This window comes from Streptomyces sp. NBC_01241 (genome assembly GCF_041435435.1).
GTDB lineage: Bacteria > Actinomycetota > Actinomycetes > Streptomycetales > Streptomycetaceae > Streptomyces.
On the sequence record NZ_CP108494.1, the window covers coordinates 576,717 to 689,542 of the forward strand.

General features: G+C 69.4%; 99 protein-coding genes and 14 pseudogenes (2 of these 113 cut by a window edge). 53 read left to right on the plus strand and 60 right to left on the minus strand.

The annotated features are described in order from the left end of the window. Window positions 1–463, minus strand: partial view of an RNA-guided endonuclease InsQ/TnpB family protein gene (locus OG306_RS01945; protein ID WP_371665069.1) — the beginning only. It extends 818 nt beyond the left edge of the window; only the first 463 of its 1,281 coding nucleotides appear in the window; its start codon is at window positions 461–463; the stop codon falls past the left edge of the window. A 23-nt stretch (window positions 464–486) separates the two neighbouring features. On the opposite strand from OG306_RS01945, the gene tnpA reads away from it, so the two are divergent. The 5 genes from tnpA to OG306_RS01970 all read left to right on the plus strand — a co-directional run bounded on the left by tnpA (window position 487) and on the right by OG306_RS01970 (window position 5,369). After that, the gene (tnpA, locus tag OG306_RS01950) at window positions 487–915 is read left to right on the plus strand and encodes an IS200/IS605 family transposase (RefSeq protein ID WP_371665070.1); all 429 of its coding nucleotides are present in this window, start codon (window positions 487–489) and stop codon (window positions 913–915) included. Between the two features lie 161 nt (window positions 916–1,076). After that, complete coding sequence (locus tag OG306_RS01955) at window positions 1,077–1,979, plus strand: transposase (RefSeq protein ID WP_371665071.1); 903 nt, start codon at window positions 1,077–1,079, stop codon at window positions 1,977–1,979. After that, window positions 1,901–2,845, plus strand: coding sequence for a transposase (locus OG306_RS01960; protein ID WP_371665072.1), 945 nt, complete (start codon window positions 1,901–1,903; stop codon window positions 2,843–2,845). Before OG306_RS01955 ends, OG306_RS01960 begins: the two co-directional genes overlap by 79 nt. A gap of 364 nt (window positions 2,846–3,209) precedes the next feature. Next, window positions 3,210–4,166 (plus strand): reverse transcriptase domain-containing protein, encoded by a 957-nt coding sequence (locus OG306_RS01965; protein ID WP_371665073.1) that lies wholly within the window; start codon window positions 3,210–3,212, stop codon window positions 4,164–4,166. Between the two features lie 729 nt (window positions 4,167–4,895). Continuing rightward, window positions 4,896–5,369 (plus strand): reverse transcriptase domain-containing protein, encoded by a 474-nt coding sequence (locus OG306_RS01970; protein WP_371666202.1) that lies wholly within the window; start codon window positions 4,896–4,898, stop codon window positions 5,367–5,369. A 501-nt stretch (window positions 5,370–5,870) separates the two neighbouring features. Here OG306_RS01970 and OG306_RS01975 read toward each other — a convergent pair. Together OG306_RS01975 and OG306_RS01980 are read right to left on the minus strand one after the other, a co-directional pair. Then, window positions 5,871–6,992, minus strand: a pseudogene (locus OG306_RS01975) (recombinase family protein); the annotation flags it as partial. Between the two features lie 132 nt (window positions 6,993–7,124). Next, window positions 7,125–7,472: a hypothetical protein gene (locus tag OG306_RS01980; RefSeq protein ID WP_266744339.1), complete on the minus strand. Its 348-nt coding sequence runs from the start codon at window positions 7,470–7,472 to the stop codon at window positions 7,125–7,127. Window positions 7,473–7,586: 114 nt separating this feature from the next. Here OG306_RS01980 and OG306_RS01985 point away from each other — a divergent pair, with 114 nt between their 5' ends. Then, a complete protein-coding gene (locus OG306_RS01985) occupies window positions 7,587–8,012 on the plus strand; it encodes a reverse transcriptase domain-containing protein (protein WP_371665074.1) in 426 nt (141 codons plus the stop codon). A gap of 41 nt (window positions 8,013–8,053) precedes the next feature. Here OG306_RS01985 and OG306_RS01990 read toward each other — a convergent pair whose 3' ends face one another. Then, entirely contained in the window at window positions 8,054–8,449 is a 396-nt protein-coding gene (locus OG306_RS01990; RefSeq protein WP_266360597.1) for a VOC family protein, read from the minus strand. Between the two features lie 116 nt (window positions 8,450–8,565). Between OG306_RS01990 and OG306_RS01995 the strand changes: the two genes are divergently transcribed. Further along, a protein-coding gene (locus OG306_RS01995) for an IS5 family transposase (protein ID WP_371665075.1) occupies window positions 8,566–9,440 on the plus strand; the annotation gives its coding sequence in 2 pieces (ribosomal slippage) (window positions 8,566–8,947 and window positions 8,947–9,440; 876 coding nt in all). A 30-nt stretch (window positions 9,441–9,470) separates the two neighbouring features. Here OG306_RS01995 and OG306_RS02000 read toward each other — a convergent pair. Then, window positions 9,471–9,914 carry a nuclear transport factor 2 family protein gene (locus tag OG306_RS02000; protein WP_266750573.1) on the minus strand — a complete coding sequence of 148 codons (444 nt, stop codon included), beginning with the start codon at window positions 9,912–9,914 and terminating at the stop codon, window positions 9,471–9,473. 235 nt (window positions 9,915–10,149) lie between these two features. On the opposite strand from OG306_RS02000, the gene OG306_RS02005 reads away from it, so the two are divergent. The 3 genes from OG306_RS02005 to OG306_RS02015 are packed head-to-tail and all read left to right on the plus strand — an operon-like array spanning window position 10,150 to window position 12,258. Further along, entirely contained in the window at window positions 10,150–10,974 is an 825-nt protein-coding gene (locus OG306_RS02005; protein WP_266750574.1) for an HARBI1 family protein, read from the plus strand. Continuing rightward, window positions 10,931–11,296: a group II intron maturase-specific domain-containing protein gene (locus OG306_RS02010; protein WP_371666203.1), complete on the plus strand. Its 366-nt coding sequence runs from the start codon at window positions 10,931–10,933 to the stop codon at window positions 11,294–11,296. The genes OG306_RS02005 and OG306_RS02010 overlap by 44 nt, the downstream gene beginning before the upstream one ends. Next, complete coding sequence (locus OG306_RS02015) at window positions 11,293–12,258, plus strand: group II intron maturase-specific domain-containing protein (protein ID WP_371665076.1); 966 nt, start codon at window positions 11,293–11,295, stop codon at window positions 12,256–12,258. Before OG306_RS02010 ends, OG306_RS02015 begins: the two co-directional genes overlap by 4 nt. 320 nt (window positions 12,259–12,578) lie before the next feature. Here the strand turns inward: OG306_RS02015 and OG306_RS02020 are convergent, their stop codons facing one another. Both OG306_RS02020 and OG306_RS02025 read right to left on the minus strand, forming a co-directional pair. Next, window positions 12,579–12,746: a hypothetical protein gene (locus tag OG306_RS02020; protein WP_266744341.1), complete on the minus strand. Its 168-nt coding sequence runs from the start codon at window positions 12,744–12,746 to the stop codon at window positions 12,579–12,581. A 5-nt stretch (window positions 12,747–12,751) separates the two neighbouring features. Then, the gene (locus OG306_RS02025) at window positions 12,752–13,021 is read right to left on the minus strand and encodes a hypothetical protein (protein ID WP_266744342.1); all 270 of its coding nucleotides are present in this window, start codon (window positions 13,019–13,021) and stop codon (window positions 12,752–12,754) included. Window positions 13,022–13,811: 790 nt separating this feature from the next. Here OG306_RS02025 and OG306_RS02030 point away from each other — a divergent pair. The 3 genes and pseudogenes from OG306_RS02030 to OG306_RS02040 form a co-directional block, all read left to right on the plus strand. After that, complete coding sequence (locus tag OG306_RS02030) at window positions 13,812–14,702, plus strand: terpene synthase family protein (RefSeq protein ID WP_266744343.1); 891 nt, start codon at window positions 13,812–13,814, stop codon at window positions 14,700–14,702. Between the two features lie 763 nt (window positions 14,703–15,465). Beyond that, a complete protein-coding gene (locus tag OG306_RS02035) occupies window positions 15,466–18,216 on the plus strand; it encodes an ATP-binding protein (protein WP_371665077.1) in 2,751 nt (916 codons plus the stop codon). A gap of 106 nt (window positions 18,217–18,322) precedes the next feature. Next, window positions 18,323–18,480, plus strand: a pseudogene (locus OG306_RS02040) (transposase); the annotation flags it as partial. A gap of 5 nt (window positions 18,481–18,485) precedes the next feature. Here OG306_RS02040 and OG306_RS02045 read toward each other — a convergent pair. Continuing rightward, a pseudogene (locus OG306_RS02045) lies at window positions 18,486–18,800 on the minus strand (winged helix-turn-helix domain-containing protein); the annotation flags it as partial. A 116-nt stretch (window positions 18,801–18,916) separates the two neighbouring features. Between OG306_RS02045 and OG306_RS02050 the strand changes: the two are divergent. From OG306_RS02050 to OG306_RS02070, 5 genes and pseudogenes are all read left to right on the plus strand, one after another. After that, window positions 18,917–19,222, plus strand: coding sequence for a transposase (locus OG306_RS02050; protein WP_266744336.1), 306 nt, complete (start codon window positions 18,917–18,919; stop codon window positions 19,220–19,222). Between the two features lie 17 nt (window positions 19,223–19,239). Beyond that, a complete protein-coding gene (locus OG306_RS02055; protein ID WP_266752043.1) occupies window positions 19,240–20,130 on the plus strand; it encodes an IS3 family transposase in 891 nt (296 codons plus the stop codon). Window positions 20,131–20,901: 771 nt separating this feature from the next. Beyond that, complete coding sequence (locus tag OG306_RS02060) at window positions 20,902–21,534, plus strand: hypothetical protein (protein WP_266744345.1); 633 nt, start codon at window positions 20,902–20,904, stop codon at window positions 21,532–21,534. Between the two features lie 220 nt (window positions 21,535–21,754). Next, window positions 21,755–21,967, plus strand: coding sequence for a DUF6207 family protein (locus OG306_RS02065; RefSeq protein WP_353962442.1), 213 nt, complete (start codon window positions 21,755–21,757; stop codon window positions 21,965–21,967). A gap of 97 nt (window positions 21,968–22,064) precedes the next feature. Next, window positions 22,065–22,346 (plus strand): annotated as a pseudogene (locus OG306_RS02070) (putative immunity protein); the annotation flags it as partial. On the opposite strand, the pseudogene OG306_RS02075 reads toward OG306_RS02070, so the two are convergent. Continuing rightward, window positions 22,336–22,620 (minus strand): annotated as a pseudogene (locus OG306_RS02075) (transposase family protein); the annotation flags it as partial. The pseudogenes OG306_RS02070 and OG306_RS02075 overlap by 11 nt on opposite strands. A gap of 219 nt (window positions 22,621–22,839) precedes the next feature. Here OG306_RS02075 and OG306_RS02080 point away from each other — a divergent pair. Beyond that, entirely contained in the window at window positions 22,840–23,154 is a 315-nt protein-coding gene (locus OG306_RS02080) for a hypothetical protein (RefSeq protein ID WP_266744346.1), read from the plus strand. Next, window positions 23,144–23,539 (plus strand): transposase, encoded by a 396-nt coding sequence (locus OG306_RS02085; RefSeq protein WP_266744347.1) that lies wholly within the window; start codon window positions 23,144–23,146, stop codon window positions 23,537–23,539. Before OG306_RS02080 ends, OG306_RS02085 begins: the two co-directional genes overlap by 11 nt. A 608-nt stretch (window positions 23,540–24,147) precedes the next feature. On the opposite strand, the gene OG306_RS02090 is transcribed toward OG306_RS02085, so the two are convergent. Further along, entirely contained in the window at window positions 24,148–24,408 is a 261-nt protein-coding gene (locus OG306_RS02090) for a hypothetical protein (RefSeq protein ID WP_371665078.1), read from the minus strand. 35 nt (window positions 24,409–24,443) lie between these two features. Beyond that, on the minus strand, window positions 24,444–26,135 hold the full coding sequence (locus OG306_RS02095) for a DUF885 domain-containing protein (RefSeq protein WP_266752045.1): 1,692 nt from the start codon (window positions 26,133–26,135) through the stop codon (window positions 24,444–24,446). Between the two features lie 609 nt (window positions 26,136–26,744). Between OG306_RS02095 and OG306_RS02100 the strand changes: the two are divergent. Then, window positions 26,745–27,155 (plus strand): annotated as a pseudogene (locus tag OG306_RS02100) (MFS transporter); the annotation flags it as partial. Window positions 27,156–27,170: 15 nt separating this feature from the next. Here OG306_RS02100 and OG306_RS02105 read toward each other — a convergent pair. After that, window positions 27,171–27,506 (minus strand): annotated as a pseudogene (locus OG306_RS02105) (transposase); the annotation flags it as partial. Between the two features lie 18 nt (window positions 27,507–27,524). Between OG306_RS02105 and OG306_RS02110 the strand changes: the two are divergent. Next, a pseudogene (locus OG306_RS02110) lies at window positions 27,525–28,166 on the plus strand (phosphotransferase); the annotation flags it as partial. 802 nt (window positions 28,167–28,968) lie between these two features. On the opposite strand, the gene OG306_RS02115 reads toward OG306_RS02110, so the two are convergent. After that, window positions 28,969–29,397 carry an SRPBCC family protein gene (locus OG306_RS02115; protein WP_266744349.1) on the minus strand — a complete coding sequence of 143 codons (429 nt, stop codon included), beginning with the start codon at window positions 29,395–29,397 and terminating at the stop codon, window positions 28,969–28,971. Between the two features lie 355 nt (window positions 29,398–29,752). Here OG306_RS02115 and OG306_RS02120 point away from each other — a divergent pair, with 355 nt between their 5' ends. The 4 genes from OG306_RS02120 (at window position 29,753) to OG306_RS02135 (ending at window position 34,445) form a co-directional block, all read left to right on the plus strand. After that, complete coding sequence (locus OG306_RS02120; protein WP_266752728.1) at window positions 29,753–29,926, plus strand: hypothetical protein; 174 nt, start codon at window positions 29,753–29,755, stop codon at window positions 29,924–29,926. An 884-nt stretch (window positions 29,927–30,810) separates the two neighbouring features. After that, window positions 30,811–31,614 (plus strand): methyltransferase domain-containing protein, encoded by an 804-nt coding sequence (locus tag OG306_RS02125; RefSeq protein WP_266744351.1) that lies wholly within the window; start codon window positions 30,811–30,813, stop codon window positions 31,612–31,614. Window positions 31,615–31,926: 312 nt separating this feature from the next. Then, window positions 31,927–33,129 carry an enoyl-[acyl-carrier-protein] reductase FabV gene (gene fabV, locus OG306_RS02130; protein ID WP_266907489.1) on the plus strand — a complete coding sequence of 401 codons (1,203 nt, stop codon included), beginning with the start codon at window positions 31,927–31,929 and terminating at the stop codon, window positions 33,127–33,129. Window positions 33,130–33,836: 707 nt separating this feature from the next. After that, on the plus strand, window positions 33,837–34,445 hold the full coding sequence (locus tag OG306_RS02135; protein ID WP_266744353.1) for a hypothetical protein: 609 nt from the start codon (window positions 33,837–33,839) through the stop codon (window positions 34,443–34,445). A gap of 590 nt (window positions 34,446–35,035) precedes the next feature. Here OG306_RS02135 and OG306_RS02140 read toward each other — a convergent pair. The 3 genes and pseudogenes from OG306_RS02140 to OG306_RS02150 all read right to left on the minus strand — a co-directional run. Beyond that, a pseudogene (locus OG306_RS02140) lies at window positions 35,036–35,444 on the minus strand (lytic polysaccharide monooxygenase auxiliary activity family 9 protein); the annotation flags it as partial. Between the two features lie 185 nt (window positions 35,445–35,629). Beyond that, entirely contained in the window at window positions 35,630–36,145 is a 516-nt protein-coding gene (locus OG306_RS02145) for a DinB family protein (protein WP_266744354.1), read from the minus strand. A gap of 89 nt (window positions 36,146–36,234) precedes the next feature. Further along, a complete protein-coding gene (locus OG306_RS02150; RefSeq protein ID WP_266744355.1) occupies window positions 36,235–37,014 on the minus strand; it encodes a tyrosine-protein phosphatase in 780 nt (259 codons plus the stop codon). Between the two features lie 141 nt (window positions 37,015–37,155). On the opposite strand from OG306_RS02150, the gene OG306_RS02155 reads away from it, so the two are divergent. After that, window positions 37,156–37,812, plus strand: coding sequence for a YoaK family protein (locus OG306_RS02155; protein WP_266744356.1), 657 nt, complete (start codon window positions 37,156–37,158; stop codon window positions 37,810–37,812). Window positions 37,813–37,946: 134 nt separating this feature from the next. Here the strand turns inward: OG306_RS02155 and rpmG are convergent, their stop codons facing one another. Further along, window positions 37,947–38,111 (minus strand): 50S ribosomal protein L33, encoded by a 165-nt coding sequence (gene rpmG, locus OG306_RS02160; RefSeq protein ID WP_266744357.1) that lies wholly within the window; start codon window positions 38,109–38,111, stop codon window positions 37,947–37,949. Between the two features lie 345 nt (window positions 38,112–38,456). On the opposite strand from rpmG, the gene OG306_RS02165 reads away from it, so the two are divergent. Next, window positions 38,457–39,902 (plus strand): PP2C family protein-serine/threonine phosphatase, encoded by a 1,446-nt coding sequence (locus tag OG306_RS02165; RefSeq protein ID WP_266907487.1) that lies wholly within the window; start codon window positions 38,457–38,459, stop codon window positions 39,900–39,902. Window positions 39,903–40,066: 164 nt separating this feature from the next. Here OG306_RS02165 and OG306_RS02170 read toward each other — a convergent pair whose 3' ends face one another. After that, window positions 40,067–41,566, minus strand: a complete 1,500-nt coding sequence (locus tag OG306_RS02170; protein ID WP_266744359.1) for a DNA-binding protein NsdB — start codon at window positions 41,564–41,566, stop codon at window positions 40,067–40,069. Between the two features lie 231 nt (window positions 41,567–41,797). Between OG306_RS02170 and OG306_RS02175 the strand changes: the two genes are divergently transcribed. Beyond that, window positions 41,798–42,934, plus strand: a complete 1,137-nt coding sequence (locus OG306_RS02175) for an aminoglycoside phosphotransferase family protein (RefSeq protein ID WP_266744360.1) — start codon at window positions 41,798–41,800, stop codon at window positions 42,932–42,934. 157 nt (window positions 42,935–43,091) lie between these two features. On the opposite strand, the gene OG306_RS02180 is transcribed toward OG306_RS02175, so the two are convergent. Beyond that, on the minus strand, window positions 43,092–44,423 hold the full coding sequence (locus OG306_RS02180; protein ID WP_266744361.1) for an N-acetylmuramoyl-L-alanine amidase: 1,332 nt from the start codon (window positions 44,421–44,423) through the stop codon (window positions 43,092–43,094). 384 nt (window positions 44,424–44,807) lie between these two features. Here OG306_RS02180 and OG306_RS02185 point away from each other — a divergent pair, with 384 nt between their 5' ends. Next, window positions 44,808–47,021, plus strand: a complete 2,214-nt coding sequence (locus OG306_RS02185) for a terpene synthase family protein (RefSeq protein WP_266744362.1) — start codon at window positions 44,808–44,810, stop codon at window positions 47,019–47,021. Here OG306_RS02185 and OG306_RS02190 read toward each other — a convergent pair. From OG306_RS02190 to OG306_RS02220, 7 genes and pseudogenes are all read right to left on the minus strand, one after another. Then, window positions 46,997–48,865, minus strand: a pseudogene (locus OG306_RS02190) (glycoside hydrolase family 95 protein). The gene OG306_RS02185 and the pseudogene OG306_RS02190 sit on opposite strands and share 25 nt — an antisense overlap. Window positions 48,866–49,011: 146 nt before the next feature. After that, a complete protein-coding gene (locus OG306_RS02195) occupies window positions 49,012–49,512 on the minus strand; it encodes a hypothetical protein (protein WP_266744363.1) in 501 nt (166 codons plus the stop codon). 126 nt (window positions 49,513–49,638) lie between these two features. After that, entirely contained in the window at window positions 49,639–50,040 is a 402-nt protein-coding gene (locus OG306_RS02200; RefSeq protein ID WP_266744364.1) for an ACT domain-containing protein, read from the minus strand. A gap of 294 nt (window positions 50,041–50,334) precedes the next feature. Beyond that, window positions 50,335–51,501: a thiolase domain-containing protein gene (locus OG306_RS02205; protein WP_266744365.1), complete on the minus strand. Its 1,167-nt coding sequence runs from the start codon at window positions 51,499–51,501 to the stop codon at window positions 50,335–50,337. Then, the gene (locus OG306_RS02210) at window positions 51,494–52,549 is read right to left on the minus strand and encodes a thiolase domain-containing protein (protein ID WP_266744366.1); all 1,056 of its coding nucleotides are present in this window, start codon (window positions 52,547–52,549) and stop codon (window positions 51,494–51,496) included. Before OG306_RS02210 ends, OG306_RS02205 begins: the two co-directional genes overlap by 8 nt. Next, the gene (locus tag OG306_RS02215) at window positions 52,550–53,494 is read right to left on the minus strand and encodes a Zn-ribbon domain-containing OB-fold protein (protein WP_266744367.1); all 945 of its coding nucleotides are present in this window, start codon (window positions 53,492–53,494) and stop codon (window positions 52,550–52,552) included. A gap of 15 nt (window positions 53,495–53,509) precedes the next feature. Then, window positions 53,510–54,310 (minus strand): crotonase/enoyl-CoA hydratase family protein, encoded by an 801-nt coding sequence (locus OG306_RS02220; RefSeq protein ID WP_266907485.1) that lies wholly within the window; start codon window positions 54,308–54,310, stop codon window positions 53,510–53,512. 167 nt (window positions 54,311–54,477) lie between these two features. On the opposite strand from OG306_RS02220, the gene OG306_RS02225 reads away from it, so the two are divergent. The 3 genes from OG306_RS02225 to OG306_RS02235 all read left to right on the plus strand — a co-directional run bounded on the left by OG306_RS02225 (window position 54,478) and on the right by OG306_RS02235 (window position 58,574). After that, window positions 54,478–56,106, plus strand: a complete 1,629-nt coding sequence (locus OG306_RS02225; RefSeq protein WP_371666204.1) for an acyl-CoA synthetase — start codon at window positions 54,478–54,480, stop codon at window positions 56,104–56,106. A gap of 277 nt (window positions 56,107–56,383) precedes the next feature. After that, window positions 56,384–57,451, plus strand: a complete 1,068-nt coding sequence (locus tag OG306_RS02230) for a right-handed parallel beta-helix repeat-containing protein (protein ID WP_266744369.1) — start codon at window positions 56,384–56,386, stop codon at window positions 57,449–57,451. A gap of 34 nt (window positions 57,452–57,485) precedes the next feature. Then, window positions 57,486–58,574 carry a methyltransferase gene (locus tag OG306_RS02235; RefSeq protein WP_266744370.1) on the plus strand — a complete coding sequence of 363 codons (1,089 nt, stop codon included), beginning with the start codon at window positions 57,486–57,488 and terminating at the stop codon, window positions 58,572–58,574. A gap of 100 nt (window positions 58,575–58,674) precedes the next feature. Here OG306_RS02235 and OG306_RS02240 read toward each other — a convergent pair whose 3' ends face one another. From OG306_RS02240 to OG306_RS02270, 7 genes are all read right to left on the minus strand, one after another. Further along, on the minus strand, window positions 58,675–59,007 hold the full coding sequence (locus tag OG306_RS02240) for a TcmI family type II polyketide cyclase (RefSeq protein ID WP_266744371.1): 333 nt from the start codon (window positions 59,005–59,007) through the stop codon (window positions 58,675–58,677). Between the two features lie 87 nt (window positions 59,008–59,094). Further along, window positions 59,095–59,574 carry an SRPBCC family protein gene (locus OG306_RS02245; RefSeq protein ID WP_266744372.1) on the minus strand — a complete coding sequence of 160 codons (480 nt, stop codon included), beginning with the start codon at window positions 59,572–59,574 and terminating at the stop codon, window positions 59,095–59,097. 1 nt (window position 59,575) lies between these two features. Then, window positions 59,576–59,833 (minus strand): acyl carrier protein, encoded by a 258-nt coding sequence (locus OG306_RS02250; protein ID WP_266744373.1) that lies wholly within the window; start codon window positions 59,831–59,833, stop codon window positions 59,576–59,578. A gap of 15 nt (window positions 59,834–59,848) precedes the next feature. After that, window positions 59,849–61,099, minus strand: coding sequence for a ketosynthase chain-length factor (locus tag OG306_RS02255; RefSeq protein ID WP_266744374.1), 1,251 nt, complete (start codon window positions 61,097–61,099; stop codon window positions 59,849–59,851). Further along, window positions 61,096–62,364: a beta-ketoacyl-[acyl-carrier-protein] synthase family protein gene (locus tag OG306_RS02260; protein WP_266744375.1), complete on the minus strand. Its 1,269-nt coding sequence runs from the start codon at window positions 62,362–62,364 to the stop codon at window positions 61,096–61,098. Before OG306_RS02260 ends, OG306_RS02255 begins: the two co-directional genes overlap by 4 nt. After that, window positions 62,361–62,831, minus strand: a complete 471-nt coding sequence (locus tag OG306_RS02265) for a cupin domain-containing protein (RefSeq protein ID WP_266744376.1) — start codon at window positions 62,829–62,831, stop codon at window positions 62,361–62,363. The genes OG306_RS02260 and OG306_RS02265 overlap by 4 nt, the downstream gene beginning before the upstream one ends. 76 nt (window positions 62,832–62,907) lie before the next feature. Beyond that, window positions 62,908–64,029, minus strand: a complete 1,122-nt coding sequence (locus OG306_RS02270; RefSeq protein WP_266744377.1) for a SchA/CurD-like domain-containing protein — start codon at window positions 64,027–64,029, stop codon at window positions 62,908–62,910. Between the two features lie 266 nt (window positions 64,030–64,295). On the opposite strand from OG306_RS02270, the gene OG306_RS02275 reads away from it, so the two are divergent. Next, entirely contained in the window at window positions 64,296–65,936 is a 1,641-nt protein-coding gene (locus tag OG306_RS02275; protein ID WP_371666205.1) for an FAD-dependent oxidoreductase, read from the plus strand. A gap of 467 nt (window positions 65,937–66,403) precedes the next feature. Beyond that, window positions 66,404–67,693, plus strand: coding sequence for a phenylacetate--CoA ligase PaaK (paaK, locus tag OG306_RS02280; RefSeq protein WP_266744378.1), 1,290 nt, complete (start codon window positions 66,404–66,406; stop codon window positions 67,691–67,693). Window positions 67,694–67,867: 174 nt separating this feature from the next. Here the strand turns inward: paaK and OG306_RS02285 are convergent, their stop codons facing one another. From OG306_RS02285 to OG306_RS02300, 4 genes are all read right to left on the minus strand, one after another. Further along, window positions 67,868–69,367, minus strand: coding sequence for an acyl-CoA synthetase (locus OG306_RS02285; RefSeq protein WP_266744379.1), 1,500 nt, complete (start codon window positions 69,365–69,367; stop codon window positions 67,868–67,870). 80 nt (window positions 69,368–69,447) lie between these two features. Next, the gene (locus OG306_RS02290; RefSeq protein WP_371665080.1) at window positions 69,448–70,914 is read right to left on the minus strand and encodes an MFS transporter; all 1,467 of its coding nucleotides are present in this window, start codon (window positions 70,912–70,914) and stop codon (window positions 69,448–69,450) included. A 380-nt stretch (window positions 70,915–71,294) separates the two neighbouring features. Next, a complete protein-coding gene (locus OG306_RS02295) occupies window positions 71,295–72,845 on the minus strand; it encodes an acyl-CoA synthetase (protein ID WP_371665081.1) in 1,551 nt (516 codons plus the stop codon). Next, the gene (locus OG306_RS02300) at window positions 72,842–73,951 is read right to left on the minus strand and encodes an NAD(P)H-dependent flavin oxidoreductase (protein WP_371665082.1); all 1,110 of its coding nucleotides are present in this window, start codon (window positions 73,949–73,951) and stop codon (window positions 72,842–72,844) included. Before OG306_RS02300 ends, OG306_RS02295 begins: the two co-directional genes overlap by 4 nt. 192 nt (window positions 73,952–74,143) lie before the next feature. On the opposite strand from OG306_RS02300, the gene OG306_RS02305 reads away from it, so the two are divergent. From OG306_RS02305 to OG306_RS02320, 4 genes and pseudogenes are all read left to right on the plus strand, one after another. Continuing rightward, the gene (locus OG306_RS02305; protein ID WP_371665083.1) at window positions 74,144–76,000 is read left to right on the plus strand and encodes a serine hydrolase; all 1,857 of its coding nucleotides are present in this window, start codon (window positions 74,144–74,146) and stop codon (window positions 75,998–76,000) included. 280 nt (window positions 76,001–76,280) lie between these two features. Continuing rightward, window positions 76,281–77,156 (plus strand): aminoglycoside phosphotransferase family protein, encoded by an 876-nt coding sequence (locus tag OG306_RS02310; RefSeq protein WP_371665084.1) that lies wholly within the window; start codon window positions 76,281–76,283, stop codon window positions 77,154–77,156. A 108-nt stretch (window positions 77,157–77,264) separates the two neighbouring features. Continuing rightward, entirely contained in the window at window positions 77,265–78,485 is a 1,221-nt protein-coding gene (locus tag OG306_RS02315; RefSeq protein WP_371665085.1) for an MFS transporter, read from the plus strand. 121 nt (window positions 78,486–78,606) lie between these two features. Then, window positions 78,607–78,900: pseudogene (locus OG306_RS02320) on the plus strand (acetylxylan esterase); the annotation flags it as partial. A 69-nt stretch (window positions 78,901–78,969) separates the two neighbouring features. Here OG306_RS02320 and OG306_RS02325 read toward each other — a convergent pair. The 3 genes from OG306_RS02325 to OG306_RS02335 are packed head-to-tail and all read right to left on the minus strand — an operon-like array spanning window position 78,970 to window position 83,728. Further along, window positions 78,970–80,514: a phytoene desaturase family protein gene (locus OG306_RS02325; RefSeq protein WP_266744386.1), complete on the minus strand. Its 1,545-nt coding sequence runs from the start codon at window positions 80,512–80,514 to the stop codon at window positions 78,970–78,972. A 52-nt stretch (window positions 80,515–80,566) separates the two neighbouring features. Next, window positions 80,567–82,813: a serine/threonine-protein kinase gene (locus OG306_RS02330; RefSeq protein ID WP_327259535.1), complete on the minus strand. Its 2,247-nt coding sequence runs from the start codon at window positions 82,811–82,813 to the stop codon at window positions 80,567–80,569. 27 nt (window positions 82,814–82,840) lie between these two features. Beyond that, window positions 82,841–83,728, minus strand: coding sequence for an oxygenase MpaB family protein (locus OG306_RS02335; protein WP_327259534.1), 888 nt, complete (start codon window positions 83,726–83,728; stop codon window positions 82,841–82,843). 148 nt (window positions 83,729–83,876) lie between these two features. Between OG306_RS02335 and OG306_RS02340 the strand changes: the two are divergent. Next, window positions 83,877–83,999 (plus strand): annotated as a pseudogene (locus OG306_RS02340) (formate dehydrogenase accessory sulfurtransferase FdhD); the annotation flags it as partial. 19 nt (window positions 84,000–84,018) lie between these two features. Beyond that, window positions 84,019–84,249 carry a hypothetical protein gene (locus OG306_RS02345; RefSeq protein WP_266752729.1) on the plus strand — a complete coding sequence of 77 codons (231 nt, stop codon included), beginning with the start codon at window positions 84,019–84,021 and terminating at the stop codon, window positions 84,247–84,249. Window positions 84,250–84,273: 24 nt separating this feature from the next. Here the strand turns inward: OG306_RS02345 and OG306_RS02350 are convergent, their stop codons facing one another. The 3 genes from OG306_RS02350 to OG306_RS02360 form a co-directional block, all read right to left on the minus strand. Continuing rightward, window positions 84,274–86,808, minus strand: coding sequence for an ATP-dependent Clp protease ATP-binding subunit (locus OG306_RS02350; protein ID WP_266744389.1), 2,535 nt, complete (start codon window positions 86,806–86,808; stop codon window positions 84,274–84,276). Between the two features lie 377 nt (window positions 86,809–87,185). After that, complete coding sequence (locus OG306_RS02355; protein ID WP_266752049.1) at window positions 87,186–88,061, minus strand: universal stress protein; 876 nt, start codon at window positions 88,059–88,061, stop codon at window positions 87,186–87,188. A gap of 346 nt (window positions 88,062–88,407) precedes the next feature. Continuing rightward, window positions 88,408–89,082 carry a CBS domain-containing protein gene (locus OG306_RS02360; protein ID WP_266744390.1) on the minus strand — a complete coding sequence of 225 codons (675 nt, stop codon included), beginning with the start codon at window positions 89,080–89,082 and terminating at the stop codon, window positions 88,408–88,410. Between the two features lie 226 nt (window positions 89,083–89,308). Between OG306_RS02360 and OG306_RS02365 the strand changes: the two genes are divergently transcribed. The 4 genes from OG306_RS02365 (at window position 89,309) to OG306_RS02380 (ending at window position 92,404) form a co-directional block, all read left to right on the plus strand. Beyond that, window positions 89,309–90,250, plus strand: coding sequence for a pyridoxamine 5'-phosphate oxidase family protein (locus OG306_RS02365; RefSeq protein WP_371665086.1), 942 nt, complete (start codon window positions 89,309–89,311; stop codon window positions 90,248–90,250). Window positions 90,251–90,428: 178 nt separating this feature from the next. Further along, window positions 90,429–91,250 (plus strand): polyphosphate kinase 2, encoded by an 822-nt coding sequence (gene ppk2, locus OG306_RS02370; RefSeq protein ID WP_266744392.1) that lies wholly within the window; start codon window positions 90,429–90,431, stop codon window positions 91,248–91,250. 553 nt (window positions 91,251–91,803) lie between these two features. Continuing rightward, entirely contained in the window at window positions 91,804–92,265 is a 462-nt protein-coding gene (locus OG306_RS02375; protein WP_266744393.1) for a cyclic nucleotide-binding domain-containing protein, read from the plus strand. Further along, a complete protein-coding gene (locus OG306_RS02380; protein ID WP_371665087.1) occupies window positions 92,243–92,404 on the plus strand; it encodes a universal stress protein in 162 nt (53 codons plus the stop codon). Before OG306_RS02375 ends, OG306_RS02380 begins: the two co-directional genes overlap by 23 nt. Before the next feature lie 39 nt (window positions 92,405–92,443). Here OG306_RS02380 and OG306_RS02385 read toward each other — a convergent pair whose 3' ends face one another. Continuing rightward, a complete protein-coding gene (locus tag OG306_RS02385; protein WP_266744394.1) occupies window positions 92,444–93,325 on the minus strand; it encodes a universal stress protein in 882 nt (293 codons plus the stop codon). Continuing rightward, on the minus strand, window positions 93,301–93,567 hold the full coding sequence (locus tag OG306_RS02390; RefSeq protein ID WP_371665088.1) for a hypothetical protein: 267 nt from the start codon (window positions 93,565–93,567) through the stop codon (window positions 93,301–93,303). The genes OG306_RS02385 and OG306_RS02390 overlap by 25 nt, the downstream gene beginning before the upstream one ends. A 226-nt stretch (window positions 93,568–93,793) precedes the next feature. Here OG306_RS02390 and OG306_RS02395 point away from each other — a divergent pair, with 226 nt between their 5' ends. Further along, window positions 93,794–94,255: a Crp/Fnr family transcriptional regulator gene (locus OG306_RS02395; protein ID WP_266744396.1), complete on the plus strand. Its 462-nt coding sequence runs from the start codon at window positions 93,794–93,796 to the stop codon at window positions 94,253–94,255. 102 nt (window positions 94,256–94,357) lie between these two features. After that, window positions 94,358–94,582: pseudogene (locus OG306_RS02400) on the plus strand (response regulator transcription factor); the annotation flags it as partial. A gap of 139 nt (window positions 94,583–94,721) precedes the next feature. Here OG306_RS02400 and OG306_RS02405 read toward each other — a convergent pair. The 3 genes from OG306_RS02405 to OG306_RS02415 all read right to left on the minus strand — a co-directional run bounded on the left by OG306_RS02405 (window position 94,722) and on the right by OG306_RS02415 (window position 97,456). Then, window positions 94,722–95,900, minus strand: coding sequence for an acyl-CoA dehydrogenase family protein (locus tag OG306_RS02405; RefSeq protein WP_266744397.1), 1,179 nt, complete (start codon window positions 95,898–95,900; stop codon window positions 94,722–94,724). Between the two features lie 102 nt (window positions 95,901–96,002). Then, a complete protein-coding gene (locus OG306_RS02410; protein ID WP_266744398.1) occupies window positions 96,003–97,160 on the minus strand; it encodes a methyltransferase in 1,158 nt (385 codons plus the stop codon). Window positions 97,161–97,234: 74 nt separating this feature from the next. Then, a complete protein-coding gene (locus OG306_RS02415) occupies window positions 97,235–97,456 on the minus strand; it encodes a hypothetical protein (protein ID WP_266744399.1) in 222 nt (73 codons plus the stop codon). Between the two features lie 249 nt (window positions 97,457–97,705). On the opposite strand from OG306_RS02415, the gene OG306_RS02420 reads away from it, so the two are divergent. Beyond that, a complete protein-coding gene (locus OG306_RS02420; protein WP_371665089.1) occupies window positions 97,706–98,545 on the plus strand; it encodes an endonuclease I family protein in 840 nt (279 codons plus the stop codon). Window positions 98,546–98,711: 166 nt separating this feature from the next. Here OG306_RS02420 and OG306_RS02425 read toward each other — a convergent pair whose 3' ends face one another. Continuing rightward, the gene (locus OG306_RS02425; protein ID WP_266744401.1) at window positions 98,712–99,275 is read right to left on the minus strand and encodes a hypothetical protein; all 564 of its coding nucleotides are present in this window, start codon (window positions 99,273–99,275) and stop codon (window positions 98,712–98,714) included. Between the two features lie 188 nt (window positions 99,276–99,463). Between OG306_RS02425 and OG306_RS02430 the strand changes: the two genes are divergently transcribed. Both OG306_RS02430 and OG306_RS02435 read left to right on the plus strand, forming a co-directional pair. After that, window positions 99,464–100,579, plus strand: a complete 1,116-nt coding sequence (locus OG306_RS02430) for a chemotaxis protein (protein ID WP_266744402.1) — start codon at window positions 99,464–99,466, stop codon at window positions 100,577–100,579. A 119-nt stretch (window positions 100,580–100,698) separates the two neighbouring features. Beyond that, window positions 100,699–101,022 (plus strand): plasmid stabilization protein, encoded by a 324-nt coding sequence (locus OG306_RS02435; protein ID WP_266744403.1) that lies wholly within the window; start codon window positions 100,699–100,701, stop codon window positions 101,020–101,022. A 105-nt stretch (window positions 101,023–101,127) separates the two neighbouring features. Here OG306_RS02435 and OG306_RS02440 read toward each other — a convergent pair whose 3' ends face one another. The 7 genes and pseudogenes from OG306_RS02440 to OG306_RS02470 all read right to left on the minus strand — a co-directional run. Then, window positions 101,128–102,531 (minus strand): NADP-dependent succinic semialdehyde dehydrogenase, encoded by a 1,404-nt coding sequence (locus tag OG306_RS02440; protein ID WP_266744404.1) that lies wholly within the window; start codon window positions 102,529–102,531, stop codon window positions 101,128–101,130. A 168-nt stretch (window positions 102,532–102,699) separates the two neighbouring features. Then, complete coding sequence (locus OG306_RS02445; protein ID WP_266744405.1) at window positions 102,700–103,212, minus strand: ATP-binding protein; 513 nt, start codon at window positions 103,210–103,212, stop codon at window positions 102,700–102,702. A 175-nt stretch (window positions 103,213–103,387) separates the two neighbouring features. Then, complete coding sequence (locus OG306_RS02450; protein ID WP_266744406.1) at window positions 103,388–105,487, minus strand: xanthine dehydrogenase family protein molybdopterin-binding subunit; 2,100 nt, start codon at window positions 105,485–105,487, stop codon at window positions 103,388–103,390. A gap of 42 nt (window positions 105,488–105,529) precedes the next feature. Continuing rightward, the gene (locus OG306_RS02455) at window positions 105,530–106,516 is read right to left on the minus strand and encodes an FAD binding domain-containing protein (protein ID WP_266744407.1); all 987 of its coding nucleotides are present in this window, start codon (window positions 106,514–106,516) and stop codon (window positions 105,530–105,532) included. After that, the gene (locus OG306_RS02460) at window positions 106,513–107,079 is read right to left on the minus strand and encodes a 2Fe-2S iron-sulfur cluster-binding protein (protein ID WP_266744408.1); all 567 of its coding nucleotides are present in this window, start codon (window positions 107,077–107,079) and stop codon (window positions 106,513–106,515) included. The genes OG306_RS02455 and OG306_RS02460 overlap by 4 nt, the downstream gene beginning before the upstream one ends. Before the next feature lie 99 nt (window positions 107,080–107,178). Continuing rightward, the gene (locus OG306_RS02465) at window positions 107,179–107,586 is read right to left on the minus strand and encodes a hypothetical protein (RefSeq protein ID WP_266744409.1); all 408 of its coding nucleotides are present in this window, start codon (window positions 107,584–107,586) and stop codon (window positions 107,179–107,181) included. A 266-nt stretch (window positions 107,587–107,852) separates the two neighbouring features. Next, window positions 107,853–108,425: pseudogene (locus OG306_RS02470) on the minus strand (formate dehydrogenase); the annotation flags it as partial. Window positions 108,426–108,641: 216 nt separating this feature from the next. Here OG306_RS02470 and OG306_RS02475 point away from each other — a divergent pair. After that, window positions 108,642–108,974 (plus strand): DUF6479 family protein, encoded by a 333-nt coding sequence (locus tag OG306_RS02475; protein WP_266744410.1) that lies wholly within the window; start codon window positions 108,642–108,644, stop codon window positions 108,972–108,974. A 152-nt stretch (window positions 108,975–109,126) separates the two neighbouring features. After that, window positions 109,127–109,954, plus strand: coding sequence for a VOC family protein (locus OG306_RS02480; RefSeq protein ID WP_266907477.1), 828 nt, complete (start codon window positions 109,127–109,129; stop codon window positions 109,952–109,954). Between the two features lie 36 nt (window positions 109,955–109,990). Here OG306_RS02480 and OG306_RS02485 read toward each other — a convergent pair whose 3' ends face one another. Next, window positions 109,991–110,506, minus strand: coding sequence for a DUF6328 family protein (locus OG306_RS02485; protein WP_266744412.1), 516 nt, complete (start codon window positions 110,504–110,506; stop codon window positions 109,991–109,993). A 194-nt stretch (window positions 110,507–110,700) separates the two neighbouring features. On the opposite strand from OG306_RS02485, the gene OG306_RS02490 reads away from it, so the two are divergent. Continuing rightward, on the plus strand, window positions 110,701–111,090 hold the full coding sequence (locus OG306_RS02490; RefSeq protein WP_266744413.1) for a VOC family protein: 390 nt from the start codon (window positions 110,701–110,703) through the stop codon (window positions 111,088–111,090). Between the two features lie 71 nt (window positions 111,091–111,161). Here OG306_RS02490 and OG306_RS02495 read toward each other — a convergent pair whose 3' ends face one another. The 3 genes from OG306_RS02495 to OG306_RS02505 form a co-directional block, all read right to left on the minus strand. Then, window positions 111,162–111,653, minus strand: coding sequence for a GNAT family N-acetyltransferase (locus tag OG306_RS02495; RefSeq protein ID WP_266907475.1), 492 nt, complete (start codon window positions 111,651–111,653; stop codon window positions 111,162–111,164). Between the two features lie 80 nt (window positions 111,654–111,733). Next, on the minus strand, window positions 111,734–112,138 hold the full coding sequence (locus OG306_RS02500) for a DUF1992 domain-containing protein (protein ID WP_266744415.1): 405 nt from the start codon (window positions 112,136–112,138) through the stop codon (window positions 111,734–111,736). Window positions 112,139–112,255: 117 nt separating this feature from the next. Next, window positions 112,256–112,826: the 3' portion of a hypothetical protein gene (locus OG306_RS02505; protein WP_266907474.1), read on the minus strand. 368 nt of this gene lie beyond the right edge of the window; only the last 571 of its 939 coding nucleotides appear in the window; the start codon falls outside the window, past its right edge — the gene reads right to left on this strand; the stop codon is at window positions 112,256–112,258.

The window sequence follows — 112,826 nt, forward strand, 5'->3', positions numbered from 1 at the left end:
GCTTGCCCACGGGCAGGTCTTTGGTCCACCGGAAGCGGACCCGGCCCACCTTGGGAATGTTGGCCATGCCCCAGCGGCGGTGCACGCGCACGATGTTCAGGTCCCGGCCCTGAGGGACGTCCACGGACATCACCGTGCGGAACCGGCCCTTGAAGTTCGGGGCGTCGGCGCGGCCCTCCCAGCAGTTCTTCCACGCCTGGAAGTACGTCTTGAGTACCGCTTGCGCGGCCTGCGCGGGAAGGACAGCAAGGAAGTCGATGTCCTTGCGGGCCTGTCGTACGGCGGCATCCGCGTGTCCGAGAGTCCGCTTTTCCTTCGGCATCATCTGCCACCAGGCGTGCAGCAGGTTCCACATGGTGCGGGCCGCGTGCGCCTGGCTATCAGTCCTCAACGCCTCGGCGGGCGACAGCGTAAGCCGGGCACGATGCCCGAACTGCCGCTTGACCATGGTGTCTTGACTCACGATCGAGACCATAGCATTGGTTTATGTCACCGCGCTGGAACCCTCATCCCGATGTCAGAACCGGTCGCCATGTTGTCTACAACCTGCATGTTCATTTGGTTTTTGTCACAAAGTACCGGCGTGAAGCGTTCACCGACGCCATGCTGACCCGCACCGAAGAGATCATGCGGGAGGTCTGCACGGACTTCGAGGCCGAGCTGAAACAGTTCAACGGCGAACAGGACCACGTCCACCTGCTCGTGCACTACCCGCCGAAGGTCCAGCTCTCCAAACTGGTCAACTCGCTCAAGGGCGTCAGTTCCCGCAGGCTCCGCCAGGAGTACACCACGCATGTCCGCCGGTACCTGTGGGGCGGACACTTCTGGTCCGGCTCCTACTTCGCAGGATCATGCGGCGGCGCACCCCTGACCGTCGTCAAGCAGTACATCGAAAACCAACAGCGTCCCGTCTGACCTCACCCCAAAGGCGCAGAGCACTCCGGCGCTCCGCGCCTCCGGGCCAAGGATGACCTTCACCCCCGCCCTGAAGGACTCTGCTGAGGAATGCGTGATTCGAGCAGGGCTGGGTCGTTGGTCCTCCACGATTGTTATGGCGTGAGCGGGAGGGCCGAGAGATGTCACTGGAGCCACGGGCTGATCATGGGGTGCCGGAGCTGACGGCCCGGGTGGTGCGGGCAGCGTTCCCGAAGGGGACGATGGCGGTGCGGATCCGGGAGGCGTTGGGCCCGCTGTTTGAGGACGAGGCGTTCGCAGGGGCGTTTGCCGTCCGGGGACGCCCGGCTGTCTCGCCGGGGGCGTTGGCTTTGGTGTCGGTGTTGCAGTACGCGGAGGGGCTGACCGATCGGCAGGCCGCTGACCAGGTGCGGGCCCGGATGGACTGGAAGTTTCTGCTCGGCCTGGAGCTGGACGATCCCGGGTTCGATGCCTCCGTGCTGAGCCTGTTCCGTTCCCGTCTCATCGAGCACGGACTGGAACAGACGACGCTGGAGCTGGTGCTGGAACGCCTGCGCGGGCTGGACCTGCTGAAGGCCGGTGGCCGGCAGCGGACCGATTCCACGCACGTGCTGGCGGCGGTGCGGACGCTGAACAGGATGGAGTTCGTCGGCGAGACGCTGCGGGCCGCACTGGAAGCGCTGGCGGTCGCCGCCCCGGCATGGCTGTCCGGCCTGGTCACACCCGAGTGGGCCGAGCGCTACGGGCCGCGCGTGGACGCCTACCGCTTCCCCAAGGGCGAAGAGGTCCGTGAACAGTGGTCTGAGCAGGTCGGACGGGACGGGTTCGTCCTGCTGGACGCGGTCTACGCCCCCGCGGCTCCGGACTGGCTGCGCGAGATCGAGGCGGTGCAGGTCCTGCGGGTCTCCTGGGTCCAGCAGTACCACCGCGACGAGAGGGGGTGCGCTGGCGGGAGGGCAAGGATCTCCCGCCGGTTCATCACCGGTTGTGCTCGCCCTATGACACCGATGCCCGTTACGGGATCAAGCGCGGCTCGGGCTGGACCGGCTACAAGGCGCATCTGACCGAGACCTGCGAGCCGGATGCGCCGCACGTGATCACGCAGGTGGCCACCACCGATGCCGTGGTGGCCGACACGGAGATGACCGAACCGGTCCACCAGGCGCTCGCGGAACGGGAGTTGCTGCCGCACGTGCATGTCGTGGATGCCGGCTACACCACTGCCGCCCTGTTCCTGTCCGCGACCGAGCGGGGTATGGAACTGCTCGGCCCGGCCCCGCACGACAGCAGCCGCCAGTCCCGAGAGGATCAGGGCTTCTCCCGCGCCGACTTCACCATCGACTGGGACAACGAGAGCGCCACCTGTCCCGGCGGGCACCGAAGTTTCGAGTGGTGGGAACAGAAACACCACCGCAACGGCACTCCGGTCCTCAAGGTGTTCTTCTCCGCCGAGCACTGCCGCCCCTGCCCGAAGCAGACGGCATGCACCAAGCCCCCGTCCGGCCGCCGGGGCAAGGGGCATCACCTTCCTGCCCCGCGAACGGCACGAGGCCCTCGAAGCCGTCCGCCAGGCCAAGGAGACCGACAATTGGAAGAACCGTTACGCGATCCGGGCCGGGGTCGAAGGAACGATCTCCCGTGCGACACGAGGGCGCACGATACGAGTGAACACACCGAGTGGAGGTTCGATGTTGAAGGTGTAGTTCCGGGCCAGTGTCCAGGGTCTGTCCCCACCCTGACGTGCGTTGCGGGTAACCGCGGGGTGCGGAGCTCAGGGGGTCAAGCCCAAGGGTGCCCGTGCCATCCGGGGACCACAGGCGAAGGGGAAGACTGGACGGGCGAACGACGAGTGAACCCCTGGTTGATGTCTCGTCAGGTATCAGCTCCGGATGATGGATCGCTCTGCCGGAGTCCAGGAACCGGCCGTTGAGAGGCGGCAAGCGGCGACTGTAAGAGGTGAGTTGCAGTCGTAGGACACCGCTGTTCCCGGGGCATAGGGGGCGCCCACCCCAGTCGGATCTCGTACGTGTGCAACGCGGAAACCCCGTCGGGGTCCGGGGCCGGTTATCCGGTGCCCGGTTGGCCGACCGCGAGGAGAGCTCAACTCCCCGGCGGGAACAGGAGGACCCAAGAAGCGAACGCCGGCGGCCGAAAGGCAGCGGGAAAGCGGGACACGATGACCGGCCCCTCCGCCGGTCGTCTCGTATAACCGGCCGGATACGGGCAGCTGCCCGGACCCGAAAGGGTGCTGACGTGGGTCTGGTGGGCCTGTGAAGTGACGATGACCGAAGGCGATGGAACCGAGGGACAAGTTGGACACCAAGGCGGTGAAGGAGGCCGGGATGGCAGATGCCGCTCCGGCTGTGATCGCGGTGGTGAACGGACCCGAGGACGATGCCACCGACTGGCTGTCGATCGACTGGCAGCGGGTGGATGACGACGTACGGCGGCTGCGGCAGAGGATCTTCACGGCGTCACAGGCAGGGGACCTGAAGAGGGTCCGCAATTTGCAGAAGCTGATGCTCCGTTCCCGCGCCAACGCACTGCATGCGGTGCGGCGGGTGACGGAGGTCAACGCTGGCCGCGAGACGGCGGGCGTCGACGGCAAGGTGGTGCTGACCGCGCCCGGCAAGGCCGAGGTGGCCGACTGGGTGCAGCACCGCTCCGAGTCGTGGACGGCCCGGCCCGTCAGACGGGTGTATGTGCCGAAGCCCGACGGGCGTCGGCGTCCGCTCGGCATTCCCGTGATCTTGGACCGCTGTCTTCAGGCTGTGGTCCTTGGTGCTCTGGAGCCCGAGTGGGAGGCACGGTTCGAGCCGAGGTCCTACGGATTCAGGCCCGGCCGTGGCTGTCATGACGCGATCGAGTCCATCTTTCTGACCTGCCGGGGCCCCAACCCTGGTCGGCCATGGGTACTTGACGCGGACCTGGCGGCGGCATTCGACCGGATCGACCATGATCACTTGCTCCGGCGGCTCGGCACGTTTCCCGCGCGGGAACTGGTCGCGCAGTGGCTGCGGGCCGGTGTGGTCGAGGACGGTCGGCTCACCGAGACCGGGGAGGGAACTCCCCAGGGCGGTGTGATCAGCCCCGCGCTGATGAACGTGGCTCTGCACGGAATGGAGGAGGCCGCCGGGGTGCGGTATCACGCGAGCGGCATCCACGCCGGGAGCGTGATGCGCAAGAGCCCCGTGCTGGTGAGGTACGCAGACGATCGTGCGCCACGAACACAACGGGAGGTTTCGATGTAGACGGAATCTTCCGACGTGATGCTGCACCGGTGATGGAGGTGGGCCCTCCGAGACCGCCCACGCAGGGGGAGGTCTCAAACCGCCGCAGGTTGCTCCGGTGAATGAGCCGGGGTGATGAGCACTGCGGAAAAGGCGCACAAGATGCGTCAGGTGTGAGCCGAGAAGGCGAACGCGAGTGAACCACTGATGAAGTGTCGAAAGCGTATGAACGGTTACCGAAACCGGGGTCCAGTTGTTGCCCCGGGATGAATCTGGCGGGTTCCTGTATCTCTGGCCAGGTGGTGCCCGGCATAAAGGTGGCGCGAGCTCGGTTCAGGCGCTGGTGCGGAACGTGGGAACCCCTCGCCGCGATGCTGCCACCGGTCAGGTTGAGGCCGGTTGGCGATAAGGGAGAACCTCAAGCAGCTGAAACTGTGAGGGGCAGAGTACCGATGCGTGGCAGGGGGACGGATCGCCTCGTAGTAGTGATGATGCCTCTGTAATGGGGGCGGAGCGAAGGGGGCGAGTTGTCCCGATCTAGTTTGGTGGTCAACCGGAGTTCCCGGGAGGAGCCAGGTGAACGGATCAAGGCCGCAGGCCGAGGTCAAGTCGTTTTACATCTCCAAGTTGATGGTGTGGGAGGCATTTCAGCGAGTCAAGGCCAACAAGGGTGCGCCCGGAACGGATGGCGTGACGATCGAGCGATACGAACAGAACCTTTCGAGGAATCTGTTCAAATTGTGGAATCGGATGTCGTCCGGTTCGTATTTCCCTCCGGCGGTGAAGGCCGTGGAGATCCCCAAAGCAGGCGGGAAAGGCATCCGCGTGCTCGGGGTGCCCACCGTGGACGACCGGATCGCTCAGACGGTGGCCGCGATGTATCTGGAGCGTCGGGTGGAGCCTGTGTTCCACCCGGACTCCTACGGCTACCGGCCCCGGCGATCGGCGTTGGACGCGGTGGAGCAGTGCCGGCAGCGCTGTTGGCGGAGTGACTGGGTGGTCGATCTCGACATCCGGGCATTCTTCGACAGCGTGGACCACGAGCTGATGCTCAAGGCGGTCGAGCGGCATATCGACGCAGACGGGAAATGGGTCCTGCTCTACGTCAAGCGGTGGCTGGTCGCTCCGCTGGCGAAGGCGGACGGATCGGTGCAGCAACGGGATCGCGGAACTCCCCAGGGGTCGGCGATCACGCCCCCAACGCAATGGGTAACTCGGGCATGAGTCACCCTCCGTAGCGTCTTGATCTTGATGCTGGTCGTCGGCGGTGCGCTCACGCACGGGTATGCGGTGCCGGATGGTGATCTTCTCGGGGCCGACGAGGACGTCCTTGACGAGGAGCCTCAGGACGCGCTGGCGCTCGGGGACCTCGGCTGTCCCAGCGTTCTCGCGGAGCTGGGCGAGGAAGCCTTCGAGGTCGTCAGCGAGCTTGAGGTAGGCGTCGCGGTCGGCGAGCTGGGCTTCCAGCGCGTCGAGTTGGCCACGCAGGTTACTCTCCCGGGCCCGCAGGCCGGGCATCCGGGCCCGCAGTTCATCGATGGTGACGAGCTGTTCCTGGAACGCCTCGATCATGCGCGTGATCGCTGCGGTGGCCTTGGCCAGGGCCAGTTCGAGACGGCTGCGCTGGCGGGTGGCGGGGTCGGAGGTGCGGGCACGGTCCAGCCGCTTGTCGATCTCGGACCGGATCAGGTGCGGGTCGGCGATCATGCCGATGATGTGGTCCCAGACGACGGTGTCGAGGTAGTCGGCGCGGACGGGCTTGTTGGTGCAGACCCGGCCGCCCGCGTAGCGGTAGTCGTCGGAGCCCAGGCACCGGTAGTAGTAGATCTTCTTGCCGGAGGAAGTAGTGGTCGAGGTGCGGTAGTAGCCGTATCCGCAGCTCACACACGCCGACAGCCCCTGAAGCAGGGAGGGGACCTTGCTGTTGCGCGAAGCGAAGCGCTTGTTGTCGGCGAGCCGCTGGGCGGCGCGCTCGAAGGTGGCCGGGGTGACGAGCGCGGGAACGGGGATGGTGATCCACTCCTCGCGGGGGCGGTCGGCGGTCTTGACGGCGCGCGGAGTACTGCGGCCCTCCAGGCGGGCCCGGCGGTTCAGGCCCGGGGACTCGTGGAGGATCTGGGTCTTGCCGAAGGCTGCCTGCCCTTGGTAGGCGGGGTTTTTGAGCATGCCCCAGACCACGCTGCGGTCCCAGCGGGTCTTGCCGGTGCGGGTGGGAGTGCCGCTGTCGGTGAGCCAGCGGGTCAGGTCCGCGATGGAGACCCCGTCGTCGGTATAGCGGCGGAACAGCTCGACCACCAGCGCCGCCTCGGACTCGACGATCTCGTAGGTGGCCCCGCACTCGGGGGTCTTGCGCAGGTAGCGGTAGCCGAACGGGGCTCCGCCCAGCACGTTCACCGCCCCCGAGCGGGCCCGGTAGGTCTTCCCGCGCCGGTAGCGTTCCATCAGCTGGGCCTTCTCGTACTCGGCGAACATGCCCTGGAACTGGACCATCAGCTGGTCCTCGGGGCTGTCGCCGCGTGGGCCGCGGACGAACTCCACCCGGGTGCCTGCCCGGGCGAACTCCTCGACCAGCAGGGCCTGGTAAGCGAACTTGCGGGCGAGGCGGTCGGGCGCATAGCACAGCACCACATCCACGCCGACCTGGGCGACCAGGTCGCGCAACCGCTCCAGCGCGGGCCGCACCAGGGTCGCCCCGGAGTGCCCCTCGTCCTCGAACACCCACTCCTCGGGCAGCTCAAGACGCTGTTCTGCGACGTGCGCGCGCAGGGCCGCGGTCTGCGAGCTGATCGTCTGGTCCTTCTTCTGCCGGGCCGAGGACACCCGGGCGTAGATCGCCACGCTGGTCATCGCTCACTCCTGCCTGCTCCAGGCGATCCCGTATCCGGGCCCGCCGCTGCGGAACCAACGCCGCATAGGCCGCGGACAAGTCCGCCGCCGCATGACGGTCGAAGACCGCCTCCACCTCCACCGGCCGGCCGCTCACCTGCCCGGCCGCCCCTCCGGGGCACCCCGCTCAAGGAATTCGGCCAGGGCCTGGGCCACCACCGCGGAGATCGCCCGGTCGCTCTCGTGGGCACGGGCGCGGATCTGTCCTGCCAGCGATTCCGGCAGCTTGACAGTGAACACCACGCTCGACTCGGGGACTTCGAGATGTCCAGCGGCCATGGCCTGCTCCAGATACCGGCGTGCCTGACGCACCGACACCCCGTACCTACTCGCCAACGTGCGGGCGGCTGCGGCCACGGGCGCACCCGCCCCGACCAGATCCGCGGCGGCGTTGACCCGCCGGGCGTACTCGACGCTATCGACACGATCACCACGCACCATGTCACAAACCTACTACCCATTGTGACGCTCCTTACCCTCCGCGCGAGGAAGGAGTTCCAAGCGCCGGTAGCCGAGCGTCACCTCGAAGCAGAAGTTGCCCATTGCGTTGGGGGCGTGATTTCGCCCGTGCTGGCGAATCTGTATCTCCACTACGCGTTCGATCTGTGGCTGGCTCGGGAGTTCCCGCAGGTCACCTTCGAACGGTACTGCGATGATGCGGTGATTCACTGCGGCAGTGAGAGGCAGGCCCGCCACGTGCGGGACGCTCTCACGCAGCGATTGGCGCAGGTCGGTTTGGAATTGCATCCGGACAAGACGCGCATCGTCTATTGCAAGGACGCTGATCGGCGAGGCTCGTACGAGCACACGGCGTTCACGTTTCTTGGATACACGTTCCGACCCAGACTGGCCAAGAACCGGTACGGGAAGCACTTTGTGAGCTTCCTGCCCGCGGTCAGCAAGGCGGCGATCAAGGCGATGGGCAAGGTAATGCGTTCCTGGCGCATCGCCCAACGCAGTGAGGTCTTCTCGGCAACGTGACAGTTGCGGAGTGTGACGGGGTGCGGGTGCCCGCTCGCGGCCTAGTTCTGCGGTGCCAGGGTGCGCAGGACGTCGAACTCGTTGCCCTCGGGGTCTGCCATGACCACCCAGTTTCGGTCTGAGCCCTGGCCCACATCAGTCTTGGTGGCGCCGAGGCCGAGCAATCTGGTCACCTCGTCCTCGGTGCTACCGTCGATCGGGCTGACGTCGAGGTGAAGCCGGTTCTTCACGGTCTTGCCCTCGGGCACCTGGATGAACAGCAGGGTGGGCGGCATCTGGCGGGCCCGAACATCCTCGACGGTCGGCACCCAGGAGCCGATCTCGACCTTGCCCTCGCTCCGGTCGATCACCTTGAAGTCCAGGACCTCGCACCAAAAGGCCGCGAGCCTCTCCGGATCGTGGCAGTCAACGGCCAACTCGGTGAACCTACTTGTCATGACTCTCCCAGATAGTGCGGACAGGGCTCAGAGTATGCCGCCCGTCCGACAGATCCGAGATCTTCCTGACTAGGGTGCGTTTCAGAAGTGGATCTCGATGTGTCAAGATCCACTTCATGGGGAGGCATGATCTGACGAATGCACAGTGGGCGAAGCTGGAGCCGCTGCTCCCGGTCGGAAGCAAGCCTGGACGGCCGCCGGTCCGCACCAAGCGACAGTTGATAGACGGCATACGCTGGCGCACTCGCGCCGGTGCTCCCTGGCGGGACGTGCCTGAGCGGTATGGCCCGTGGGAGACGGTGTACGGACTGTTCCGGCGTTGGCAGCGGGACGGCACCTGGCATCGCATCTTCGAGCAACTGCAGGCCCGGGCCGACGCCGAGGGGTTGATCACCTGGGACGTCTCGGTGGACTCGACTATCGCCCGTGCCCACCAGCATGCGGCGGGTGCCCGCAAAAAGGGGATCTGCAGGTCGAGCCGCCGGGTGGCGTCTTCACCGAGCCTGACGACCATGGGCTCGGACGTTCCCGGGGCGGCCTGACGACCAAGCTCCACCTGGCGGTCGAGCAGGCGCAGAAGCCGATGTCACTGGTGATCACGGCCGGGCAGCGCGGTGACTCCCCGCAGTTCCAGGTGGTCCTGGACCGTATCCGGGTGCCCAGGCTCGGGCCGGGCCGGCCTCGCACCCGGCCGGACAAGGTTCGTGCCGACAAGGCGTACGGCTCCCGCGCGAACCGCGCCTACCTGCGCAAGCGCGGTATCCGCTGCACGATCCCGGAGAAGCGTGACCAGATCGCCAACCGCAAGAAACGCGGCCCTCACGGCGGTCGGCCGCCGAAGTTCGACAAGGCCGACTACAAAGAGCGCCACGCGGTGGAGTGCGGAATCAACCGCCTCAAGCGGCACCGCGCGGTCGCCACGAGATACGACAAGCTCGCCGTCCGCTACGAAGCGACCGTTCTGGTCGCAGCTATCAACGAGTGGCTGTGACCAGCATCCTCATGCTCGTCCTGGTGGCTTTCACTGGTCTTCGGTGTCGAATGCCTGGGCCACGGCGAGGCTGTCCTCGTAGATATGGTGCCGGGTGACCAAGCCGTCTTCGAAGGTGAGGTGCATAGCAAACCGCGCGCGATACGCACGTCCGGTGGACCGAGCGGTCTGGCGAATCTCGCCGATCACGACTGCGTCGTTTCCGTCGATGAGGATGCGCTCAACCTCAGTCGCCACCTGCTCCGGCACGTGGTGCTCGGCAAGTTCGCGATAGTGGGCGGCCGCGTCGGCCCGGGTGGACCGATGACGGATCCAGGGCGTGGCAGTACGACCGTGCTCGGCCTCCGGCCAGTTCAGCTTCCAATCGCCCCGCTCGGCGTACAGCTCGGCGATGCGCTCGGGGTCGCCCTCACCAATCCTGCGCAGTAACTCCTCAACCGCGGTCCGTGTGTTCGTAGATGTGGCTACGCACATGATTGGCCCCTCCGTATGGTCCGCGTCCTGCTCACGCGGCGAGATCACCAACCTAGCCCGCACAGTCCGGGCGAGACGATTACCTCCTGAGTAAGGCAACGCATCATAAAGATCCACTTTCGAAACGCACCCTAGGGACATCAGACGGGCTTGACCCGGCATCAGATACGCGAGAAGCCCGTGGTAGGAACAGGTCTGCGGAGAACAGGTTCCGGGGTCCGAGAGGCTTCACGCGTTGACCAGTGTCACCTACACCGGCGTGCTCGATGTCAGCCGGGCCACTGCTGAGGCCCTCGCGAAGCTGCTGCTCGAACACCGTGAGCGTCTCGGGACCCGCAAGGGCACCCGCGCCCTGGGTCCGTTCAAACAGAGCGTGTTGATCCTGCGCTGGTTCCTGGACGGTGCCCGGCTGACTCAACTTGCCCGCGACAACCGGATCTCCGTCCCGACGGCCTACCGCTACCTCCACGAAGGGCTGACCGTGCTCGCCGACCAAGCCCCGGACCTGTCCACCGCACTGGAGCGCGCGGCCGCAGCCGGCTTTACACACCTCAACCTCGACGGCACCGTCATCCGTACCGATCGCGTCGCCGCCCCCGGCCCGAACAAGGCCGACCTGTGGTGGTCGGGCAAGCACAAGCACCACGGCGGCAACGTCCAGGTCATTTCCGCACCCGACGGCTGGCCGCTCTGGGTCTCGCCGGTCCGGCCCGGCCGCGAGCACGACACCACCTGCGCCCGTACCCACGGCCTGATCGCCGCCCTGAACCGGCTCGCCGACACCCTCGACATCCCCACCCTGACCGACCTCGGCTACCAGAACGCCGGGGCCGGCCTCCGCCACCCGGTCAAAAAGCCCAAGGGCGGCGAACTCACCGATGACGCCAAGGCGTTCAACTCCGTCATCCGAGGCGTCCACGGCGTGGCCGAACGCGCCAACGCCCTGCTCAAGGTGACCTTCAAGGCTCTGCGCAGGGTCAGCCTCGACCCCAAGGCGATCACCCGGATCACCCGCGCTGCCCTCGTCCTGCTCCAGATGGAACACGGCCGCACCATCTGAACGAAGATCACGAACCGTCACGAGACGTTACCGAGAAGGGCTCAGTGACAAGTCGCTGATGGACCTTGCGCGGATGTTCAACAACATCGTGCAGGGATGGATCAACTATTACGGGCGATTCTACAAGTCCATGTTGTATCCCCTCCTCCGGCGCATCAACAGAATGTTGGTGGGCTGGGCCTGCCAGAAGTACAAACGACTGCGCCGCCGGGAGAAACGCGCGGGAGAACTACTGGCAGGCGCGGCCCGCCGGTTTCCCAACATGTTCGCCCACTGGCGGTTCGGCCTCAAGCCTGACGGCTGGGCAATGGGAGCCGTGTGAGCCGAGAGGCTCCCGCACGGTTCTGCGAGCGGCGGCGGGTGCGATTCCCGCCGCCGACTCTCCTGGTGGCGATGTGCCACAGCCGTGAGCAGGCCGAGGAGGTCAAGCAGCGGCTCGCCGCCTGGCTGGAACCCAGAGGGCTCGCCTTCAACGAGGACAAGACGCGCATCGTGCGCCTCACCGAGGGCTTCTGCTTCCTGGGCTTCCACGTCCGGCTGTATCGCAACCGGAAACTGCTGATCAAACCCAGCAAGGCGTCCGTGAAACGGATCCGGAAACGGCTCGCCGCCGAGATGTGGGACCTGCGCGGGTCCAATGCCGAGGCGGTGATCAGGACCCTCAACCCGATCATCCGGGGCTGGTCCGCCTACTTCCGGATCGGGGTGTCCAGCAGGGTCTTCAGCTCGCTGGACTTCTACGTGTGGCAGCTCGCCTACAAGTGGGCCAAGCACGAACACGCGAACAAGCCAAAGGACTGGATCGTGCACCGCTACTTCGGAGAGTTCAACCCCCGCCGGGGTGACCGGTGGGTCTTCGGAGACCGCGGCAGCGGACGGTTCCTCACCAAGTTCGCGTGGACGAAGATCGTCCGGCACCAGCTCGTCAAGTTCGGGGCGTCTCCGGATGACCCGGCACTGACCGAGTACTGGGCCCGGCGGCGGCGCAAGGACGTGATCCCGCTGATCGACAAGGCCGACTGGCACCTGCTCAACCGCCAGAACGGCCGCTGTCCGCTCTGCGGGGCTCTTCTGCTGCACGCTGACCATCCGCCGTCCGGCCCCATCGCGTGGGAGCAGTGGCTGCGGGCGACCCGCAAAGCGATCAGCCGCAAGGCGATCGTCATCACCGGGCCGGGCACACCGGACGCCCCACCCGCCCAACTCCTGCACGCCCACTGCCGACAACGGCTTGTCACCGCCACCGGCAAGGGGCCCAGCCTTCTGCCCGCCCGTGAGCCATAGGGCCTGCTTGAGCCGTGTGCGGGGCCAACCCGCCCGCACGGTTCTCAGGGGGCGGCGGCGCGGCAACGCGCCGCCGCTACCCGACAGGCCGTCCGTGTCACCGGCCTGCGCCGTACCCGCTACCGCGATCTACCCGCGACCCGCCTCGGCCACGTCTTCGCCGCCACCGCACTCAACCTCATCCGCATCAACCGATGGCTGACCGGCACCCCACTCGGCGGCACCCGCACCTCCCACCTCGAAGCCCTGATGCTCGCGGCCTGACCACCCGAATCACGCATTCCTCAGCAGAGTCCTGAAGGGCGGAGCACTGGCCAAGATCAGAGGTAGAGGAAGTCGAGTGAGACGTCGGCGCTCTGCGCCAGGCCGCGGAAGGTGATGGCCTCGCCGCGGCGGATCATCTCCCGTAGCCTCTTCTCGGCGCGAGCCTGTGCGGCGGCGCTCTTGCGGGCGGCGGCCTGGCGGAGGTTGTCGGGGTTGCGGCGCATGCCGGTCACCTCCCGTCCCGGGTGCGGGTGATCGCGTCGGTGCGGGCCTCAACACCGGCTCCGCGGACGGCCTGGGGCGGCTCGTCGGCGAGCCGGGTTGCTTCGAGTTTGACGATGATGCGGCCGAGGACGTCCTGTTCCTGTCGGCGCCCGGGTCGCCGGGCATCGACCCGAGCGGCAAGTTCGTACCGGAGGGTGCGGCGGGCACTGCCGCTGTGGTCACCGCCTCCTGGAACATCCTCCGCCAGGAGGACCGCCGTCAGGCCGCCTCCCACATGCGGCACCTCGTGGACGCGTCCGTCGACCGCGGCCAGTGGCTCAGCCCGACCGTGATCCGCATCTGGGCGAGGTATGCCAGCCCGTGGCCGCAGGCTGTCCACCTCGCAGCCATCACCCCGACCCTTCGTTCCGTCGACCAGCTCCGCTATAGCACCGCGGCGCCGGCGCCCTCGCTCCCCTCGGCCACCCCACAGACAGTGACCCGCCGGGCCGCCAAGACACCGGGCGTCATCTGGCCGCTGTGGGAGGAACGCCTGAGTCCGGTGCCGCACGTCCGGCAGCACCTGGGAGCCGCACTCTCGGTCAGCCTGATGGTGGTGAACAGCCGCACTCCAGTGGCAGCTGAACTCGGCGGCCCTGCAACGTCGCCCGCGTCGCCGACTGGATCGACACCGCACCCAGAACACGACGCCGGGCCACGCACTTCCGCACTCTGTGCTCAGCCACCGCATGATCTGCCCGACATCACCAGCAGAGTCGCGTCGTCGGGTTTCGCGTCGAGGGCGCGATGCACGAAGAGAGGGCGCCGTGTCCCGGCGGCGCGGGTAAAAGCCCGTCCGTAGGGAAAGATGACAAGGCGCGGTCTTTACCCGTGCTGTAGCGGGCTGGAGGGAAGTTCTCGTGAGACGAACGCCTGCAAACGCAGGCACCGAGATTGCAGGGTGGGCCATCCCAGGGGACGGCGGGCAATGGTCTGCCCCCCTGCAGTGCACAACCCGGGACCTCTCGCTGCTCAACCCCGGCCTTCCCCACGTAGAGCCGCACGTCACGGCGTGGGCGCAGAAAGTGGGGCTGCTGTCTGCGGAAGCGGCTGAGCAGGCCCGCAGGGAGCGTCATATTGCCTTCGCCGGACGGGTCTGGCCATGGGCACCCCCGGAGCGGCTGGCAGAGCTGTCTCGCTTGGCCCTGTGGATGTTCGTCGTCGATGACCGCAGTGACGCCCGCGGGGACGATTCCGGAGCGGTCGACACAGAGCTGCAAGCCATGATGCGCATCGTCACCTGCGCACAGGACGTTGTGCCCGAAAATGCGCCGGGGACCGTACGCGTACTGGCAGAGGTCGTGCCCCGATTGGCCGATCAGATGAGCCCCGCATGGAGCGATCGCTTCCGCCGGCATCTGGCGGAATGGATACGCACCAACCAGGACATGATCCGGCGCCGGGTGGAACGCAGCGTACCCACGCCTCATGCCTACGTCGCCTGGCGCCGGGTCTCCGGAGCGGTCGGCTGGTGCTTCGACCTCACCGAATACGCACAGGACGCGGAACTCACCGAGCTGGTGTGGTCCTCGCCGGCCTGCCGACAGCTGCGGGATACCGCCGCCGACATCATCTGCTGGACCAACGACCTGTACTCCCTCGGCAAAGAACTACGCACCGGCGAAACCAGCAACCTCGTCGTGATACTGCAGCACCATCACCACTTGACGCTGCAGGACGCTGTCAACGAGGTGCACCGCCGGCTCTCCCTGCGAATCATCGAATTGCCTGCCGCAATAGTCAGTCTGCAGACCACCGCCCTCGCCATGAACCTGACGGTGCAGGAACAGGCCGCAGTTGACCGGTACGTGGACGGGATCCGCGCATGGGCTCGTGGATTTCTCGAATACAGCCAGGAATCGGCACGGTACGCCGAGGCCTCCGTTCCCCCAGCAACGGCGGGGCTGCGGTTGTGAGCCAGGACTACTTTGGAACGGGCGACCGATCGATGTCCGCCCGACCGGCTCGGGAAGCGTCCTGAGCGCACCGGCAGCAGGACCGCCCCCGGTCCTGCTGCCGGCCCTTCACCGGCTGGCGGTACGCCCCGGAGAACCCCGAGGCCGACGCCGGGTTCGACGACTCGTCCTGGCGGCTCTGCGACCTCACCACGTCCCACAGGTGGCGCGCGAAGAGCACCCTCCTGGGCCCACGACGCGTTCAAGTCGGCCCGTGGGCTGACCGCGGCCGGACTCGACGGCGACGCCACCGTACTTGCCTGGCGCATCCAGGGCGGGACCGGGGACGAAGTCGTCCGCGGACCGCTCAACGCCGGTGGATGTACTAAGAACCGGGCCGGGTGGTATCTGCCCGGCTTCCCCGACACCAGTGGCAGCCCGTCGACCTGCCGTGGGACTGGACCCGCCAGGGGGTCGCCTGGTACCCCACGACGTTCCGTCTCGACCCGGACGACAAGGAAAACGGCCGTCGGAGCCGTGGACATGCCCCCGACGGTCCCGCACGCCGTTCTCCCAGGTCAACCCACGAATACGCCGATCATGTGTGTCTGCCTACCGATGAAGTCGGGAGACCTCGGCGACGATGGGCCGTGAAGCCGAACCCCACGCCGGCGTTGCGAGATCCCACCGCACGATCAACCGCATCCAATCCCCCAACATCTCTGCCGTGTATATGCGTGTTTCGCTAGGCTCCCCAGCATGCTGGCAGAGCAGGGAGAATAGAGTGTCGGAACGTCACCGCACCGAGAGGACCACCGTCGTGGACGGACGCGATCGGGTGGGTAAGCCCCTGTACGAGCGCCAAAACGAGGTGGTCGCTGCTCGGAATGCGGTGGAGGGGATCTGCGCAGGCGGCGGGGACCGCGAAGGCAAGCAGGGTGGGCTGCTGTTCTTCAGCGCTGCCGCCGGGCTGGGCAAGACGACCGTGCTGGCCGAGGTCCGGCGCATCGCCACTGCCCGCGGCTGCACTGTACTGTCTGCCCGAGGCGGCGAGCAGGAGCATACCGTCCCCTTCCATGTCGTACGCCAGCTGCTGCAGCCCATCCTCGCTTCCTGCACCGAGGCCGAGCGTCGCGAGATATTCGGCGGGTGGTACGAGATCGCCGGCCCGGCCGTTGGTCTGTTCGCTCAGCAGACCGGTACCGCCGCCCCGGACCCGCAGGGCGTCCGGGACGGTCTGGACTGGGTCGTCACCCAGCTGGCCGTGCGACGGGCACCGATAGTGATCGTTCTCGACGACGCCCACTGGGGTGATCTGGAGTCACTCGCCTGGCTCGCCGCGTTCGCGGTGAGAGCGCAGGAACTTCCCGTGCTGGTGGTCCTCGGCTACCGCCCGGACGAAGTGCCCACCGAGGCCGCGACGTTCCGCGAACTGATCGACGGCCGCAGCGGACGCCCGATCCCCCTGCACGTTCTCAGCCCGGAGGCAGTGGGCGAACTGGTGCGAAGTTCGCTCGGAGCGGAAGCCGACGACCTCTTCTGCCGCGAGTGTTGGGCGGTCACCGGCGGTAACCCCTACGAGGCCGTCGAGCTCATCGCCAAGGTCCAGGACCGCAGCCTCGCCCCGAACGCGGAGTCGGCCTCCCTGCTGCGCGAACTCGCTGCGAGCGCACGCGGCGCCGGACTGGTCAAACGGCTGGAGAGGCTCGGCCACGCCTCTGTCCGGGTTGCCTGGGCCGCCGCGGTGCTCGGCACCGAGATCTCCCCGGAGCTGGCCGCAGCAGTGGCCGGACTGCCACCGGCCGAGGCCCAGGACGCCGTGGACCGGCTGCGCGTCGCCCGTATTCTCACCGGCAGCCGGACACTCGAGTTCATCCATCCACTCGTCGCCACCGCTGTGTACCAGGCCATCCCGCCGACCACCCGCACCGCGCTGCACGGTCAGGCCGCCTGGGCGGTGGCCGACGCGGGCCTGGGCGTCACAGCCGCCGCTCGGCATCTGCTCGAGACCCATCCCGAGGACGACCCACACACCGTCCTTCAACTGCGCGCTGCCGCGCGCGAGAATCTCCGTCTTGGCGCGCCCGACGCGGCTCGACGCTGTCTGGAACGTGCGCTGCGCGAACCGCCGGCGCCCGAGGATCGCGCGGGCGTGCTCTACGAACTCGGCTGCTCTGCCCTGCTCACTGCCCCGGCCGTCACCGTCAATCACCTCACGGCAGCCCTGGAGCAGCCCTTCCTGGACCCCGCGCTCAGGGAGGACGCCACCTTCCGGCTGGCTCAGGCATTCGCCCACAACGACCAGCCCGCCAGAGCGGCCGCCGTCGCGGGCGCCGAGGCAGCACAGGCAAAGTCCGCTCGAGCACGGCTGCGCCTGCAGGCAGCGCATTATCTATGGCTGGCCTTCGACGCGCACGAGGCGCAGGCGTCCGAGCGCTCCCGTCGGCTCGTACGGCTTGCCGAGCACGTGCCCGGAAAGGACATCGAGGAGCGGGCCCTGCTGTGCGTTCGAACCTGGGACGCGATGTTGCGCGGGGAGCCGACCGCGAACACGCTGGCCATCGCTGCACGTGCCCTGGGACTGAGGTACACCGACCCGGACTGGGGTTTCGAACTCCCGAGCCTGACCGCGCTCAGCTACATGTACGCCGACGAGTGCGACCGCGCGGAAGAACTGTTCAGTTCGGCCATCGCAGAGTGCGAACAGGTCGGGTGGAGTGGTGCCCACCTCTCTTTCGGCTTCACTCTCCTCGGCCTGGTCTGGTTCCGGCGCGGGATGCTCGTCGAAGCCGAGGACTGCGCGCGTGAGGGAGTGCGCCTGGCCGAGCGGGTGGGCCCCCGGGTGCCCGCCCAATGGTATGCCGTCGGACTGTTGCTGGACGTCCTGCTGTCCCGGGGCCGCGTCGAGGAGGCGCTTCGCGTCGCCGAGACGTACGACTTCGCGCCCCCCTACCCGAACGCGGTGGCCTTCCCCGACTCCCAAACCGTCTACGGACGACTGCTTCTCGCCCGTGGTCTGCGCGAGGAGGCCGTGGCACAACTCACCGCGGCCGGGAAACGGCTGGAAGCCAAGGGCATCCTCAACCCGACCTGGTGTCCCTGGGCGGGATACCTCGCCATCGCCATCGCTGAGGAGGACCCCCAGCGCGCCCGCGCCCTCGCAGCGGAGATGCTGCGTCGGGCAGAGCGATATGGCACGCCCACCGCCATCGGTGAGGCGCTGTGCTTCGGCGCGGCGGTGGACGAGGACGGGCAGGCGCTGCCCCAGCGAGAGCGCGCGGTGAAGGTACTGAGCCGGTCCCCCAATCGGCACGCGTACGCTGAGGCGCTGATTGACCTCGGCGCGGAGCTCAGGCGCGACGGCCGCACCGACAGGGTAGCCGAGCTGCTGTTCGAGGGTATCGAGCTGGCGGACCGATGTGGTGCCGACCATCTCGCTGAGCGAGGCCGTGCGGAGATGGCCAAGGCTGGGCTGCGGCTGCATCGGCAACGCACTTTGGCGCAGCGTCGGGTGAGCGCCGCAGAGCAGGGCTGACCCCGACCGAGGCAACGGGGTCGGCCCCCTGAATGGGGCCTGTGTGATGTCGTGATCAATCTTGCAGATCCGGATCCGCCTGGAAGGCGGATCCGGTGGGAAGACGATCGCGACGCGCAGGCAACTCACCGACGAACAGTGGAAGTTGATCGAGCCGTTCCTGCCGATAGCTGAGTACGGCCCGTACCCCGAGCGGCTGCGGGATCAGTTTGAGGGGTGATCCGGCGGTTCAGGACAGGCGCGCAGTGGCGTGAGATGCCGGCCGTGCTTCACAGGCGGCACCCGCCGCCCGGGACGGTGACGATCACCGGCGGGTTGCCGAGCTTGGCACACAGCTTACTCATCGTGACCTTGACGACGGTGGTGAGCGGGTCGGTGTTGGCGTCCCACGCCTTCTCCAGGAGCTCCTCGGCGCTGACCACCGTGCCCCGCGCCCGCATCAGCACCTTCAGCACCTCCAGCACGGCGTACTCCTTGAGGGACAGCGGCAGGTAGCGCCCGTCACGGTGGGTCTGTCGGAGCCCGGTGTCCAGTGTGATCCCGGCGCGTTCCAGCACTGGCGGCAGCGGCGGACCCGCCCGTCGGCGCCGACGATTCGCGCGGATTTACACCCCCCTCGGAACCCAGGACTGAAGTTCCACCCTGGAGCTGGACAGCCTGATACTGGGACGACAGGTTCCGGAGGAAGCAGATCCAGGTAGTGAGCAAGAAGAGCAATACGAGCAAGCGGTACACGGCCGAGTTCAAGCGGGACGCGGTCGGGCTGGTCCGCTCCTCCGGGCGGACGGTGACGGAGGTGGCCCGTGAGCTCGGGGTGAGCTCCGAAGGGCTGCGGGGCTGGGTGAAGCAGGCCGCGATCGACCGGGGCGAGGGGCCGGCCGGGGTGTTGACCACCGCGGAGCGTGAGGAACTGGTCCGGCTGCGACGCAAGGTCCGCGAGCAGGAACAGACGATCGAGGTGCTGGGAAAAGCGACCGCCTTCTTCGCGCGGCAGAAGACGAAGTAGCCGCGCGCTACCGGTTCATCGACGCGGAGAAGGCATCCGAGGACAATCCCGGCGGCTACGGCGTGAGTCTGCTGTGCCGGGCGTTGAAGGTGGCGCGATCGGCGTATTACGTCTGGCTTGCCGCGCGGCCCGCCGCCGAGGTGCGCCAGGCGGCCGAGGACGAGCTCGCCGGGGAGATCCGGCAGATCCACGCCGATTCCCGTGGGGCTTACGGGGCCCCGCGGGTGACCGCGAAACTGCGACGCGGGGGCAGGCGGATCAATCGGAAGAAGGTCGAGCGGATCATGCGCGAGCGCGACATCCGCGGGATCACCCGCCGCAAGCGCCGCAGCCTGACCAAGGCCGACACCAAGGCGGCCCCGTCGCCGGACCTGGTCGGGAGGGACTTCACCGCCGCCGAGCCCGGCACGAAACTGGTCTCGGACATCACATATCTGCCCACACTCGCCGGCTGGTGGTATCTGGCGACGGTCATCGATCTGGCGACCCGCGAGGTGATCGGGTACGCGATGGCCGACCACCATCGCGCCGAACTTGTTGTCGGCGCCCTGAAGATGGCCGCCGGCCGCGGCGCCCTGAGGGAGGACTGCATCGCACACTCGGATCGCGGATCGGAGTACACGTCGAGTGAATACCGCAAGCTGATACGGGAGTTGAAGCTGAGCCAGAGCATGGGACGAACCGGGTCATGTTACGATAACGCCGCGGCTGAAAGCTTTTTCGGTTTGCTGAAAGCGGAGATCGGGACCACCGTCTGGGAGTCCCACGAGGCTGCTCGCGCGGACGTCTTCCGCTTTATCGAGGTCGAATACAACCGAACCCGTCTGCGCAAGCATCCGGTCTACGGCTACGTCACCCCGATCGAGACCAGGGCCCTGGCGGCCCAAGATCTCACCCACGCAGCGTAAACATTCGCTGTCCATGATCGTGGGGGAACTTCAGGACCCCCTCTACCGGCGCTTCTGTCTCTACCGCGAACGAGACTTCCGTGAGGCGCCGGGCCAAGTTCGACTCGTGGACGACACTGAGATCACAATCAAGCTCACCTCCGACGAAGCCCTCGTCTCGGACTGGCTGGAGCGCGTTCAGATGACCGACCTCAGCCGTCTGGTCGACGACCCAGCCGCATGGGTTCCGATCCACGAGCGTTCCGGTCGTGTGGGCGGAGAAGGCGGGGCGGTCCACGCAGATGGTCATCGTGCCCGGACAAGTCCTGGCGCTTGCCCGCTCGGATCCTCAAGACGGTCGGCCAGACCGCGACGGGCAGGCCGTGCCCGCCGGCATTGGTCACCGTCCGGCCTGGACGAACCCTGCCCTGCGCGGTCACGTTCGTCGGACAGTCACCGTTCATGCGACCCCCTGGAACCTACGACAGGCCACATGTCAAGCAGCGACTTGCCGACACTTCCCAGCGCCCCACCGCCACAGCGGGTGAGTAGACGTCAGAAGATCACCTGCAAGGGCTAATGGTCTTTCAATCTCCCACGCTCTAATTGAATTTGACGGCCAGTCAGATCTCTTTCGAAGTGGCGTAGAGGAGTTCTGCATACCCGATCAGCCCCACAAACCAGGGCTCCCGATTTGCTCGACATGACAGCAATAGGGGGTGTTAGTACGTTCAATCGCACCGGCTGTCACAGCGGGACTGTCTCTGAGGTCCAAGAAGGAGAACAAACGACATGATCATGACCCGTTCCCACGCGATCGCCACGGCCGTCGCGACCGCCGCAGTACTGACCGCGACCGGCATCACCTACGCCACCGCCGTCCCCGCCCCCCAGGCCCAGGCCCAGGCCCAGGTGGCCACGGACACCATCCCCGCCCAGACACTCATGGGCGGGGAAGGCGGCAACAACGGCAAGGGCAACGAAGGCAACGAGCGCCGGGGCAACGAGCGCGGAGGCAACGAGCGCGAGGGCAGGCGCCATTACGAGGGCCGGATCCACATCAACGAGCGCGAATACTCCGGCCGCCCCGACGGCTGCATCACCGTCGTCAGCGGCCTGGGCGCCAAGAGCTTCAACATCCGCAACGAAAGCCGCAACGAAGTCGAGGTCTTCCGCGGAGCCGTGTGCGACAACGGCGCCCCCATCGCCACCGTCGGCCCCCGCAGCTCCGCCAACAACGTCCGCCCGGGCAAGGACGAGGACGAGAACTTCGAGAAGGGCGAGGACCACGGGAAGAAGCACCACGAGGAGATGAATGGCGGTGTGAAGGTCAAGAACGGAGTCATCGCCAGCTTCCGCGTCGTCAAGCGCCACCACGGTGAGAGGGGCGAGGGCGGCGAGGGCGGCGACTTCGGCGACTACTAAACCCAGCAACCGCCTGATACGCATGCCGCAGAACCCCGGCCCGCCGTAATCGGGCCGGGGCCCTCCGGCCAGGCACACAACACAGAATCCCGGCCCGCCGTAATCGGGCCGGGATTCCCGTCCGGCCCCCGACCCAACGATATCCCTACTCGGAACATCCAGCCCGGGACCGCAAAGGCGCACAGAAGCGTCGACGAGGACGGTGCACAGCCGAACCGGCATGCAACCGATCCACTCACAGCACCTCAGCAAACCCGGACTCGTCGCCCTCGACATCACCACAGCCGACGAAGTAACCACCCACGCAGTCATAACCCCGCGATCGGGGATGTACTGCTGGAACGGTCGCGGCAGCGTGCGACACCGGTGCTCATCGATGTGCTCTGCCGCTACCCACCCGCGACAAGCGACAGCAGTCGTGTCGCCCGGCTGATGAGCACTCTGGATCATTCCCTGCGCCAGACGGCTGACCGGCCGCCAGGGCACACCGCAGCGAGTGGCGCCGATGTGCGCAGGAGGGAGTGCACGTCATAATCCTCCCGAAGGTCCGCGACCCTCGCTTCGTGGCGATCCGCCGTCGTGGGACTCTCACTGATGCGGATCACCGTCTCCTCGCTCTATGGGCTGCCTCGTGTGCAGAGCACGTCCTTGGCCTCTTCGAGTCGGCCCGGCCCGGGGACCCGCGACCGCGCCAGGCGATCGAGCATGCCCGGGCCTGAGTACGTGGCGAGGTCAAGATGATGCAGGCGCGCACGGCGGGCGGCCATGCGATGGGGGCAGCCAGAGACCTGCATGGGGCAGCTTTGCATGCCGTGTCCCGGTGGCGGCGGCAAGGTCCGGGGCGAGTGCCGCGAGAATCGCGACGGCCTCCGCCAGGTAGCGGTAGACCGTGACGATGCCGACGCCTGCCGCGAGCTGGGTGTAGGTGTGTCCGCAGTGCAGATGGGCCAGCACGAGTAGGGCCTGCCGGTCCGCCGGAAGCCGGCGCCACCGTGTGCCGCGTTCGCGACGTCGGGCGCTCAGCAGGCCGGACAGGAACCGAAGGGTGGAACTGGACAGGTCGAGCCCTGATGGGTAGACAAGCACACGACGCTCCGGGCGGACAGGTCGATCCGGGTCGAGACCCCCATCTACCGGGAGCTTCACCTCTTCCCACACTCGGCTCGGCACCAACTCGGCCCGCTGGCCATCAGGTCGGAAACGACTCACTGTACCGACCCCTTGAGAAAGGGCTTCGCTGAAAATCGCGTGTACCGCGGCGCTCACCTTCACCGTCGTTGGCCCAGCGGTCGAAATGGCCGGCCCTTGAGCACCCGCCGGCGGATCATTGCCGTCTGGGCGGGGCTGTGCCTGGTCGGCATCGCCGCCACCGCCGCCCTCAATGCCGAGCCGTACACGGACAAGCGGGATTCCCCCGCCCAGGAGCCGACACCGACAGGCCCATACGCCGTCGACTGCCGGGAGATCGCCGACAACATCGAACAAGCCCGCGCCGAGGCCAAGCGCGAGCAGCAGGAAGCGCTCAACCCGTCCGCGACCCCCGCGTACCAGAGCACAGTGAGGGACGTGGCGGTGACGGAGGAGTGCGCGGACGAACTCGAAGACCGCGGTGCGCACTGAGGGCATCGCCGAGCAGTTCCGCCAGCACCCAGCCGTGAAAGCCGAAGTCGACGACGGCTACCGGGGTCTCGCGAACGAGTTCCCCAGCCAGGTCTCGGCCCCGCCCCGCAAACCGAAGGGCCTCGACGACGACACCGCGCCGCTGACCGAACGGTACAGCTGGCGTGAGCACAAACGCCGCCAGTCCTCCCGAAGCATCTGCGTCGAACACGCCAACGCCGAACACCGCCAGTGGCGCCCGCTCCAGCGGTACACCCAACGCCGCGAGACCTATAGCGAAACCCATCGTGCCATCGCCGCCCTGGTCTCCGACCGCGCCGCCAAACGCACCACCCGCCGTCGGCCGGGCACCGAGCTCGTGCACGTCCGCACGACCACCTGCTGAACCACCCTTCAGCCAAACCCCCAGGCCAGCACGTCCCAGCTTCAATCGCGGGATAGCCCGTAAGACGGCGCTCCCCCGCCCGCCGCGGACCGGCGGGCCCCATGCCGGATCCCCGAGCGTGCGGCGAAGCGCCCGAGCAAGGCACAGCAACAAAGACGCCCCGGCCCTACCTGCACGGCTATGCGACGAACAGCCAGAGCGAGGCGGTGGATGTCAGCGAGCAGGGAGGCGACCCGTCCAACATGACCGACACCGCGACCGGCCCGGACCACTTCATCACCGGCCTGTTCCAGGGCCGCCTGCCTGCCCGCCGCACAGCTGAACGAGATGTGCACACTGCCCAAGGACGACACGGGCAAGCCGGCCCCGTTCGCCGACGGGACCAACTGCGACAAAATGGCCCGCTTCGGCGCCGGTCTGATATCCACCCAGCTACCCAACGCCACCGTGCTCCAAGGCAAGACCGGCCACGACGACGGCCACGCCAACGGCATGTCCGCCACCCGCGACCTGCCCTTTTGCGGCGTCCACTCGAATCCCGACATGAGCTTCACCTCCGGCCCCCCGACCCCCTGTCCACACGCCTGCCGGCGGCCACCCCTCACGGGTCACCGAACAGACCTGAGCGCCAGGAACGCGAGCAACCACAGCCCGGAACCGAAAACAACCGGCCGGGCACGCCGGGCCGAGACGGGCAGCTCCGGCACGAAGCCGGGCACGCACCTCGAAACGCGGTTCCGGATGGCTCCTTCCTCCTCGGATTTCTCCGCCATGCCGGTCAGCGCCTGCGCGTCGAACTCGGTGTCGACGGCCCTGGACCGACACTGTGCTCGTCGTGGACCTTCCTGGAAATCTTCATCGAGCAGCACTCCAACAGAACCAGCACGGTAGGACGTTTCCGGGACTACAGCGCCGCGAGATTACCGACCAGGTCGTCGAGCCCGAACGAGCCCTGGGAAAGAGCCTTCATGTGCCAGGCCTTGAGGTCGAAGGCAGCACCATGGCGGCGCTTCGCCGCCGCACGGCCCTGGAGCCAGGCGCGTTCGCCGAGCTTGTAGCCGATGGCCTGGCCCGGCCAGCCGAGGTAGCGGTCGATCTCGCCGCTACGACGAGCAGCCGGGCTGCCGTTGTAGGTGGCCATGAACTCCGTGGCGAGCGCCGGGGTCCAGCGCTCACCAGGATGAAAACCCGAGTCGGCGGGAATGGCGAGTTCGAGATGCATACCGATGTCGACGATCACCCGGATGGTCCGCAGCATCTGCCCGTCCAGGAAGCCGAGACGGCGCCCGGGTTCAAAGAAGAAGCCCAGGTCGTCCATGAAACGCTCGGCATACAGGGCCCAGCCCTCGATGTTCGCGCTGACCATGCCCTCGGTGACCTGGTAGCGGCTGAGCCGGTCGGCGACCGCGACCCACTGAGCGAGCTGGAGATGGTGGCCGGGGACGCCTTCGTGGTACCAGATACTGACGAGCTGCCAGGTCGGAAAGGTGTCCTGGCCAAGGGTCGGCAGATAGGTGCGTCCGGGGCGGCTGAAGTCGAGGCTCGGGCCCTGGTAGTAGGGCCCGGAGGCGCTGCCCGCGGGCGCAATCCGGGACTCGACCTTGCGGATCGGGCCGGAAAGATCGAAATGGCTGCCGTCGAGAGCAGCGCTCGCCTCGTCCATCAGCTGCTGCAACCAGTCGCGGACGGCCTCCTCCCCCTTGACCGCGTGGCCGTGCTCATCCAGGTGGTGCATGGCCTCAAGAAGAGTAGAGCCGGGCAGGACGCGCTCGGCCTCGACGCGCATCTCGGCGAGCGTCCGGTGGAACTCGTCCCAGGCCCAGGCATAAGCCTCGTCCAGATCAAGCTCGGCACCGGTGTTGTAACGGGCAGCACGCAGATAGCGCTCCCGGCCGACGGCATCCGGGGTGTCCGCCGTAGCGGGAACGTAGGTATCACGCAACCAGTCGCGGAACTCGGAAACGGCGGTGGTGGCCTGGCGGGCGGCGGCGTCCAGCTCGGGGCGCAGCCGCTCGGTACCGTCCGCGACGAAGTCGGCGAACCAGCCCGCACCGCTGCCCGCATGCTGTCCGCCAGCCTCCCCGGTCCAGTCGCCGAGCTGGCCGATCACCCCGGCGGCCTGCCGGGGAGCAGCGAGCAGGCCACGCGAGATCCCCTCGGTAAGGGTGGCCCGGTAACCATCCAGCGCGCCGGGAACGTTACGCAGCCGCCCCGCCACCGCTGCCCAGTCCTCATCGGTGGTGGTGGGCATGAAAGCGAAGATCGTCCGTACCTGGTCGACATGCGCACCCACCGTGCGCAACTGCCGGAAATTCTCACCAGAGTCATGCATCGCGAGCTCCGCCGTAAGACGTTCCCGCAGCAGCCGGGCACAGGCCTGCTCAGCGGGGTCGTCCGATATAGGAGCGGCACCAAGCGCGGCCAGACTACGGCGAGCGAACTCGGCGTGAGCCTCGAAGCCATCCGGCGAGAGGTCCGGTTGCCGGTCGTCACCTCGGTTCAGACCCAGCCACGCGGAGACCACCGGATTATGTGCGGCCACCCGGTCGAGATAGCCGTCAGCAATACTGCGCGGAGTGATCAATACATCTGCCATACAACCATCCTGACCCACACCAACAACCCCAACCCCCACAACACCCAAATCCACAAAGGCCACGCCGGGCAGAGGCGGTGGTCGGCAAGCATCTCCCGGCTGCAGTCGCGCCCCAGCTCATGTGGTCATGGGAGGCGAGCGGCTGGATCGTCAACGCTTTCGCGGCGGTCCGGGAAAGGAACCAGATCTGCGGCCTGGGTCCGCTGACCTGTCCCCGTGCTGGACGCGGTCGGTGCGCTGGAGCAGGAGCTGACGCCGTGTCCGGATGGGGTCGCGGGCTGTTCGTCGCGGCCGCCGGCAACCTGGGACTGACCTCACCCTGCGCCCCCCCATCGCGCTGGGTTTGCCGGGATGCGGAAGCGAGCCCCTCTCACAGACTGTCGTGCGACCCGGGTGCATTCCTGCCTCTGGCTGATGGAAGCTGGGGCGGAGGGGGGTTGACGATGACGACAGCGCGGGCGAGGACTCACAGCACGGGCAGACTGTCGAGCAAGGACGGTGCCGACCGGTGGTCGCCGGGTCGTGCGCGGTTCATGGGCGTGCTGCTGGTCCTGCTGTCCGTGATATCGGCGGCAGCCTGCTACTTGGTGTTCTCCTGTCGAGGCTGGCTTCGCGGTCGTTCCGCTGACCCTGGGCGTCTTCTCTTCCCGGTGGACCTTCCCCCCGTTGGTGAAGAAGTTCGGCCCGAAGAACCTCGTGATAGCCGCGGCGGCTCTGATCAACATCGGCCTGCTCTGGCTCAGCCAGACGACCCCGTCCACTGGCTATGCCTTCATAGTGGTCCCCACGATTTTCTGCGGCGTCGGCATCGGCATCGCCTTCACAGCGGTGAACTTCACCGTCCTCGCCGGTCTGCCACCGCAGAACACCGGCGTTCCGGCGGGCATGTTGCAGACCATGCAGCAGGTCGGCGGTGCGCTCGGTATCACCGTCCTCAGCACGATCTACATCTCCCGGCTGGACGACGCGCTCAAGACCGGCAGCACGTGTCCTTCGTCAAGTTCGTGCTGCCGGTTTTGAGGGTTTTCATCCTGGTCATGCGGCGAGGGTGACGGTGGGGGTTCGGAACTCGTAGAAGGTGCCGTCTCGGAGCATGGCGAACAGGACGCTGGTGCGTTGGCGGACGAGGCGGAGGAGGGCCTGGGTGTGGGTTTTGCCGCGGGCGCGTTGCTTGTCGTAGTAGGTGCGGGAGGCGGGATCGACGTTCATGCAGGCGAAGGCGGAGAGGAACATGGCGCGTTTGAGTTGCCGGTTGCCGCCCCGGGGTGCGTGCTCGCCGTGGATCGATGTCCCGGACGATTTCGTGGTGGGGGCGAGGCCGGCGTAGGAGGCGAGGTGGGCGGCGGTGGGGAAGTCGGTGCCGTCTCCGACGGCACCTCCCGGGCCCGGGTTGAGTCGGCACGGAGCGCGGTGCCGGTGTTGCCACCGGTCCGTTTCTCCGTGCCGCTCGCCTCCCCGATCAGCCACGACCGCGCGGCCGACACTTTGGCGGGCTTCCTCAAGGCGCTCCATGTGAACGCGCCCGCCGAGGCACCGCTCAGTCCAGATCGCGGCGTTCCCCTCAAAACGCTCACGGACGACTTCGGAAAGATACTCGAGGACGTCGCCTCCGAAGGCATTGCCGCCGTCCTCCGGAATGTGCAGGACGTCTGGGACGAGGCCCTTGGGGCTCCCGACTGGGAGGACCCGCCGGTATGGCTGCACGGCGACCTTCACCCGGCAAATGTTGTCGTCCTGGACGGAACGCTCTCGGGCGTGATCGACTTCGGTGACATGTGCGCAGGCGATCCGGCGGTCGATCTCGCGGCTGCGTGGGTGCTCCTTCCCGCGGGGACGGCTGCACGGTTCTTCAACGCGTACGCGCACGCGGACGCGGACGAGGCGACGATCCGGCGCGCACGAGGATTGGCTGCCCTGAAGAGCCTCGCCCTCATCCTCATTGGCCGGGCCGGGGATCGGGGCCTGCCCGGCGGCAAACCGACGTGGGGACCCGCGGGCCGGGCGGCGCTCGACCGTGTTCTGGCATCAATCCAGGAGACTGGCAGATTTCCACGTTGCTCAACCCTCGGTGGCCCCGCTCAAGGTTCGTTACCAAGGGGCACCCAGGTCACCTGAGACCGCACTCGACGGAACAGATCACCTGAGACGGGGACCAGTGTCGGCGTTCGCGTACAAGTGGCTTTGGCAAGATCTTCGTAGCGGGATGTCATTCCGGAACGGTGATCGGCCGGTCCGCGTAGCGGCGGCGTAAGTGGGCGATCACTACGACCCGCTGGCGTAGGAGTGGGACGTCGGCGCGTCCGACCATGATGCGTTTGGGAAGTTTCACGTCAGTTGTGCGACCTTCGTTGACCCCGGAGTTGCAGGGGGTCGTGATTCCCTGCGCGACGGCCTGCTGGTCTTTGCACAGGGCTGTCGCGACACTACCCTACCACCCCGCCCAACGCGTTCCGTCAGCATCTGTGCCTGCTCCAGGTGGCCCGCTGAACTGACACCGGGCCTGCGTGACGCGCCGCAAGGCGGACCGACCGTCAGCGCACGTCCGGCATGGGCGTACGCCTTCTCCTGTTCCGCACAGACCCCGCAGATCAGGCTCGCGCCACCTTCACGCCGGACACCGCCTGGCCAGGAAGCAAAAACCCGCCGGACTCATCCCGGAGGAACCTTCAAGCCCCGGTTTCGATGTCGTCCAAGCATTTCGACGCATCAGCAGTGGTTCGCTCGCGCTCGCCTTCCCGATCCCCACCTGACGCCCTTTCAAGGTCGCCTTCGACGGGCGACAACTACCGCTGAGGCACACGATCCCTACCCGAGCGCCACCAGCACGTCGTAGTCAGTGTCGGCTCTCCAGCAGGTCCTTGAACTTCTCCAGGTCGGTCCGGACTGTGTCTTCGATCGCGTGGACCTGGGCGAATCCCTTCGGACCGCCGAAGGTCGCCCGTACGGTGTCCGGGTCGTACTCCAGCCGGACTTGCAGCTGGGTGTGCTGGTCATCCAGCGGGTTCACGGCGAAGGCAGCTTTCAGCTCTGGGCTGTCCACCGTCCAGTCCATCACCTGACCCTTGCCTCGATCGGCAATACGAGTCTCGAAAACCTGCTCGTCATCCCCGATCCGGACGTCGAGATGGGCTCGGCTGCTGCCGTGCCCAGCGGCGCTCTTCACACCCTCCATGAACATCGGGTACTCGTCGATGCGGTGCAGCTGCGCCCAGACCTCCTGCGCCGGGACATTGACGTCGACCTGTTCTTCGAGCCTGCTCATCGGGAGCCTCGCTTCCCAGCCCGGCCGCCCGGGCCATCGGTACTTCCAGCCTGCTCTGCTTCCCGCCCCTCGGCCACCCAGCCCGGTTCTGACTCCCCTGGGCCGGCCCTGAGCCCGGAGGAATTCACATGCTGTCCGCCGCCGCTGTCGGTGTTCACCAGGTCGGTTGGCGGCCTTACGACGGCGGGGAGCAGGGGCTCGCACAGAGGTACTATCTCCAGTCGTACGCCCTGGCCCACGAGCCCCAGACCACCGGGCACGACGCGTTCGTCATGAGGACCACGGCCCAGCAGGGCATGAAGCTGCTCCGCCCCGAGCGTTGCCTGGCCCTGGTCGCGAGCGCCGTCGGGTGCGCATGGAAGAGATCCGGGCCGCGCCCGAGGGCCGCGACGGCAACGTGAGCGCGGCCGGGGAGCCGGCCCGGCTGCGGGCGGAGAACGCCCGGCTGCTCAAGGCCGAGGAGGAGTGGCAGCCGGAGCGCGAGATCCTGCGGCGGGCAGCCGCCTATTTCGCGTGGGAGGGGAAGTGAGGCCCCGCCGCTGGGACGTCATCTCCGGCAACCGCGCCGACTTCGGCGTCAAGCGGATCTGCCGGGTGCCCGGAGCGTCCCGCGCCGGCTACTACCAGCACCTGGCCACCGGGCAGGCCCGCGCCGAGCGCCGGGCCGAGTGCCGGGCCGAGCGCTGGGCCGAGGAGAAGCGGACCGTGAGCGAGATCCCCGCCATCCACGCCCGGCGCGACGTAGCTCTACCTCGCCACGGTCATCGACATCTGCTCGAGGACGGCGGTGGGCTGGTCGATCGCCGAAGCCTTGCCGCTTGCCTTGATCACCCAGGTCGCCTGGGCCCGACGGAGCCGACAGTAGCCGTACTTGTCATCGACCGGGACCTGCCGCCGCCAGCCGACGCACTCGCCGACGGTATGTTGCCGGGCCGACCGCATTCCTGTACTTCGTCGGCCGACAGCCCTGACAAACGCGGTGGGGACGGAGTGGGGTCGCCCGCCCTGCCCTGGTCCGGCAGCAATCCCCATGGCGCGCTCCATCGGCCGACGACGAACACATCAAGCTCAACCCCCGTGCTACGGAGGGTCCGCCAGCACTGCGGCTCCGCCCTCGGACAGTTCCGGGCGAGGGCGGACTTCGTCGACTCGGGCACGATGGACATGGGCCGTCCTGCCCGTTCGGCCTGCCAGGTGCTGCGGCAGACACTCCTCGGTGATCGAACGGCAAGCGGATCTCGGCAGACCGAGGCCGCCCATCCCGCCGTGCGGTCGCTCTCGGCAGCGGGCCCGGGGTGGCCGGCTCGCCTCGGTACGGGGAGCTCCGGCGTAGAGGCGTGACGGACGGATCCCCGCCGGCGAAGACCGCCCCGGCAACCGGGTCCCGACTGCCCCCTCTGCCAGAATCACCACATGGCTGAACACGACACGGACCCCGGCTACCTGCTGGACAACCAGCAATCGGAGGCGGGGATCCGCTTCGGCGCCCTCAGCGAGTTGTTCGATCCGGTGACGTTCCGGCATGTCGACCGGCTCGGGATCGCCGCCGGCATGCGGTGCTGGGAGGTCGGTGCCGGCGCTCCGTCCGTACCACTCGGGCTGGCCGAGCGAGTCGGTCCGACGGGAGCGGTGATCGCCACCGACATCGACGTGTCCTGGACGCGAGACGTCCACGGTGGTGTGATCGAGGTGCTGCGGCACGACGTGGCGGCCGACCCGCCGCCGCCCGGCGGCTTCGACCTCGTCCACGCCCGACTGGTCCTGGTGCACGTCACCGACCGCGCCGAGGCACTGCGCCGGATGATCCAGGCGCTGCGGCCCGGCGGCCGGCTGCTCCTGGAGGACGCCGACCCTGGGTTGCAGCCACTGTTGTGTCCGGACGAGTCCGGTCCCGAACAGCGGCTCGCGAACCGGCTGCGATCCGGCTTCCGCGCCTTGATGGCGGCACGCGGCGCGGACCTCGCGTACGGGCGAACCCTGCCCCGGCTGCTGCGTGAGGCCGGTCTCGAGGACGTCCAGGCCGACGCGTACTTCCCGATCACCTCGCCGGCTTGTGCCGTCCTCGAGGCCGCGACCGTGCGGCAGATCCGCCACCTTCTGGTGGCGGAAGGACTTGCCACCGACACGGAGATCGACCGCCACCTGGCGAACGTCGCCACCGGACGTCTCGACCTTGCCACCGCCCCGATGATCTCCGCGTGGGGACGGCGCCCGTAACCCTCCCCGCTTGTCTCTCACACGCTTCCGTCGTCCAACTGAACCGCTCCTCACCGTGCTGACGAGTTCGTTCCGGTCCCTTCGTACGATCGGGGCACCCAGGGACCTGCCCGTCGGCCACAGGATGGGCATCCGGTCACGTGCGCGGCTGCCTCGCTCTGCTCGAACTGGTGGAAACCCTCCAAGGCCGTCTCGCGATCGTTGTGCCGGATGAGATCACCGCCCCTGTCCGTACGGTCGCAGACTTGCAGGATGCGTGGCCCACCTGATGGCTGCCGCGCTCTCATCCACGCCGATCCCAAGGACCTGATCGTGAGCGAACGCGTCATCTCCCCCCTGAACCGTGGTTTCCTCTTCCTCGACTCCCACCCGGCCGGCTGCCGCAAAGTGGTGGCCGACATGTGGCGGGCCGTCCCCACCCGGCAGTCCGGCGGGGACGAGCCGGTGGCGCTCGTCATCGGCTCGTCCGCCGGGTACGGGCTCGCCGCCACGATCGCCGGGCTCGCCCGCGTCGGGATCCGCGGCATCGGGGTGTGCTTCGAGAGGGCACCCGGGCGGCGCACCGGCACGGCCGGCTGGTACCGCACCGCCGCGACCGCCGAACTGGCCCGCGAGTACGGCCGGGACATGGTCTTCCTCAATGGTGACGCGTTCTCCGATGCGATGAAGGACCAGGTCGCCGACCTCCTCAAGCAGCGGTACGGGCGGCTGGACCACCTGATCTACTCGGTGGCTGCCCCGCGACGCACCGACCCGGACACCGGCGTCACCTACTCCTCCGTCCTCAAGCCGATCGGCGATCCCTACCGGACCAAGACCCTCACGTTCGACGGCTCCGGCGCCCCGGAGGTCACCGAAGTGGAAACCGCCCCGGCCGCGGGCGACGACATCGAGCAGACCATCGCGGTGATGGGCGGCACGGACTGGGAGCGGTGGATCGACTCCTTGGCCGGACGCGACCTGCTCGCCGACGGGTTCACCACCGCCGCGCTCTCCTACATCGGCTCACCCCTGACCGCGGGCATCTACCGGCAGGGCACCATCGGCGCGGCCAAGGCCCACCTCGAAGCCACCGCCCGTACCCTGAACGAACGCCTGGGCAAGCTGGTCGGCGGGCGCGCACTCACCTCCGTCAACGGGGCCGCCGTCACCCAGTCCTCCACCGCCATCCCCGGCATCGCCCTGTACGTCGGCCTGCTGCGTGGCGTCCTCGATGAGGGCATGGTCCCGCCGATCGACCAACTCACCGAGCTGTGGGATCACCTCACCGGCACCCGCCCCCTCGCTCTCGACGACGACGGCCGAGTCCGCCTCGACACATGGGAGCTCACATCCCCGGTCCAGGAGGCCGTCGCCGACCGCTGGAACAGCGCGGCCACGAACAGCATCGGTGACCTCGCCGATCTCGACTGGTTCCACTCCGAGGTGCAGCGCCTGTACGGCTTCGCCGTACCCGGCATCGACTACACCGCCCCCGTCGACACCGACATCCCCTGGCCGGACCCGACCGTCTGACCCCACCCTTGGAGGAACGCCGTACGCCTGCCCACCGAGGACACCCTCGTCCTCCGGCAGCAGGACCTGGAGACCACGTGCGCCGCATGTATCGACCACGAACTGCGCCAGGACACTGCCCGGATCAGCGAACCGGCCGTGCACGACGCGGCCGTCGCCCTCCTGACCAGGCACGGTTCGGAGAGCCGAAGGACATCGCGGGCGTCGTGCACCAGGTCAGGGCCTCGGGCTTTCGCCTCCGTCCCGGTTGCACACGATCTCGGCGCAGAACACCCGACACGAAGCGCGGCATGTCCCGTGTCCGGTGGCGGTGGCGCTGATCAATGGCTGCGGTGTTGGGTTCTGCGGCGACGGGCACAACCCACCTGAGCAGCCAGGATGGGGGCGGGGCGCGGTCGAGGGGCGTTCGGGGTGGTGGCGTGGAACTGCTGTGTGGGGCGTGTCAATGAATGACACGCCGTCGCCGGGGTGAGCGTGTTTCAGCAAGTCGCCTGGACAGGCTAACGACATCTCAAGTGCCCTGAATTCAGGGACTAGTTCACTTTGTCTAAGATTATATGAAAATAGCATATGGCGTACATTGCGTACCTCGATCGATATTCCGGCACCTGCACCCAACACGTTCGATATGACAGGTATGGGGACCGTCAGTACGTTCAATCTCGGGTCGGCTGCTCAGCCGCCCCCTCTGAGACAGGAGAAGTGACATGGCTACCCGTTCCACCGTTGTTACGGCCGCTGTCGCGGCCGCCGCGGCCCTGGCCGCAACCGGCATCACCTACGCGTCGGCCGCAACCACCGAGCCGGCCCAGGCCGCCCCCGTCATCCAGCAGGCCGCCCCCGCCGTCCAGCAGGCTCCCGCCCCCGTCACGGCCCTCGAAGGCGGCGACGGCGGCAAGGGCAACGAGGGCAAGGGCAACGAAGGCAGGGGCAACGAAGGCAGGGGCAACGAAGGCGGGGGCTACGGCGAGGGTCGTGGCCACGAAGAGGGCCGCCGCCACTACGAGGGCCGCATCCACATCAACGAGCGGACCTACTCCGACGAGCGCGGTGGCTGCATCACCGTTGTCAGCGGCCTCGGTTCCAAGAGCCTCAACATCCGCAACGACAGCCGCCGGACCGTCGAGGTCTTCCGCGGCGCCACCTGCGACAACGGCGCCCCCATCGCCACCGTCGGACCCCACAGCTCCAGCGACGGCGTCTTCCCCGGCCACGTCCGGGGCGGCGTGTGGGTCAAGGACGGCGTCGTGGGCAGCTTCCGCGTGATCGACCACCGCTTCGGCGGAGACCGTGACCGCGGTGACGGAGACTACTGACCGAGTCATTCGGTCGACGTGGAACCCCGGCCCGCCGGAATCGGGCCGGGGTTCCACCCCGAACTCACCACATCCCCTGCACGACACACGATCCCCGGCGAACCCGGCCCATCCGGCCGGCACAACGTGGCACCGGCGCGGCAGACGCCATCCACGACCCAGCCGCCCAGAAGCCCGCCCCACCCCCACCTAGCCACCTTCGATGCCCGCACCTCGGCGACCAACACCTGGAGGACCGAGGTGCGGTGGTGACGACCGGTTGGTGGTCCGCCGTCTCGGACCGGCGGCTTCCGCGGTTGCCCCGCAGGTCGGCTTCGCCCGGGCAGAGCCGGGCGACGTCGACGACGCGTTCGGCGCAAGTGACCGGCCCCCGGATCCGAGGGCCGGTTCTGCCTGTCGGTGTCCTGGTCGTCGTTCGACGGTGCGCCGGCGAAAGGCGCACCCCTCCGGGCCATGTCGAGAACGCACGGTCCATTGACTTCCCCGCGAACCTCTCTCCCGCGGCTACACCATGACCGTCAGCAGGGGCACCCGGCTGATGCAGTGGGCGACTGACACCCCGAAAGGACGCACCGGCCCGGACTCCCCGGTCAGCCGACGTTCACATCGATGCAGGCGTAGAACGCGTGGGCGGTGTCCGCGATGTTCCACACCGCGAGACCTTCTGCTTGCCCGCCAGGCCGCCGAAGTTCACCTGATGGGTGACGGTGGAGCCGGGTTGCGCACCATTGTCGTGAATTCGGCGACCTTCTGCCCGTCGGCGAAGTACTGCCATGTGCTGGTGGCGTGACGGGCTGTCAGGACGCACTGGAACGACGTGGTCCGGCTCACCGGGGTGACCTTCCACCCCTTGGAGTCACTGTCGCGTTCGGCGAACCGGCTGTTGCCACCGCTAGAGCTGGTCAGTCCCTTGGGACCTTCCACGCTCTGCGGCTCGTACTTGATGTCTCCGCAGCTCACGGTGCCCGCGGCGCACTGGGCCTGGCGGCTCGGAGGCGTCGTTGGCGGTGGTGATCGCCCGCAGCACCCAGCAGGCGATCGTCGTCGATCTTCCCGAGCTGTACGTCCTGGGGAGCGAACCCGACGCCGGCCGGCCCACCGCTGTCGTGTCGCCACGCGACCATCACGGCCAACGACGCCTCCTCCGCGCTCGGTCCGCGGACCGAGCCGTTCTCAGTGAGGCATCACCCGCCGGTCACACCGTCTGTACACTCCCGCAACAGGTCGGCGTGGCCGCTGTGTCGGGCGTACTCCGCGATCATGTGGATGTGGACCATACGGAGCGAGTACACCTCGCCGGCATGGGTGAAGGTGTCGTCCATCGAGGCATCCGCGACGATCGCGTCCGCCAGCCGGCATTCCTCGACCAGGCGCGCATAGTCCTCGGCGGCTCGGGACGGGTCCACGTTCTCGAAGTCCGCGTCCTTGCCCTTCTCGGGGTCGTACATCGGGTCGAGCGTCTGACCGGCGAACCGCTGCCGGAACCACGCGCGTTCGACCTTGGCCATGTGGCGGATCAGCCCGAGGAGTGTGAGGTTCGACGGCGAAACCGTCTGCTCGGCGAGTTGCTTCCCGGTCAGACCTGCGCACTTGTGCAACAGGGTGCCGCGGAACCAGGCGAGGTAGCCGGTGAGCATCTCGCTTTCACCGGCCACGAGCGAACCGGGCGTGCGCTCAACATCAGGTGCTGTCCATGTCATCCCTTGATCTTGCCTCGTGCCCGCCGGACAGGAACAGGGTTTTTCCGCTCGGCCGTCGGCGTGACCTGCGCGCGCCGAGGGCGCCGGTTTCAGGCACTCCCTACGACCGGGGAGCGCTCGGCCGGTCGCTCTTCGCCGACGGGTTCGAGGAAGTTCTCGCGCAGGGCGGCCAGCAATTCCTCGTCGGCACACAGGAGTTCGGCGGCGTACGCGCGGACGGAGCCGTGGGTGGCGGTGAGATCCGCCAGAAAGAACCGCATGATATCGGCGGGCGCCCGGCCGTACCCGGGCCAGACCGGTTCCTGACCGTCGTGGTCCGCCCTCCAGTCGGCCAGGAGCCGTTCGGCGGCGAGTTCGGTGAGGGCGAAGTCGGCGACGATGTCGTCCTCGGCCACACCGAGCAGGGACAGGACGAGTGCGGCGAGCAGCCCGGTGCGGTCCTTGCCCGATGCGCAGTGGAAGACGACGGGCCCGCTGTCCTCGGCCGCGAGTACGTCCAGGGCGCGGCGGAGTTCCGTGACTCCGTCGTGCGCGACCTCCGCGTACCGGTCGGCCAGGAAGCGCCCGGTCTCCACGTCCGGGCCGAGTGCCGCCTGATCGTAGGGCCGGTGCTCGATGCTGAGGTGGTGGTAACGCAGCCCCGGGGCGTCGGGCACCCGGCCCTTGGCCGCGATCTCCCAGTCGTAGCGCAGATCAATGACTGTACGGACGCCGAGGTCCAGGAAGCGGTCCCAGTCCTTGCCGCGGAGCTTGCCCAGCGAGTCGGATCGGTAGAGCCGCCCCCAGCGGACCGGGCGGCCCTTTTCTCCTCGATATCCGCCCACATCACGGAAGTTGTGCAGTCGATCGAAGGCTAGGTGCCTGTTCATACTGCAGTACCTTAAAACAACGCCGACTCGCGGCCGACCCGGTGCCCCGGCCGGTACCCGGCTATGACCGGCCGTACCGCTCGCCGCGCCGGGCCGGCCGCGAGTCGGCGTCTTCGGCAGGACTGAGCCGAGAATGCAGGCGTGTCTACTCCTGCACTCCCCGCCGGGCGCGATCCACGGGACGCATGGTCCCTGCTGCTTCTGTCGGCTGCTTCCGGCGCGGCCGATGCGTTCGCCTTCATCTGTGTCGGTCAGGTCTTCGCCGGGGTGATGACCGGGAATCTGGTGCTGCTGGGCGCTTCGGCGGCCGGTGTCGGGGAGCACGGGGTGGCCTTGCATGTGATCACCGCTCTCGCTTCGTACGGCGTCGGTGCCGCATGCGGTGCGCGGATGAGTGAACGGTTGCGGTGGCCGCTGCCGGTGATGCTGCTGATCGAAGTGGTGCTTCTCGGGGCGGGGGCCGTGCTGTGGGCGCTGGATCCGATCGCCCCGGACGGGGACCGGCTGGGGCTGCTGGCGCTCATTTCCGTGGCCATGGGGATCCAAGGACGTGTCCTCGCCACGCCCACCAACTACTTCACCGGCACTCTGACGTCCCTCGTCGGCCGCGCGACGCTCCGCTCCTGGAACCGGGGGGACGCCTGGGTGGCCGGCCGGCTGATCGCGGTCGTGGCGGGTGCGTCCGCGACCGCGCTGGCGGTACGGCTGTGGCCGGGCGCCGCTGCCGTGGTGGCCGTGGTACCGGCGGTCGGTGCGCTGCTGACCGAGACCGTGCCCAGGAGGCCGCGGAGGGGCTGACCGCACCCGCCCCGTACGGCCCCCAGACACAAGAACAGTCGCAGGCGCAGACGCAGACGCAGCAACGCGGAGCAGATGCCGGACAGGAACCGCCGCCGGCCGGGGCAGCAGGACGCCCCGGCCCGCGACTGGGCTCAGCGTTCCTCGCGGAAGAGGACGTGCCGCCCCGCGATGGCGTCGAACTTGCGCAGGACCAGCCGGTCAGGGGTGTTCCGGCGACTCTTGCGCGTCACATAGCTCTGCCCCGTTCCGGCCGTCGACCGGAGCGTCACGACGGGGCGGGTCTCACTGCGGGCCATGGATGCCTCCGGGCTGACTGTCCGACCCCAGCCCCCTTATGGGAATGGGTGTCGTTTTCGCACTGCACCTGTAACGCGAGGGGGCACCGCCGCATTCCCGCCCATGCGGAATCCGGCGTGCGTGGGCGCACGGCTGTCCGCACACGCCGGGTGAAGTGTGTCAACGTCCGTCGACAGCAAGGCTGTTCGACGGACTGGCGCACCCTGCGCAGCCTGTGGCATATGCCAGAAGCAACAGCGCATCGAGTGTTGCCAAATCCCTTACGGCCCCCCGCAGCCTGTGCAACAGTCGTCTACGGTCCACCTTTCAGACCTGGTCGCGCCGCGCCTGTATCGGAGTACGAGATGCCGTCCCATCTGTCTGCGGACCGCCCCGCCCCTCAGCCACCCGAACGCGATGCCGTCGATGCCCTGATCAACCGGACCCGTCGACTGCGTGGCGATGTGGATGCCGTACGGCGGGAATCGGTGCTGATCGACGAGGAAGATCCGCAGATGCGCTGGCAGCGCGCGCTCTGCGAGCTGGCGGTCCATCACCTTGATGATCTCGGCGCACAGCTGGGACAGCTCAAGGAGGGCATCCCGTCGGAGGCGTCGCAACAGCCCACGGGCTGTGCGACGCAGGGCGTCGAGGACATGACCGCCGGCCGGCCGGAGTCCGGTTCGCTCGTCGGCAGAGTGGGCAGCGCGGAATGGAACCTGCTGACCGATGAAGTCACCTGGTCCGAGGAGCTGTTCGTGATCTTCGGCAGGTCGCCCGACGCGGGGCCTCTCTCGCTGGACGACCTACCGTCCATGCTCCTGCCCGAGGATCAGCCCCTGCTCACCTCTCTGGTGACGGACTGTCTGGTCGACGGGAAGCCGATAGACGGCGAATTTCGCATTCTGCGGGCCGACGGCCGGATGCGTACGCTCCACATGATGGGCGAGCCCGTCCTCGACACCGAGGGGCGCACCGCCTCCATGTGGGCGGTCCTGCGCGATGTCAGTGAGCTGCGGCGCAGCCAGCAGGTGGTGCTTCGTAGCCATGATTCGCTGCGGCGCCGGGAGCACATGGCGCGGACCGAGCACCGGATGGCGGTCGAACTCCAGGAGGCCGTGCTCCCCCCGTGGCGGGGCTCGCTGCAGCTGCCCTCGAAGGGAGCGGGCGCGCTGGACATCGCGGCCCACTACCTTCCGTCGGAGTCGAGTTCCCTGATCGGCGGTGACTGGTACGACGCGCTGGAACTGCCGGACGGCAGGACCGTGCTCACGGTCGGCGATCTGACCGGCCACGGCATCCAGGCCACCTCGGCCATGGCGATGCTGCTGGGCGCGCTGCGCGGGATGGCGGTGGCCGGCATCGAGCCGGGGACCCTGATGGGGCATCTCAATCAGCTACTGGAATCCTCCGTCCAGCCCGCCCTCGGCAGCGCTGTGTGCTGTCGATTCGATCCGTCCACCGGCATCCTCGCCTGGGCGCAGGCGGGGCACCCCGCACCGCTGCTGTTCCGCGACGGTGAAGGGCGCCCGCTGCTGCCACCGGACGGGGTCCTGCTCGGCGCGACCTCCGGGGTCGCGTACGAGCAGGACGAAGTGCACCTGCTGGCCGGTGACGTGCTGGTGCTGCACACCGACGGCCTGAACCGTCACAGCGACCGGAGGGCGAGCCCGGACGCCCTGCTCGCTCTCGCACCGCACTTCGCGCGGGCCCGCACGGCACAGGAGTGCGTACGGACGGTCGTCACGGAGTTCGGCGGCACCGAGCGCCTCGACGACGCATGCGTGCTGATCGCCCGCATCGGGACGTAAGGCACAGCGGCACGTAAGGCGTGCGGCATAACGCGGTGCGCAGGACTACGAGCCGCCTGCAGGTGCGGCGTCCCGATGACCGGCGCTCCGACAACCGCTGCTCCGACAACGGTCGGTGGTAGGGCAGTTGTTGACCGACGCCCCGTCATCGCGGCGCCCTCATGTCAGATCTCGGACGAGCGCCTGCGCTGCTTGATGACGGAACTCTGCGGCAGCGAGAGCTTGATCTCCTCGCGCAGGTCCTCGATCTTCGCGTAGCCCGCGAACTGGCCCGTCAGCCGGTACATCTCGCGCAGCCGGTCCCAGGTGCGGTGCGAGGAGGTCTCCCCCATCGACACCAGGGCGAGCCGTGCGTAACGGTCGGCCTGCTCGGGATCGTCGGCGATGAAGCACGCCGAGGCGAGCGAGATGTAGTCGAAGATCTTGGACCGCTGGCGTCCGTTGGCGCGCAGCTCCAGAGCCTGCTTGGCATGACGTTGAGCCACGCTCGCCGCCGACGGCTCGTGTTCGGCGAGCGTACGGAACGCCAGCGCCTGCATGCCGTGCAGATCTGCCTCGTCGAACATCTGCATCCAGCTGGGGGGCGGCACATCGCTCTTGTCCGAGACGAAGAGTTCCTCGGCCTTGCCGAGCGTGCGTCGCATCGCCTGGCCGCGGCCCATGGACGCCTGTGCCCAGGCCTCGATGGTGTGCAGCATCGCCTGGGTGCGCGGCAGAACCATGTCCCCGGAACCCGACTTGGCGAGCTTCATCAAATCCAGGGCGTCGTCGGGACGGCCCAGGTGGACCATCTGACGGGCCGCCCTGGAGAGCGCCTCGCCCGCGCGCGGGCGGTCGCCGCCCTCGTGCGCCGCGTGCGCCGCGATGACGAAGTACTTCTGGGCGGTGGGTTCGAGGCCGATGTCGTGGGACATCCATCCCGCGAGGACAGCGAGGTTGGCGGCGACGCCCCAGAGGCGGCGCTGCAGATGCTCGGGGTGACGGTAGGCGAGCATGCCACCCACCTCGTTGAGCTGGCCCACCACGGCCTTGCGCTGCAGTCCGCCGCCCCGGGAGGCGTCCCAGGCGCGGAACACCTCGACGGAGTGTTCGAGCGCCTCGATCTCCTCCGAGCCGATGGGCGCGGCCTCGTACCGGTCGAAACCGGCCGGGTCTGCGTACAGCGGGTCGTCGATCCTTGGAGCATCGGCCGCCAGCACAGGGTCGGTATGCAGCCAGTCGTGCATGGGGCCGGTGATGGTCGATCCTGCGGCGAGCGCGGCGCCCGCGCTCACCAAGCCGCGTCGGTTGAGCATGAGGTCCATTCCCGTGAATTCGGTGAGGACCGCTGCCGTCCGTTCGGGCGCCCACGGAAGTCCGTCGGGATTGTCCTGCGTCCCGACCTCTTGCCGATTCCCCACACGCCCGCGCCGGCCGAACCCGAGGTCCTCGATGGTCACGACACGACCGAGCCGCTCGGTGAACAGGGCAGCCAGCACTTTGGGCACGGGATCGCGGGGGGACTCCCCCATGTCGATCCAACGCCTCACCCGCGAGGTGTCGGTGGCCAGCTGCGGGTGGCCCATGGCCGCCGCCTGCCGGTTCACCATTCTCGCGAGTTCGCCCTTGGACCAGCCGGCGAGGCCGAACAGGTCGGACAGGCGGGTGTTGGGTTCTCCGGTCACGTCAAGCCCCCAGGTTCTCGGCTGTGTTGACAGTAACCCCCTGTCAGGTGCCCAGCGAGTATTCGCCACGGTTCGCCAGGGTCCGCCAGATGGTCTGCCACCCGCGCGCCGGTGTCAGGTAGGAAAGCGCCACCCCGCCCGGCAGCCCTAGGTACTCCCCAGGGTGCCGAACGGCCGCCGGCCGGGGCGGTGCACGCAACTTGTCGGCGCACGAAGGGATCTGTCTCGCTCATGTACACAGCATCGTCCTCCGTGACCGCCCCGCCCCGGCCGCTTCGTCCCCTGGGTGCGGGCGGCGGACCCTACCTCGCTCCGCATGCCGCTCCCCTGGCACCCGGCACAGTCCGGCCGCGGCGGCCGGCGGGGCTGGGCGGACCGCCGCTCAGCGGGCGGCTGGACCTCTCCGGGCCGCAGGGCGCCCAGCTGAGGATGGCGATCGCCTCCGTCCAGCGGATCTGCCCGGAGTTCAACCCGGTGCAGGTGCTGCGCCGCAGCGGCCGCTCGGTGCTCCTCGTCGGCTCCACCGGACGGGCGACCGCGGTCGCCAAGTGTTTACTGGACCACTCCCCCGCATGGTCGGAGCGGTTCCGTCACGAAATAGCTGCATACCGTGCGTTCGTCCGGCACCGCCCGCCCGTGCGGGTGCCTCGGCTCATCGCGGCCGACCCGGAGAACTGCACGCTGGTGATCGAGCGGATGCCCGGCCGGGTGGCAGCGCTGACCCGGCATCCGTCGGAGGCCCCGCCCCGCGCCGATGTGCGGGCCGTACTGGGCGCGATCAGCCGGGTCAATGCCTGGCGGCCGGCGCCGGGGCTCTTCGAAGCACCGCTGGACTACGCCTCGCGGATCGCCCGTTACCACGAGCTGGGGCTGTTCACGGACCGTGATCTGGGCGATCTGCAGAAGCTGCTGCACGGTCTGGCGCACGCGGGCGGCCGTCAGGGCATGGGGCAGTTCTGTCACGGTGACGCGCTGCTCTCCAACATCCTGCTGTCGCCCACGGGTCCGGTCCTGGTGGACTGGGAGCACGCGGGCTGGTATCTGCCGGGCTACGACCTGGCGACGCTGTGGGCGGTCCTGGGCGACGCTCCCGTGGCGCGGCGTCAGATCAGCCAGCTGGCCCAGGCCAAGGGGCCCGACCAGCGGGATGCGTTCCTGGTGAACCTGATGCTGGTGCTGACGCGGGAGATCCGTACCTACGAGACGGCCGTCCAGCGGGCCATGCGCGAGCCGGTGTCCCCGGGCGCCGGTCAGGACCGGCCGGGCGTGCTCTCGTCGAGCGAGGAGCAGCGGCTGCTGCTGCGCCGGCTGCACGACGACTGCGCGATGGCCCGCCGGGCCGTACGTGCCGCGGTCGGCACTCGCTGACCCCGCCGGGGGACGCGCGTTGCGGGTCCGGTGCCGACACACCGGTCCCACAGCGCACCCATGTGGTGTCAGGAACCCGGGCCGTGACCGGACGGCTCAAGTTACCCCTCCGTGTGCGGAGGCCGCACACGGAGGGGTACAGGGCGCACCCGCGGTCTCAGTGCGCGCGCACGATGTCCACGTCGGACGCCTTCACGAAGGCGATCCGGTGGCCGATCTGCACCGTCACGTACTTCTCCTTGCCCTGGAAGTACGCGTGGTCGAGCGGGTACGAGGCGTCGATCGTCGGGGCGTAGAAGAAGCCCGTGGGTGCCTCACCGCCGCCGGGGTAGGACTGACCGGCCTTGACGGTGTACTGGAGCGGCGAGCCCACCCGCTGGTCCGCGAAGTCCGCGGGGTACTCGGACTTCTCCGGGTACGCCACCCCGTACACCGGCACCTCCGTACGGCCTGCCTTCGGCTTGACGACGTAACCGGCGGTTGGCGTGGTGGTCCTGGTCGCGGCCGGGGTCTGGAACCAGGCCTTCTGGCCGTACCACCAGATCGCCGTCCAGCCGGGGGCGTGGTCCGCGACGACGGCCTGCTGGGTGGCGCTGATCTTGCTGCCCCAGTCGGCGGCGCAGTTCGTGCCGGGCGAGCCATCGGTGTGCAGGCCCGGGTCGGAGAAGAGCGGCGCGTCTGCGGACGGTGCGGTGCGCAGCGGGACGGCGCTGGAGCCCTGGACCGGCAGGTCGACGCCCTTCTCGCAGTCGCGGAAGGCCTGCTTGTTCTTTTTGAAGTCCGGGCTGACGGTGACGAGTTCGCTGTTCTTCGGGGCGCTCGGCACGGTGGGCTTGCCGAGCAGCGTCATGAAGTGGTTCCAGTCCCAGTACGTGCCCGGGTCCCAGTGCATGTTCTTGGTGCCCGCGGCGCTGGTGGGCGGCACACCGTCGTGGCCGATGATGTGCTGGCGGTCGAGCGGGATGTCGTACTTGGCGGCGAGGTAGCGGACCAGCTTGGCGGTCGAGTGGTACATCTCGGGGGTGTACCACTTGGCGCCGTCGACGGCGACGCCCTCCTGCTCGATGCCGATGGAGTGGCTGTTGACGTACCAGTTGCCCGCCTGCCAGGCGACGTCCTTGCCCTTGACCATCTGTGTGACATGGCCGTCGCCCGAGCGCACCACATAGTGGGCCGAGGTCTGTTTCAGCGGGTTCTGGAAGATCTTCAGGGTGGTGTCGAAGTCTTCCTCGGTGTCGTGCAGAACAATGAATCTGATCTTATTGGTGTGCGGCCGGTCCGAGGTGTCGTAGTTCCCGTACGTCTTTTTGTCGGCCGGGTCACCCGTCTGCTGGTAGGCCGCCGGTACCCAGTCGCATTCGAGGCCGCGCGGGCATTCCGGCCGCACCCCGTCCGCACCGGCCTGCGCCGCGGGACTGAGCAGTGCCATGCTCAGTGCGCCGACCGTGGTCAGCGCGAGTGCGAGTCCGGTCCTCTGCTTGGACGTCATGACAACCCTTCTTGGAGCCGTACGTGATGGAGCCGTGCGTGATCCGATCTCACTGTTCCGCCGTGCGCGCACACTCTCTGACCTGATGTGATGGCGCGTCAAGGGTTCGGTGAGGGCCGTGCGTCGAGTCAGTGGACCAGACCACTGGCAGGATCTCTGACCTGCGGTCGGAAAGGAGCAACCAGCCGTTGACGGCGCCTCGTTACCCGGGATTTACGAGCGGCCGGCCGGCCCGCGCCATACGGTGGCGCGCCACGAATGGGCGCACATTTTGTGTGACTAATTCTGGATGTGCGTGCCCCGAACGGCCGAAGGGTAGTGCTCGCGCGGACACCACCGGTCCGTGCGGCGTACGCACGGAGATCTCTGAAAGGCCGGACGCACATGGCTCAGCCCTTCACCCTGCCGGACTTCTACGTTCCGTATCCGGCACGGCTCAATCCCCATGTCGAGGAGGCGCGAGCGCACACCAAGAAGTGGGCGCGCAGCATAGGGATGCTGGAGGGTTCGGGCATCTGGGAGGAGAAGGACCTCGACTCCCACGACTACGCGCTGCTGTGTGCGTACACCCATCCCGACTGTTCGTCCGAGGCGCTCTCGCTGGTCACGGACTGGTACGTGTGGGTCTTCTTCTTCGACGACCACTTCCTGGAGCTGTTCAAGCGCAGCCCCGACCGTGAGGGCGGGAAGCGGTATCTGGACCGGTTGCCGGCGTTCATGCCGATGGACCGCGGGGCCCCGATGCCGGAGCCGACGAATCCGGTCGAGGCGGGGCTGGCCGATCTGTGGGCGCGGACGGTGCCGGGAATGTCCGATGCCTGGCGGGACCGGTTCGCCGAGGCGACGAAGAACCTGCTCAACGAGTCGCTGTGGGAGCTCGCCAACATCAACGAGGGGCGCATCGCGAACCCCGTCGAGTACATCGAGATGCGCCGCAAGGTGGGCGGTGCCCCGTGGTCGGCGGGGCTTGTGGAGTACGCGGCGGGCGCGGAGGTGCCCGAGTCGGTGGCCGAGGAGCGTGCGCTGCGCGTGCTGCGGGACGCCTTCTCCGACGGCGTCCATCTGCGCAACGACCTCTTCTCGTACCAGCGGGAGGTCGAGGACGAGGGTGAGAACAGCAATGGTGTGCTGGTCCTTGAGCACTTTCTCGGCTGCTCCACGCAGGAGGCCGCCGACGCGGTGAACGACCTGCTGACGTCGCGGCTGCAGCAGTTCGAGAACACGGCGCTCACCGAACTCGGCCCGCTCTGCACCGAGAAGGGGCTCGACCCGGCGGGCACCGCGGCGGTTCTGGCGTACGTCAAGGGGTTGCAGGACTGGCAGTCGGGCGGGCATGAGTGGCACATGCGATCCAGCCGCTACATGAATGGCGGCGGGGCCGGTGGGACCGCTCTCGGTTTCGGCATGGAGGCGGCCTCGATCCGGCTGACTGCCCGCTCGGAGTCGGCCCGGCTGCGCAGCCACGCCCATGTGCCGTACCAGCATGTCGGTCCGTCCCTGCTGCCCGATCTCGAGCTGCCCTTCGGTACGACGCTCAGCCCGCATCTGGACGGGGCGCGGGTGCGGATCGTCGACTGGGCCCGGCGCATGGGAATCCTGGAGGCGCAGCCGGGAGTGCCGGGTTCGCACATCTGGGACCAGGAGCGGCTGATCGCGACCGATCTGCCGCTGTGCGCGGCGGGGCTGCACCCGGATGCGACACCGGATGAGCTGGATCTGTCCTCGCAGTGGCTGACCTGGGGGACGTACGGCGACGACTGGTTCCCGGTGGTGCACGGGCGGGCCCGTGACCTGGCGGGGGCCAAGCTCGCCAATGAACGTCTGTCGCTGTTCATGCCGCTGGACGGGTCCCAGGCGCCCGAGCCGGTCAACGCGCTGGAGCGGGGGCTGGCGGATCTCTGGGCGAAGACCTCCGCGCCGATGGACGCGAGCGGGCGCCGCGCCTTCCGGACGGCGGTCCAGGAGATGACCGCGAGCTGGGTGTGGGAGCTGGCGAACCAGGTACAGAACCGCATTCCGGACCCGGTGGACTACGTCGAGATGCGGCGCAAGACGTTCGGCTCCGACCTCACGATGAGTCTGTGCCGGCTGGGCCACGGCAGGAAGGTGCCGGAGGAGATCTACCACAGCGGTCCGCTGCGCTCGCTGGAGAACGCGGCGTCGGACTACGCGTGCCTGCTCAACGACCTGTTCTCGTACCAGAAGGAGATCGAGTACGAGGGTGAGGTGCACAACGGTGTCCTGGTCGTGCAGAACTTCTTCGGAGTGGACTATCCGACCGGGGTGGCGATCGTGCACGATCTGATGAAATCGCGGCTGCGGCAGTTCCTGCACGTCGCCGAGGTGGAACTCCCGGTGCTGTACGACGACTTCGGGCTGGACGCTCAGGCGCGGGAGATCCTGGCAGGGTATGTGCGGGAGCTCAAGCACTGGCTCGCGGGCATCCTGATCTGGCACCGGGACTGCCGGCGCTACCGCGAGCAGGATCTGCGGCGGGGCACCGGCACCCCGTGGCACCTCAGCGGTCCCACGGGGCTCGGCATCTCGGCGGCGCGGGTGACCGCGCTGTTCGCTCAGCCCTCGGCGACCAGCGTGTAGCGCCCGCCCGCACGCGCCTTGAAGACCTTCTCGCCGCTCGCGAACAGCGTGCTGCGGACGGTCACTTCGCGGCTGCGGCTCGCCGTGATCACCACACGGCGGGCCTGCCCCGCGGCCCATTCGATGTCGACGGCGAAGCCGCCCCGGGCGCGCAGCCCGCGTACCGATCCGTCCGGCCAGCTCGCCAGGAGAGCCGGGAGGATCTCGACGGCGTCGTGCTGGCTCTGCAGCAGCATCTCGGCGATGCCCGAGGTGGCGCCGAAGTTGCCGTCGATCTGGAACGGCGGATGGGTGTCCCAGAGGTTGGGCAGGGTGGAGTTCTTCAGCTGTTCGGCGAGCATCTTGTGGGCGTGGTCGCCGTCGCGCAGCCGCGCCCAGAAGTTGATCTTCCATGCCTTGGACCAGCCGGTGCCGCCGTCGCCGCGGGCGCCGAGGGAGACCTTGGCCGCTTCGGCCCACTTGCTGCCGGGCTCGATCTGGCGGCCGGGGTGGAGGCCGAAGAGGTGCGAGACATGACGGTGGTCGTCAGCCGGGTCGTCGCGGTCGGTCTTCCACTCCTGGAGTTGGCCCCAGGAGCCGATCCGCAGTCCGGGGTCGAGCCGGTCGAGGGCCGTTTCCAGCCGGTCGCGGAAGGCGGCCCCGAGGGTGCGGGCGGCCTCCAGGGTGCCGGTCAGAAGGTCGTGGACGATCTGCTGGGACATCGCGGCACCGGCGGTGAAGGCGCCGTGCTCGGGAGAGTAGCTGGGGGTGACGACGAGCAGTCCGTCGCGCGGGTCAGCTGATCGGTGGGCAGGTCGGGCAGCTGCTGGCCGATGTCGAGGGCGACCCGGTCGAAGAGGCCGCGGTGGTCGCGTACGTGGGCGTCGCGGAGCTTCTCGTACGAGCCCCGGGCGGCCGCGTCCACGGCGGCGGTGTCCGCCGGGTGCGGGGTCGTCGCCGCGGTAGGCGGGGTAGCTGTCGGCGTAGTCGGTGCCTGCGGCAAGGACGAACCAGGCGCTGTCGGCGCCGGTGACGGTGAGGGTGCCGTCCGCACCGGCGGTGACGGTGCCGCCGCTGGTCCGGACGCGGAACTGGGCCTCGAAGCGCAGGCCGTTGTCCTTCAGCGCGCCGCGCACGGTGATCCGGTCCTGGGCGGCGGTGGCCGTGGAATCGCTGCGGGGCGAGGTGTACCGCAGGGTGAACGTCACCTGGCCCGGACGGTCGGCGGAGAGACGCCCCGCGATGACTCTGCCCGGGTGGGAGACGAAGAACTCCCTTGTGTGGACGACCTCTTGATGGGTGTACATGACGGCGGCGAGGGCGTTGCGCAGATCGAGGGTGCGCCGGTATGAGGCGTCGGGGGCAGCCGGGACGTTCGGCAGATCCAGCCACAGGTCACCGAAGACCTGGTAGACGCCGTAGCCGCGGCGCGCCTGGCCGAGCTCGGCGGCGACGGCGTTCGGGCCGAGGGCGCCCTGGCTGTCGAGGCGGTGCTGGACGTCGGCCAGGGCGCCGGGTCTGGGGGTGGTCCAGTTCCCGAAGTCGTAGCCCTGCGCCGAACCGGGACCGCCGGTCCACAGGGTCTTCTCATTGAAGGTGAGGCGCTCCGAGGCGAGTGTTCCGTACACGCTCGCGCCGAGGGCTCCGCCGCCGATGGGCAGCGATTCGCGCTCCCAGGAAGCGGCCGGGGTGTGGTAGCGGAGCGTCGGCTCCGTCTGTTGTGTCGAGCGCGCCACACCCGTCGATTCATCGGAGGTACCGGCAGCGGACGCCGTACTGGAAAGGGCGGGGATTCCCAGGGCCAGAGCGCCGGTTGCGCCAATCGCTGTCTTCACTGTGGTGCGTCGCGTGATCCCGGATGTCATGCGGCCGGCCGTAAAGGTCCGACGACTGGCCGACAAGGCACATGACAAAGCGGCCTCTTGGACAGAGGCCGCGAGCACTTGGACGGATGTTCGGGCAGGTGCCCTGCGGCCACCCGATGCGCACGGGCAGCCGGCGAAAAGGCGATTCAGCCCTGCTGGAACAGCTCGGCGGGCAGGGGCTTCAGCAGGGTGTACAGATCATCGGTGATCGGCCGGTTCCAGCTGGCGATGGTCACGAGCACGCCGTCACTGCGGTCGAACTGGACGCAGGAGATCCGGCTCTCGGAGAGCTTGACGCGGCGGACGATCAGCAGGTTGTCGCCCTGCATCACGGGCATGTCCTCGGTGCCGGTGACCTCGACCGGCTCGTCGTTCTCCAGCGCGAGCAGCAGCTGGGCGACCTCGAACGGGACCTGTCCCTCCTCGGTCTCGCGGGCGGGCGAGCCCTCCGGGAGATTGCCGATGATCATCGCGGGGCCGCGGCCGCCGAACAGGTCGTAGCGCAGGAAGACGCCCTGACAGCTCCCGTCGGGCGCGGGCAGCAGACCGGCGCCGAGATTTCCGGGCCAGTCTCCCGGGTCCATGGCCAGGACGTCGAAGTCGGGGCCCGCGGGTGTGGCGGCGCTACGGCGGCGGAGGAAGGACATGCAGACATGTTACGTGGCCGGGCTCACGTTGCGGAGCCGGGTCCATGCAGGCGGGGCACCCACGGGCCCGCCGGCCGGGCTCCGGCGGGCAGACGGGCCCGGCCCCGGCGGCGTCGCGGCGCCGTCTCAGGCCGATTCGGCAGCCAGGGTTTCCAGCACGTCGACGGCGTCGGCCGCCCGGTCGTACGGGACGAAAAGATGGTCGTGGTGGAATCCCGCCACCACATTGCAGCTCAGCCCCACGTCGGCGAGCGCCAGGGACACGGCAGCGGTGAGCCCGACCGCTTCCAGGGACGAGTGGACACGGAGCGTGATCCAGCCCGCGGTGTATTCGTAGGTCAGTCCCGCCTCGTCGGCCTCCGCCTCCGGCAGGACCAGGGTCACGCCCTCGGGTTCGGTGACCGTGACGACCGGAGTCACCCGGGTGGGCACGGCTTCGCCCGGCACGGTCGTGAAGACATAGCGGCCGGGGTTCAATTGCGGCCGCATACCGCTCAGCAGGGTTCGGAGGTCGCGCTCGCCCGTCATGATCACCACGCTACCGGGTGCGGTGCCGCTCGTGGTGGCGGGCGCCCCGGGCACGGTTGCCGCACGACAGCACGCACGACCGCCGGCGGGGGTGTTCCTTGAGCGCGCGTGCCGTTCCGCCGTGCCGCCGAAGCGGCAGCCGGCCCGCGTCCACGGGGCCGGCTCGCGAAGGCGCGTGGTGCTCTGCCCCACGTCGGCTCCTCCCACTCGTCGTCCCGGGCCGAATCGTGGCCACCCCGGGCGGCCCGGGACAGGCCACGTGACGGACTCCCTCCGGGCCGGGGCGGCCTGCGGTCAGCCGGTGGGAGGCTCGGCTCCGACCAGCCACATGGAGAAGAACTGCGCGCCACCGCCGTAGGCGTGGCCGAGCGCCTTTCGCGCCCCGGCCACCTGGTGCTCGCCCGCCTGTCCCCGTACCTGCAGCGCGGCTTCGGCGAAGCGGATCATGCCGGAGGCGCCGATGGGGTTGGTGGAGAGCACTCCGCCCGAGGGATTCACCGGCAGCTCGCCGTCGAGTTCGGTGACGCCGGATTCGGTGAGTTTCCAGCCCCCGCCCTCCTCGGCGAAGCCGAGGTTCTCCAGCCACATGGGCTCGTACCAGGAGAACGGCACGTACATCTCGACGGCGTCGATCTCCCGTCGCGGGTCGCTGATCCCCGCCTGCCGGTACACATCGGCGGCGCAGTCCTTGCCCGCCCGCGGCGAGACGAAGTCCTTGCCGGCGAAGAGTGTGGGTTCGCTGCGCATGGCGCCACCGTGCACCCAGGCGGGCGGGTGCGGCGAACGGTCCGCTCCGGCACGGTCGGTGAGGATCATCGCGCAGGCCCCGTCGGAGGACGGGCAGGTCTCCGAGTAGCGGATGGGGTCCCAGAGCATCGGGGCGGACTGGACCTTCTCCAGGGTGATGTCCGGGTCCTGGATGTGCGCGTACGGATTTCTGAGCGCGTTGCGACGGTCCTTGTACGCGACGAGCGAGCCGATCGTGTCGGGCGCCCCGGTGCGGCGCATGTACGCCCGGACGTGCGGGGCGAAGAAGCCGCCGGCTCCGGCCAGCAGGGGCTGCTGGAACGGGATCGGCAGCGAGAGGCCCCACATGGCGTTGGATTCGGACTGCTTCTCGAAAGCGAGCGTGAGGACGGTGCGGTGCACCCGCGCCGAGACCAGGTTGGCGGCGACGAGTGCGGTGGAGCCGCCGACCGAGCCCGCGGTGTGCACCCGGAGCATCGGCTTGCCGACCGCGCCGAGGGCGTCGGCGAGGTAGAGCTCCGGCATCATCAGGCCCTCGAAGAAGTCGGGTGCCTTGCCGATGACGACGGCGTCGATGTCCGCCCAGGTCAGTCCGGCGTCCTCCAGCGCGCGGACGGCGGCCTCTCGGACGAGTCCGGCGAGAGAGACGTCCCGGCGGGCGGAGACGTGTTTCGTCTGGCCGATGCCGACGACGGCCACGGGCTCCTCAGACATGAGCGCTCTCCCCTTCGAGTACGGCGACCAGGTTCTGCTGCAGGCAGGGCCCGGAGGTGGCGTGGGCGAGCGCCCGGTCGGACTCGCCCCGGTGGATGCGGGCCGCGGCCTCGCCGAGGCGGATCAGTCCGGCGGCCATGACGGGGTTGGCGGCGAGCGCGCCGCCGGAAGGGTTGACGGCGGTGACGCTGTCGTCGAGCCGGAGCGCCTTGCGCAGCACCACCTCCTGGGAGCTGAACGGGGCATGCAACTCCGCGGTGTCCACGGGCCGTTCGAAGGCCCCGGCGCGGGTCGCGGCGAGCCGGGTGGAGGGTGATTCGGTCAGCTCGCGGACGCCGAGGCTGTGGGCCTCGATGCGGTGGTCGATCCCGCGGATCCAGGCGGGGCGGGCACAAAGGGCGCGTGCGGTGTCGCCGGCGGCGAGGATCACGGCAGCCGCGCCGTCACCGATCGGCGGGCAGTCACCCGTGCGCAGCGGCTGTACGACGTACTCACCGGCCGGTACCGGGCCGGCGAGCTGGGCGTGCGGGTTGTCCACGGCGGCGGCGCGGCTGCGGGTGGCGATCGCGGCGAGGGCGGCCTCGTCGGCGTCGCCCGCGTCGATCAGCGCCTGCGCCTGGAGCGCGGCGAGGGCGACGGAGTCCGGCCAGAGCGGGCCGACGTAGTACGGGTCGAGCTGGCGGGTGAGCACGTCGCGCACGGCGCCGGGCGAGGACTTTCCGTACGCGTAGACGAGGGCGGTGTCGGCCTGGCCCGTCCGGATCTTCACCCAGGCCTCGTACAGCGCCCAGGCTCCGTCCATCTCCACGTGGGACTCGGAGATCGGCGGGTACGCGCCGACACCGTCGAGCGCCATGGTGAAGGAGAAGGCGCGGCCCGCGAGGTAGTCGCTGGAACCGGAGCAGGTGAAGCCGATGTCGCTCGCCCGCAGACCGGTCGCGTCGAGGACCTGGTGGAGGACGGGCATCAGCATCTCGACTTCGGAGAGTTCGTCGGTGCGCCTGCGGTGGTCCGTCTGCGCGAAGGCGACGATCGCCACGTCTCGCATCTACAGCAACTCCTTGTACGCGTCGTAGTCGGCGTCCGGTTCGCCGGTCGGCCGGTAGTGGTCGGGGTGCCGTCCGTCCTCGGTCCAGACGGGTTCGACCCGCAGGCCCATGCGCACCTGGTCGTACGGGATTCCGCCGATCCGCGCGTGCAGTGCGAGGTCGGCGCCGTCGAGGGCGATGTGCGCGTAGACGTAGGGGACTTCGATGTCGAGGTTCTTCGCCTTGATGTTGACGATGCAGTACGTGGTCACCGTGCCGCGCGGGCCGACCTCGACCTGTTCGGCGGTGGCGACCCCGCAGGTGGGGCAGGCGCCGCGGGGCGGCACGTACACCTTGGTGCAGGACGGGCAGCGCTCCCCGACGACGCGTTGTTCGGAGAGTGCGCCGAGGTAGGCGCTCTGGGCGCGGCCGGGGGTGTACCGGTAGTCGAGGCGGGCGGGGGTGACGATGCCGGTGACGGGATCAGCGAACTCGCCGCGGTGCGGGACGGACCGGCCGGACTCGCCGCCACCGTGCGGCTCGAAGCAGGCGATGTCCGTGATGGCGCCGGTCCGTTCGGGGGCCCAGCGGATCCGTACTCGCATGCCGGTGCGGACGGCTTCCGGGCCGGGCGCGTCCAGGGCGTGGAGCAGGGCGGTGTCGGCGCCGTCGAGCCGGACGAGGACCCAGGCGAAGGGGGTGCCGAGGGGCTGGCCGCGGCGCGGGGCGGGGTTCCAGGCCCAGGTGGTGACGGTGCCGGTGGCGGCGACCTCGGTCAGCTCGCGGAGCTCCTGCGAGGTGACGGGGTCGTACTCGACGGGCGGGACGAGGATCTTTCCGTCGACGGTCCGGACGCCGAGGACGGTGCGTTCGCGCAGTCCGGTGAGGAAGGCGCTCTGGACCGGTCCGAGGGAGCGGGTGAAGGGGAATTCGACCACCAGCGGTGCGCTGAGGATGTCGGGCACGGTTGCCTCCTTGGCTCAGGCGCGCCGGTAGACGGGCGGGCGCTTCTCGGCGAAGGCGCGGGCGCCTTCTTTGGCGTCGTCGGTGGCGAAGACCGGCCAGCCGCGTTTCAGCTCCGCGGCGAGCCCCTCGGTCTCGGTCAACTCGGCCGCCTCGTACACGGAGGCCTTGACGGCTTCGACGGCGAGCGGTCCGCAGGCGTTGATCCGCTCGGCGACTTCGAGGGCCTGCTCCAGGGCGGTGCCGTCGGGGACGACCCGGCCGATCAGCCCGATGGCGGCGGCTTCCTCGGCGCTGTACGAACGTCCGGTGAGGAGCATTTCGAGCGCGTGGGTCCGGGCGATCTGGCGCGGCAGCCGTACCGTCGACCCGCCGATGGGGAAGAGGCCACGTCTGACCTCGAAGAGTCCGAAGGTGGCGCCCGCCCCGGCGATCCGGATGTCGGTGCCCTGGAGGATCTCCGTGCCGCCCGCGACGCAGTGGCCCTCGACGGCGGCGATGACCGGTTTGCGGGGGCGGTGGTGGCGCAGCATCGCCTTCCAGTGCAGATCGGGGTCGGCGGCCATCCGGTCGCGGTACTGCTCGCCCTCCATCCCCTTGCCCGCAAGGGCTTTGAGGTCCATGCCCGCGCAGAAACAGCCGCCGGCGCCGGTGAGGACGATCGAGCGGACCCCGTCGTCCTCGTCCGCGGCCAGCCAGCCGTCGTACAGCCCGACCAGCATCGGCAGCGAGAGAGCGTTCTTCGCCTCCGGTCTGTTCAAGGTGAGCACCAGCGTGGCGCCCTCGCGCCGCACGGTGAGGTGTTCCGTACCACCCATTGCCTGCCTCCCGTCTCAAGACCTAGAACAGGTTGCAGCAGGAGGGGGTCCAGTTCAATAGTTTTCTGACAGTCAGTCAGATTTCTTCGCCGGCCCCCCTTCCCACTTGCGCCTCCCGGCGCTCTAATGACCGCCGGGCCAGTCAGCATCCGGGGTCAGGAGGAATGGTGGAGTACAACCTTGCCGACCTGTTCGAGTCGGTCGTCGACGCGGTCCCGGAACGCGAGGCGCTCGTCTACCTCGACCATCCGGGTACCGGTGCGGAGCGCCGGCTGACGTACGCGGAGCTGGACGCCTCGGCCAACCGCGTCGCGCACCATCTGATCGAGGCGGGCATCGCCCCCGGCGAGCATCTCGGGCTGCACCTCTACAACGGGGTCGAGTATCTCCAGACGGTGCTGGCCTGCCTCAAGGCCCGCATCGTTCCGGTGAACGTCAACTACCGCTATGTCGAAGATGAGTTGGCCTACCTCTACCGGGACGCGGATCTCGTGGCACTGGTCTTCGACGCCGAGTTCGACGTCCGGGTCGCGGCCACCGCGCCGAAGGCCCCGACGCTCCGTCACCTGGTCCGGGTAGGGGCGCCGGTGCCGGGCGCAAGCGGTCCCGATGCCGTGGCGTTCACGGACGCCGAAGCGGCCGGGAGCCCGGAGCGCGGCTTCCCGCCGCGCTCGGCCGACGACCAGTTCATCATCTACACCGGCGGCACCACCGGAATGCCCAAGGGCGTGATGTGGCGTCAGGTGGATCTTTTCTTCTCCGGCCTCGGCGGCGGTGCGCCGACCGGCGATCCGGTGAAGACCCCGCAGGAGCTGGCCGAGCGGGTGGCCGCCGGTGGTGACGGGATCACCTTCTTCCCCACTCCCCCACTGATGCACGGCACTTCGACGCTCACCGCGTTCATCGGCTTCAACTTCGGGCAACGGATCGTCGTCCACCGCAAGTTCGTGCCCGCGGAGGTGCTCCGTACGATCGAGAAGGAGAAGGTCACCAGCGTGTCCCTGGTGGGCGACGCGATGCTGCGGCCGTTGATCGACGCGCTGGAGGGACCACTGAAGGGCACCGACTGTTCGTCCCTGTTCTCCGTCTCCAGCTCGGGTGCGATCATGTCGGACTCGGTGCGCGCGGAGTTCCAGGCGCTGGTGCCGACGGTGATGCTGCTGAACAACTTCGGCTCGTCGGAGTCCGGGTTCAACGGTACGGCGACGGCCGACTCGGGCCCGGAGAAGGGCTTCCGGCTTCAGGTCAACTCCCGTACGGCAGTGGTCGATCCGGTGACGTACGAGCCCGTGGCTCCGGGCGCGCCCGGGCGGATCGCCCAGCGCGGCCACGTACCGCTCGGGTACTACAACGACCCGCGAAAGACCGCGGAGACGTTCTTCCACAGGGACGGTCAGCGCTGGGTACTGCTCGGCGACATGGCGACCGTCGACGCGGACGGCATCGTCACGGTCCTGGGCCGGGGCTCGCAGTGCATCAACACCGGGGGCGAGAAGGTGTATCCCGAGGAGGTCGAGGAAGCACTGAAGGCCCATCCGGATGTGTACGACGCGCTGGTCGCCGGGGTGCCGGACGAGCGGTGGGGAAACCATGTCGCGGCGGTGGTGCAGCTGCGCGAGGGGGCGGCCGAGCCCTCGCTGGACGACGTCCAGGCGCACTGCAGGACGCGTCTGGCCGGCTACAAGATCCCCCGCCGGCTGGTGATCACCGGGCAGATCCAGCGCTCACCGAGCGGCAAGGCCGACTACCGGTGGGCCCGCTCGGTCGTCGCACCCCGGCGCACACCTGAGGGCTGAGGACGAGAGCCCGAGCAGACCGGCACCACGGACCCGAGGGCGAAGAGGCACCCGAACGGCGGCCGGACGGGATCCGCGAGGAACACCCGAACGGCGGCCGGACCCGTCACCCCCGCAAGAGCCGCGACAGCGCCGGTCCGGATCACCCGGGTGCACCGTTGCGCGTCCATCCACCCGTGCCACGTGACGTGCCCGGGCGTGAGCCATTCGGGAACGCCGGGTACCCGTCCGCTCACCCTATGTGGCAAAGGGGGGAAATCGCCCATAGCTTCGGCTCATGAGGAAACGACACATCAAGAGCCTTGTCCCGGTCGCGGTCGTCTCCGCCGCCGGCCTCGGCGCGGCAATGCCCTCCGCATCAGCCACGAGCGCCCATGTGGTGCGGCCCGGCCAGTCGATCCAGAAGGCGGTCGACGCCGCTCGGGCGGGTGACACCGTCGTCGTCATGCCCGGCACGTACCGGGAGACCGTCCTGATCACCAAACCGAACCTCACCCTGCGCGGCTACGGCGACCGGACCGTGATCCGGCCGGCGGAGAAGAACCCGCGCTCCGTCGACGCCTGCGCGAAGACCGGCAGCGGAGTCTGCGTCCTGGGCCGGACGGGCCGGACCGTCGACGGCGTGAGCGTCGATTCGCTGACCGTCTCCGGCTTCAAGAAGAACGGCGTCTGGGCCTCCTGGACGGACCGGCTGTCCGTGCGGCGGGTGATCGCCGAACACAACGGCGTCTGGGGCATCGCCCAGGAGCGCTCGACCCGTGGTGTGTTCATGGGCAACATCGCCCGCGCCAACGGCGACGCCGGCATCTTCGTCGCGAACACGGTCGACGAGGAGGGCGGCGCCACCGACACCCGGGGCACCGAACTCCTGGACAACACGCTCACGAACAACCGGATCGGCTTCACCGCCAGGCGCGTCAGGAACCTTTCGGTCCACGACAACACCTTCACCGCCAACTGCAACGGTGTGTTCGTCGTGGGCGACGAGGGCAGGCCGCAGGCCGGAGCCATGACGATCCAGTCCAATCAGATCAACGACAACAACAAGTTCTGCGCCAAGACCGAACGGCTGCCCGCCATCCAGGGTTCCGGCATCGTGCTCACCGGCGCCGCGGACACCCGGGTGCGCTCGAACACGATCAGCAACAACGTGGGCGCCACGCCGTTCTCGGGCGGCGTCGTCCTGTTCAAAAGCTTCGTGGGCACGAAGAACACCGGCCACACCATCAGCGGCAATGTCGCGCTCGGCAACAAGCCGGCCGACTTGGCCAACGGGGACACCGGCAAGGGCAACACGTTCACCGCCAACGTCTGCACGAAGTCCACACCGGCCGGGATGTGCTGATCGGCGCACCCCGCACGAGGAGAAGCGATACAGCATGACCACTGTGAGTCCCACTCCCGCACCCACGTCCACATCGACCCATGTCCACGTCGCCGTCCCGCACCCCGTCGCGCCCCCGCAGCCGGCCATGCAGCTGCGCGAGATCGTGTTCGGGGCGGCGCGCGCCGCCGCGGTGCGCGCCGCGGCCCGGCTGGGCGTCGCCGACGCACTGGGCGAGACACCCGCGACCGCGCAGGAGCTCGCCGTGCTGGTGAAGGCCGAGCCGGTACCGCTGCGCCGGCTGCTGCGTGCCCTTTCCTGCTACGGGATCTTCACCGAGACCCCGGACGGGGACTTCGCCCATACCGAGATGTCCCGCCTGCTGCGCGAGGACGACCCGAACAGCCTGCGCTCCATCTCGCTGTGGTGCACCGAGCCCTGGACCTGGGACGTCTGGCCGCGCCTCGACGACGCGGTGCGTACCGGCCGGAGCGTCTTCACGGAGGTCCACGGCAAGGGCTTCTTCGACTACCTCCACCAGGACGCCCACGAGTCGGCCCAGGTCTTCAACCGGGCCATGACGACCTCCAGCATGCAGTCCGCGCTGGACGTCGCCGAACTCCTCGACCTCACCGGGGTGTCCGCGGTCGCCGACATCGGCGGCGGCCAGGGGCACGTACTGGCGAGCCTGCTGGAGAAGCACCCGTCGCTCCACGGCACCCTGATGGACCTGCCCGGTGTGGTGGCGCGGGCCGATGCCCGGCTCCGGGACGAGGGTCCGCTCGGCGACCGGACCCGGATCGTGGCCGGCGACTGCCGCGAAGCCATCCCGGTCGAGGCCGATCTCTACATCATCAAGAACATCCTGGAGTGGGACGACGACAGCACGCACAGGACCCTGCGCAATGTCGTCGCCGCGGCCCGCCCGGGAGCCAGGGTCGTCGTCATCGAAAACCTCGTCGACGACACCCCCTCGATGCGGTTCACCACCGCGATGGACCTGCTGCTGCTCCTCAATGTCGGCGGCGCGAAGCACACGAGGGAGAGCCTGGTCGCCCGGATCTCCGACGCCGGCCTGCTGATCGGCGACGTCGTACCGGTCAACGCCTATCTGCACGCCTTCGAATGCGTGGTTCCCGACTGATTCCGAGAACGACGGAAATCGCCTTCCGAGGAGGACGGAGAATCGCCCCGGGTCCGGCCGACTGGCCGGCCCCGGGGCGATTCTCCGTCTCGCGCGGTTCTCAAGCGGTAGTGCCGCGCTCCCACCGGTAGAACTCGTGGGCCATGGCGTCCTTGGGGCTGCGCCAGGTCTCCGGGTCGTACGCGCTCACGTACGCGGTGAGCTTGTCGCTGATGTCCTTGAACTCCGGGTGCTGCGTCACCTTGGCGATCTCGGGGCCCGGCGGGCGTTCCGATTCGATCAGATGGAGGTAGACGTCGCCGAACTGGAACAGCTTGCGCCTGGTGACGCCGACGAGGTGCGGGAGTTCGGTGCTGTCGGAGGCCGCGAACAACTCGGCGATGTCCGGTGCCGAACCCGGCGCCATCCGGGCGACGATCAGAGCGTGGTGCATCGTGGGATGCCTTTCTGGTTCCCCGGCCCGGCACCCGGCCGGATACACGGCGGGGTGCCGGGCCGCGCGGGGCGGGCGGACGGCGGGTCAGCGGGCCGATACCGAGGCGGTACGGTGCTCGCGGGCGCGCTGCTCGATCTTGTCCCGGATGAGCTCCATCTGGACCTTGGAGTTGCGGTTGATGTTGTCGGTCATCCACGCGTCGTCGACGGGTGCGTCGGGCCGCATCGCGAATTCCTGGGTCCAGCGCATCTTCGTACCGCCGGGGACCTCGGAGTACTCCCACCGGATGTTCATGTGCTGGAACGGGCCCGGCTCGACCCGGCGGGCCTGGACCGTGCGGCCGGCGGGGTCGATGGTCCGCTCGGAGACCCAGCTCCACACCTTGTCGTTCTCGTCGGGGTGCATGGTCAGGCGGAACTTCGTCCTGTCGCCGTCCCGTTCGATGACCTCGACCGCGGCGTACTCGCTGAACAGCCGCGGCCAGTTCTCCAGATCGTTGGTCACGTCCCAGACGAGGTCCAGGGGGGCGGCGATGGTGATTTCGTTCTCGGTGCGTCCAGGCACGTCAGGCTCCTTGCATGAGGCTGTTGTTGACGAGGTCCAGGAATTCCTGGGGGGTCTTGCAGCGGTCGGCGTCGGTCGGCAGCGGTCGGCCGTGCCGGTTCTCCAGCACGCCCACGATGCCGAGCAGGCCCAGCGAGTCGAGGCCGAACTCGTCGAAAGCGGACCCGGGACGCTTCTCCATGTCCCGCGGGTCCACGGTGAGTCCGGCGCCCTTCTTCATCAGGACGGCGAGTTCCGCGTAGGTCAGTCGATCGGTCATGTGGACTTCTCCTTCTCACGATTGGGTGTCGGTGGAACGCCGCAGCACCATCGCCGCGTTCGAGCCCATGAGCCCGCGGCTGAGCACCAGCGCCGTCCGCAGCTCGGCGGGGCGCGCACTGCCGGTGACGACATCGAGGTCATGGCACACCTCGAAGACGTTCGGCGTGGGCGGTATCAGCGCGTTCTCCATGGAGAGCACCGCCGCGGCCACGTCCAGCACCGGGGCCCCGCAGTAGGCGCGCCCGATGCCGGTCTTGGGCGCCGTCACCGGCACCTGCCGGCCGTGTGCGCCGAGTGTGTCGGCGATCGCGAGCGCTTCGGCGCGGTCGGCCGCCGGGACGCCGAGGGCGTCCGCGAAGACGACGTCGATCTCGTCCGGCGCGCAGTCGGCCTCCCGCAGGGCGCCGATGATCGCCTGGGCGAGGCCCTCCCGGGACTCCTCCCACCGGGACGCGCCGGTGAACGTCGCGGCGTGCCCGGCGATTTCGGCCCTTGCGCGGGCCCCGCGCCGACGCGCCGACTGCTCCTCCTCGACCACCAGCATGGCGCCGCCCTCGGCCGGCACGAATCCGCAGGCGTCCGAGGTGAACGGCCGGTAGGCGCGGGCGGGGTCGTCGCAGGTGCTCAGATCCCCGTAGCCAAGCTGGCAGACGACCGAGTAGGGCGCCAGCGGTGCCTCGGCCGCGCCGACCACCACCGCTTCGGCTCCGCCGCGGATCGAACGGGCGGCGTGCGCCAGCGCGTCCAGGCCGCCCGCCTCATCGCTGGCCACGACCGCGCAGGGCCCCTTGAAACCGCCGCGGATCGAGATCTGGCCGGTGCTGGCGGCGTAGAACCAGGCGATGGACTGGTACGGACCCACGTAACTGGATCCCTGTCCCCACAGCCGTTGGAGTTCACGCTGACCGAATTCGCCGCCGCCGGACCCGGCAGCGGTCACCACGCCGACGTCGAACGGTGAGTTCTCGTAGTCGGCGCGGCCCAGCCGGGCGTCGTCCAGAGCGATGTCCGCGGCGGCCATCGCGAAGTGCGTGAACCGGTCGGTCTGGACGATGAAGCGCTCTTCGATCAGCTCGACCGCCTCGAAGCCGCGCACCTCGCCCGCGACTCGCAGCGGAAGGTGCTCGCACCCTTCGCGGGTCACCCGGTCAAGGACGCTGATGCCTTCGTGCGTCCTCTTCCAGAAGGCCTCGGTGTTGATTCCATTGGGGGCGACGACACCGATTCCGGTGACAACGGTGCGCCGGGCTTTTCGGGTTCTCATGGTGTCCTCCCACCTGTTCGTGTCAGGGCCACCGCGGACTGGAAGCCGCCGAATCCGCTGCCGACCGAGAGGATGCTGCGCAGCTTCAGGGGACGTGCGGTGCGCGGCACGTAGTCGAGGTCGCACTCCGGGTCCGGGCTCTCGTAGTTCGCGGTCGGCGGTACCGTCTGGTGGACCAGGGCGAGTACGCAGGCCGCAATCTCTATGGCCCCGATCGCCCCCAGCGAGTGACCGACCATGGACTTGATGGAACTCATCGGTACGTCATAGGCGTGCGCGCCCAGCGCCCGCTTCACCGCGGCCGTCTCGTGCCGGTCGTTCTGCTTGGTGCCCGAGCCGTGTGCGTTGACGTAGTCGATCTGCGAGCCGTCTATCCGGGCGTGACGGAGCGCCCGGTTGATCGCCTCGGCCATCTCCAGCCCTTCGGGAGTCAGCCCGGTCATGTGGTAGGCGTTGCCGAAGGTGGCATAGCCCGAGATCTCGCAGTAGACGGTCGCGCCGCGGGCGCGGGCGTGCTCCAGCTCCTCCAGGACGAGCACCGCTCCGCCCTCGCCCATGACGAAGCCGTCGCGGCGGGAGTCGAACGGCCGGGAGGCGTGCTCCGGATCGTCGTTGTTCGCCGAGGTGGCCTTGATCGCGTCGAAGCACGCCACCGTGATCGGGGTGATCGGTGAGTCGGACGCCCCGGCGACGCAGACGTCGACGCTGCCCTCCTCGATGGACTGGAAGGCGTACCCGATCGCGTCCAGGCCGGAGGTGCAGCCCGTGGAGACGGTCTGCACCGGGCCGTGCGCGCCAACCTGTTCGGCCACCGCCGAAGCGAGGGAGCTGGGTGAGAAGGCGCGCTCCAGGTGCGGGCCGGCGGGCCGGTGGTCGACGTCCCAGCGGGCGCCGCTGCCGCTGACGGCGACGTAGTCGTGTTCCAGTCGGGTGGTGCCGCCGACCGCGGTGCCCAGCGACACCCCCACGCGCCAGGGGTTCACCTTCTCCGGGTCGAGCCCCGCGTCGCCGAGGGCCTCCCTGGCGGCCACCATCGCGAACTGGACGTACCGGTCGGACCTGGCGACCTGGTCCACGTCCAGTCCGTGCGCCGCCGGGTCGAAGTCGCACTCGGCGGCGATACGGGACCGGAAGCCGGCCGGGTCGAAGAGCGTGATGCCACGGGTCGCGGTGCGTCCGTTCGCGAGGAGGTCCCAGAAGGCCGGTGCGCCGATGCCGCCGGGGGCCACGACGCCGACGCCGGTGACCCCCACGCGGCGGGTCATGAAGCGGCCTCCGTTCGTTCCGGCGGCGCGACGCGTCCGGCGGACCGTGTGTGCTCGGCGTTCGGGGCGTGCTCGGCGGACTCGGTGTGCTCGGTGTCGACGTGGCCGAGTTCCGGGCGCGGGGCGAGCGGGCCGAGGTGGAAGACCATGCGCGCCTCGACGTCGCCGACGTTCCGGAACCGGTGGCGTACATGGGGAGGGATCAGCAGGCCCTGGTCGGGCCGCATCCGGTGCGGTTCACCGTCCAGGTCCACCTCCAGGAGACCGTTCACGACGTACACGAATTCCTCGGAATACGGGTGGTAGTGCTCGCCGATGCGGTCGCCGGGCTGAACGATGGCCAGCCCCATGAAGCCGCTGGTGGCTCCCACCGCTGTCGGCGTGAGCATGGCGCGAAGGTCGCCTCCGCGCCTGCGGTTGGGCTGCGTCTCGCTGAGGTCCACGATGCGTGGCCGGTGCATGGTCATGACTGTTTTCCTCCTGGCGCATTGCGTGTTGTATTGACGGGTTGAGCGAGAACCCCCCAGGGTGCGGATGCGCGGTTCAGGACTCCATGGCCCGCCGATCGGTGATCAGGGTCATCTCGGCCTCTGCGAGGAAGCGCGAGATCCCCTGGTCGTTCGCGGGCACGGCGTTCGCGCCGCCGTCGAGGAGACGTCCGAGCCTGGCCACCTTGCCGGGGCCGTCGATGCCGACCGCCTGAGCGGCCTGCGCGTCGATCGGTTCGATAGCTTCGAGGAGGCGGACGACGACGTCGTCGCGCTGGAAGATGGTGCTGCTGTCGATGATGCTCGCGGGGTCGTCGGCGGCCTCCTCGTCGTGGCCGGCGAGCAGCCGGGCGAGTGCCATGCCGCAGCCCTCCTTGGCCTGGTAGAAGAGCGCGTGCCGGCGGATGTCCTCGGCCTTGTGCCGGCCCGCGGTCACGTGGTGGACGGTGGGGAGTGCCGCCCGGGTGAAGAACATCCGGGCGGAGTCCGGGTCGCTGAGGTCCCGGTCCTGCTCCAGGTATGGGTTGATGGCCTCTTCGACGGCCCTGACCTCGGGCTGCCGGGCTACGTGGCGCAGGGCCGCGAGGAGGTCGCCCTCGACCTCGACCGCCCGCACGACGCGGTTTCCGTGCATGAAGAGCGAAGTACGGCGCAATCGGGTGTCATCGTCGACACGAGCGTTCGGGGAGTCGTAGTCGGCCAGGATCTTCGCCACGATGTCCTCGGTGCCGGGCTTGACGGTGAAAGTCAGCGCGTGGCGCACCACTCCGTCGCCGACGCGGGGTGACGCCTGCAGCCTGCCCTTGGCCGTCTCGGGCGCCATCTCGAACGACTTCCCGGTCTCCCGCAGGACGCTGAAGCGCAGCGAACGGGTGTCGCGCACGCAGTTGTGCAGCGGCTGCACCGTCGCAACATGCTCCTCGCTGTTCACCCAGGCGAGGAACGGGGGTGCGCTCTCCCATTCGCTCGTGATCAGCCACTGCGAGGGGTTCTCGATGGACTGGCAGAGCTGGTCGCTGATGTGCCCGGGGACGGATGCCACCTGGTTGCGCAGGTGCTCATACGCCTCCAGGAACTCCTTCTGGGCCCCGTCGTACGTGTCCAGCAGCAGGACGACCCGCAGCCTGGAGCCGTCGAAGGCGGACTGGGAGATCCGTTCCGAGAGGGTGGTGGTCATCTTTCGGTCTCCTTCGAGACGGTGTCGTGGACAAGCCGGGCGGCATGCCGTCAACCGTCGGTTGGCGAGTGATTCGGAGCTGGGACTCTCCCGGCGGATGTGAGCGGTCCGCCCCCGTGACCGCGGGCATCGTCTCCGTGACCGATCGTGAATCGCTGGTCCGGGTGGCGCGAGATTTATGAACCGTTCAGGTGAGCGACCGTCCGAACCGCTCCGACGAGGGCATGGAACAAAGCAACCGAACGGCGTCCGAGCTGGAGCAACTGATGAACGAGAACGTCGACATTCGCGTACCGGTCCTCATCGTGGGCGGCTCCTTGGTGGGCCTGTCCACCTCACTCTTTCTCGGTCGGCTCGGCATTGAGCACCTGCTGGTCGAGAAGCACCGGTCCACCTCGACACATCCGCGCGGGCGCGGCAACAACGTGCGCACGATGGAGGTGTTCCGTACGGCGGGTGCCGAGCCGGGCATCCGGCAAGCGGCGTCGGTCCTCGCCGACAACCACGGGATTCTGCAGGCCGGTTCGCTCACCGGCGACGACCAGGAGTGGCTGTTCAAGGAGATCGACCCGGGCGGCGGGCTCGCCCGATTCAGCCCGAGCGGCTGGTGCCTGTGCAGCCAGAACGATCTGGAACCCGTGCTGGTGAGGCTGGCCCGCGAACAGGGCGGTGACCTGCGGTTCTCCACCGAGATGCAGAGCTTCGACCAGGACGGGTCGGGGGTGGACGCGGCACTCAAGAACCGGGAGACCGGAGAGCACATCACTGTGCGCGCCGACTACCTCGTCGCGGCCGACGGGCCGCGCAGTCCCGTCCGTGAGCAGCTGCGCATCGGCCGGACGGGGCCTGGCGACCTCTTCCACAACGTGAGCATCACCTTCCGTTCCCGTCAGCTCGCCAATGTGCTGGGCGACCGGCGCTTCATCGTCTGCTATCTGACCAACCCCGCAGCGGACGGTGCCCTGTTGCCGGTCGACAACAAGAAGGAGTGGGTGTTCCACGCCCCGTGGCAGCCTCAACTCGGGGAAACCCTTGAGGACTTCACCGATGAGCGGGTCGCCGAGCACATCCGTACGGCGGTCGGCGCTCCGGGGATCGACATCGAGATCACCGGCAAGGCCCCGTGGCACGCCGCGGAACGGGTCGCGGAGCGGTACTCGTCCGGCAGGATCTTCCTCGCCGGCGATTCGGCCCACGAGATGTCGCCCACCGGGGCGTTCGGCTCCAACACCGGTATCCAGGACGCGCACAACCTGGCCTGGAAGCTCGCCGCCGTACTGAAGGGCGAGGCGGGCCCGGGTCTGCTGGACACCTACGAGGCCGAGCGGCTGCCGGTGGCGCAGGCGACGAGCGCGCGGGCCTCGGCGCGTTCCAGCGAGCACAGCCACCCGGGATACGCCGCAGCGCCGGGTGTGGGCGGCGGGAAGCAGGGCGGGAAGCAGGGCGGGATGCTCACCGTGGCACTGGGCTACCGCTATGTCCGCGGTGCCGTTCTGGGTGCCGACCCGGGACAGCCGGTGGTGCCGCAGGGAATGCAGCTGAACGGTCAACCAGGCAGCCGTGCACCGCACCTGTGGGTCCGTCAGGACAATGAGCGCAAATCCACGCTGGATCTGTACGAGCACACTTTCGTGCTGCTCACGGACGGTGGCGACGTGGTGTGGCGGCGGGCGGCGGCCCGGGTCGCCGACGGGCTGTCGGTACGGCTCCAGGCGTACGGCATCGGCCCGGGAGCCGATCTGGAGCCGGAGAACGGGGCCGACTGGGCGGAGCTCCACGGCACAACACCCGAAGGCGCGGTCCTGGTGCGTCCCGATGGCTTCGTGGCCTGGCGGTCGACGGGGCCGGTGGCCGATGCCGAGGCCACTCTCCGGGAGGTCCTGACCTCGCTGCTGCACCGGTCGTGACCGCCCGGTAGCCGTCGTTGGTTGGCCAGGTCAGGTCAGGCCGCACGCCCTTGGTTCCGCGAGGGATCGCTCCGGCCGAACGGTGTGGACGAGGTGTCCGGCGTCGACGCCGACGGCCCGGATGCCCAATGCCCGATGCCGGATGCCGGATGCCGGATGCCGGATGCGACGAGCGTGAGGGTACGCAGCCTCCCCGGCGCCGGGCGGCGTAGGGCGTGGCAAGATCGGCGGCCTCGGCTCGGGCGAGCCCGGTCCCGCCGTCCGCGTGGACGATATACATATACACCACCCATATAGGGCATACCGGGTGGCGCGGTCACGTTCGGCGTGAGCGTATCCACGCCGCAGGGCGCCTTCGGGAAAGCAGTGCGCACCACCCCCCTTGCCAGAAGACGGAACATCCTGAATTACTACTACCGAAGGATCGACCGAACGATCGGTCGACTGCTCGGAAGAGGGAGATCCGGATGACGCCTCTGCTGGACGCGGCGGAACGAATGGGCCGGGACGAGCTGGAGGCACTCCAGCTGGAGCGGCTGCGGGCCACGCTGCACCATGCGTACGAGAACGTCGGCCATTACCGGGCCGCATTCGACAAGGCAGGTCTGCGCCCGGACGACTGCCGTACGCTCGCGGATCTCGCGCGTTTCCCCTTCACGACCAAGGCCGATCTGCGCGACAACTACCCCTTCGGCATGTTCGCCGTCCCCGAGGAGCGCGTGCGGAGGATCCACGCGTCCAGCGGGACGACGGGCCGTCCGACCGTCGTCGGTTACACCGAGCGGGACCTGGACACCTGGGCGGACATGGTCGCCCGCTCGATCCGGGCGGCCGGCGGCCGCCCCGGACAGAAGGTCCATGTCGCTTACGGATACGGGCTGTTCACCGGCGGCCTGGGAGCGCACTACGGAGCGGAACGGCTCGGCTGCACGGTCATACCCGCCTCCGGGGGCATGACGGCTCGCCAGGTCCAGCTGATCCAGGACTTCCGGCCCGAGATAATCATGGTGACCCCGTCGTACATGCTGACCCTCCTCGACGAGTTCGAGCGGCAGGGCGTCGATCCGCGGACGACCTCCCTGAAGGTCGGGATCTTCGGCGCCGAGCCGTGGACGGAGGCGATGCGGCGCGAGATCGAGGAGCGGTTCGCCATCGACGCGGTCGACATCTACGGCCTGTCGGAGGTGATGGGGCCCGGTGTCGCGCAGGAGTGCGTGGAGACCAAGGACGGGCTGCACATCTGGGAGGACCACTTCTATCCGGAGGTCGTCGACCCGTTCACCGGTGAGGTGCTGCCGGACGGCGAGGAGGGCGAGCTGGTGTTCACCTCGCTCACCAAGGAGGCCATGCCGGTGATCCGGTACCGGACGAGGGACCTGACCCGGCTGCTGCCGGGCACGGCGCGGGTGTTCAGGCGGATGCAGAAGGTGACGGGGCGCAGCGACGATCTGGTGATCCTGCGCGGGGTGAATCTCTTCCCGACCCAGATCGAGGAGATCGTGCTGCGTACGCCGGGACTCGCACCGCACTTCCAGCTGCGACTGACCCGCGAGGGCCGCCTCGATGCCCTGACCGTACGAGTGGAGGCCCGGGCGGGAGCCACGCCGGATCAGCGGACGGCCGCCGCGGAGTCGCTCACGGCGGCCGTCAAGGACGGGATCGGGGTGTCGGTCGGGGTCGAGATCGTCGACCCCGGGACGTTGGAGCGATCGGTCGGCAAGTTCAAGCGGATCGTGGACGAGCGCGGCGACCGATAGGAAGCCTTCTGGTCCAGTTATTGACGAGAAGGTGCAGTTTGTGACAGGAGGGTGCGGTTCGTGCCCGTCGGACGGGGCCGGTGCCGGGAGGCGCGGCCCGTTCGTTCCGGTCGTGTGCTGCGGGGCCCGGACCGCCGCGTCGGCGCGCGCCCCGCATGACACGTGCGGGGCCCCCTACGCGAAACGGTCACGCAGTTCCCGCTTGAGGATCTTTCCACTCGCGTTGCGGGGCAGTTCGGCCACGAAGAGGACCTGCTTCGGGGCTTTGAAAGGGGCGAGCCGCTCACGGGCGTGGCCGATGAGTTCGGCCGGTGTCGCTTCGCCGCGCAGGACGACGACGGCCGTGACGGCCTCGATCCAGCGGTCGTCGGGCAGGCCGACGACCGCGACCTCGGCGACGGCGGGATGGGTGTAGAGGGCGTCCTCGACCTGTCGGGAGGCGACGAGGACGCCACCGGAGTTGATGACGTCCTTCACCCGGTCGACGACGGTGAAGAAGCCCTCTGCGTCGCGCACGGCGAGGTCTCCGGAGTGGAACCAGCCGTCGCGGAAGGCTTCCGCGGTCTCCTCGGGCTTGTCCCAGTAGCCCTCGCACAACTGGGGTGAGCGGTAGACCACTTCACCGGCCGTGCCGTCGGGGACCTCCTTGCCGTCCTCGTCGACGACCCGGGCCTCGACGAAGAGGACGGGCCTGCCGCAGGAGTCCATCCGGCCCTCGTGCTCGTCCGGTCCGAGGACGGTGGCGAGCGGCCCGATCTCGCTCTGTCCGAAGCAGTTGTAGAAGGCGAGCGCGGGCAGCCGGTCGCGGAGCCGTTCCAGCACGGGTACGGGCATGATCGACGCGCCGTAGTACGCCTTGCGCAGACCGCCGAGTTCCCGGGTGGTGAATCCGGGGTGCTGGGAGATGCCGATCCAAACGGTGGGCGGGGCGAAGACGCTGTCGGCCTGCCCCGTTTCGACGAGGTCGAAGATCCGGTCCGCGTCGGGTGCATCGAGGATGATGTTCTGCGCGCCGACCGCGAGAGCGGGCAGCAGGAACACGTGCATCTGCGCGGAGTGGTAGAGCGGCAGCGAGTGGACGGGCAGGTCGGTGGCGCGCAGGTCGAGCGCCGCGATCGCGCTGACGTACTCGTGGACGAGCGCGCCGTGGGTCATCATCGCGCCCTTGGGGAGTGCGGTGGTGCCCGAGGTGTAGAGCAGCTGGACGAGATCTTCCGCGGCCGGTTCCCGCTCCGGGGTGAAGGGGCGCGGGGTGGCGGTGGCGTCGAGGAGCGAGCCCGGTGCGTCGCGCAGCATGCGTACGGAGAACGCGGCCGGAATACGGTCGGCGAGGTCCGGATCGGTGAGGACGAGGGTGCTGCCGGACTGTTCCAGGAGGTACGTGAGGTCGTCGCCGGTGAGATTCTGGTTGACCGGCACATGGACCAGGCACGCACGGGCACAGGCGAGAAAGCCGATCAGATACGCGTCGGAGTTGTGCGCGTAAGAGGCGACCCGGTCGCCGGGGCACAGCCCGTGTTCGCCGGTGAGGGCCGCCGCCGCGGTGCTGACGGCGGCGTCGAGTTCCGCGTAGGTCCAGGACCGCTCCGCGTACCGCAGGGCGGTGCGCTCGGGGGTTCGCCGGGCGCTGCGCGCCACGACGCCGTCGACTGTGCTGCTCCGTACACCTGTCATGGCGTGATCCTGGGCGGCCGGATCGCGGTGGTCAAGGGCCGGGTACCGGTCGGGGGCGTGGGACGGCGGAGGGGGGCCGTTCAGGCGCTGCGGGTACGGGTGGCGAACAGGGCGGCCAGGACGCAGGGCGCGAGCAGCAGGACGAAGGCGGCGCCGTAGCCGACATGGCCGGTCGCGCCGGCGCTCAGGCAGGCGTTGAACAGGGCGGAGGAGACCCCCAGCACCGTGATCTGGCCGAGGTTCTGATTGGTCTGCATCGCGCTGCTGGCATAGCCCTGCCGCCCGGCCGAGGCGTGCGAGAGCGACAGCACGGTGAGAGACGGTGCGAGCAGGCCCATGCCGACGGCCGCGACGATCATGGTGGACGCGGCGACGACGGCGGGCACCGCGGGCAGCGTCCCGACGGCGGCGACAGCGACCGCCGCGGTCAGCACCAGCGCACCGGCCACGACCAAGTGGTGCCGGGGGCGGCGCTCCAGGCGGCCCTGCACCCAGGAAGAGGCGGCCCAGGCCACGGCGGCCCCCGTGAAGGCCAGGCCGATCGACACGGGACGCACGCCCCGCTCGGTGACGAGCAGGAGCGGCACGAGTGCCTCCAGCGTGAAGAACACCCCCGAACTGATGCCGCGCAGCAGCACCGTGGCCGGCAGGCCGCGCGCGGCACGCCAGGTACCCGACGGCAGCAGCCGGGGCGCGAACACGACCAGCAGGGCGAACCCTCCCACCACGAACAGCAGGTGGCGCGGGTCCCAGCCCGAGACGCCGTACTGCCCCGCCGCCGCACCCACGCTCACCGCCGTCGCCACCAGCAGCGCGGGGCGCGGCTGCCCGTCTCCCGACGGCGCGGGCGTCGCCGGCCAGGAACGGCCGCGCAGCACGGCCACCACGGCCAGGGCCGGCAGCGCGGTCAGTGTGGCCAGACCGAAGAACACCGCCCGCCAGGACCACCATTCGGCCACCACCCCGGCCAGTGGCGGACCGACCAGCGACGGGACGACCCAGCAGGCACTCATCAGCGCCAGGACACGCGGCCGCAGCCGGTCGGGGTAGGCCTGCCCGATGGCGGTGTTGATCGCCACCGCCACCATCCCGCTCGCGAGTCCGTCCAGGAAGCGGCCGGCCGCCAGTTGCCAGATGGAGGTGCTCGCGGCCGAGACCAGCAGGGTGACCACGGCCAGCGCCATGCCCGCCGCCAGCGGGCGTCGTGCGCCGGACCGGTCCGCCCAATGGCCGCCCAGTACCCCGCCGAGCAGACCGGCGGCCACGAAGCATCCCGCCACCAGCGGGAAGAGCGACACCCCGTCCAGGTCCCGTGCGGCCGTCGGCAAGGTGGGCACCACGGCCAGCGCGGCGAACCCGGTCAGGAACATCACCGCGGAGAAGCTGGCGGTCGCGGCCACGTACCTTCCGGAGAACAGTCCTCCGTCGATTTCGGATCGCACCGGCGGGCGGTCGGCCGTGTCTGTCGACTCCCAGGAGACCGACACGTCCCGGTCCGTGGACGGCGCGGCCGGATCGGTGGTCGAGTGCTTGGGGACATCGGTCACGAGCGCACAAGGTACGGGGGCCCGGCTTCGCTTGCCACTCGTTTTCGGACTGCCGCGCGAGATCCGGGCGCGGACCGATGACGTGTCAGGGCCCGGCGTACCGTTGGACGCACCACGGGGACGACGCTCGGAGGACCAGGCCAGGACGGCCGCCGGGACCACCGCGAACGCGCTGCCCCCGGCGGCGGCCGGGGCCCTGGCGTGGCGCGGTACGAACGACAGCCGGATTCTCCTTGGGGCGTCATGATCCCGTGGTCGGTGTTCCGTCGGCAACGGCCGCTCGCGCAGGAGTACGCCGGGCCACGGCTCGGTGCCGCGGTGCCCGTCGGTCCGTCACCCGCGTTCGGACGGAGCCGCTCGGGCACCGGACCGGGCAGGGGTCACACCGCCCGGTGGTGCCCTTCCCAGTACGGGTCGCGCAGCCGTCGTTTGTACAGCTTGCCGTTGGGGTCACGGGGCATCTCCGCGATGAAGTCGATGCTCCGGGGGCGCTTGTACCCGGCGAGACGTTGTTCGCAGTGGCGCAGGATCGCGGCGGCGAGCTCTTCTCCCGCCTCGTGTCCCGGGGCCGGTTCGACGACCGCTTTGACTTCCTCACCCCAGTCGGGATGCGGAATGCCGAAGACGGCCGCGTCGGCGATCGCGGGGTGGCCGAGGAGGGCGCCCTCGATCTCGGCGGGGTAGATGTTGACACCGCCGGAGATGATCATGTCGATCTTGCGGTCGCGGAGGAAGAGGTAGCCGTCCTCGTCGAGGATGCCCAGGTCGCCGACGGTGAAGAAGTCACCGATGCGGTTCTTCCTCGTCTTGGTCTCGTCCTTGTGGTAGCTGAAGCCGCCGGTGTTCATCTTCATGTAGACGGTGCCGAGTTGGCCGGGAGGCAGGCGGTCGCCGTTGTCGTCGAAGACGGCGAGTTCGCTGATCGGCCAGGCCCTGCCCACGGTGCCCGGCTTCTTCAGCCAGTCCTCGGCGGTGGCAAAGGCGCCACCGCCCTCGCTGGCCGCGTAGTACTCCTCGACGCACCTTCCCCACCAGTCGATCATGGCGCGTTTGACGTGGTCGGGGCAGGGCGCCGCACCGTGGATGGCGTGGCGCATGGCTGTGACGTCGTATCGCCTCTTCACATCGTCGGGGAGGGCGAGGAGGCGGTGGAACTGGGTCGGGACCATGTGCGTGTGGGTGCAGCCGTGGGTGTCGATGAGCCGCAGCATTTCCTCGGGCGTCCACTTGTCCATCAGGACCAGCGGGTGCCCGATGTGCAGGGACGCGCCCGCGAACTGGAGGACGGCCGTGTGGTAGAGCGGCGAGCAGACCAGATGGACGTTGTCGTCGAAGGGTTTGATGCCGAAGATGCCGAGGAATCCGCCGAGATGGCTCTCCTCGGGGAGCTTGCCGGAGAGCGGACGGCGGATGCCGCGCGGCCGGCCGGTGGTGCCGGAGGTGTAGTTCATGACCCAGCCGAGGGTGCGGTCCTCGGGTGGCATGTCGGGCTGCCCTTCGAGCAGTTCGGCGTACGGGCGGAATCCGTCGACCGTGCCTACGCCATAGCGTTGGCCGGCCGGGAGCTTCGCTTCGTCGGCCGCCTCGGCCGCCTCCTGCGCGAACCGCTCGTGGGCGATGAGTACCTTGGCGCCGGAGTCCGAGACGATCCAGGCGATCTCGGGTGCGACGAAGTGGTGGTTGACGGGTACGAGATAGAAGCCGGCCTGGGTGGCCGCCAGGTACGCGGTGAAGAACTCGACGCCGTTGGGCAGGACGACAGCGAAGGCGTCTCCCCGCCGGAGCCCGGCCGCGCGCAGTCCGTGGACGAGGCGGTTGGCCGCGGCGTGCAGCCGGCCCGCCGTCCAGCTCTCGCCGTCGGGGGCGGTCAGGACCGTACGGCCGGGGTCGGCTGCGGCCTGCGCCCAGAAGCCGTTGGGGGGCGGGTTCATGAGGCGCTCCGTCCGGCGATGCGGTTGATCCGGTCCACGGCACGTTCGAAGCCGCGGGTCAGGTCGTCGAATACGGCCTGCACGCTGCGCTCGCTGTTCATCCGGCCGACGATCTGGCCGACGGGGGTGCCGAGCAGCGCGCCGGTCTCGTACTTCTGGATGCGGGAGACGGCGTCGGCCACCAGCAGCCCCTGGAGCGGCATGGGCAGGGGGCCGGGGCCCGCCGGGTCGTCCCAGGCGTCGGTCCATTCGGTACGGAGCTGGCGTGCGGGTTTGCCGGTGAGGGCGCGGGAGCGGACGGTGTCGCCGGAGCCCGCGGCAAGGAGCTTGCGGGTCAGCGCGCGGGAGTGGAGGTCGGCCTCCTCGGTCGTCAGCCAGAGGGAGCCGAGCCAGACGCCCTGGGCGCCCAGGGCGAGCCCGGCGGCGATCTGCTCGCCGCTGCCGATGCCGCCGGCGGCGAGGACGGGGAGCGGTCCCACCGCGTCGACCACGTCCGGGACCAGGACCATGGAGGCGATCTCGCCGGTGTGGCCGCCCGCCTCGTATCCCTGCGCGACGACGATGTCGATGCCCGCGTCCGCGTGGTGGCGGGCATGCTTGGCGCTTCCGGCGAGCGCGGCGACGAGGACGTCCTGGTCGTGGGCGCGTCGGACGACGTCGGCGGGCGGTGAGCCGAGGGCGTTGGCGAGGAGTTTGATGGGGTGGTCGAAGGCGACGTCGAGCTGGTTGCGGGCTACTTCTTCCATCCATCCGGTGATGCGCCAGCCGGGCGCCTCGCCCTCCGCGAGCTCCGGTACGCCGTGCTTGGCCAGGGTGTCCTGGACGAACTGGCGGTGTCCGGCCGGGATCATCGCCTCGACGTCGGCCTCGGTCACCCCTTCCACCTTCTTGGCGGGCATGACGACGTCGAGGCCGTACGGCTTGCCGTCGGTGTGCTCCTGCATCCAGTCGAGGTCGCGTGCCAGGTCGTCGGGGGCGGTGTAGCGGACCGCGCCGAGTACGCCGAATCCGCCGGCCCGGGTGATGGCAGCGGCCACCGCGGGGAACGGCGTGAAGCCGAAGATGGCGTGCTCGACTCCCAGTTTCTTGCTCAGCTCCGTCTCCATGGGCCGCAGGATGCCTCAGCCGGACAGGCGAGGGAAGAGATTTTCTGATGCAGTGTCAGATTCTTTGTGACACCGGGGGCCTCCGCGGCGGCAGCGGTGACAGTAATCTCTGGTCCGGCAGGAAGTTTCACTGTCGGACACGATTTCGAAAGTAACTTTCACGCGGCGGGTAACGGCCGGAAGGGGTTCCGAATGACCGAGGGCGCGGCCGGGAGAGGTATCAGCCGGCGCAGGCTGGGCGGTGGGATGCTGGCTCTGGGCGGAGCACTCGCCCTGGCGCCGATTCCGTTCGCGGAGCGGGCGTCGGCCATGGAGTCGGAAGCGGAGTCGTCGGGTATGCGCGCAGGGACCGGGACGGACGCGGCGTCCGCGCAGGGCCGGCCGACACTGCGGCGCGGATCCGCCGCCCGTGCCGGGCTGTTGCAGGGGCCGCTGGACCAATTGGTCGCCGACGCGGAGAAGTTCCTCTCCAATTCCCCCAAGCACCCCTGGTACGCCGGTGCGGTACTGCTCGCAGGCCGGGGCGGCACGGTGGCCCTGCACCACCCGATCGGCAAGGCCGTGCGCTACGCGGCGTACGACGAGAAGACCGATACGGGGGTGGAGTTCCCACCCGATCAGCAGATCGCCATGGCCGAGGACACGGTCTTCGACCTGGCTTCGGTGTCCAAGCTGTTCACCTCGATCCTGGCCGTGCAGCAGATCGAGCGCGGCAAGCTGGAGCTGGAGGCGAAGGTCGCCTCGTACCTGCCCGATTTCGCCGGCAGCGGCAAGCAGGACATCACCATCCGTCAGCTCCTCACGCACACCTCGGGCTTCCGCGCCTGGATTCCGCTGTACAAGGCGCCGACGCGGGAGGGGAAGCTGGAGCTGCTGTGGAACGAGGTGCCGGCCAACCCGCCCGGCACGGTGTACCTCTACTCCGACCTCAACCTGATCTCGCTGCAACTGGTCCTGGAGAAGATCACCGGCCGCACCGAGGACGTCCTGCTCCGCGAGGAGATCACCGCTCCGCTCGGCATGCAGCGCACCCGGTACAACCCACCGGCCTCCTGGAAGCCGAAGATCGCCGCGACCGAGGACGCCCGGCTCCCCTGGTCCGGCCTGGACCGCGGTCTCGTCTGGGGCCAGGTGCACGACGAGAACGCGTACAGCCTGGACGGTGTGGCGGGCCACGCCGGAGTCTTCTCCTGCGCCTGGGACCTCGCGGTCCTCGCCCGCACGCTGCTCAACGGCGGGGTCTACGGCCGGGCGAGGATCCTCTCCGCGGAATCGGTGGACCTGCTGTTCACGGACTTCAACACCGCGTTCCCCGGAGATGCGCACGGTCTGGGTTTCGAGCTCTACCAGCACTGGTACATGGGGGCGATGGCCACCCCGCGTACGGCGGGCCACACCGGTTTCACCGGTACCAGCCTGGTTCTGGACCCGACGACCGACTCGTTCCTGATCGTCCTCGGCAACTCGGTGCATCCGGTGCGCAATTGGCGCTCCGGCAGTGCGCCGCGCGTCGCCACCGCCAACCAGATGGCGCGCGCCGTCGCGGTCCGCCCGGCCCGGGGACGTACGGCGTGGTTCTCGGGACTGGCCAGCGCCACCAGCGCCACGCTCACGCTGCCCGCGCTGCGTCTCGCGTCCTCGCGGGCCCGGCTGAGCTCGGCACTGTGGTGGGACACCGAGCCCGGATCCGACTTCCTCTACCTGGAGGCGTCGGCGGACGCGGGGGCGACCTGGCAGCCGGTGCCGTTCACCACCGTACCGACGAGCGGTGACCACCACCCGGAACCCGAGCCCGAACCCCGTCCGACGGGCTCGGTCTCCGGCTGGTCCGGCCGCGTCTGGCACCGTCTCGACGCGGACCTGGCCGCATGGCGCGGCAAGGAGGTGCGGCTGCGGTGGCGGTACGCCACGGATCAGCTGTACGTCGGGCGCGGGGTGTACGTGGACGCGGTCCGGGTCGAGGACGGCACCCGGCCGGTCTTCGACGACAGTCGGGACGGCGATGCCGCGCGCATCGAGGCGCTGGGGTGGACGGCTTCGTCGGACTGAGACGGACGAGGACCGACTGGGACGGGCCGGTTCCGGCTTCGGCGGAGTGGGAGCGGACTGGGGGCGGACCGGGAGCGGACTGAGGGCGGACCGCAGCGGACCGATTGAGGCCGTGGCGGTCCTGACAGGCCGCAGTGGGCGGTCGAACCATTGACCGGCCGTGCCGGGGAAGGGCCGTCCCCCTCTCCCGGCACGGTCACCGCGGCCGGAAAACCCCGGGGCGGCAGCGCGTGGCGGTACCTCCTCCTGGAGCAGGGGCCCCGCAGCGGAGAATGCTCCGATGACCGCATCTCCGCAGACCTGGACCCGCGCCGAGCGACTTGATGCCGACCGGCTGGCAGCAGCCCTGCGTGCCGAGGCAGGTGTCCGGCTGATCGTGGAGGGGCCCTGTTCCGGAGGGGAGGTCGGTGCCGCATACGTGCGATGGCCCGACGGTCGCCGTTCCGTGCTGAAATCGCGGCCGGACACCCGCGTCGAGGATCTACGGGCGGGGCCGCTGGCGGTCTGCGAGATGCTGCGCGCGCAGGGGTACCCCTGCCCGTCGACGGAGTTGGCGGTCCAGGTGGGTCACGCGGTGGCGCTGGTCCAGGAGCTCCTGCCGGGCACGCCGATGCGGCGTCTGGACCACCATGGGCTGGACCAGGCACTCACCCTCAACGCGTCACAGGCGGGACTGCTGGCCGGACGTACGGATGTCCCGTCGATGAACCTGTATATGCTCGACGACGGCCCCGGCTACTGTCTTCACGAGCCGCTGCGTCGGCACAGTCGGCGCGGCGGTGACCTGGAGCGGCGGATCAGGTCAGTCGGAGCGGATCACCCGCATCACCTGGCCGGGCACGACGTCGTGCACCAGGACTTCCACCAGGGCAACCTGCTCGCCGTCGACGGCTCGGTCACCGGCGTCATCGACTGGGACGGCGCCGGCCGGGGTGACCGCCGTTTCGATCTGGTCACGCTGCGCTTCGGGCTGCACGCGAACGAGCAGGCACCGGACGTCACGAAGCGCCTCGACGACCTCCTGGACGGCCTGCCCGAGGACGTCCTGCGTCCCTCCTGGGCGCATATGAGTCTGCACATGGCCGACTGGGCCATCAGGCACTTCGCCCCGGGCGACGTCGGGCACTGGCTCGACCTGGCCGAGCAACGCCTCTGACCGCCCCGGGAACCGAGCCGGGCGGGCCGAAAGGGCCGTGCACGTACCGCTGCGAACGCTCCCGAGGACGGGAGCTAGGGTGCTCGCTGTGCCGATCACAGGAGGATCATGAAGGCCACTGTCGAACTGCCCACAACCCCCTTGAAACCACTGCGTGTTGCCGCATTCCGTCGATTCGTTCTCGCCAATCTCGTCTCCGCGACCGGGTCCGCGATGGCTCCTCTCGCGCTCGCGTACGCGGTGATCGGGCAGGGCGGAGGGGCCGGGTCGCTCGGCATCGTGCTGGCCACGAACTCGGTCCCGACGGTCGTCCTCACCATCGCCGGCGGCGTCCTCGCGGACCGCCTGTCGCGGAGCCGGATCCTGTTTCTGGGCAACCTGCTGGCCGCGGCCGCGCAGGGGGTGCTCGCCCTGCTGGTGGCCACGCATCAGGCGACGACCGTTTCGATCGCCGCGTGCGGCTTCCTGTCGGGGATCGCCGTGGCCTTCACCGGTCCGGCCGCCACGGGCGTGGTGGGACAGCTCGTCGCGGCGGAGCACCTCCAGCAGGCCAATGCGCTGGTCCGGCTGCCGAACAATGCCGTCAAGGTGCTCGGCCCCGTCGCCGGAGGGCTGATCGTCGCGGTCGGCGGTCCGGCGTGGGCCCTGTCGTGGGATGCGCTCACCTTCCTGGTCGCGGCGCTCCTGCTGCTCGGTCTGCGGCTGAGCGCGCCGGTCACGACGGGGAGTGCGCTGGCCGACCTGCGGGCGGGGTGGTCCGGATTCCGCTCCCGCACCTGGCTGTGGACATACACCGCGGCCGGGACGGTCGTGGTCGCCGCCTGGCTGGCAGGCTTTCAGCTCCTCGGCCCGGTCGTCGCCAAGGAACACTACGAGGGGGCGCGTTCCTGGGGGCTCGTCCAGGGCGCGTTCGCGTTCGGTCTGCTGGCGGGGACGCTGGTGTGCCTGCGCTGGAAGCCGTACCGTCTGCTGGCCGTTGCCGTCATCACCGGCTGCGCTCTCTGCCTGCCACTGCTGGCGCTGGGCACGGGCCTGGCCCTGCCCTGGGTGATGCTCAGTGCCGTGCTCGCCGGCATCGGGCTGGATGTCGCCATCGTGGCATGGACCACCGCGCTCCAACAGCATGTGCCCCAGGAGGAGTTGGGGCGCATGAGCTCGTTCAACGGGGTCGGGGAACGCATCGCGATCCCGCTCGGCTACCTCGTCACCGCGTTCGCCGCACATGCCTGGGCCGACCGGTCCGTGCTCCTGGTCTGTGCCGGTGCCATCGTGGCCACCACGGTCCTCAACCTCTGCGTACGGGATGTGTACCGCGTCAATCGCGTCTGAGCGTTCGCGCGCGTAGGCCTCGCGGAGCCGCCCGGTCATCCCCCTCGCACCTGCGGCCTTCGTAGCCTCCGGCATCCCGCGGGGAGGTCAGGGCGCGGCGATTCCCGGTCGCCGCGCTCTCGTGTGCCGCGCCTCGGTCGCCACGTCCTCCCGCTCAGAGGCTGTCGGCGCTCCCCGGGGTGTCCTCCTCCGGTCGGCCCGCCCGCTGCCCTGCTCGGCCCGGTCCCGAACCGCGGCAGCAGGGGCGGCAGGAACGGCCGGGGCCGTCGACTTCGCGGCGCGGGCGAGTGCCCCGGCGTGGTTCTCGGCCGGCCCGATGGACCGGATCTGCCCGTCGTCCACGGTGTTCGCCGCGTATCACCGGTACGCGGGTCCGGCCGAGAACCAGGTGTTCACGTACAACGGGCACGAGGGCGGCGCGAAGTACGACCTGCCGCGCAGGCGCGACGCGCTGCGCGGCGTGTTCGGCCGGGAGCGGCGACGGTCACCGGCCCAGCGCCGCCATCGCCGCGTTGTGGCCGGGAACCCCGCTGACCCCGCCACCGCGTACGGCGCCCGCCCCGCACAGCAGCACATTGGCGTGCGCCGTCTCCACGCCCCACCGGCCGGTGGATTCGGCGGCGTACGGGAACGCGAGGTCCCGGTGGAAGATGTGGCCGCCGGGCAGCCGAAGGTCCTGTTCGAGATCGAGCGGGGTCTTCGCCTCGATGCACGGTTCGCCGTTCTCGTCGCGTGCCAGGCAGTCGGTGACCGGCTCGTCCAGGTGCGCGTCGAGTTCGGCGAGCGTGGCCGTGAGCAGCTCGGCGCGCGTCGCCGCGTTGTCGGCGGCGAACAGCCGGGCGGGGGTGTGCAGACCGAAGAGGGTGAGGGTCTGGTAGCCGCGGGCGGCCAGGCCTGGTCCGAGGATCGACGGGTCGGTCAGTGAGTGGCAGTAGATCTCGGACGGCGGGGCGGCGGGCAGCCGTCCCGCCGCCGCGTCCCGGTAGGCGTCGGCGAGCTGCCCGTACCCCTCGGCGATGTGGAACGTGCCGGCGAAGGCCTCGCGGGGGTCGACACAGCGGTCACGCAGCCGGGGCAGCCGGGTGAGCACCATGTTCACCTTCAGCTGTGCGCCCTCGGCCGGGGCGGGCGGTTCGTCGCCGAGGAGCGCGGCGAGCGCCTGCGGCGAGGCGTTGACGAGGACCCGGCGGGCCGTGACGACGTGTTCCGCGTCGGGTGAGCGGACGGTGATCGCGGCCGTTGTCCCGTCGGTGTCGATCCGGGTCGCCTCGTGCCGTACGCGGATCTGTGCCCCGGCCGCGAGGGCGGCCCGGGCGAGGGTGTCGGTGAGGGCGCCCATGCCGCCGACCGGAACGTCCCAGTCGCCGGTACCGCCACCGATGACGTGGTAGAGGAAGCAGCGGTTCTGGAGCAGGGACGGGTCGTGCGCGTCGGCGAAGGTGCCGATCAGGGCGTCGGTGAGAACGACTCCGCGTACGAGGTCGTCGCGGAAGTTCTCCTCGACGGCGACACCGACGGGCTCCTCGAAGAGCGCCCGCCAGGCCTCCTTGTCACCGATCCGTGCGCGCAGCGCGTCCCGGGTGGGCAGGGGTTCGGTGAGCGTCGGGAAGACCCGCTCCGCGACGCGTCGCGTCATGCCGTAGAAGCGCTGCCACGCCGCGTACTCCCGGTCCGATCCGGTGAGCGCGGCGAAGGAGTCCCGGGTGCGGTCCCCGCCGACGAGCAGTCCGGTGGCGCGGCCGCCGCGCACGGTCGGGGTGTACGAGGAGACGGTCCGCTGGCGTACGGCGAAGTCCAGACCGAGATCGCGGACGATCTTCCGCGGCAGCAGGGACACGAGGTACGAGTAGCGCGACAGGCGGGCGTCGACTCCGGCGAAGGGACGGGTGGAGACGGCCGCTCCCCCGGTGGTGGCGAGGCGTTCCAGGACCAGGACGGACTGTCCGGCGCGGGCGAGGTAGGCGGCGGCGACGAGACCGTTGTGGCCACCGCCCACGATCACCGCGTCATAGCTGTCGGGTGCGTGCATGGCCCTTCGTAACACGGGATGTGACCCCCTGGCCAGAGGCGGTGGTGGCGGGTCAGCCCGACGGTGCGTCCCGTCCCTGGCGCAAGGCGGCGACCCGGCGGTACAGCTCGACGGCCTCAGGTCCCCGACCGAGCTGCTCCAGGCAGTGCGCCTCGTCGTTGCGGGCGGCGAGGGTGTCGGGGTGGTCGGCGCCGAGTACCCGTTCTCGGGCTTCGGCGACCTCGCGGTAGACGGTGAGGGCGTCGGCCCAGCGGCCGAGCCAGCCGAGGCCGACGGCGATCTCCCGGCGGCTGACGACGGTGTCCGGGTGGTCGTCGCCCAGGACGCGTCCGCGGATCGCGGTCACGTCGCGCGCCTCGGCGAGCGCCTCCTCCCAGCGCGCCAGCCGCCCCAGATTGACGCCGAGGCCGTGACGGGCGCGGAGCGTCCCGGGGTCGGTGGGGCCGCCCACCCTGGTCCGGTCCTCGACGAGGGCGCGATACAGCTCCAGGGCCTCCGCGCTGCGGCCCAGGCGGCCGAGGCTGATGCCGATCTCGTAGCGGGCGGACAGGGTGTCGGGATGGTCGGCGCCCAGCGCCCGGGCACGGTCGCGGGCGACTTCCCGGTAGGTCTGCAGAGCCTCCGTCCAGCGGCCCAGCCGGCCGAGCGTGTACGCCACTTCGTAGAGCGTGACCAGGGTGTCGGGGTGGTCGGCGCCCAGCAGGCGGGTGCGGGCGGATGCCACATCCCTGGCCATCCGGTACGAGTCCTCCAGGCGGCCGAGCCTGCCGAGGTTGAAGGCGAGGTTGTGGCGACAGCGCAGGGTGTCGGGGTGGTCGGGGCCCATCGTCCGTTCCCGGGAGGCCAGGACCGCCGCATACACCTGGTGGGCCTCGAAGTGCCGGCCGAGCCGGCCGAGGACGTACGCCATCTCCTGGCGGGCCGCGAGGGTCTCCGGGTGGTCGGTGCCCAGGGCTCGTTCGCGGCCCTGGGCGACGCGGCCGAACTCCCGCAGCGCATCGGAGGCGCGGCCGGTGCGGCTGAGGGTGAAGGCGACCTCGTACCGGCTGGAGAGCGTGTCGGGATGGTCGGGGCCCAGCGCGTGCTCGCGTTCGGCGGCGACCGCGCGGTGCACCTCGCCGGCTTCCTCCCAGTGCCCGAGCCGGCCCAGATTGAGGCCCGCGCTGTGCCGGTTGGCGAGGACGGAGAGCAGTTCCGGGGACGGGGTCGGCCGCTCGGCCCTGGGCAGCGGCAGCTCTCCGGTGAAGTGCCGCAGGTCGGTGCCGGTGGTCCACTCGCCCGTGAGGCCCGCGGAGTGGTCGGGCGGGGCGAGTCCGGGGCGGGCGCCGGTCGCCTTGTGTCCGGTGGTCATGCCGCGGGTCCAGGCCGGCAGCTGCTGCCCCGGCCGTACGACGGGAACGGACGGCGCGAACAGTACCTGCTCCGTGGGCCGGAGCTGCGGCTGCTCGCCGGTGCGGCCGACGGCGATCCGCTGTCGCAGGTCGCCCGCGTCGACGGGCCGTTCCTCGGGGGTCTTGGCCAGCAGTTCCAGGACGACGCGGTCGAAGAATCCGGGGAGTTCGGCCCGGTGGGTGCGCAGTGGTTCGGGCTGGGTGTCGCGGTGTCCGACGAGGACGGCCCAGGCGTCGTCGAGGTCGAACGGCGGTGCTCCGGTGGCGATCTCGTACAGGACGCAGCCCAGTGAGTACAGGTCGCTGCGGTGGTCGACGTTGCCGCCGCTGATCTGCTCCGGAGACATGTAGTGCGGGGTGCCCATGGCGATGCCCGTGCCGGTGAGGCGGGAGGTGAAACCGATGTCGTGGCCGAGCCTGGCGATGCCGAAGTCGCAGATCTTCACCGTGCCGTCGGTGAGGCGCATGATGTTGGCGGGCTTGAGGTCGCGGTGCACGATGCCCTGCTGGTGGGTGTAGCCGAGGGCGTCGGCGACCTGTTCGGCGATGTCGACGATGTCGGGCACCGGCAGCGGGTGCTGTTCGTTGTCCTCCAGGAGCTGGCTGAGGTTGCGGCCGTCGAGGAGTTCCATCACCAGGTACAGGACGCCCTCGTGCTCCCCGAAGTCATGGACGACGGTGACGCCGCGGTGCTGGAGCGCGGCGGCGACGCGGGCCTCGCGGCGGAAGCGTTCGCGCAGGATGCGGGTGAAGGACCGGTCGTGCTGGGGCCCCATCGGCTTGAGGCATTTGACGGCCACGTGGCGGCCGAGCGACTCGTCTCGGGCGCGCCACACCTCGCCCATTCCGCCGCGCCCGATCAGATCGAGCAGTCGGTACCGGCTCTGGATCAGCCTGGTGTCCGCCATCGCCTGCTGTCGCCCCCGTAGCTTCGCCTACCTCGGTGCCCTCCCCGGCCCGTCCAGTATGGCGGCCCGGCTGCGCAGTTTGTACGGGGTGGGGCGGCTGCCCGGACCGAGTCGGGCCATCGCGTTCAGAATATGACCGGGCGGGAGTTGCCAGCGGAGCCGGGACGGAATGCAGCGCAGAGCGGTTCCGGTGGTGCGCAGCCGCCGGTCGACGGTGCGCGCGGGCCCCACGGGTCTGCCGTAGAGCTCATGGGCGTACGGGGGCAGTGACTGGTAGGCGAGTGCCGCGACGCGCCGCCACAGCAGTGCGCGTGCCGGTACGAGCAGTGGGTGGACGGGTGGCCGGCGCAGGAAGTCGTCGACGTCCAATGCCTCGGGGGAAGCGGCGAGTTGCGGCCGCACCCGTTCGAAGTAGGCGGCGAGCTGCGCGGTGGTGGCCGGTACGTCGGCGGGGTCGAGGCCGACGAGCCGGGCGCTGTGGCGGTGCTCGTCGATGTAGCGGTCGGCCTGGGCGTCGGTGAGCGGGAAGCCGGAGCGGCGTTCGATCTGGAGGTAGGAATCGACCTCGGCGCAGTGCACCCACAACAGCAGCCCGGGTTCGCCGACGCCGTACGTCTCCCCGGTGGCCGGGTCGGTGGCCTTGAGGAGCCGGTGGATCCGGCGGACCCGGGCGCCCGCCTTCTCGGCCGCTTCGGTGGTGCCGTAGGTGATCGTTCCGACGAAGCCGGCCGTGCGCATCAGCCGGCCCCAGGCGTCCTCGCGGAAGTCGGAGTTCTGCATGACGCCGCGCACGGCGCGCGGGTGCAGCGCCTGGAGGTAGAGCGCGCGCACTCCGGCGACCCACATCATCGGGTCGCCGTGCATCTGCCAGGTGACGGATTCGGGTCCGAAGAGCCCCGGGTCGGCGTCCACCATGTCGCCCGTACCTCCCACCGTCCGCACGACGACCGGCAATCGGCCCCGATCGGACCGGAGTTCACCCTGGATGGTACCGCGGCCCCCCGCGCGACCGCGGCACACGATTCCGGCCGTTCCACCGGTCCCGGGCTGCGGGGGACGCGGCGCTCTGCGGGCGGCTCAGCGGGTGTTCGACGTCACCGGCGGCCTGCACGCCGCCGGGCTCTTCACGGCCGACGGCGAGCTGCTGTGCCTGCGGGAGGACGTCGGCCGGCACAACGCCGTGGACGCTGACCGGCCCGTTCTGCGTGGCGTACCCCCTGGTCACCGTGGACATCGTGGCGGACTCGCAGTCGCAGGACATTCTCCGGCAGCTGCAGAACTTCGAGATCGACGCCGGAATCACCGTGCCGGTCGGTTCGGTGACCGCCGCCCGCGAGCCGGGATCGGTCATGGCCCGCGCCCTCACGGAGGTCGCCCGGCACGCCGGGGTCGCCGCCGCGCTGGAACGCTTCCCCGGGGATCCCGCGCCGCAGTAGGCGGGCCGGACCGCGCCACGGCCCTCAAGCCGCGCCGGTGCTCGCCGTGTCCTCGTGGTCCGCACTGCCGTCGGAGTGGTCCCTGCGCACCGTGCAGTGGAGCGAGTTGCCCAGCACATCGGCGACGATCGTGTCTCCGGGCCCGGCCTCATCGCTGAGCAGCAGTGAGGCGACGCGGTTGTCGAGTTCCGTCTGGATCGTGCGGCGCAGCGGACGGGCACCGAACTGCGGCTGGTAGCCATGGGCGACCAGCAGCTTCTTCGCCGCTTCGGTGACCTCCAGCGTCATGTCCTGCGCGTGGACGCGGTGCTTGCTCCGGCGCAGGAGGTGCTCGATGATCTCCGACAGGTCTTCCTCGGTGAGACTGTGGAAGACGATGATGTCGTCGATGCGGTTGAGGAACTCGGGCAGGAACCGTCCCCGCAGGTCCTCCATCAGCTCGTCCTTGAGGTCGGCCGCGTCGCCCTTGTGGGCGAGGATGCGATGGGCGCCGATGTTGGACGTCATGATGACGACGCAGTGGCGGAAGTCGACCGTGCGGCCCTGTCCGTCCGTGAGGCGACCGTCGTCGAGGATCTGGAGCAGTGTGTTGAAGACATCGGGGTGTGCCTTCTCCACTTCGTCGAACAGCACCACGCTGTACGGGTGGCGCCGAACCTTCTCGGTGAGCTGGCCGGCCTCTTCGTAGCCGATGTATCCGGGGGGCGCTCCGACGAGCCGGGCCACGGTGTGCTTCTCCTGGAACTCGCTCATGTCGAACCGGATCATGCGGTTCTCGTCGCCGAACAGCAACTCGGCGAGTGTCTTGGCGAGTTCGGTCTTGCCGACACCGGTCGGCCCCAGGAAGAGGAATGAACCGACAGGGCGGTTCGGGTCCCCCATGCCCGCTCGATTCCGGCGCACGGCTTCGGACACGGCGGTGACCGCCTCGTTCTGGCCGACGATCCTGGCGTGCATGTCCTCTTCGAGCTTGAGGAGCCTCTCCTTCTCGCCGGCGGTGAGCTGGGAGACCGGAATCCCCGTGCGGCGGGAGACGATGTCGGCGATGTCGGTGGCCGTGACCGAGACGACGCCTTCTCGACGCTCCTCGATTCCCGCGAGCTCGCCCTCCACTTCGGCGATCTGCTCCTTCAGTTCGGAGGCCTTCTCGAACTCCTCGCCGGCGACGGCCTGGTCCTTCTCACGTCGCAGCTTCGCAAGGCGGTCCTCGCGGCTGACGATCTCGGTGGAACGGCTCGCACTGCGCAGCCGCACCCGGGCGCCCGCCTGGTCCATCAGGTCGATGGCCTTGTCGGGCAGGAACCGGTCGCTGATGTAGCGGTCGGAGAGTACCGCCGCGGCCGTCAGGGCCCCGTCGGCGAAGCGGACCCGGTGGTGGGCCTCGTATGCGTCCCGCAGCCCTTCGAGGATCTGGACCGTCTCCTCGACCGTCGGCTCCGGGATCAGAACGGGTTGGAAGCGGCGTTCGAGAGCGGCGTCCTTCTCGACGTGCTTGCGGTACTCGTCGATCGTCGTCGCTCCCACCACGTGGAGCTCGCCGCGTGCGAGTGCGGGCTTGAGCATGTTGCTCGCGTCCATGGAGCCCTCGCCCGTCGCACCGGCGCCGACCACGGTGTGCAGTTCGTCGATGAAGAGGATGATGTCGCCGCTCGCCTCCTGGACGTCCTCGATGACCTTCTTCAGGCGCTCCTCGAACTGTCCGCGGTACTGCGCGCCGGCCACCATGCCGGACAGGTCCAGGGCGACGACCCGCTTGTCCTTCAGTGTGTCGGGCACTTCGCCCGCCACGATGCGCTGGGCCAGTCCCTCCACGATGGCGGTCTTCCCGACACCGGGCTCGCCGATGAGCACGGGGTTGTTCTTGGAGCGCCGCGAGAGGATCTCGACGGTCTGCTCGATCTCCTCGGCCCGGCCGACCACCGGATCGAGCTTCCCCGCCTTCGCTTCCTCGGTCAGGTCCCTGCCGTACTCGTCCAGGGTCGTGGACGGCTCCTTCCCGGCAGCGGGAGCACCACCCGTCGCGCGGGTCGCCCGCTCCGTGAGGCCGCGCAGCTTCTGCACGTCCAGGTCCTCCGCGCGCAGGAAACGGGTGGCACCGGATTCGGGGTCGCCGAGGAGCGCGCCGAGGATGTGCTCGGGGCCGATGTAGGACACCCCTGCCGCCTGCGAATCCGCGTAGGCGGCGGCAAGGGTGCGCTTCGCCGCCGGCGTGAGTCCCGGCTCCGCGGAGGGCTCGCCGGACTCCCGGGGAAGCACGTGGTCGATGTGAGCCGCGAGCGCCTCGGGGTCCACGCCCACCTGGGACAGCAGCCTTCGCGCGGGATCGACCTGTGTGGCCGCCCAGAGGAGGTGCTCCGTGTCGAGGTCGGACGTTCCGTCCTCGGCCGCCTTTCGCGTGGCCGTGTTGAGGAGTTCGTGCGACGACTCCGTAAGGAGCCGGCCGATGGGTACGCGCTGCACGGCTGGCGGTGACGTGCCGGGCGACATTCCGAAGAAACGATTCAGCAGATCGCTGAACGGATCGGCCGAACCGAAGGGTGAACCGAACGCCATCGACATGTGAGCTCCTGATGCGCGAAGGGGGGCTCTCACACTCAAACTCGATGCCCACCGCTCCGCAAACGGAATGCCACGGTCGGCGCAGCCCGACGAGCGGGACGGCATCGGCAGGAATCCCCCACCGGGACGGCGTGGGTGCGGGGCGACGTCGCCCCGCACCCACCACACATCATCCAGGATCCTGTCCTGCTTCCCGGTCTGCTGACGGGCATGTTCGTACGATGAGGCTTGGGGAGGTGGAACGGCCCGGGGAACACGGTCAAGGGGTGGGCCTCGCACGCCTCTGCGCGCGGGAGAGGTGACACGCCGACGCCGCAGAGGAGCACCGGCACGTCGGCCTGCTGTACCGACGTGATCGGCTGCCGTGATTGCTCACCTCAGTCGTGAGGGACGACGGCGACAGGGCAGCGCGCGTGATGAATGGCGGCTTGGCCCACGGGGCCCAGGTGTGGTGCCAGGACGGGGCGGTGCTTGCGCCGGCCGACAACCAGCAGCCCGGCACCATGAGCGGCCCCTGTAACAGCCCTGGCGGGGCTTTCGAGGGCGACGCTGTCGCTCACCTCCACGAGCGGGAACTTGTCACGCCAAGGGCGGAGGATCTGGTTGAGGTGCTTCTGCGCGTCCTGAGTGATTTCTTCCGTCACATCGTGATCCACGCCCCAGGGCGCGTATGCGACCAGCGGCAGGCTCTGGCCATGGACGGCTCTGAGGGGCACGCCTCGCGCTGCGGCGGTAGCGAAAGCGAATTCGAGCAGGTCGTCACAGGGGCCGTGCAGTTTCAGTGCTACCACGACGCCGCCTTCCACAGCTGGAGCGGGTTGTGGCCCTTGTCCGCTCGTTTCGGCGCGTACCAGGACCACCGGCCCGTCGGCCCGTGCCACGACGGGCATGCTGATGTCTCCGAGAAAGTAGCTCTCGACGGGCACCAGTCCGCGCGAACCGAGCACGGTCATCTCGGACTCCGATGCCGCTCGCAGCAGCGCGTGCTGGGCGTCGTCGGCCACCAGGTTGCCGACAATGGGAAGGCCCGGGTGGCGTGCCTGGAGCTCCGCCCGCGCCTTGTGCACGATCCGCCTCGCCCAGTAGTTCTGGTCCATCTCCGCAGGCACGTGGGTCGGTTCCGGCACCAGCAGAGGCCACGCGTGCAGCAGGCGCAGCGTGAGCTTGCGCCGCTCGGCTTCGTCGGAGGCCCAACGGGCAGCGGAAAGGCTCTCGGGTGAGCCGTCGAGGCCCACGGTGACGACTGGCTCCATGGCGACTGCCTCCATGTCGTAAGTCTCGTACAGCCGCGTACAGGTTGGAATGACGGCGGGCGAGTCCGCCTGCGCTGCCTGCCGTCGTCCCTGTGCCCTTGTCTGTACCGGCCAGACGAGGGTGAGGGGCAATCGATGGTGTGCGCGTCCGCGCCGACAACGACTTCTTCTCGTTCGAGGAGTACCGCAGATCTCCTGGTGCCGCATGCCGACTCCGATGTGGCAGAACTCGTAGGGCGGGAAATCCGCACCCGGCACGAGAAGCCGCTTCCTCCCACACGGGCCTGCTCCGGGCTCGGTCAGCCTTGCCGTGCGCAGTGAGGCGGGTTACGAGGGCACGAATGTCTCACGTGCCGGTGCGGGAAGTCCGAATGTCGTCGGTCCGGTACGCGACACGCTCAGCGACGGAGACCACACCGTCAACACTCCGGCACAGCCGTTCGATGATGGGGATCAGGCTCTTGAACTCGACGGATCCGCCGAGGGCGACCTGTCCCTCGCGTACTTCGACCGTCACCTCCGAGGGGGCCAGACCCATCGTCCGCTGCAGGACGTCCCGGTTGATTTCCTCGTGGATGGCGTCGTCACGGCGCAGGAAGACCCGCAACAGGTCACTACGGCTGACGATGCCCAGCAACTTGTCCGTCTCGTCCACGACGGGCAGCCGTTTGACGTTCTGCACCTCCATGAGGCGGGCCGCCTCGACCACGGTCCACTCCGGACGCGCACACACCGCGGGAGCCGACATCAGCTCCTCCGCCCTGGCCCCCTCCGCCTTGGCACGCTCCCACGCCTCCAGATGCGGAATCGGTGTCAGGCCGGACGGATCGGCCTGGTCGGAAGACTTGCGCAGCAGGTCGGCCTCGGACACCAGACCCATGGGACGATCCAGTTCATCGACCACGGGTACCGCTGTGACAGCGTTGTCCGCCAGCAGCTTGACGATCTCTTTGAACGGCAGGTCACGCCGTGCCCGGACGACGTCTCTGGTCATGAGCTCTGCGACCGATCGGTGGTGCATGCGGCTTCTCCCTACGGAATGTGACGGTCAGTGATGGCCATGTGCCGAGCGGTTCAGGACCCGTCGCCGCGAGTCGCGCAGATGAGCCGGCCAGGCTCGTCGGTGGACCAGTGGGCCCGGTACCAGCCCGCCCGGCCCCGCGAAAACGCGGCTTCTCATCCCGTGCGGTGACACGCCACGCGTGGCACGTTGGGTACAGCAACATGATGAGGAATTGGTGGCGATCATGCGAGCTCACCTCGGCGATCAGCTCGTTGTCGAAAGCCCGGCCACCGGTGCCGGCAGGCGCGACGGCGAGATTGTCGGACTGCACCACGAGGACGGAACACCTCCCTACGACGTGCGCTGGTCGGATACCGACCAGGTGACGCTCGTGTTCCCCGGGCCCGACGCCCATATCCACCACCTTGAACACCAGCCCGACAGATCCCGTGAGCCATCCCGGCCGGACATGGCCGAGGCCGAGGCCGAGGCCGGTGCCGGTGCCGAGGCCGAGTCCGCCAGGACCCGGCACGATGGCGCGCCCAACCCCGGCGACATCGGCCGACGCGTGGCCATGGAACGCGAGCGGCAGGGGCTCAGCCGCGCGGAAACAGCCCGCCGCGCCAGAATGGCACCGGAGTACCTGGCATACCTCGAACAACATCCGGCCGACCCGAGTCCGGCCAGCCTCATCAGCCTGGCCGACGCGCTCGGCACCACCGTCGCAGCCCTGCGCGGAGGCGGCATCGACCTGCCCCCCGGCCAGGGCCAGGCACTCCTGCACCCCCGGCTGCAGGACCTCGACCCCGACGAATGCCGCGCCCGGCTCTCCACACACGGCGTAGGACGCATCGCGGTGTCAACACCCGATGGCCCGGCAGTCTTTCCAGTGAACTACGAGGTCATCGACGGCACCATCGCTTTCCGGACCGCGCCTGACTCAGTGCCCGCGACAGCCGGGGGAACAGATGTCGCATTCGAGGTCGACAACGTGGACGAGGCCATGAGCCAAGGCTGGAGCGTCCTTGCCGTAGGCCCTGCGCGGATCGTTACAGAACCCGACGCACTGCGACGGCTCGCCGATCACGCCCACACCACGCCCTGGGCAGGAGGCGAACGCAACACATGGGTATCGATCCGTCCCACGCGCCTCACAGGGCGGCGCATCAGTCCAGCTGATCAGTAACCGACAGCGGACAGCCACGAGGCCCAGCGGGCATTCCACGACCACGATCCAGCCCCGACCGCACAGCGGCCCCGACCTCTTTGTCCGACGGGGGGCACGCCGTGCCGGGTCTGCGCAGCGAAGCTCGTTCGGCGCTGTCGCTTGACTTCGGGCATGGTCTCCTCCATAACGTCATCCCATGTCGGACGAGAAAAGCTCGGGCCAGCGCGGAAAGCTGCCGCGCTCGCTGTACGAGCGGGAGCTGTACCGGCTCCAGACCGAGCTCGTGAAGCTCCAGGAATGGGTGCGGGCCGAAGGCGCACGGCTCGTCGTGGTGTTCGAGGGACGTGACGCGGCGGGCAAGGGCAGCACGATCAAGCGCGTCACCGAACACCTGAATCCCCGGGTAGCACGCATCGTCGCGCTGCCGCGGCCCACCGAGCGCGAGCGCGGCCAGTGGTATTTCCAGCGCTACGCCGAGCACCTCCCGGCCGCAGGGGAAGTGGTCCTGCTCGACCGGAGCTGGTACAACCGCGCAGGCGTCGAGCGCGTCATGGGTTTTTGCACCATGGAGGAATACCAGCGATTCCTTCGCCAGTGCCCGATCTTCGAGCGGATGCTGGTGGAGGACGGCATTCTGTTGCGCAAGTACTGGTTCTCGGTGAGTGACGCGGTGCAGGAGGAGCGGTTCCGCCGCAGGCTGCAGGATCCCACCCGTCGGTGGAAACTCTCACCGATGGACCTGGAATCGATCACCCGCTGGGAGGCCTATTCACGGGCGAAGGACGAGATGTTCGTCCATACCGATATCTCGGAGGCTCCGTGGTATGTCGTCGAGAGCGACGACAAGCGCCGGGCCCGGCTGAACATGATCGCCCATCTGCTGTCGACGGTGCCGTACGAAGCGGTCGCCCCGCCGGTGATCGAACTTCCTCGGCGGCCTCCGGCCACCGGATACCAACGGCCGCCGAGGGACCTTCAGACGTATGTCCCCGACCATGCGTCTGAACTCGGGAAGTGAGGGGGAGGGGTCTCACACGATCGGGCCGCCATAGGTACGACAGCCGGCCCGTGCAGCGCCGGGGCGCAAGCAGGTGTACCGAAGACCGGGATACACGGATCTCATAGCCCTCGTCGACGAGCAGCCCCCGCCGGACGGCATCCCCCTGCTGGATTCGGTCCCGCGGGAGGGGCAACGCGTTTCAGAACGTGCAGAACTGGACACAGCCCGGCAAAGGTTCATGGCCGACCTCGCCGCACTGCCGCCCGGGGCCCGCACCATGCGGGCGCCCATCGCGCCACAAGCGGAACTCTCACGACGCCTCGGCTTGCTCACCGCAGATGTCCGCCGATACGTCGAAAGAAACCTGCTGGGGGGCACCCACGAAGCCGTCTGATCCGAACTCGCGATCGGACGCAAGGAGTGACTCGGCAGACAGAGCCGCCAAGCGCTCTGAGATCGCAGAGCTTGCCCGCGCGGGGCCGGAAGGGGCCGCGACAGGGGCCGGTTGGCCCATGTTCGCGAACCGACTGCCCGTCAATGCTGAAACCGAAGGCTACAGAGGAGGCCACCGATGAACGCTTCTGCAACTCGCATCACCGCAGCCCTGCCTGCCCAGTATCGTGCCCGCCTGATGAGGATCGGGCAGGAGGTCAATTTCGCCCAGGGAACCCGTCTCTTCCAAGAAGGAGACCACGCAGACCGCTTCTGGATCCTGCGCTCGGGCACCGTCACGCTGGACATCCGCGTACCGGGCGGTTCCCCGGCGGCGATCGAGAGACTCGGCTCCGGCGAACTGGTCAGCTGGGCCTGGTTGTTCGAGCCCTGCATCTGGCACCTCGGAGCAGAGGCGATGACGCCTGTCCGTACCCATGAGTTCGACGCGGCGACCGTGCGCATGATGATGGACGCGGATCCCGCCCTCGGTTCGGCCATCGGCCATTGGGTCGGGCAGGTTCTCGCCCACCGGTTGCAGGCCACTCGGATCCGTCTGCTCGATCGCTACGCCCCTCATGGCAGCGGCGGGTTTGTGTGAGCAGACCGAGGGCGCAGAACTTCTGGTCATCGGTGCGCGCCGTACCGGCGGACCCCACGGGCCACGCCCCGGTCCTGTGAATCACGCGGTGTTGCACTGTGCACCGTGCCCTGTCGCCGTCGTCCCGGACACCCGCTGAGCGCGGCCGCGACACCGGCCCTCCGGGGGGCGCCTTTCATCAAGGGTGGGGAACGACGACGACCGGGCAGTGCGCGTGGTGCAGGACAGCATGTGTCACGCGGCCGAGCGGAGAACCCATGGAGTGGGAACGCCGACGCGATCCGATGACGATCACGTCGGCGTCGGCGGTCGCTGCCACCAGCACCTCGGAAACGGATCCGGCACGAACGACGTGCTCGGTCACCGTGAGGTCCGGGAACTCCTTGCGTGCGAGCTCGACGAGCCGGGCAGTCGCTGTCGCCTGATCCGCGGCGAGCCTGCCCACACCATCGGACATCGCCGCCAGGCTGCCGACGTTCTCGAGGAAGACCCATGCGCTGAGCACCCGCAGCGAGACGCCCTCGCGCGCGGCCAGACAGGCGGCAACGCGCAGCGTCTCCTTGTCGCACTCGTCGCGTGCCCCGGCCAGGACGACACCTGCTGGTTCACGGTCATCACTGCTGGGCACGACGACAACCGGAACGTGGGAACGCGCGGCCACCCGGAGCGAGTCCGAACCGAGCAGCAAGGATGCGAATCCGCCGCGTCCGCGGGAGCCCACGACGATCGTGGCATCGGGACCGGCTTCACTGAGCAAGCATGCTGTTGTCTCGTCTTCGCACACAGCCGTCGTCACAGTGACGGCGGGAGCAAGCCGGCGTGCGAGTGCGGCAGCCTCTTCCAGCGCATCTTCCGCGAAACCGTCGATCTGCTGGATGTCCTCCGGCGAGAGGTACAGCCTTCCGTGGCTCGTCCCTGTGGCGTACACGATCCGCAGCGGCCGGCTGCGGGCAGCCGCCTCGCCCGCAGCCCATCGCACGGCCCGCATCGCGTGGTCGGAACCATCAGTGCCGACCACGACCGGTCCCGACCCGGTCACGCTTGATCGAGTGCTGTCCACGGTCTCTCCTCGAAGTTGCGAGCGCCGATCTGCCGGCGATTTCGGAACTGCTCGGGCAACTCGGCTTCCACCCCGTCCCACTCCTTCTCCCACTCCATGCACCTGATGCTGTCCACCAGCTTCGTGAAGACTTTCCACCGGACGATGAAAAGTCCCACTGCCACTACAAAAGTCCCTGTCGCCGTCATCCATACAGATGCAACGGCCTCACCGGGCATCGCATTCGCGTGCTCAAGAGCCACGCCGCTCCGACTGGTGGTGGACCCCGAGATTCCTCGGCGTGACGCCGCGATGGATCTGCGGCAAGGCCCACACGCACGATGCCGCAGGTTTTGACCATCGGCATGCGGCATACCGGCCCGGCGTGGATTCCGCATGTCGCGCAGTACGGCCGAGCGCCCCTCCAGAAGCGCGCATATCGTTCAGAACGGGCGGTCGGGAACATCGTCAGCCCGGAACGGAGGTTCCATGTCAACGGCCAGGAGTCTGCTCGACGTGATCCCGCCCGAGAGGCGGGCCCGCTTGCTCGACGGGGCAGCCAGCGAAGTGCCGCTGGTCCTCGACGCACGGCTCTTCGAAGAGGGCAGAAGGGCCGACCGCTTCTGGGTCATCCGCTCCGGACGGGTCGAGGTCGACCTCCATGTGCCCGGGCGCCGTGCGGCGGTCATCGAGACACTGGGACAGGACGATCTGCTGGGCTGGTCCTGGCTGTTCCCCCCGCACGTGTGGCACCTGGGTGCGCACGTGATCCAGGCGGGACAGGCCGTGGAATTCGATGCCGCTGCCGTCCGCTCGCTGTGCGAGGCCGATGCGGTGCTGGGCCGGGCGGTCTACAAGTACGTCGCCGAGACGGTGGCGGAGCGACTGTACGGGACACGGAAAAGGCTGCTGCAACTGTACGGTCCCGGGGCCGAGGCTCCTGATGACTGAACGGTCCGGAACATGGGACCGTTCGACCCCGGTGTTTCCCTCTTGTGCGAACTCATCGTGACGAGGCGGGACTGCGCAACCCTTGACGGCGAGGAGGACCACGTGAGCGACGACACGGGGTTCCCGGCGCAGAAACCGATCCGCGTGTTCCTGCTGGACGACCACGAGGTCGTCAGGCGCGGCGTGCAGGACCTTCTCGACGCGGAACCCGACATCGAAGTCGTCGGCGACGCCGGCGCAGCCCACCACGCTCTGGCCCGCGGCCCGGCGCTCCGCCCCGACGTCGTGATTCTCGATGTGCGACTGCCGGACGGCGACGCGATATCACGACGTGCGTATCGGGCCCGATGTGCCAAGGTTGCCGGCCGGGCCGCGGAAGCCCGCAGGGGCATTGCGGGTGGATCGCACCGAGGGCACGGCAGTACTGGGCCGCCGCGCTGCCGGCGCAGCTCGTGGTCACGGCCACTCACCGTCGTACGCGCGGCATCCCCAGGCCGATCCACGAGATGATCTCCCGCTGGATCTCATTGTTGCCACCGCCGAAGGTGAAGATGACGGCGGACCGGTATCCGCGTTCGAGTTCGCCGTGGAGTACGGCGCCCGCCGATCCTTCCTTGAGCGGTCCGGCCGAGCCGACGACCTCCATCAGCCAGGCGTAGGCGTCGCGGCGGGCCTCGGAGCCGTAGACCTTGACGGCGGAGGCGTCCTGCGGGGTGAGGGTTCCGTTCTGGACCGCGGACACCATCTGCCAGTTGAGGAGTTTCATGGCGTCGAGCCTGGTGTGGGTGCGGGCGAGGAGAGTACGGACCCAGCCGAGGTCGATGACGCGGCGGCCGTCGGCGAGTGCGGTGTCCGTCGCCCAGCGCTGGACGTTGTGGAGGGCGCGGACGGCCATGGTGCCGTGGGCGGCGAGGGTGACGCGTTCGTGGTTGAGCTGGTTGGTGATGAGCCGCCAGCCCTTGTTCTCCTCGCCGACGCGGCGCGAGACGGGGACGCGGATGTTCTCGTAGTAGCTGGCGGTGGTGTCGTGCGAGGCGAGGGTGTTGATCAGGGTGCAGGAGTATCCGGGGTCGCTCGTCGGGACGAGCAGCATGGTGATGCCCTTGTGCGGGGGCGCGTCCGGGTCGGTGCGGACGGCGAGCCAGACCCAGTCCGCGGTGTCGCCGTTGGTGGTCCAGATCTTCTGCCCGTTCACGACGTAGTCGTCGCCGTCGCGTACGGCGCGGGTCTTGAGCGCGGCGAGGTCCGTGCCCGCGTCGGGTTCGCTGTAGCCGATCGCGAAGTCGATCTCGCCGGCGAGGACCTTCGGCAGGAAGTAGGCCTTCTGCTCCCCGGTGCCGAACTGCATGATCGTCGGACCGACGGTGTTGAGGGCCATCAACGGCAGCGGTACGCCCGCCTGGGCAGCCTCGTCGAAGAAGATGAACTGTTCCATCGGGGACAGCCCGCGGCCGCCGTACTCCGTCGGCCAGCCGACGCCGAGCCAGCCGTCGGTGCCCAGGCGCCGGATCGTCTCCCGGTAGAAGCTTTTCTGTACGGCGGGGTCGGCATGGCGCGCGTAGGCGTTGTCGGGGACCAGTCCGGCGAAGTACGTACGCAGTTCGGCGCGCAACTGCTGCTGTTCAGGCGTGTATTCGAGGTGCACGGCCCCTCCAGGAGTCTCGCGGTCGCGTCGCCCGTGTGCGGCGGCGCACACAGTAGAACGTGTTGCAAGAATCCGGAAGGGCCGGGGCGTCCCCGGCGGGCGTCAGCGCTTGACGGCGCGCAGGACGACGAACTTCGGGTTGCCCGCGACCGTGGCGCAGTTGCCGAAGGTCCGGCGCAGCTGGGTGTGGTAACCGAGGTGCCGGTTTCCGACAACCCACAACTCACCGCCCGGCCGCAGTGCGGTGCGTGCCGTGTGGAACATGGCGCGGGCCGTCGCGTCGGTGGTGGCCTGGTGGGAGTGGAACGGCGGATTGTTGAGGACCAGGTCCACGCTGGCGGGCGGCAGCCGGGTCAGCCCGTCGCCGACCAGGAACTCGGCCGTGGCGTCCGGGCCGGTGTTGGCCCGGAAGGTCTCCTCGGCGGAGGCGACCGCCTGGTACGACTCGTCGACGAAGGTGACTGTCGCTTCGGGGTTGGCGAGCGCGGCGGACAGACCGACGACGCCGTTCCCGCAGCCGAGGTCGACGATCCGGTCGGGGCCGCTGCGCGCGGGGAGGTGGCCGAGGAAGAAGCGGGTGCCGATGTCGAGGCGCTCGGCGCAGAAGATCCCGGCGTGGTTGGTGACGGTCCGGCCGGAGACCGGACCGACGTCCTCGGGCAGGTCGTAGCGGTACGGCCAGGGGCTGGGTGTACGGGGCAGGGCCGGGTCCGGGGTGCAGAAGATGAGCCGGGCCTTCTTGACCGCGAGGGAGGTCCGGGTCGGGCCGATGATCCGCTCGAAGAGCTTGAGGGTGGAGGTGTGGATCTCCTTGACCATGCCGGTGCCGATGACGACGGTGCCCGCGTGGACAGCCGGCGCGAGCCGGTGGAGCTGGTCCTCCAGGAGCGCGAGGCTCTTGGGGACGCGTACCAGCAGGACGTCGATCCGGTCCGGCGGGGTGTCCCTGGCCGACAGGAGGCGTACGGCGTCCGCGGCCGCACCGTTGCGCTCCAGGTTCGCAAGGGTGGCGCGCTGCGCCAGGTAGGAGTCGGTGATCTGTACGGGGCGGTACGCGGCCAGCACGGTACTCAGGGCGCCCCAGCGGTCGCCCACCACGACCACGGCGCCCGACAGGCCGACCGGTTCCGGCCCGTCGCTCCCCTCCAGCCGCCGCAGCAGATACTCATCGGCAGCGTCCCAGGCGCGGAACTGGTCGCGCGGGTCCTCGGGGAAGCGGGCCAGGTCGTACCCGGCCCCTGACGTCGTCAAACGGTTCATTGTGCACCCAGGCTAGCCGAGCCGCGGGGAGTGCCCACACACTCCCCGCGCCACCCGGACCGCCTGGCCACGGGCTACGGCAGTGCCTTGTCGATCGCGGACCGGCCCTCCTGGGCGAGCCTGCGCTCCGCCCACTGAAGATTCTTCGGGGTCAGGTCCCGCCCGGAGGCGAGTACCAGGTCCTCTGCCGACGGATGATCGCTCCCGCCGGCGTGCAAGAGGCTGTCGGGAGTCACTCCCCGCAGCGTGGGAGTGACTCCTGGGGCTGCGGATACGGATTCGGGCTCGTCACTCATGCCGCCTCCTCGTCCTTTCGGTCATTCTCGCCCCGCGCCCGGCCCGCCGCATCCGATGCCTCGGCGATCCGCTCCCGGCTCACGGACCAGCCCTCACTTGACCTGCACATGATAGGTACACAGTGTTCACACCGGGGTCACGGTGCGTGTGGAAGGCTCCCGCTGACCACTTACCACACGACCACCGCGGCGCCGCCCCCACCCTGCGACGGCTTCGTGGTGCCCGCATTTTCGGAGAGGACACCCCACATGTCCCGTCGTCACCTGCACCACCGTCGCCCCTTACTGGCGACCCTGGCCGCGTTCGCCGTGCTCGCCGGCACCGCGGCCGCCGCACCGGCCGCCACACCCCGGGCAGCCGAACCCGTGGCCGCGCCGGTCGCCGCGACACCGCTCCGGACCCTCGACGACACGTACTACGAGGACGCGCTCGGCAAGTCCGGAACCGCGCTCAAGGGCGCGCTGCACACGATCATCAGCAACCAGACCAAGATCTCCTACAGCCAGGTCTGGGACGCCCTCAAGGACACGGACGAGGACCCCGCCAACCCCTCGAACGTGCTCCTCCTCTACACCGGGCGCTCCGAGCCCAAGAGCGACAACGGCGGCTCGGTCGGCCAGTGGAACCGCGAACACGTCTGGGCCAAGTCCCACGGCAACTTCGGCACCGCCACCGGCCCCGGCACCGACATCCACCACCTGCGCCCGGCGGATGTCGTCGTCAACTCCATCCGTGGCAACAAGGACTTCGACGACGGCGGCAGCCCGGTCAGCGGCGCACCGGGCAACTACACCGACAGCGACTCCTTCGAACCGCGCGACGCGGTCAAGGGCGATGTGGCCCGCATGATCCTGTACATGGCGGTGCGCTACGAGGGCGACGACGCCTTCCCCGACCTCGAACCCAACGACAAGGTGTCCAACGGCTCCGCACCGTACATCGGCCGCCTCTCGGTGCTGAAGGCGTGGAGCCAGGAGGACCCGCCGGACAGCTTCGAGAAGCGGCGCAACGACGTCATATTCGACAAGTACCAGCACAACCGGAACCCGTTCATCGATCACCCGGAATGGGTCGAGTCGATCTGGTAGACGGTCCCGGCGGCGAGCAGGCTCCTCCCCCGCCGTTTCAGCCGGCCGGGCCGCTCGCGCACCAGGTCACGGCCTCCGTACGGGGGCTGACGGCCGAAGGTCCGCATGCCCCGCCCTGCTCCCCGTCACCGGGGAGCGGGGCGGGGCATGTCCGCCTGTGCGGCCGTCAGCCGCGTTCGGCCTGCGCGATCCGGGGGAAAGTCTTGACTCCGGCCGCCTTGCTGCTGTTGGCGTGCTGACTGACGGTCCGGCCGGGTTGGACGTCCGCGAAGCCGAGCACCACGGAGTCGAGGACCTTGCCGGAGGAGTCGGCGAACTCCACCTTCACGGCGCAGAAGGCCGCCTTGTCCGTGCGGTTGGTGACCCGGACGAGAGCGCTGCGGAACTTCTCGGACTTCTCGACCGGCAGCCCCGTCACCGAGACGTCCTTGACCGCGTTGCCCTGCCCCTGGACGCCTTCGAGCTGCTTGACGGCCTTCTGCCGGTCGCGCTCGGCGGCGGCGGCCGAGGCCGCGAACTCCTGCTGAGTGCGCGGGGTGGCGCTCGCGGACCGGGTCAGGGCCGGTTCCGGGGACACCGTACGAGTGCCTCTGGCCGTGCCCGGCGAGGTGGTCCCGGACCCGCCGCAGGCGGCGGTACCGGCGACGATCACCGCGGCCAGCACGGTGAGGGCCGGAATGCGGACTGGGCGGCCACCGAAGGCGTGGCGCAAGGGGCTGGTCGGGTTCACGGACACTCCGTCTGTTCGGAAGCTCGCCGGAATGGCGCGCGGGAGAGATAGGGGAGGCGAGGAGCCGCTGGGCACCTCCTCGGACCAATAACGAACAACTCGCCCATATTAGGTTCAAACGGTATGAATTAACTCGTTGAATTCGCCCGCTTCACTCGGGAGCGGATACCAGCCCCTGGGAGAGAACGATGGACACGGACGCCCTGACTACCGGCCTGTTGAAGGAACTGCGGGCGGCCAGGCCCTATCCGGCCCTGTCCCTGACCATGCCGACGCACCGCCGCGCTCCGGACAACGCCCAGGACGCCGTACGGCTGCGCAACCTGGTGGCCGAGGCCGCCGGCCGGCTGGAAGCGGACCCCGCCGTCACCCGCGAGGCCGGGAACGCCGTCAAGGAGCAGCTCGACCGTGCGGTCACCGAACTGGACTCGCGCCGGGCCCTGGACGCCCTGGTCGTCCTCGTCACCGCCGACGAGCACCAGATCTGGCAGATTCCCCGTACCGCGCCCGAACGGGTGGTGCTCAGCGACACGTATCTGACCCGCAATCTGGTCGCCGCGAAGGCTCAGGCGCAGCCGTTCTGGACGCTCACCGTCTCGGCCGAGCACGCCGTCCTGTGGAGCGGCACGCAGGACGCCCTGAATGAGGAGCGGGCCGGCGGATTCCCGCTGACGGCTCCGCGGGAGGCGCCCAACCCGCAGCGCGAGGAGCAGATCGGCGACACCCCGAGCACCTTCACCGACGAGGAGACGCGCAACTTCCTTCGCACGGTGGACGAGAAGCTGCGCGCGGTACTGGCCGAGGACCCGCGCCCGCTGTACCTGGTTGGCCTCGCGCCCGCGCTCGCCCTTCTGGACGAGGTCGGGGAGAGCGCCAAGTCTGCCGTGGGCCGGGTCGCCAAGGGTGTTCCGGCCGACATGACGCCGGGCGACCTGCTGAAGGAACTCCGGCCCGGGCTCGACGAGCGGCGGCAGCGGTTCGCCGCGGAGATCGACGGCAGGCTGGACGAGGCGCGTGGCCGCCGTGCCTTCGCCGGTGGTCTCGACGAGGTGTGGGCCGCGGTACGGGAGGGGCGCGCCGGACTGGTCGCGGTGGAGGAGCACTTCCAGCAGACGGTGCGGGTGGCGGACGAACACCTCGAACCGGTGAGCGGCGAAGCCGCGGACCTCACGGACAGCTCGGTCCGTGAGGACATCGTCGACGAGCTCGTCGAGGCGGCCCTGGACAGCGGCGCCGACGTAGTCTTCCTCGCGGACGACGCGCTCACCGAGTACGGCCGCATCGCGGCGGCCCTGCGCTACTGAGCGGGCCGGGCAACCCGCCGTTCGCCGCATCGGGTACGCGACAGGCGTGCGGGCCCCCGAGGCCGCTGGGACACTGGAGAGAACCCCGATCGGGCCCCAGGGAAAGGAGTGATCGCACCATGCCACGCGGATCCAACCCCAAACGGGAACGGCAGTACGAACACATCAAGGAGAGCGCTCAGGAGCGCGGGGTCAGTGAGGACCGGGCCGAGGAGATCGCGGCCCGTACGGTCAACAAGGAGCGCGCCCGCGCAGGTGAGTCGAAGACCGCGAGCCGCACGTCCATCGAGGACATGTCGTCCTCCCGGCGCGGCGGTCTGCGCTCCCACAGCGGAGCCGGGGGTCCGACGCGGGAGCAGCTCTATGAAGAGGCGAAGAAGAAGAACGTCCACGGGCGGTCGCACATGACGAAGGCCGAGCTGGAACGAGCGCTCGGCCACTGAGCCCGCCGACCGGGCCCGGAGCGGTGTCAGTCCGCTCCGGGCCCGGTGCCGATGCCGGGGCCGGGGCCGGGGCACGCGAACCCGGCGTGATCCGGACGAGAGACCCTAGGGTCCGTACCAGACCGTGGTCGCGTTGCAGAACTCGCGGATGCCGTGGCCGGCGAGTTCCCGTCCGTAGCCGGAGCGCTTCACTCCGCCGAAGGGCAGCGCGGGATGGGACGCCGTCATGCCGTTGAAGAAGACACCGCCCGCCTCCAGATCGCGCACGCAGCGGCGGGCCTCCTCCGCGTCGCGGGTCCAGACGTTGGAGCTGAGGCCGAAGGGGCTGTCGTTGGCGAGTTCCACGGCTTCGTCGAGTCCTTCGACGCGGTAGAGCGTGGCGACGGGACCGAAGGTCTCCTCGCGGTGGATGCGCATGGCGGGCGTGATCCCGGTGAGGATGGTAGGGGCGTAGAACCAGCCGCGCTCCAGCTCCGGGCCCAGGCCGTCGGGCCGGCCGCCGCCGCACAGCACGCGCGCACCCTGCCGTACCGCGTCGTCCACCAGCTCCTCCAGGTCGGTGCGGCCCTGTTCGCTGGAGAGGGGGCCGACATCGGTGGCTTCCTGGAGCGGGTCGCCGACGGTCAGATCGCGCATGCCCACGGTGAACCGCTCGGCGAACTCGTCGTACACCTCCGTGTGCACGATGAACCGTTTGGCGGCGATGCAGGACTGGCCGTTGTTCTGCACCCGGGCGGTCACAGCGGTACGGGCGGCCCTGGCGACGTCCGCCGACGGCAGGACGAGGTACGGGTCGCTGCCGCCCAGTTCCATGACGGTGTGCTTCACCTCGTCGCCGGCGATGGACGCGACCGAGCGCCCGGCCGGTTCGCTGCCGGTGAGGGTGGCGGCGGCGACCCGGCGGTCGCGCAGGATCGACTCGACCGCTCCGGATCCCACCAGCAGGGTCTGGAAGCATCCCGCCGGGTATCCGGCCCGGCGGAACAGGCCCTCCAGGTACATCGCCGTCTGCGGGACGTTGGACGCGTGCTTGAGCAGGCCGACGTTCCCGGCCATCAGTGCGGGTGCGGCGAACCGGATGACCTGCCAGAGTGGGAAGTTCCACGGCATCACGGCGAGGACGGCGCCCAGCGGGCGGTAGTGGACATAGGCCCGGGACGCGCCGGAGTCCCGCACGTCGGCCGCCGACGGGTGCTCGTCCGCGAGGAGTTCCTCGGCGCGGGCCGCGTACCAGCGCATCGCTTTCACACATTTGGCGGCCTCCGCGCGGGCCGCCTTGACGGGTTTGCCCATTTCGGTGGTCATGGTGCGCGCGATGTCCTGCTGGTCCTCTTCGAGGTGGCCCGCGGCGGCGTTCAGCAGGTGGGCCCGTTCGCCGAATCCGGTGGTGCGGTACTGCCGGAACGCGGTCGCAGCGGCGGCGAGCTTCTGCTCGATCTCGGCCTCCGCGAGCGCGTCGAATGTTCTGAGGGTCTCGCCGTTCGCGGGGTTGACCGTCGCGATGGGCATGGCTCTGCTCTCCTTGCCTCGGTACTGCGACCGTGCCGCGCCGTGCGCCGGGCCGCAAACGCGGGCCCCGCCGGGCGGATACCCGACCGGCGCGGACCGTGCGTGCGGTGTGCACGCCGTCCGCGCCAGGAGGGTGAGCGCTCAGCGGGTACGAGGGGGTGACCCGCCTCAGACGAGGGCGGGGGCGGTGTCGGACGCCGCCGTCGTCTCGGGAACGGCCACCTCCGGGACTACGGCCGGCGGGCGGCGGGACTCCAGCACACCGGGCAGCGGCGCCGTCGGCACCAGCTCGACGGTGCGCGGCTCCTTCGCGTACCGGGTGAACCAGACGACCTTGCCCTCGGCGGTGCGGCAGGTGCCCCAGCTGTCGCTCAGCGCCATGACGCGGCTGAGACCGCCGCCGCCGGTGCTGAGCAGCCGCGGCATCTCGGCACCGTTGTCGGCGACGGAGACCGTGAGATGCCGACCCGACCAGCGGAGTTCGACGACACAGTTGTTGTTGTCACCGACATGCCGGTGGACATTGGTCAGCAGCTCCTCCACACCCCGGCACACCGGCCGGATGTGGAGTTCGAGACTCCAGTGGCGCAGGTGCGCTGCGATTATTCGCCGCAGCTGGCACACACGCTCTGCCGAAACCTGGAGTTCGACCGAGTAGTGCCGGTCGAGTTGAACGGTCATCGTCGAGGCTCCTCACATCGAGGCCCACTCGCTTCGCCTCATTGAACCAACGACCCCCCCGAACACGAAGAGTGAGCAGATGTCGCTTCTAGGTCACTCCACAGAGTGACTCGGCAGAGCCGGTTGCGCAACACAAGGGACGGCAAACCAGCCGTACGGAGAGGATCTGCCCAGGTCACAGCAGATACGGCAGCAATGTGTCCGGGGTGATCGGGAGACTGCGCAACCGGACGCCGGTGGCGTGCCGCACCGCGTTGCCGACGGCCGCCGCGGCGCCGACGATACCGATCTCGCCGATGCCCTTGCTGCCCATCGGGTTGAGATGCGGGTCGATCTCGTCGATCCAGTCCACCTCGATGTCCGGTACGTCGGCGCAGACCGGCACGTGGTAGGAGGCCAGATCGCTCTCGGTGAAGTCACCGAAGGCGGGGTCCATGGTGCTGGACTCGGTCAGGGCCATGCCGATCCCCATGGTCATTCCGCCGGTGAACTGGGAGCGTGCGGTACGGGGGTTGAGGATGCGCCCGGCGGCGAAGACGCCGAGCATCCGCCGCACCCGCACTTCTCCGGTACGGGAGTCGACGGCGACCTCGGCGAAGTGCGCTCCGAACGCGTGCCGGGCGTAGGGGGATTTCGCCGATGTCTCCTGTTCGGTGTCCGCGAAGGCGGTCAGTCCCCCGGCGGGCAGCGGGCCGGTTCGCTCGCGCAGTTGTCGCAGGAGGTCCGTGGACGCCTTGTGTACGGACCAGCCCCAGGAGGCCGTGCCCGAGGAGCCACCGGCCAGCGGGGCGTCGGGCAGTTCGCTGTTGCCGATGTCGATCCGGACGTTCTCGACCGGGGTTTCCAGCACGGAGGCGGCGATCTGCGCGAGTACGGTGCGGGCGCCCGTACCGATGTCGGTGGCGTTGACCCGGATGAGGTACGAGCCGTCGGGTGCCGCGTGCGCCGAGGCGCTGGAGGCCAGGATGTACACGGGGTACGTGGCGGCGGCGACGCCCGTGCCGAGCAGCAGGGGTCCCTCTTCGCGGACCGCGGGGCGGGCATCGCGCTCGTACCAGCCGAAGCGTGCGGCGCCCTTCTCCAGGCAGGCCGCGAGGCCGCGGCTGCTGAACGGGCGGCCGGAGTCGGGTTCGGTCACCGGGTCATTGCGCAGCCGCAGTTCGACGGGGTCCATGCCGAGGGCCGTGGCGAGTTCGTCCATGGCGGATTCCAGCGCGTACAGGCCCGGGGTCTCGCCCGGTGCGCGCATCCAGGAGGGGCTCGGAACGTCCAGGGCCGTCACCCGATGGGCGGTACGGCTGTGGGCGGATCCGTACATGACCCGGGTCGGTACGGCTGCCTGCTCGACGAACTCCTTGATGGTGGAGGTCTGGGTGACGACCTCGTGGGTGACCGAGGTGAGGGTGCCGTCGAGTTCGGCGCCGAGCCGGACGTGCTGCACGGTGGGTGCGCGGTGGCCGACCACGGCGGCCATCTGACGGCGGGGCAGGGCAATCTTGACGGGGTGCCCGGTGTGGCGTGCGGCCATGGCGGCGAGGACGGCCTGCGGGCGCGGCGTGCCCTTGGAGCCGAAACCGCCGCCGACGTGTTCGGAGACCACGGTGACCTGCTGCGGGCGGAGTCCGAACGCGATGGCGAGGCTGTCGCGGACCGTGGTGGAGCCCTGGCCGGCGTCGTGGACGGTCAGCCTGCCGTCGTCCGTCCACTGCGCGGTGGAGGCGTGCGGCTCCATGGGGTGGTTGTGCAGGGCGCCCAGGGTGTAGGTGACGTCGACCTGGACGGGTGCGGTGGCGAAGGCCCGGTCGGCGTCGCCGCGTTCGCGGACGGCGGGGTAGTCGCCGTTGACGATCTTCGGGGTGTACAGGCCGGGGTGGTCCTCGGTCAACAGGACGTCGTGCCCGGCGGGCTCGTAGGAGATCCGCAGCGCCTCGGCCCCGGCGCGGGCCTGCTCGAGCGTGTCGGCCACCACGAGCGCGATGTGCCAGCCCCGGTGCGGGACCCGGTCGTCCTGGAGGACGGCGAGGATCGGGTCGTCGGGCTGCTTGAGCCTCGGGGCGTTCTCGTGGGTGAGGACGGCGCGCACGCCCGGCAGGGCCAGCGCCTCGTCGGTGTGGATGGCGCTGACGCGGCCGCGGGCGATGGTGGCGGGGACGGGCCGGCCGTACAGACAGCCCGGCGGGGTGTGCTCGGCGGCGTAGCGGGCGGTGCCCGTGACCTTGTCCCGGCCCTCGCGGCGAAGGACGGGGGTGCCCAGGGGTGGAGGGGCCTGGCTCATGACGGGGTCCTCACGTCTGCTGGTCGGCGTATCTGCGGTGGCTCAGCTGTCGGCGGCGAGTTCGGTCAGCGCGTCGACGGCCAGGCTGCGGGCGAGGCCCACCTTGAACGCGTTGTCGCGCAGGGGCCGGGCCGTGGCGAGTTCGGCGTCCACGGCGCGGGCGAAGGTCTCGTCGGTGGCCGGTGCGCCCCGGAGCGCGTCCTGCGCGGTGTGTGCACGCCAGGGCCGGTGGGCGAGCCCGCCGAAGGCCAGCGCCGCATGCTCGATCCGGCCGTCGCGGACGCTCAGCACCGCGGCGACGGATGCGAGAGCGAAGGCGAACGAGGCCCGGTCGCGGGCTTTGCGGTAGAGGGATCCGGCACCGTCGGGGCGCGGTGGGAGGACCACCTCGGTGATGAGTTCGCCCGCCCTGATCTCGGCGTCCAGGTGGGGGCTGTCGCCCGGCAGGCGGTGGAATTCGGCGGCGGGTACGGTCCGTTCGCCGTCCGCCCCGTGCAGGTGGACGGTGGCGTCGAGGGCGGCCAGGGCGACGGCCATGTCGGACGGGTGGGTGGCGACGCAGTGCTCGGAGTGGCCGAGTACGGCGAGGTCACGGTGGACGCCTTCGCGGGCGGGGCAGCCGGTGCCGGGTTCCCGTTTGTTGCACGGTTTGGACGTGTCCTGGAAGTACGGGCAGCGGGTGCGTTGCAGCAGGTTGCCGCCGGTCGTGGCGGTGTTGCGGAGCTGCCCGGAGGCGCCGGACAGCAGGGCCTGCGACAGGACGGGGTAGCGGGTGCGTACCGCGGGATGGGCGGCCAGGTCGCTGTTGCGTACGGTCGCGCCGATACGCAGCCCGCCGTCGTCGGTGTCGGCCACCCGGTCCAGGGGCAGCCGGCTGATGTCGATGAGCAGATCGGGGGTTTCCACACCGAGCTTCATCAGGTCGACGAGGTTGGTACCGCCGCCGAGGAATCCGGCGCCGGGGTGGGCGCTGATCTCGCGGACCGCTTCCTCGACGGACCGGGCGCGCAGGTAGGAGAAAGGTTTCATGGCGCCACGTCCTCGATCGCCTCGACGATGCGGGGGTAGGCGCCGCAGCGGCACAGGTTGCCGCTCATCCGCTCGCGGATCTCGGGGGCGTCGAGCGGCACCGGGGCCGCTGCGGGCGCGGTGCGCGCGGTGACTTGGGACGGGAAGCCGTCCGCTGCCTCGCCGAGCATGCCGACGACCGAGCAGATCTGGCCGGGTGTGCAGTAGCCGCACTGCAGGGCATCGCGGTCCAGGAAGGCTTCCTGGACGGGGTGGAGCCGGTCTCCGTCGGCGAGGCCCTCGACGGTGGTGATGCGGGCGCCGTCGTGGGCGACGGCGAGCAGCAGGCAGCTGTTGGCGCGCCGCCCGTCGACGATGACGGTGCACGCCCCGCACTGTCCGTGGTCGCAGCCCTTCTTCGCGCCGGTGAGGTCGAGGTGTTCGCGCAGCGCGTCCAGGACCGTGGTGCGGTGATCGAGCGTCAGGGTCTGCTCGGTTCCGTTGATGTGCAGGGTCAGGGTGGAGCGGTCACCGGTTGCTCCCGGCTGTCGCGCACCGTCGTCCCGCCCGCGAGAGGGGTCCACTCACTCGCACCTTTCAGAGGTGGCCTTTTGTTCGTTTTCTACCAGATGTGCCCTGCCTTCCCGCTTCATTGCTCCGTCACCGGGCGGTGGCCCGCCGGTCTATCGGCTCCCGCTGCTCCGGCGGCTTTCCAGGCGCAGGCGTACCTCTTCCTCCTGGTCTCCGGAGACCGTGCCGACGACACGTACGTCGAAGGCGTGCGCCAGGCTCCGGCGCAGCCGTTCGACCGCCCAGTAGCCGCCCTGCACATCGATCTTCACGGGTGCGCCGAGTGCGAGCGGTCCGGAGATCACTCTCTCCTCGGTGACGTCGACGGTCGCCACCCATGCCGTGGGGCGCCTCTCCGCGAGCTTCCTCGGTACGTCGACCGAGGCCCGGTCGGTGGTGAAAGCGGCCCGCAGCGCATCGAAGACCATCCGTGCGTCGCCCGTGTCGCACCCGCTGATGACGACCGTGACCTCCTGTCCGTGCAGGCTCTCCTCCGGCTTCCTCTCTTTGATGGTGTTCACCGCGGCTCCTTCCGCTCGACGTTGTGTGGTTTGTCCCCGCGCTGGGGGCCGACGGTATGGACGGGGTCCTCGGCGGAGGCGGTGCCCGCGGCGAAGATCCCGAAGCGTGTGCGGGCCGAACCCGCGAGCAGTGCGAGCCCGGCTCCGACGGCGGCCGGGCGGCCGCGGCCGCCGAGGAGCGCCGCGCCCACCGCACCGGCGGCGGTCAGCACGCGGGCGGAGCCCCCGTCGCCGCCGACCCCGTTGTCCGGGTCGTGTCCGTACAGCCGGGCCTTGGCCTCCATCACCCAGGGGACGCCGACGGGGTGGGCCTCGGCGACGTTGGACCCCTGGATGACAATGCAGTCGGCGTGCTGGAGGTCCTGCAGGAAGGTGGTCGCCCCGCCGAGGCTCGCGATACCGAGCGTGCGGGCCGTGCGGACCCCTTCGTGCTCCCACTCCCAGGTCCTGCGCCGGGTCTCGACCACCCGGTCGGCGACCATGTCCATGGCCGTCTCCAGGTCGAGCGGCTCCCAGTCGCTCGCGTACGGGCGCCGGTACAGCACCTGGTGGCGGGACGGGCCCGTGGTGAGCTGGGGCGTCGCAGATCCCTTGGGGCAGAGCCGTCCGCGGCTGATCGGCGAATCGGGATCACCCTCGATCCGTACGACCCGGTCGTCCTTGACGTACACCTGCTGACCGCAGCCGACCGCGCAGTACGGGCAGACGGACCGCACGACCCGGTCGGACGTGGCCGTGCGGGGCCGGAGACCGGCGGTCGCGGGTGACTTCGCGGCACGCCCTCTGCCCAGCGGATCACCACCGGCCAGCTGCCGGCTGAGCGGATTCGGCACTCCCATCGCTTCCCTCCAGCGAATTCGGGGATCCTCTCCAGGCTCGCCCCGCTGCCGGGCGACGGCGACACGAGGCCGCCGGCAGGCGGACGGGCCGAGGCGCCGGGCCCGGGGCCGCCGGGTGCCCCGCGCCATCGAAACACTTTTAGGTTCATATCCACTTAAAACATGAATTCGTAGTCATTACCGACTGATGCCTGCCCCTCGGGGTATCCGGGAGGCATGGACGTATCGAACGGAGACCTCGGTTCACTGGCCCTCACCCTCGCCGACGGGCGCGGCGCGGTCGGCGCGGTGATGGGCATCATCGGAGTGGCTCTGGTGGCCATGCTGATCGGCGGCTTCTGGCTGGGCAAGAAGCGCCGGGCCCAGGAGCCGCCGCCGCCCCGGCCCGAGGACCAGCCACCGCTGCCGGACCACCGGAGCCACGTCGAGCAACGCGATGTCCACGCCGACGACAGCTTCCCGCCCAACGGCCGGGGGCTGTCCCCCTACGAGCTCGGTGACCGCGGGAACCAGCCCATCCATCGCGACACCGACGAGCAGCGCGACTGATCTCCCGACGGCCGGAGGGCCGGTCCCCGCGCCGCAGCGCAGTACGCGGCGCCGCCGCGTGTTGCGGGAGTGGCTGCACGCGGTGAGGCTGGTGAGGCTCCGACGGCCACCGGCACGCGAAGGCCGCAGAACCGATGAAGGCAGTTGGGATCATGACCGGAAGCCATCCCGGCGCGGCGTCGATGCCGGCACCGCTGACCGGATCCGCAGCGCCCTGCTGGGTCAATCTCATGACCCGCGACCTGGGATCGGCGCAGGAGTTCTACGGCGCCGTGCTGGGCTGGACCTTCCGGCCGGGCAAGTTGGGGCAGGAGTTCTCCGTCGCTCGCCGCGGGGATGTACCGGTCGCCGGCATCGGCGCGGTGGCGACCGCCTACCGGGTGGCCGTTGCCTGGACGCCCTACTTCGCCGTCCCCGACGCCGACGCGGCGGCCTCACGCATCCGTGAGCGCAGCGGCACGGTCGCGGTGGGGCCGCTCGCGCTCGGCAAGGGGCGCGGGGCGTTGGCGGCCGATCTCGACGGCGCGGTGTTCGGTATCTGGGAGCGGACCGAGCCCGCGACGTCGCCCCCGGCGCCGGACGGTTACTCGCACGCCTGGCTGCGGCTGCACACGAGGAACGCCTTCGACGCGGCGATCTTCTACGGTGGGGTGCTCGACTGGGCGAGTGGTCACCCCGGGTGCTGCGAGGTGTCGTACGAGAAGGACGAGGTCATCGTCGACTGCAACGGGCGCCGGCTCGCCCGGATCAGCTCCGGAGCGGTGGAGGCGGCACCCGATCCGCTGGTCCGTCCGCACTGGCAGGTGCATTTTCCCGTCGCCGATGTGGCGGTCACGGTCGAGGCGGCACGGCGGCACGGCGGCAGCCTGGTCGAGCAGCGTCCGCTCGGGCAGGGCAGCGAGGCGACCCTGCTGGACCCGGACGGCGGGCTCTTCACGGTCACGGACGTCCGGGACCCCACGGCGGGCGATGCGGGCTGATCCGGCCGCCCCGTACAGCGCTGCCCCGCGCAACGGTCATTTCTCGCGTTCACGCGTGGAGCGAGCCAGCGCCCGGGCCGGGATCACGAACCAGCAGACCAGGAACCACAGCGCCATACCGGCGACCAGCACCAGGGCGAGGGAATCGTGCAGGGCCACCCGCAGGATCAGCAGCAGGGTGGAGCACATGGTGCACACCAGCAGGACCAGTCCGAGCACGGTCAGCCGGGCCGCCCAGGTGACCGTCTGCGGCTTGAGCCGCCGTCCGGCGACCAGGCGGTGGTACGACACGGGCCCGATCAGAGCGGCGACGGTGGCGGCGCCCAGCATCACGGTGACCACGTAGATGATGCGGTCGGTGTCCGACAGTTCGGCGAAGCGCGGCTGGAAGACGACGGCGAGCAGGAAGCCGAACAGGATCTGGACGCCCGTCTGGGCGACCCGCAGTTCCTGGAGAAGTTCCCCCCACCGCCGGTCCGCCCGCTCCTCGGGCGTCTCGTCGCGGCCCGTTCCGGGGTCCCGGCCGCCGGAGTCGTGGGGTGTCGAGGTCACCGTGAGCCTCCGTCCCGATGCGCGGAGTGCATCGCCTGTTCCACCTCAGCCACCGTAGACCTCACGGCGATCACGCGGTGCCCTCGACGAGCCGTCCGGACGCATCTAGGCTCTTGAGTACGGCATCGCGCGTCGGTCACCGGCCGGGTGAGGCGTGGAGGTGCGCGTGAGATGCCCGTTGGAGGCATTCCACAGTGTCAGTCGAGTTGAATCACACCATCGTTTCCGCCCGGGACAACCGGGAGTCCGCCGAGTTCCTCGCGGACATACTGGGCCTGGAAGTCGGCACGGAATGGGGCCCGTTCATCCCGGTCGCCACCGCGAACGGCGTCACCCTGGACTTCGCGACCGTTCCCGAAGCGTCGATCGCCCTGCAGCACTACGCCTTCCTCGTCTCGGAGCGCGAGTTCGACAGGGCGTACACCCGCATCAAGCAGCTCGGGCTCACCTACTACGCGGACCCGCATCGGAAGCATCCGGGCGAGATCAACCACAACGACGGCGGCCGAGGTGTGTACTTCCTCGATCCCGCCGGTCACGCCATGGAGATCATCACGCGTCCGTACGGGGGCTTCCCCTCGTAACTCGGCGTAAGAGAAAGGGGGTTCGGCCGGAAACCGTGCACGGGTTCCGGCCGCGCCCTCCTCCCGTCGGTTCAGGCGACCGGCAGCACCAGTTCGGGCCGGTCCCACATCACAGCGGGCGGGTCGGCGGCGAGGGTGCCGGTGCGCCGGGCGCCCACACTCCGGTAGAAGCCCTCGGCGGGCGGATGCGAGACGATGCGGACGCCGGTCAGACCGGTGCGCAGCGCCTCCTCGCGCAGATGCCCGATGAGCAGTCGCCCGATGCCGAGGCCCTGTGCGTCGTCGGCGACGAACATGAGGTCGAGCTCCGGCGGATCGAGGATCAACGAGTAGAAGCCGAGGACCCGCTCGGTGCCGGCCTCGACGGCCGCGAAGACCCGGTGGGTCTCGATGTAGTCGGGTCCCACCCGGTATCCGGCGACCATGGCGGCGTAGTGACCCTCGTAGGCGCGGGAGGCCCTGACCAGCCGGGTGAGCCGCCGGGCGTCCTGTGCGGTCGCGCGCCTGATCCGTACGTCCTCGCGACGCGCACCGTCACCCGTGCGCGTAATGCTCGATCTCATAGAGGGAGTATTACGCATCCGGTCGTGTGTCCGGGACGTGCGCGGTCGCTGCGGGGCCTTTGCCCCCGAGCCCCCGGGGGCTACGACGAGCGCCGGGCCACGCGCCACTCCTCGACCACCGCGTCGATGTCGAACGGCTTGAGGTTCAGCAGGGGCCCCGGCGGCGGTCGCCGGATCGCCGCCCGGATCTTCTCGTTGACCTCGGCCAGCAAGCGCCGCACGTCGGCCTCCGTCCGCGCCCCGGACACGGCCTCACGCACATCCTCCGCCTCCTTGCGCAGGGCCAGGACCGGCGGGAGCACCGACACCCCCTCATGTTGCATCTTCCGCTTGATCCACCAGGTCTCGTCGTATGGCGTGTCAAGGGAGTCGAGAGGCTTTCCGAATCCCGGCAACTGCGAGAAGTCGCCGCGCCGCTCGGACTCGCGGATCTGCTTGTCGACCCATGATTCGAAGCTGACGCCCGCAGGCTTGCGTTCGGTCAACGTACGCCCCTCTCGGCGGATTCGTATTCCGGCCCTTTCACCATACCCAGGACCCCGGCAGCGCCGGCCGCGTCCATGGGGTCACGTCGCCGCTGTCGCCCGGCATCCGGGCACGATTCAGTGCGCGTGCCCGGCGGGCGCCCCGGTCCCGCTCTCGTGCCGGTCGGCGGCACCCTGCCCCGACGCGGGCACCCGGACGGTGAAGGCCGCGGTGCGGACCTTCCCTTCGTGCTGGAAGTCGAGGAAGAGCCGGTACGTACCCGCGCTGGGCACCGACGCCATGAAAGAAACCACGGGCCCCGGCCCGCTCTCGTTCGGGTGGACGTGCAGATAGGCCAGGTCGCCGGAGCGGAGGGCGACCAGGTGCCCGTAAGCACCGAGGTAGGGCTGCAGATCGGTGACGGGGCGGCCGTTCCTGCTGACGGTCAGCTTCAGCTCACCGCTCCGGCCGGCGCGGAGCCGGCCGTCGAGTGCGACGCGGTAGCCGTCCACCTCCGCGACGGCACTCGGAGCCGGCAGAGCCGCGGGACGGTAGGCGCCGGAGACGGCCAGGTCCGCGCCCAGCGTGAGGTTCTCGGCACCCTCGGCCGCGGGGGTGAAGTCGGCGAACGCCCGGTATCCACCAGCCTTGGGCAGGTCGACCGTGGTCGACCAGGTGCCGTCGGCCGCGCGGACGGGATGCAGGTGG

Excerpts from the sequence above, each read along its gene's own strand:
- tnpA (WP_371665070.1), top strand. The coding sequence starts at position 487 with ATGTCACCGCGCTGGAACCCTCATCCCGATGTCAGAACCGGTCGCCAT.
- OG306_RS01955 (WP_371665071.1), top strand. The coding sequence starts at position 1,077 with ATGTCACTGGAGCCACGGGCTGATCATGGGGTGCCGGAGCTGACGGCC.
- OG306_RS01965 (WP_371665073.1), top strand. The coding sequence starts at position 3,210 with ATGGAACCGAGGGACAAGTTGGACACCAAGGCGGTGAAGGAGGCCGGG.
- OG306_RS01970 (WP_371666202.1), top strand. The coding sequence starts at position 4,896 with ATGTCGTCCGGTTCGTATTTCCCTCCGGCGGTGAAGGCCGTGGAGATC.
- OG306_RS01980 (WP_266744339.1), bottom strand. The coding sequence starts at position 7,472 with ATGGTGCGTGGTGATCGTGTCGATAGCGTCGAGTACGCCCGGCGGGTC.
- OG306_RS01990 (WP_266360597.1), bottom strand. The coding sequence starts at position 8,449 with ATGACAAGTAGGTTCACCGAGTTGGCCGTTGACTGCCACGATCCGGAG.
- OG306_RS02000 (WP_266750573.1), bottom strand. The coding sequence starts at position 9,914 with ATGTGCGTAGCCACATCTACGAACACACGGACCGCGGTTGAGGAGTTA.
- OG306_RS02020 (WP_266744341.1), bottom strand. The coding sequence starts at position 12,746 with ATGCGCCGCAACCCCGACAACCTCCGCCAGGCCGCCGCCCGCAAGAGC.
- OG306_RS02060 (WP_266744345.1), top strand. The coding sequence starts at position 20,902 with ATGATCATGACCCGTTCCCACGCGATCGCCACGGCCGTCGCGACCGCC.
- OG306_RS02065 (WP_353962442.1), top strand. The coding sequence starts at position 21,755 with ATGCAACCGATCCACTCACAGCACCTCAGCAAACCCGGACTCGTCGCC.
- OG306_RS02095 (WP_266752045.1), bottom strand. The coding sequence starts at position 26,135 with ATGGCAGATGTATTGATCACTCCGCGCAGTATTGCTGACGGCTATCTC.
- OG306_RS02115 (WP_266744349.1), bottom strand. The coding sequence starts at position 29,397 with ATGAGCAGGCTCGAAGAACAGGTCGACGTCAATGTCCCGGCGCAGGAG.
- OG306_RS02120 (WP_266752728.1), top strand. The coding sequence starts at position 29,753 with ATGGAAGAGATCCGGGCCGCGCCCGAGGGCCGCGACGGCAACGTGAGC.
- OG306_RS02125 (WP_266744351.1), top strand. The coding sequence starts at position 30,811 with ATGGCTGAACACGACACGGACCCCGGCTACCTGCTGGACAACCAGCAA.
- OG306_RS02135 (WP_266744353.1), top strand. The coding sequence starts at position 33,837 with ATGGCTACCCGTTCCACCGTTGTTACGGCCGCTGTCGCGGCCGCCGCG.
- OG306_RS02145 (WP_266744354.1), bottom strand. The coding sequence starts at position 36,145 with ATGACATGGACAGCACCTGATGTTGAGCGCACGCCCGGTTCGCTCGTG.
- OG306_RS02150 (WP_266744355.1), bottom strand. The coding sequence starts at position 37,014 with ATGAACAGGCACCTAGCCTTCGATCGACTGCACAACTTCCGTGATGTG.
- rpmG (WP_266744357.1), bottom strand. The coding sequence starts at position 38,111 with ATGGCCCGCAGTGAGACCCGCCCCGTCGTGACGCTCCGGTCGACGGCC.
- OG306_RS02165 (WP_266907487.1), top strand. The coding sequence starts at position 38,457 with ATGCCGTCCCATCTGTCTGCGGACCGCCCCGCCCCTCAGCCACCCGAA.
- OG306_RS02175 (WP_266744360.1), top strand. The coding sequence starts at position 41,798 with ATGTACACAGCATCGTCCTCCGTGACCGCCCCGCCCCGGCCGCTTCGT.
- OG306_RS02180 (WP_266744361.1), bottom strand. The coding sequence starts at position 44,423 with ATGACGTCCAAGCAGAGGACCGGACTCGCACTCGCGCTGACCACGGTC.
- OG306_RS02185 (WP_266744362.1), top strand. The coding sequence starts at position 44,808 with ATGGCTCAGCCCTTCACCCTGCCGGACTTCTACGTTCCGTATCCGGCA.
- OG306_RS02195 (WP_266744363.1), bottom strand. The coding sequence starts at position 49,512 with ATGTCCTTCCTCCGCCGCCGTAGCGCCGCCACACCCGCGGGCCCCGAC.
- OG306_RS02200 (WP_266744364.1), bottom strand. The coding sequence starts at position 50,040 with ATGACGGGCGAGCGCGACCTCCGAACCCTGCTGAGCGGTATGCGGCCG.
- OG306_RS02205 (WP_266744365.1), bottom strand. The coding sequence starts at position 51,501 with ATGTCTGAGGAGCCCGTGGCCGTCGTCGGCATCGGCCAGACGAAACAC.
- OG306_RS02210 (WP_266744366.1), bottom strand. The coding sequence starts at position 52,549 with ATGCGAGACGTGGCGATCGTCGCCTTCGCGCAGACGGACCACCGCAGG.
- OG306_RS02220 (WP_266907485.1), bottom strand. The coding sequence starts at position 54,310 with ATGGGTGGTACGGAACACCTCACCGTGCGGCGCGAGGGCGCCACGCTG.
- OG306_RS02230 (WP_266744369.1), top strand. The coding sequence starts at position 56,384 with ATGAGGAAACGACACATCAAGAGCCTTGTCCCGGTCGCGGTCGTCTCC.
- OG306_RS02235 (WP_266744370.1), top strand. The coding sequence starts at position 57,486 with ATGACCACTGTGAGTCCCACTCCCGCACCCACGTCCACATCGACCCAT.
- OG306_RS02240 (WP_266744371.1), bottom strand. The coding sequence starts at position 59,007 with ATGCACCACGCTCTGATCGTCGCCCGGATGGCGCCGGGTTCGGCACCG.
- OG306_RS02250 (WP_266744373.1), bottom strand. The coding sequence starts at position 59,833 with ATGACCGATCGACTGACCTACGCGGAACTCGCCGTCCTGATGAAGAAG.
- OG306_RS02255 (WP_266744374.1), bottom strand. The coding sequence starts at position 61,099 with ATGAGAACCCGAAAAGCCCGGCGCACCGTTGTCACCGGAATCGGTGTC.
- OG306_RS02260 (WP_266744375.1), bottom strand. The coding sequence starts at position 62,364 with ATGACCCGCCGCGTGGGGGTCACCGGCGTCGGCGTCGTGGCCCCCGGC.
- OG306_RS02265 (WP_266744376.1), bottom strand. The coding sequence starts at position 62,831 with ATGACCATGCACCGGCCACGCATCGTGGACCTCAGCGAGACGCAGCCC.
- OG306_RS02270 (WP_266744377.1), bottom strand. The coding sequence starts at position 64,029 with ATGACCACCACCCTCTCGGAACGGATCTCCCAGTCCGCCTTCGACGGC.
- OG306_RS02275 (WP_371666205.1), top strand. The coding sequence starts at position 64,296 with ATGAACGAGAACGTCGACATTCGCGTACCGGTCCTCATCGTGGGCGGC.
- paaK (WP_266744378.1), top strand. The coding sequence starts at position 66,404 with ATGACGCCTCTGCTGGACGCGGCGGAACGAATGGGCCGGGACGAGCTG.
- OG306_RS02285 (WP_266744379.1), bottom strand. The coding sequence starts at position 69,367 with ATGACAGGTGTACGGAGCAGCACAGTCGACGGCGTCGTGGCGCGCAGC.
- OG306_RS02295 (WP_371665081.1), bottom strand. The coding sequence starts at position 72,845 with ATGAACCCGCCCCCCAACGGCTTCTGGGCGCAGGCCGCAGCCGACCCC.
- OG306_RS02300 (WP_371665082.1), bottom strand. The coding sequence starts at position 73,951 with ATGGAGACGGAGCTGAGCAAGAAACTGGGAGTCGAGCACGCCATCTTC.
- OG306_RS02305 (WP_371665083.1), top strand. The coding sequence starts at position 74,144 with ATGACCGAGGGCGCGGCCGGGAGAGGTATCAGCCGGCGCAGGCTGGGC.
- OG306_RS02310 (WP_371665084.1), top strand. The coding sequence starts at position 76,281 with ATGACCGCATCTCCGCAGACCTGGACCCGCGCCGAGCGACTTGATGCC.
- OG306_RS02315 (WP_371665085.1), top strand. The coding sequence starts at position 77,265 with ATGAAGGCCACTGTCGAACTGCCCACAACCCCCTTGAAACCACTGCGT.
- OG306_RS02325 (WP_266744386.1), bottom strand. The coding sequence starts at position 80,514 with ATGCACGCACCCGACAGCTATGACGCGGTGATCGTGGGCGGTGGCCAC.
- OG306_RS02330 (WP_327259535.1), bottom strand. The coding sequence starts at position 82,813 with ATGGCGGACACCAGGCTGATCCAGAGCCGGTACCGACTGCTCGATCTG.
- OG306_RS02335 (WP_327259534.1), bottom strand. The coding sequence starts at position 83,728 with ATGGTGGACGCCGACCCGGGGCTCTTCGGACCCGAATCCGTCACCTGG.
- OG306_RS02350 (WP_266744389.1), bottom strand. The coding sequence starts at position 86,808 with ATGTCGATGGCGTTCGGTTCACCCTTCGGTTCGGCCGATCCGTTCAGC.
- OG306_RS02355 (WP_266752049.1), bottom strand. The coding sequence starts at position 88,061 with ATGGAGCCAGTCGTCACCGTGGGCCTCGACGGCTCACCCGAGAGCCTT.
- OG306_RS02360 (WP_266744390.1), bottom strand. The coding sequence starts at position 89,082 with ATGCACCACCGATCGGTCGCAGAGCTCATGACCAGAGACGTCGTCCGG.
- OG306_RS02365 (WP_371665086.1), top strand. The coding sequence starts at position 89,309 with ATGCGAGCTCACCTCGGCGATCAGCTCGTTGTCGAAAGCCCGGCCACC.
- ppk2 (WP_266744392.1), top strand. The coding sequence starts at position 90,429 with ATGTCGGACGAGAAAAGCTCGGGCCAGCGCGGAAAGCTGCCGCGCTCG.
- OG306_RS02375 (WP_266744393.1), top strand. The coding sequence starts at position 91,804 with ATGAACGCTTCTGCAACTCGCATCACCGCAGCCCTGCCTGCCCAGTAT.
- OG306_RS02380 (WP_371665087.1), top strand. The coding sequence starts at position 92,243 with ATGGCAGCGGCGGGTTTGTGTGAGCAGACCGAGGGCGCAGAACTTCTG.
- OG306_RS02395 (WP_266744396.1), top strand. The coding sequence starts at position 93,794 with ATGTCAACGGCCAGGAGTCTGCTCGACGTGATCCCGCCCGAGAGGCGG.
- OG306_RS02410 (WP_266744398.1), bottom strand. The coding sequence starts at position 97,160 with ATGAACCGTTTGACGACGTCAGGGGCCGGGTACGACCTGGCCCGCTTC.
- OG306_RS02415 (WP_266744399.1), bottom strand. The coding sequence starts at position 97,456 with ATGAGTGACGAGCCCGAATCCGTATCCGCAGCCCCAGGAGTCACTCCC.
- OG306_RS02420 (WP_371665089.1), top strand. The coding sequence starts at position 97,706 with ATGTCCCGTCGTCACCTGCACCACCGTCGCCCCTTACTGGCGACCCTG.
- OG306_RS02430 (WP_266744402.1), top strand. The coding sequence starts at position 99,464 with ATGGACACGGACGCCCTGACTACCGGCCTGTTGAAGGAACTGCGGGCG.
- OG306_RS02435 (WP_266744403.1), top strand. The coding sequence starts at position 100,699 with ATGCCACGCGGATCCAACCCCAAACGGGAACGGCAGTACGAACACATC.
- OG306_RS02440 (WP_266744404.1), bottom strand. The coding sequence starts at position 102,531 with ATGCCCATCGCGACGGTCAACCCCGCGAACGGCGAGACCCTCAGAACA.
- OG306_RS02445 (WP_266744405.1), bottom strand. The coding sequence starts at position 103,212 with ATGACCGTTCAACTCGACCGGCACTACTCGGTCGAACTCCAGGTTTCG.
- OG306_RS02450 (WP_266744406.1), bottom strand. The coding sequence starts at position 105,487 with ATGAGCCAGGCCCCTCCACCCCTGGGCACCCCCGTCCTTCGCCGCGAG.
- OG306_RS02455 (WP_266744407.1), bottom strand. The coding sequence starts at position 106,516 with ATGAAACCTTTCTCCTACCTGCGCGCCCGGTCCGTCGAGGAAGCGGTC.
- OG306_RS02475 (WP_266744410.1), top strand. The coding sequence starts at position 108,642 with ATGGACGTATCGAACGGAGACCTCGGTTCACTGGCCCTCACCCTCGCC.
- OG306_RS02480 (WP_266907477.1), top strand. The coding sequence starts at position 109,127 with ATGACCGGAAGCCATCCCGGCGCGGCGTCGATGCCGGCACCGCTGACC.
- OG306_RS02495 (WP_266907475.1), bottom strand. The coding sequence starts at position 111,653 with ATGAGATCGAGCATTACGCGCACGGGTGACGGTGCGCGTCGCGAGGAC.